We start from the raw sequence: 115,343 nt of genomic DNA, 5'->3' as shown, positions 1-115,343 counted from the left end.
TAAGAATAATTTTCTTTTCGACTTCTTCTAACTCAGAACTGCGTTCGCAAAGTTCCAATTGAGCGCGTCGTGCTTCTAAACGAAGAAGTTCTCCTTTAATTAATTCAATCTTTTTGTAGCGTAAGAAATTTTTCTTTTGCATACGTTCTGCAAAGTGTTGTCGTTTTTCTTCAGGGATTGCTTGATATTTCTTTTTCAAGTCAGCGACACACTTTTCAAATTCTTCACTCACCGAAACAACTTCCTTCCAAAATTTAATCTGACTAATTATAACAAATTTTACCAAAAGTACAAGCAAAATTGCTTTCTTTTTTTCAAAAGAAATTCAGACAAAACTTAACGCGGGAAAAGCTGATTTCTAGGAGCTGAACATGGTTAATCTTCATTAACAATAATATCAATTTCTGCCTCTTCATTCATCCGTGTTGAAAGAAAAAGAACCATTTCTTCTAGTGGCGCAGAAAAGCGTAAAACCACCCCTCTTCTGCCTTTTTTTAAATACCCTAAACGAATACCGTTCGACTTTTGAACAAGGACAATCTTTTCGATATCTTTAAAGGCCGTGCCCCGATTGTCAAAAGGATGCGTAATAATACAGTCCTCCGCAAAACCTCTTGCATCGTAAAGAAAACTGAAGATAATCAAAATATATAACACACTTCGAATCATTTCAATTTTATCTCCTGCCGAAAATGCATTGGCCAGAATCATTAAACTAAAAAAAGCAACTAGATATTTTGTTGTAGGATGTTTTGCAGCCGGAATTACAATACTTTTACGTACGAAGTAAAAGTAACCATACATAACGACGACAAATAAAAATAGCAATAACGTAAATCCATCGATAATCACAAACGACTCCTTTATTTCTTTTTCTTTTGAATATCTGTTAATATATCATTTATTTCTTTAATTTCTTTTTTTGATTCGTTAATCTTTTTGATAACCGCCTCACGGTTTTTTCCAGGCGGTAAGTCAATTGATTCTTGGTAGTAGTTTGCTAAAGCTTGAACTTTTTTCATTTTTTCGCTTTGCAACAAGGCTATATTTCTTTTCATTTAACCGCCTCCTCTTCCTTAGTATACATTACTTTGTAAGGAATTGCTTAATTTGCAAGATATTTTCTAATAAAAAGGAGTAATTTTACATTTTCTTATAAACAAAAAGTATTCGGCTGAGTAACAGCAGCAAACGACAAAATAATAGAATAAAAGATGAGACAGAAGTAGTTTACTTTTGTCTCATCTTTTATTATTGAGCTGAAATCGCTAAACCAATTGCTTTTTCCCCTAGGTGGGTCCCAATAACTGGACCAAAATGACCGATTTCAATTTCTGCATTTGGGTATAGCTTTTGTAATTTTGCTTGTTCTTTTTCAGCAACGATGCGGTTATTGGCATGAATCACGTACAGTTTAACTGGCGCTTCAATCCCTGCGTTTCGTTCACCAATAATCTTTTCTGCACGAGCAAAAGCTTTCTTTGTTGAACGGATTTTTTCAAATAATACAATCTTTCCATCTTCAAAAGTCAAGATAGGTTTAATCTTCAATAGTCCAGCAATCAACGCTGCGCCATTCGTTAAGCGACCGCCACGAACTAAGTTGTTCAGATCTTCTACAATTAGATATGCATACGTATTGTCACGAATTAAATCTAATTTGGCAAAAATTTCTTCTAAGCTGGCTTTTTCTTCTGTTAAATCTAAAGCAGCTTCTACCATGTGTCCCATTGGCATACTTGTAATTTTTGAGTCATATGGATACAAAGCAACGCCTGGGATTTCATCAGTAAGTCCGTGCAATGTATGAACAAAACCAGAGATTCCTGAAGAAAGATGAATGCTGATGATGGTGTCGTACCCTTGTTCAGCGATTGATTTGTAAAGCTCTAACACTTCTCCTAAAGCAGGTTGTGAAGTCGTCGGAAATTCTTTACTATTATTTAGCAATGCATAATATTCATCTGCTTCAATGTCAATGCCTTCGTTGTATATTTTTCCATCTAAAATGACTGGGATGGGAATTACAAAAAGATTCGGATGATCTTTAATGCGCTCGGGTAAATAAGCTGTACTATCTGTCACAATAGCAATTTTCATTTTGTAACCTCGTTTCACTAATTTTCCACGTTGTTTCTAATATAGCATAAAAAAGGATATTTTAAAATGCTTTCCTTATTCGTTCAGGAATTTTTCGATGGCGTCAGCATTTTTTTGTTCATCTACTTCTAAAATACTGCCTGCATAAGAGGATTCACCAAAATTCCAAGAATCTGGTACCGGAACCGATAATGACTCAACCCCTGCTTTTCCTTTAATCAACAATGATGGTCCATTCGTTAACATGAAACTAACAGGCACATCTGTCGACATATAGCCGACTAATTTCCCAAGTGATTCTGGGGTTCTTAATAAAGTCATTGGGTTTTTCATTTGGCTCATTACAGCTGACATAACTTGTTGTTGGCGACGAACCCGACCAAAGTCGCCTTCTTCATCCATCCTAAAGCGAGCGTATTGAAGTAAGACATGTCCATCCATGACCTGTTGCCCTTTTTCAATATCAACGCCATCTAAATTCAGTGATTTTTCTGCATCGATTTTGACACCTTTTGGAAACATAGAGTCAACAATTTTTTCAAATGATTGGAAATCTACCTTAGCATAATATTTCGTATCTAAATTAAAGTTTTGTTTTAACGTTTCACGAACCAATTCAGCACCGCCATAAGCGTATGCGGCATTAATTTTATTCGGCCCGACACCAGGAATGTCCACGAATGTATCACGCATAAATGAAATTAATTTCGGTTTTTTTGATGGTCCATTTAGTTGGAGAACCATTATTGTGTCGGCTCGTCCAGCATCTTCCCCACGTGTATCGCTGCCAAGAATTAAAATATTCTTAGCCCCGTTGCTACTTCTGACACCATTAAATGTTTCTACTTTTTCTTGAGGCAACGAGTCATCATGTTCTGCTGCAGATTTTCCTTTTAAAAACATGACTGTACTATAGGCAAATAACAGAATCAATAGGATCACTAGCCATTTGAAAAAGCGTTTTGTTTTTGATTTTTTACGTTTCTTTTTTGGTTTCTTGTCTTTTTTTCCGCGGGGTGGTTGGTCAGAACCGTTGCCACCACCTGAATCTGTTTGATGTCGCCTCTCACTTCTGCGACTGTCCTCAGTATAGCTGTCTTCGTAAACTGGCTCTTGAAGGCTTTCAGCTAGTTCTTCTGGTTCTTCTTCTCTATGTTCACCCATTGATTTTCGGGGATTAAAGGTCTTTTTATGCTCTGCTGGTCTCGATTTTTCATGAATATGTTTATAACGATCTACACGACTCATCGTGTCACTCCTTTACCTCTGTGTTTTATCACCTTTCTTAGGATACCTCATTTCGCAGGAAATTCCTATTACAAATATGTAATTTAATAAAAAATGAAACTCACTTTATCTAATAAGTAAGCTTCATTTTCATTTTTAACTCTTTAAAGTGTGGACAAAACATAGATCGGGTAATCCCCTAAAATTTTTATTTCTGCGCCAATGAGTTCCAGTTCTGTTAAGGCTGCTTCAATTAATTTTTCTGGTTGATCTTTCACTAAGTCCATTAAAAAGAAGTACTCTCCTAGCTTTGTTTTCAACGGCCGCGATTCTATTTTGCTAAGATTAATCCCTCGCCAACTGAACACGCTTAATGCTTTGTGTAAAGAGCCAGGAACATTACTTGGCATCGTAATCGCCAGCGTTATTTTTTTCTCAGATAGCGGGAAAGAAATCGCTAAATTTTCAGAACCAAGAACCCAAAATCGGGTTTGATTTACCGATAAATCTTGTATATTTTTTTCAACAATGGTCAAATCATACATTTCCGCAGAAAGTTTTGGTGCAATAGCTGCAAAAGGTAATTCTGGATGTTCTGCAATGTATTTGGCGGCGTAAGCTGTTGAAGGCGTTGCTTCTAAAATCGCTTCTGGAAAGTTTTTCGCTAGAAACATCTGCGATTGAGCTAATGCTTGCGGATGTGATAAAATTTTCTGACTTTGTTGCCAGATCGCTTGATTCTCTTTTGCCACCATTAATTGTTGTTGAATCGGTAAAACCAACTCTGCTTGGACAGGTAACTGCGCTTGATGATACAAATAATCTATCGATGCATTAACGGTTCCTTCAATCGTGTTTTCTATTGGGATAATGCTACATGCCACTTCTTGCTGTTCAATTGCTTTCAAGCAAGCTGGAATCGATGCGTACGGTATCAATGTAGCATCAGGAAAAGCAGCCAACGTTGCACTGTACGTAAAGGAACCAATCGGACCTAAATAACCAACTTTCATCGTTTCTCTACTCCTTTAATTGTTGCAGAATTTCATTGATAATTTCTTCTGGCGAGCGATTGGTCGTATCAATTGTCATCTTCGCACATTCTTCATAAAAATTTTTACGAGACTCAAATAAAGTAATGATTTCTTTTGAAGAACGTTCTATAGCTAAGGGTCGTTGGTTTTCAGTATCTTCTTTGATTCTTTTTAACAGCTCTTCTGGTGTTGCATGTAAATAAATCACTTGCTGAAAAGATTTCAATAAGCTACGATTTTCTGGTCCGATAACAATCCCGCCCCCAGTTGAAAGGACGGCTGTATTTTTTGACAGCTCCTTTAAAAGTTGGGTTTCCTGTTCTCGGAAAGCTGCTTCACCATATTTTTCGAAATAGTCAGGAATTGAGCGTCCTATTTTTTCAATTAACGCTGTATCTAAATCAAGATGAGGCATCTTTAGTTTATTGGCCAAACTTTGGCCGATAGTTGTTTTACCCGCACCCATGAAACCAATTAAAACAATGCTTTCCATGGTTCGTTATCCTCCTTCGTTAACAACTTAAACGTTCTAAGTCGTCAAAAAATGCTGGATAAGAAACTGAAACTGCTTCAGCCTTATCTAATTCAACAGTGCCTTCTTTTACAAGTAATGCAGCAATTTGTAACATCATCCCGATACGATGATCCCCATAACTGGTAACTCTTCCACCATGTAAAGAAGTTGGCCCATGTATAATTAAGCCATCATCAGTAGGCGTGATGTCGGCGCCTAAAATTGTTAATTCTTTCGCTACTGCATCAATCCGATTGGTTTCTTTGACTTTCAATTCTTCTGCATCTCGAATGATTGTCGTGCCAGTAGCCTGAGTAGCTAACAAAGCAATAATCGGTAACTCATCAATTAAACGTGGGATAATAGCGCCACCAATCTCTGTAGCTGTCAATTGACTCGTTTTTACAAGTAAATCGCCAGAGTGATTGGCCTCATCTTCATTTAAAATAGTGACGGAACCACCCATGTTTTTAATCACATCTAAAATACCTGTCCGCGTTTGATTTAAGCCAACATTTTTCAGAAGTATCTCGCTATCTGGGACTACTAAACCCGCAACTAAAAAGAAAGCTGCAGAAGAGATATCACCAGGAACTACCACATTTTGACCTGTTAATTGTTGCGGTCCAGTTAACATAATTTTTTTACCGTCTACTTCAAGTGTCCCACCAAATTGTCGAATCATCTCTTCTGTATGATCACGTGTCTTTTCTTTCTCAACCACTACAGAAGTGCCCTCGGCTTGCAAAGCGGCGAATAAAATAGCCGATTTCACTTGAGCACTCGCAACAGGCATTGTGTAGTCAATCGGTTGCAAATTTTGAGTCCCGCGAATAGAAATTGGCGGAAACTCCGTTTGCTGAACCCCTTGACATTCCGCTCCCATTTGGTTTAAAGGAAGCATCACACGATTCATCGGTCGTTTAGAAATAGACGCATCACCAGCTAGGCGCGTTTCAAAGGGACAGCCAGCTAAAATGCCCAGCATTAGGCGAATTGTTGTCCCTGAATTTCCAACATCAATTGTATTCTTCGCCTTTTTTAAACCTGCAAATCCTTGCCCCTCAACGGTGATTGTCGTCCCGTCATCTTCAATGTTCACACCCAAAGAACGAAACGCCGCTAAGGTACTTAAACAATCTTCGCCTCTTAGAAAATTTGTAATCGTCGTTTTTCCAGAAGAAATTGCTCCAAACATAATACTTCTATGGGAAATCGATTTGTCGCTAGGAACCATCAGAGTCCCTTGTAAATGTTTCACATTTGTACGTAGTTGCACCCTCATCACCTCTTATTTTTCATAACACGTATAGTTCGTTTCTTTAGATAAAATTTGTTTTGCAGCTTGGCAGTCTGGTTGATTTTTAAAAGACAATTGAAGAATCCCATAGATTTCTTCTCTCGTTTCTAAAATTTTAATATTTGTAAGAGAAAGGTCCGCTTCGCCTAAAATTTGCGTAATTTCAGCAATGATTCCTGGTTGATCTGGTACATCAACAAACAGATCATAGAAAGCTGGGATTACGCCTTCTTTATGAATGGGCAACTGAGCGCGTGTTTCTTTGGCCTTATCAAAAAAATTACGAATAGCTGGGGCATTTTTTTCTGTTAACCATTGGCAAACAGTAGTCATCTCTTTTTGCCAATTTTCTAGTAAGTCCAATAATACTAAGCGATTGCTTAATAAAATATCCGTCCACATCGTTACATCAGAGGAAGCAATTCGAGTAATATCTCTAAATCCTCCAGCCGCTAGCTGCTGTGCTCTAGGGTAAGTGGTATTCAGTTGCTGACTTTCGTTCACTAAAGCTGCGGCAACAATATGTGGCAAGTGACTTAGAGCACCAGTAATTTCATCATGTTCCTGTGCAGGCATCGTAATAAACTTCGCATGCGTTCCTTTTAGTAACGTTTGTAACTCCTGAATCTGTTTGTTTTTTTCGCCATGGTCATCGGTAAAAATATAGTAGGCATTTTCAAACAAACGTTCATCAGCGGCTGTTACGCCGGATTTATGTGAACCAGCCATTGGATGACCACCAATAAAATTTTTCATGTTAAGCTTTGTTGCTAACTGATTAATTTCCACCTTGGTACTACCCACATCTGTGATCAGAGCAGTTTCTAGTGATAATTGGTTTAATTCTTCTAGTTGTACTAAAGTTGCTTTAACTGGGGAACAAAGAAAAATAATCTCTGCTCGTCTTGCCCCACTTGTTAAAGATTCAGCTATCTCATCAATTAGACCCGTTTTCTTAGCAAATTCAGTTGACTCCGCTTGATTATCGAAACCGATAATCTCACTGTTTGGATGCCCTTTTTTGATACACAAAGCCAGTGAACTCCCGATTAGCCCTAATCCTACGATTAAAATACGTTTCTTCATTTTTCCCTCCATATACCTTGCGACTTTTTTCCATTAAAAGTTTTGAGTATATAGACGATAACGTTTCACTGCTTCTTTCATTTGTTCAAATGAGTCACTATCAAATTTTTCGAGCATAGCCTTCGCTACTTCCGTTGCAACAACGGCTTCACAAACAACGCTAGCGGCCGGTACCGCCGTGCTATCAGAGCGCTCAACGCTGGCCTTATAAGGCTCTTTTGTATCAATATTCACGCTTTGTAATGGTTTATAAAGGGTTGGAATAGGTTTCATGACACCACGAACGATGATTGGCATTCCGTTGGTCATTCCTCCTTCAAAACCGCCTAAATTGTTGGAAGTTCTGGTATAACCAGTACTTTCGTCCCAAACAATCTCGTCCATCACTTGACTACCAGGGCGTTGCGCCATTTCAAATCCAATGCCAAACTCAGCACCTTTAAAAGCATTGATGCTTACAACAGCTTGCGCAATTTTGGCATCTAGTTTACGATCCCATTGAACATAGCTACCTAAGCCAGCTGGAACGCCACCCACAAGTACTTCTACTACCCCACCAATTGTATCGCCATTTTTCTTGGTTTGGTCAATTAGTTCTTTCATTTTTTCTTCTACGGAAGGATCTAATACGCGAACGGCAGATTGTTCAGATCGTTCTTGAATTTCACGAATCGTTAAATTTTCAGGAATCGTAGCTTCAATCCCGCCTAACACCGCGACATGCCCAGCGACTTGGATATCCAGTTCAGCTAAGAGTTTTTTAGCAACCGCACCAATCGCCACACGCATCGTTGTTTCTCGTGCCGAAGACCGTTCTAAAACATTCCGTAAATCATCATGTTGATATTTCATGCCACCAACTAAATCAGCATGTCCTGGACGTGGTTTGCTGACGCGGCGGATTTTCTTTTGTTTTTCAGGAACTGGCTCTACTGACATCACGGAGGTCCAATTTTTCCAGTCTTTGTTTTCGACAATCAACGTTACTGGTGAGCCAAGTGTTTTACCATGCCGAATGCCCGAAGTAATACGTACTTGGTCTTTTTCAATTTTCATCCGTCCCCCACGACCGTAACCGCCTTGACGTCTTGCTAATTCTCGGTTAATCTCTTCGCTACTTAAAGGCAAGCCGGCTGGTAAGCCTTCAATAATAGCAGTTAATTCAGGTCCATGTGATTCGCCTGCTGTAATAAAGCGCATCTTAAATTCCTCCTTCTCTGTTTAAAAATGCTCGAATTTCTTCCGTTGGTAAAGAGACAATTTTCGCTTGACCAATTTTTTCTAAGACAATGATTTTAATCTGTCCCCCACGTGTTTTTTTATCATGTGTAATTGCTTGATAGAGACGTTCTTCTGGCCAACGATCTGTCGTTACTGGTAAATCGAACTTTTCTAGCATGGTGACCAACTCTTGGGTAGTCCCAAGTGGGGAAAGCCCTCGTTGTTCTGCGACTTGAGTTATTTGAATCATTCCTAAAGAAACGCCTTCACCGTGAGCAATCACCCCGTAACCAGCTGTATTTTCTAATGCGTGGCCAATCGTATGCCCAAAATTCAGAATCAAACGTAAGCCCAAATCTAATTCATCTTCTTCGACGACATCACGTTTAATCTTGCAACAGGCCGTGATAATTTCTTCTGCATGTGCCACTAAATCTTGTTCATTTTCCAAAGAGGATAAACGGTGCCACAATTCAACATCAGCGATAGCTGCTGATTTTACAATTTCTGCAATTCCTTCACGCACACGTCTAGGTTCTAATGTTTTAAGTGTATTAGGATCAATTAAAACCCCATCTGGTTGGGCAAAAGTACCGACAAGATTTTTGGCTTTTTTAGTATTAACCGCTGTTTTACCTCCAATGCTACTATCTACTTGTGCCAGTAAGGTTGTTGGTACTTGCAAAAAGTGAATACCTCGCATATAGGTTGAAGCGACAAATCCAGCTAGATCTCCCACAACGCCTCCACCTAAAGCAATTAGACCATCACTTCGAGTCAATTGCTGTTCCGCTAAAAAATCATAAAGCAGTTGAGCTGTTTCGAGGCTCTTACTTTGTTCACCTGCCGCTACAGCAATCAATGATGTTTCAAAACCAGCAGCTTGCAATTCTTTCTCAACAGCTGCGCCATATAATTTATTCACCGTTTCATCGGTAATAATCGCTACCCGTTGTGGCTGCCACAGGCTACGTACCCAGGTGCCAATTTTATCTAAGGCACCTGTTTCGATGGTTAAATCATATGAATGTGTAGGTAACGTTACGGTTAATTTCATGTCCTCTACTCCTCTGTCTTTACTAATCTTCTAAAGCATTAATTTCTTTCATTGCTTTTTCGATGATATGAACTTCTTTCATCATACGTAGGTAAGTTTTTTCATTCAAGGATTGTGGCCCATCTGACCACGCATTCGCTGGATCTGGGTGAATTTCTACAATCAAGCCGTCCGCACCTGAAGCAACACCTGCTCGGGCCATTGGCGGTACTAAATCCCAGATACCAACACCATGACTCGGATCAACAATAATTGGAAAATGACTTAATTTTTTAATTAAAGGCACCGCACTTAAATCAAGTGTATTGCGCGTAGCAGTTTCGTACGTACGAATCCCACGTTCAATGAAGATCACATTGAAATTCCCTTGCGCAGCAATGTATTCAGCTGCGTTTAGCCATTCATCAATCGTACCAGCAATCCCGCGTTTTAAGCCGATAGGTTTTCCAGTTTTACCAACCGCTTGTAATAACTTGAAATTTTGCATGTTGCGCGCACCGATTTGTAAAATGTCACTGTATTTTGCGACAAGTTCTAAATTCGCTTCATCCATCACTTCTGTAATGACTTGCATATCTAATTCATCAGCCGCTTGGCGAATGTATTTCAGTCCTTCTTCTTCTAGTCCTTGGAAAGCGTATGGCGACGTTCTAGGTTTGAATGCACCACCTCGTAAAATTGTTGCACCGCCAGCTTTAGCAATTCGCGCACATTCACGAATCTGATCTAAGCTTTCGATTGAACAAGGGCCCGCCATCATGGTCATACTGCCGTCACCGATTTTAACACCGTTCACATCAACCACTGTATTCTCTGGATGAAATAAACGACTCGTTAGTTTGTAAGACAACGAAATGCGAACACTTTTTTCCACGCCTTCTAATGCTGTTAACTCTGCTTCAACTAATTTTTCTGTATCACCAATCAAGCCTATCACTGTTTTTCCATTATCTTGACTTGTTTGAGTAGTTAAGCCTGCACCTGTTACTAAATCAATGACTTGTTTCATTTGCTTTTCGGTTGCATTTTCTTTCATAATTACGATCATTATATTCTCTCCTCATGCCTTTAAACGGCGCTCTTTTTATCTATTTTCAATTTTACGTTTTACGACTGATACAGGCATTTTTTGTCCTGTCCATTGTTCAAAAGCAGCAGCGCCTTGATAAAGTAGCATGTCCAAGCCGTTGCTTGTTTCTGCGCCACGTAAACGGGCTTCTTTTAATAACTGTGTTTCTCTGGGATTATAAATAGCATCATACACAAATAACTTCGGTTGAATCATTGCATAATTTTCTATAGGACTACTATGTGCATGTGGATGCATACCCACACTCGTTGCATTAACTAACAAGACGCTTTCAGCAACATCTTTTGCTAGTTTTTCAGTATCCGCTAAATCGTTTAAATGAATTACACAGTTGGTTCGTTCAGTGAAATTTGCCAGTTTTTTTTGACTGTCGTTAAACCCCGCGCTTTTCCTGTTGTAAACGGCGATTTCTTTCACGCCATCTAAAGCAGCTTGGGCAATGATTGATAAGGCTGCACCACCTGTTCCTAAGATGGTCATTTTATTCTGAAAAACGTCAACCTTTTTCTCTTTCAAACTCCACATAAAACCAGTACCATCCGTGCTGTCTCCGTAAAGTTTTCCATCTTTGTTGACAATCGTATTAATCGCGCCAACCAGTTGGGCGGTAGGACTTAGTTCATCCATATAACTTACAGCCGCCACTTTATTGGGCATTGATAAGTTGGCCCCTAACATGTGAAACGTTCGAATCGCTTCAATTGCTTGTGGCAATGTCTCTTGTCCAACGTCAAACGCCAGATACCGAGCATCAACTCCTAAATTTTGAAATGCTGTATTATGAATCAACGGTGAAATACTGTGTCGGCTGGGTTTCGCGAATAACCCAGCTAAACGAGTAGCTCCAGTTATTTCTTTCATCCTGTGTGCTCCTTTACGAAATTTTTTTAGTAAGTTTCTGAAATCCTAATTTTTGGCCAAACAAAAAGGATATTCACAGTAAATTTTAAGAAAAATCTACAGTGAATACCCTACAAAAAAGCAATATAAAAGCCACTATAGATTTTCTTAAATCTACATGGCTGAAAGTCATCTTAAATTTCCCTAGCCATTATAGATACAAACGTTTGTTGTCTGTACCCATAATGTTATGAATACAAACCTATCTAAAATAGCTAAAGTAAAAGTTATTCAGTTGTGTATGGTTTTTCTTCGTTGTTGTCATAAGAATCACTCCAAAACTGATTTAATTAAGAATTGTTAACAGTATACCGCTAGAAAAAACATGTGTCAACACTTATTCGCTTATTTTTTCGACTATTCCATTAAAACCAATGTTATTTTATTCGTCAAAAGACTGAAAAAAGCCACAGGAACCAGTCATTTCACTGATTCCTGTGGAGCAAAAATTATTTTAATTCTTCAGCGTATACATCATCAACTGTTTGTGTTGGGTCGATAACAATGTATAAGTTTTTAGTTTTTTCGCTGACTTTTGTAGATTGATAGATGTTATCCAAGCCCTCATCTGTTTTATCTTTGTAAGGGAAATAAACTAAATCTGGTGTGCCATTTTTGTAAAGAATTTCCATACGTTCGATATCTTCATATTTTAAAGCACGAGAGAACATCCCTAATTCTAAGCCACCTAAGTTAATATCGTGGGTTTGAACATGATCTCCTTCTTGGAAAATTTCAATTTTGAACCCTTCACATGGATGAATTTCAACAAATTCACTACCATGGATACGGCCAAAACTTGTTGTAATATGTTTGATCCATAAATCACCAATAAAACGACGATCAATCGTCCAAGTTTCACCATTTCTGAAATAAAATTTAAGTCCTGTCATTTCTCTAGCCATAGCACAAATCTCCTTACTTAAAAATAATTTCTTACATTATTAGTTTACCATACTTTTGATAAACGGTCACAAACTTTCGCTGTAGATTCTTAATCTTTTGTTATTCTTTTTAAAAAAGAATCAATCTCAACTACTGCACGTTGGTGAGAACCTTTGGCAATTTGTCGTTCTCCTTCATAAGCAACAAATTCATAGCGTATTTTGTGTGCAGTCTGTTCAATGCCGGTCATCGTAACAACGATTGTCGCCCCTACCGCGGATGGAAATAAGTGGCGCAATTCTAACACCGTTCCGACAGTTGTTTCCCCAACTGATAATTGGTCCTTCACAGCTTCTTTGGCTGTTTGTTCAATCATGGCAGCTAAAGCAGGGGTTCCTAAAACTTCTAAGTCACCAGAACCGAGCATTTTAGCCGTTTGTGATTCTTTCACCAAGAATTCTTTTGTAAACATTTCTGTTGGCATTATGCTTTCTCTCCTTTTGAACGTTGTTTTTTGGCAAACGAAAGCAGAACTTCTTGTTTATTCTCTAAGCTACCTTCAACAACGTGTTGCTCGATTTCAGCAATCAGTTCCCCTAACCATTTGCCTGGTGTTTCTTCTAAGACGGCTAAAAGGTCTTTTCCTGTGATGGCCAATTCATGTCTTTGATGGATGGGTAATGCCTTAACTAACTCTTTTGTTACTTGTACTTGACTCTCTTGTTGGTAATAATATAAAAGCCTTTCAACAAGTACTGCTGATTCTTCGCCTAATTCATAAAGCATCATTGGCTGCCAGTCGTTACTCAAGCGAAAACGCAAACCGCGTACTAATTGTGAAACGTTTTGAATTAATTGATTTGAAAGTTTCCAAGCCTTTAAGAAGGAGCGAATTTCTGCTTCTGGTAAATTCAACGATTGGATAAGTAACGTCCACGCTTCTGCTTCTGTTTCAATTTGACGAGCAGGCAAGTCCATTAAACGAAAAAGTCCAGCCCCTTGTTCTCGTAATTTTGGACAGTATTGATAGCATTCTGTTTCAATAAACGGAGCTAAGCCACCTTGTCGATTAACCCCTAAAAGCATTTTTACAAATTCAATTGTAATGCGTTCTACTGAAATTTTTTCTAATAAAGGATGAAATTCAGCGATAGCGGCTAAGGTTTTTTCTTCAATTTTAAAATCTAATTGGCTAGCAAAGCGTAAGCCCCGCATCATCCGCAGAGCATCTTCATGAAACCGCTCATGGGGATTACCGACTGCACGAATGGTTTGATTAGTTAAATCTTCGATACCATCAAATAAATCAATGATTTCGCCTGTGCTGTCAAGCGCCAAGGCATTAATCGTAAAATCTCGCCGTTTTAAGTCTTCTTTCAAGGAGCGAACAAAAGTGACTTCATCTGGTCGACGAAAGTCTTGATAAGTTGACTCGGTACGAAAGGTTGTTACTTCATACTGTTGGTCTTCCATCAATACAAGGACTGTACCATGTTCGATACCCACATCAACGGTTCGTTTAAAAATTTGCTTAATTTCTTCTGGATAGGCACTTGTCGCAATATCGACATCATGGATTGGTTTATTTAATAAAGCATCACGGACGCTGCCCCCGACAAAATACGCTTCAAAGCCCTGTGCATTGATTTCACGAATAACGGGAGCAGCTTCTTTAAATTCGTTTGGAATAGTTGTCAATTTCATAGCATCTGTTCCAATCCGTAAAGTAGTTCTGTTCTCTGTACCACTTGCCGACAAGCTAACGCTACTCCTGTCATGAATGAACGCCGATCATAAGAATCATGCCGAATAGTGAGCCCTTCACCTACACTGCCAAATTGGACTTGTTGGTGTGCCACTAAACCAGGTAAGCGGACACTATGGATTCGCAGACCCTCGAAATCAGCCCCGCGTGCCCCTGGTATTGATTCTACCTCTTGCGGATTCCCTTGTTTTTTTGCTGGCCGAACTTCTTGAATCATTTCTGCAGTTTTTATAGCCGTTCCACTCGGTGCATCCAATTTGTTATCATGATGTAATTCAATGATTTCCACATCTGGAAAATACTGCGCCGCTTTTTGGGCAAATTGCATCATTAAAACTGCCCCAATTGCAAAGTTTGGCGCAATTAAGCCGCCGATGGCTTTTTCTCGAGATAGGTTTGTCAATTCGTTGATTTGTTCTTCCGTAAAGCCTGTAGTCCCAACAACAGGCGCCATACCGTGTTCCAACGCAAAATGCGTATTTGGATAGGCGGCTTCGGGAACCGTAAAATCAATCCAAACATCTGGTTTGACAGCTAGGACTTCTTCTAAGCGCTGAAAAACGGGAATTGCTGTTTCATCATTGAAAGAAACAGTTTCTTGTGCTTCATGAGGATCATACACACCTACTAATTCAAAGTCTGCGGTTTCTAAGACCATTTGTGTAGCAGTACTGCCCATCCGTCCTTTAAACCCAGCGACAATTATTTTAATCATGTGTTTTCCCATCCTTTCTTTCAAAGCGATAGCGATCCCGCTTGTTAAATTTGGCCATATTTTCTTCAAAAACTTCGGTTAAATCAATCTCTAAAGAATTTGCCATGCTAATCAATACAAAAAAGACATCTCCAAGTTCCTCTGATACTGTCTTTGGTTTTTCGTCTGCTTTTTTCTGTTTTTCACCATAATAATGATTGACTTCACGGGCTAATTCTCCGACCTCTTCCGTCAAACGAGCCATTTGTCCTAATGGTGAAAAATAGCCTGTTTTAAACTGTTGAATATAATCATCAACTTCTGTTTGCATCGATTGCAAACTACGTTGTTCTGATTCTGACATTTTACCCCAACCTTTCTTACTCTACCTCCTACATCTTATCAAAAACTTGGCTATCTGGAAAGGTTCTACTTGTTGTTTTATATAGAGAATGATACAGTTTATACTGTAAAAGGACGTGATTAAATGGAAGAACAAAGATTTTATTTTAAAGATGTGTTATTTATTGTATTAGGAAGCTGTATCTATGCCTTTGGTTTGGTTACTTTCAATATTGCCAATGACCTGGCCGAAGGTGGTGTCACGGGGATTACTTTGATTTTAAGAGCCTTATTTCATTTTAACCCAGCATATACGACATTATTAATCAATATTCCGCTCTTATTAATTGGTGGGAAAATTTTAGGCAAACGTTCCCTCTATTATACGCTAATTGGTACCGTGTCGTTATCGGTATTTTTGTGGTTTTGGCAAAAATTTCCTGTTGAAATTAATTTAGATCATGATTTATTGATTGCTGCTCTCCTAGCTGGTTTGGCCGCAGGATTCGGGAGTGGCCTTGTTTACCGCGTAGGCGGAACCACTGGTGGGACCGACGTCATTGCCCGCATTTTCGAAAAATACTTTGGGATTAGCATGGGCCGTTCGTTGTTACTTTTTGATGTTGCAGTCTTACTCCTCTCGTTGACCTATATTGATGTCAAACGAATGATGTATACTTTAATTGTGTCCTTTGTTTTCAGTCGTGTTGTTGATTCTGTACTCGATGGAGCCTATGCTGCGAAAGGAATTTTAATTGTTTCCAATCATTCCGAAGAAATCGGTCAAAGTTTAATGGCTTCTTTAGAACGTGGGGTAACATATTTAAATGGTGAAGGTGCTTATTCACAAGTGGAAAAACGGGTTCTCTACACGGTAGTCAGTCCTCGAGAAATAATGGAAGTCAAACGGATTGCTAATGAAATAGATGAAAAAGCCTTTGTGTCCATCATTAACGTACATGAAGCAATTGGCGAAGGCTTTACTTATGCAAAACCCAGCAAACAACGGCGCTTTAAATTAAAACAATAAATAAAACCCAGCATTTATTAAAAATGCTGGGTTTTATTTATTGTTGTTTCAAACGATTTAATTCATCGGATAATTCTAAAAACGCTTCTTTGTTGCCTGTTTCTAAAGCATCATCAATTTGAGCTTTAAGTAATGCCATTCGTTGCGTTTGTTCTTCTTGCTTAAAGTATTGATCAATCGCTCTGGCAACTTCCTGATCCACTTGTTCATTCCATGGCGCAAACGGATTGTCTTCTAAAACAGATAAATACTGGCTCGTTTGCCAAGCCTCTGGAAATACACATTCTAAATAAAGAGCTTTCCGCCAATTCATCCGAATCTCGTGAAAAATTTGTTCCGGATCTGTAAATTCTTGTGCTTGGATAAAAAGCAATAACGGCTCCTTACCTAAACCATCCGCTACCACACGAATCCCCCGATCGGTTTTTTCTACGTTCTCAACAAAATGAACATTATTTAAAATCGCATCGTGCGTTAATAAGTAATTTAAAATCCACAGTACTTCTCTTCTTCCAAAAGGCACGGTATTCACTAACCAAGTTAAAAATTTTTTCTTTTCTGATAAACTAACAAACATCGTCGTTTCCTATCTTTCTTCCATATCTGCTAGCACAGATTGCATGTCGACATCACCAGGTTCATGTTCCAAATAGTGGTATAACAAGTGTTTTGCTTTTTCAAGTTCGCCTTCTTCTCGTAAGAACAATGCGTATTCTTTTAGAAATTCTGGTTCGTGAGACAATTCTTGCGCTGCTTGTTCATAATGAACTTTAGCGACGGCAAAGTCTTCTAATTCGTTGTACGCTTTTGCTAAGTTCCATTCAGCATAAGGATGATCCGTTTCCTCTAAATCATTTAAGATAGTAATTACTTCCTCAAAACGCTCTTCCGTAATGTAGAGATTACTTAAGGTCAAACGACTTTCATCTGTTTTCTCACCTAATTCCAAAGCTTTTAACAACCAATTTTCAGCACCAGCAATATCGTGTAAGCGATAGGCATTTTCAGAGGCAAATTGGTATAACTCTACTTGGAAGGGGTTTTCCGCAATTCCTTCTTCAATCACCGCTTTTGCTTCCTCTAATTGCTCTTCTTCTTGGAGCGCTTCCGCTAAATATAGATAAAGTGATTGATAATGTGGGTTTAGTGTTTTTAATTGCTGGAACAACGCAATGGCTTTTTGATTCTCATGTAACTGTAAATAAGTGAAAGCTAACTGGAATAAACGATCGTCTGTTTGTTCTTCTTTGACCGCGGCTTCCAAATAAGGAACTGCTTCTTCAAAATCACCTAACATGCTGTAACTACTTCCTAAGCGTTCATTCAAGGAAATAGCAGAGATTTGTGCTGTCCCACTTTCTACAATGCTTTGATAACGAGTAATAGCCTCGACAAATTGACCATTTGTAAAATATAGTTCTCCCAAAGCAAATTGAATTAACGGCTCTTCTGGCATAAGATTGGCTGCTTCTTTTAATTTCGCTTCACTGACTTCTGGAATCCCTAAAACTTGGTACAAATCCGCAGTAACTAAGAGACTTTGGACATAACTGTCACTAGTTTCTGGAATTTTTTCTAAATAGATGAATGCGTCATCTATTTCATTATTTTCAATGGCGATTTCTGCTAATGGAATGTTTAAGCCATCTGCATCGGGAAATTGTTCCAACAACTGTTGGAAAATTTGTTTGGCTTCTTCTAGAAAACCTAAAGATAATAACGTTTCCCCTAAATCAGCTAAGGTATTTTCATCATCTTTCTTTAATGCTTCTTCAAACATTAACTGTGCTTCTGCTAAATTTTCAGCTTGTAATGCTTGAACCATTTTTTCACTATATGACATAATTTCCCCTCAAATCTCTTTTAAAATTTCTTGGTATCTTTCAATCGTTGTTAACAGTTGATCGGGCGTTGGCTTTAAAGCTGCTCCTAGTTGACCGATTTTTTCCAACACCATAGGAGGACCTTGTGTTTCTGTGTGAGCCAAGACTTGTTCTGCGTAATCAGCACTTAAAATTTCTTTTGGAAACGCCACCGGAAAACCTAAGCGAATAAACCAAACGATAAAATTTTTAAATTGAAAGTCAAAGTGATTGACTTGCTGGCTCCATAAAACTTGTAACAATAATCCCAATAATCGTCTCATGGGACCTGATAACAAATGGCCATTTTCGGTTGTAGCAAAGGCCGCTTCAAAAACTCGGCCAAATTGATCCACTTTTTCCCCTGCTTGTTCATAAAAAGATAACAACTCGTCTAAAATACCATTAAATGACGTTTGATTCAACCGTTTTTTATCTGGATACGTTTGGTATAGCATTTGTAAATAAGCATAATCACAGACAAGACCCGCTCGAATAAAAACGAGCAAATCAATTAAAGGAGCGGCACCTTTTTTATTGGTCAAGGTACTATCAAACAAAATTTCTTCTGAATGATTTTCTATATGCATGGTTGCATGCTGTGCTTGCTGAATTGTGACACTTGGTAAAAGTCCTTGCCGTAACGCTTGAACAGACACAGGCATCAGCCAACATTTGGAGGAACACTTACTTACTTGGTGCAAAAATGCGGTTAATTGTAGTACCCCTTCATTACCCAAACCAATCAATAAAACATCCTGATTTTCTGGCCAATCAGCTAAGAAACGTAACACACTTTCTAATTCTGATAAGTCATTGCAATGAACATCATTGCGACAAATATACCAGTTTAATCCCAACTGTTCCCCAAAGGCATAATTAATCTTCTCCGAAAAAAGATCATAGTAACGCTGATTCGCCAAAACAACGATTGACTCCGTCGTTACTGGTCGTTTTTTTAGGACGGAAGCAAATGTTTCTCCATAAATAATAGCGACCTTGTTTTCCCCTCTAGAATAGTTGTATTTCATTGATTCACCACCTTAAGACTGTTTCCTCTTCCTTCAACCCAAGTCTAGCATAACCACTAAAAAACAGCTACTGGCAACAACTTATTTTTGTCCTTCATTCATAAATCTTTCTCTTTTTATCAAAAAAGCAAGGAGCGAGTGTCGAACCGTTCCCGCTTGATTCTCGGAGCGAAGCACGTTTTTCTCACCCAAGGCTCGTTACAATTTAGCCTTTTAGCGTACTGTTTCGACCACCTCTTAAAATAACATTTTTTATGTATGATTCAAAAAAGAACCCTTGGAAACCAAGGGTTCTAATTGTCTGTCTTATTTCACTGCATCTTTCAATGCTTTACCTGGTTTGAATGCAGGTACTTTGCTTGCAGCGATTTGAATTTCTTGTCCAGTTTGTGGGTTACGTCCTTTACGAGCTGCGCGTTCGCGAACTTCAAAGTTACCAAAACCGATTAATTGAACTTTTTCACCTTTAGCAAGAGTTTCTTGAATTGTTGAAAAGACAGCGTCTACTGCTGCAGTAGCATCTTTTTTAGTTAAACCAGTTGAAGATGCAACGTTTTCGATTAATTCTGCTTTATTTGCCATGGATCATTTCACCTCCTCTATAAGAGATACGATGTTTTTACACACCTAAAGTTCCGTCTATTTTTGAGTGGTCCAAAAACAGACAGCAAATATTGATCTGGTTCAATATTCTGTTAACAAGATAGCATAAGAAAGTTGTAATAGCAAGGTTTTTAGTGTATTTTAACCAGTTTTTTCAAAAAATAATCATTTTTTCTCAAAGTTGATAAATTTATTTGAATATCTAAAAAAAGTATGGTAGAATGCACTATTTTCGGCGTCGCGGAATGATTTTAATCGGCGTGCCCTCAAACGTAAATGCTTTTCTGATTTGATTTTCTAAAAACCGGGCATAAGAAAAGTGCATTAGTTCTTCTTCGTTGACAAAAATAACAAATGTAGGTGGTTTGACTGCCACTTGTGTTGCATAAAAAATCTTCAAACGTTTTCCTTTATCGGTTGGTGTTGGATTAATTGCTACAGCATCCATTACAACGTCATTTAACAACGCTGAAGGAATCCGTAAGTTTTGATTCATACTTACTGTTTCAATTAGTTCAGGCAGTTTGTTTAAACGTTGTTTGGTTAATGCAGACACAAAAATAATGGGTGCATAATCTAAATATTGGAATTCATCACGAATTTCCGCTTCAAAATCACGCATTGTATTTGTATCTTTTTTGACTGTATCCCATTTGTTGACCACGATAATAATACCGCGACCTGCTTCATGGGCATAGCCCGCCACACGCTTGTCTTGCTCACGAATACCTTCTTCTGCATTCAAGACCATTAAAACAATGTCTGAGCGTTCAATCGCCCGCATTGCGCGCATGACGCTATATTTTTCAGTTGATTCGTATACTTTCCCACGTTTACGCATACCAGCCGTATCAATCATTAAGAACTTTTGACCTTCTTCAGATTCAAAATACGTATCGATTGCATCTCGCGTTGTTCCTTCAATATCTGAAACAATCACGCGATCCTCACCAAGAATAGCATTAATCAATGATGATTTACCGACATTTGGACGCCCGATTAAACTGAATTTAATTGTATCTTCGTCCTCTTCTTCTGAAGTGTTAGGAAAATGTTTAACTGCTTCGTCTAACACATCGCCAATGCCTAAACCATGACTACCAGAAACTGGGAAAGGATCCCCTAGTCCTAAAGCATAAAATTCATAAATATCATTACGCATTTCAGGATTGTCAACTTTATTAACAGCTAAGATCACTGGTTTATTACTACGATATAAAATTTTTGCTACTAACTCATCTGCATCAGTAATTCCTTCACGACCACTAGCAACAAAGATAATCACATCTGCTTCATCAATCGCAATTTCTGCTTGGTGTTTGATTTGATCCATAAATGGTTCGTCACCTAAATCAATCCCACCTGTATCAATAATACTAAATTCACGCCCTAACCATTCTCCAGTTGTATAAATACGGTCGCGTGTTACGCCAGGAGTATCTTCTACAATCGAGATACGCTCACCGGCAATGCGGTTAAAAATAGTCGATTTACCGACATTCGGTCTACCGACAATCGCAATAGTTGGATTTGCCATTTGATTCCCTCCTTGAGAATTTCAATCCTTACTAGTTTACCTAATCAAACCTTAAAGTGCAAGAAAAGTTTTAGTTTCTGCTGATTTTCTAACCAATTCAAGAAAAAATGAGTTTGACATAGCCGATCTGTTTACGGCTATGTCAAACTCATAAATTTCAAGAAAGTAACGTGTTATTCCTCTTCTTTCGCATCAGATAAAGCGTCACCTAAAATATCGCCCATGGTAAAGCCAGTATTTTCTTCAGGCAATTCATATTCCTGTTCTTCTTTTGGTTCTTCTTGAGACTCAGGTTTTGGTTCTAACGCTTTGATACTTAAAGCAATACGATGTTCCTCTGGATTAACTTCTAAAACTTTCACTTGTACTTGATCCCCTTCATGAAGAACTTCATGAGGCGTTGCAATATGCTTGTGAGAAATTTGAGAAATATGCACTAATCCTTCCACACCAGGGAAAACTTCCACAAAGGCACCGAAGCTTGTTAGGCGTTTCACTGTTCCATCTAAAACAGTCCCAGCGGCTGCTTTTGTTTCGATATCTGTCCATGGTCCAGGCAATGTTTCTTTAATAGATAAAGAAATACGTCCTTCTTCTGGATTAATTGAAAGAATTTTTACTTGAACGTCTTCGCCAACAGTTAACGCATCACTTGGTTTGCCCACATGCTGATGAGCAATTTCAGAAACATGAACTAAACCATCCACGCCACCTAAATCAATGAATGCGCCGAAATCTGTTAAACGAGCTACTTTCCCTTCAACAACGTCTCCGTCATGTAAAGAAGAAAGTAATTCTTCTTTTTTCGATTCTTTTTCAGCTTCAACAACTGCTTTATGTGAAAGAATTAAGCGGTTTTCTGAAGGTTCGATTTCAATAATTTTAAATGCTAGTGTTTGACCTTTATATTCAGAAAAATCTGCAACAAAATGATCTTCAACCATTGAGGCAGGAACAAATCCGCGAACACCGACATCAACAACCAAACCACCTTTAACAACATTTGTAACAGGTGCTTCGATTACTTTGCCCGCTTGGAAATCTTGTTCAATTTCTTCCCAAACTTTTTTAGCATCTAAACGGCGTTTTGACAGTAAATAACTGCCGTTTTCTTTATCTTTGCCAATTGATGTGATAACAACTAAATCTAACACATCACCGACTTTCACAAGTTCGTGTACATCTTCAACTGGTAAAGTCGATAATTCCTTTGCAGGAACAACGCCTTCAACGCCCGCTCCTTCAATGCCGACAACAACTTGTTTGTCTTCAATGGCTAAAACTTCGCCTTTAACAATATCGCCAACACTGACTTCTTGAACGCTGTTCATTGCATCTTCCATTGTTTCGTTGTTTGCTACTTGTTTGTCTTCAAAATCTGTCATGCCTCTTATCCTCCTATGCCAACAAAAATTCCAAAACTTAGCTATATATACTTACATAGTACGAGATTTTTGTAAAAAAATAAAGCGATTTCTTCTATTTTTCTTAAAATTCTTTAAAAAAGTTCAAAACCTTTTTGTTTAATCACATTTTGTATGGCGGCGACGACTTCTTCAATCGTCAACCCTGTTGTATCGATTTTCACAGCATCACTTGCTTGGACAAGGGGTGATACTTCTCTGGTTGAATCTAAATAATCCCGACGTTCAATCTCCGCCTTCAAGGTTTCAAAATCCGTCTCAATCCCTTTTTCTTGATTTTCTTTAAAACGACGTTCTGCACGTTCTTCAACGCTAGCCACCAAGAATATCTTTACTTCGGCCTTTGGTAAAACTGCAGTACCAATATCTCGACCATCCATGACAACTCCGCCGGCTTGACCAATTTTCTGTTGTAACGCCACCATTTCTTCTCTAACTTTTGCATGTTTTGAAACAGCTGAAACAGCATTCGTTACATCTGGCTGGCGAATCGCTTCGGTCACTTCATGACCGTCGATAAAAACACGTTGGCCATTCTCTGCTTGCTGAAAAGAAATAGTGTGGTTGACACAAAGCGCTACTAATGGCTCTTCCGCTTGAATGTCGATTTGATTTTGCAAGGCCAGATACGTAATCGCTCGGTACATGGCACCCGTGTCACAATACACATAATTCAATTGTTTTGCTAAAATTTTTGCAACTGTACTTTTGCCTGACGAAGCTGGTCCGTCAATAGCAATACTGATTTTCCCCATGAAAAAACTCCTTAACTGATATGCATCCTTTAAAATGCGCTTCTTCTTTTATATTAAAATCAGAAGAAAAGAACTTGGATTTAAACTGATGACGAGTTTCTAACGAAAAAGCAATAAGCCGAAATCCCTCGAAAGACGCAAACCATCTTTCGGAAATTTCTGCTTATTGGCATTCTCATGTAATCATCCGTCGCGGTTTAGCCTTGAAAGTGCTGTCCAAACCTCTTTTTCTGGATTATTTAATACGTAATGGTTGTCCTGGATAAAACACAGATGTATCAATCCCAGGATTTAACGCTAAAATTTGTTCTAATGTCATTCCGTTACGTTCGGCAACTTGACGTGCCCCTTCGCCACTTTGAACGGTATCATAAACAGGTTGTTGGTTCTGCGCTTGTTGCTGTTGTTGATTTTGAGCTTCTTGTTGTTGCTGCTCTTGTTGTTGCTGTTGTTGTGCTTGTTGGTCCTGTTGTTGCTGTGCAGCAGCATCAGAACTTGAAGGTGTTGTATTTTCAGCTGGTTGGCTGCTTGCTGGTTCTGAGCTTTCCACTGATTTTGACGTACTTTCTTTTTTCTTCTCTTTTGATGATGATTGGACTAATGAAGAAGATGGCTGGCTATTTTTGCTAGCACTTTCGTTCGGTTTCTTGTCTTGCATCATCCATAAGAAAGTCCCAATTGGAATGGCAATAATTAATAATAGCAAAATAACTAAAACAGTTAGAAATAATGAATTTCCTCGTTGCTGTTGGCGTTTTGCTAAACGAGAACCACCACCATTTTGATCAGGTTCATAAATTGATTGTTCCCATGGCTCACGAGCTTGGTTTTTCTTTTTGTCCTTTTTACTCACTGCTAATTTCCTCCTAAACTTCTCTCGCTTGTTATTATATCATAGCTTTTGCCAACTGCCGACTAAAAAAATGAATTAATCACGTTCTTTAAATAATTTTAGAAATTTAGAACGCCAACCTCCTTCATTTTGATTGCTGGTCTTGTTCGATTTTACTATTGAATCTTGGTAAATGTCAAAGAATAACGCACAATTATCACAACAAGTTTCCGGTGATTGTTTGACAATCGGTTCTTGAAAATAAGTTTGAATCAACGTTCTTCGACAGGTTGTGGTTTCAATATACGTCAGCATCCCTCTTAATTGCGCTTGACGATCTTTTTCTTTCTCCTCTAAACGATGCTCTAGCTCTTCAAAAGAATAATCCTTGGCTAAATAGCCTTGAACCCATTTTTGTTGTAACTCGGTGGCATTTTCTAACAAACCTGCTTGTTCTTCTCCTTCAATCAGCGATTTTAATGTCGCTCGATTCGCTCTTGTCTCTTCTAAGAAAAACCGATGAATAAATTCATCCCCTTTTTTATACAATAATAGCGCCCAACTTTTTTGACCATCACGTCCAGCTCGCCCGATTTCTTGCAGGTAATTTTCTAAGCTATCAGGCAAATCAAAATGAATCACTCCACGAACATCAGGTTTGTCGATTCCCATCCCAAAAGCATTCGTTGCACAAAGAATATCGATTTGATTATCAATAAATTGTTCTTGCAAGCGACTACGTTCACTAGCCTCCAAGCCCCCATGATAATAGGCTACTTTAAAACTGGTTTTCGCCTGAATAAGTTGACTGATTTGTTCTGTTTTGTTGCGCGTGGCGCAATAGATAATGATTTTACCAGCCGTTTTAGATAAGTAATCTAGTAATACTTCTTCTTTTTCTGACGTTTCCTTCACGAACAAGCCAATATTTTTTCGATTCACTGAAGAAAGAACTTCTTGATAGCTACCATGAGAAAATAATTGTTTTATAATTGCGTGCTGTACAACGGGTGTCGCTGTGGCAGTTAACGCCAAGGTCAAAGGAAAGTCTAGCTGTTTTTGGACCAGATCTAATTTACTATATTCAGGGCGAAAATCGACGCCCCACTGATAAACACAATGGGCTTCATCCACCACAAATAATGCAATTTTTTGGCGTTGTAACACACTAAGTACTTCTTGCTGCAAAAGCATTTCTGGGCTTAAAAACAGATAATCGTATTGGAACATTTTCGCTAAAATATAACGCTTTTCTGAATACTGTAACGTACTGTTTAAGGCAACCGCACCTTTAATTCCTTGTCTTTGTAATTGACGCACCTGATCTTCCATTAACGAAAGTAAGGGAGAAACAATTACCGTTAGTCCCTCTAACTTTTGGCCCACAAATTGATAACACAATGATTTGCCAGTGCCTGTTGGCAAAACAGCCAATGTATTCATACCGTCAAGTAAGTTTGTAATCACTTCTTTTTGACCAGGCTTAAATGCTGCATAACCAAATTGAGTGAATAATTCTTGTTCTAATGTCAACAACACTCACTCCTTTTCTTGCCAAATTTGTTGGATTTGATATAAGCGGAAATCTAAATAAGAAAGCGTCGCTTCTTGCGCTCGCCAATCCCGATACACCCACAACCGCGGATTTTGTTCTGTTTGAGCCAAGTTTTGGAGTATTGCCTCCTTTTCAAGATAAACAGACGCCTGCAGCTGCCCTTGAATAGCCAACTCTAATAGATGATCATGAATGGTACTCAGTTTTATTTTTCGCTGCTCAGCAATTTCTTGAAGCGTCTTGCCTTCCGTTAACAATCGTTGGGTTTCTTGCATACTTTGGTTTAGATTTTTTTCTAGATACGGCCATACAAGCGTTTGTAAAGCAGGATAGTTTCCTCCGTACATTATCAACTGCAGTAAATGATGAACCGCTTGCGTATGCCATAAACGCTGTTCAAGAGCTGTCTTATGGCTTGTTAATTGCTGAGGAACTTTGCCAGTTTGCTGATAACCAGAAAGTTGCGCAACCAAATAGTCGCTTTCTGCTTCAGGTAGTAACTCAAACCCTCGCAACAGTTCTTCTTTGATTGATTGAATGCGCTGCTCTTTCTTGTCTTGTTGTAACCATCGTTTCAAATATAGTTGCGGAATCGGTGTTGATAAAAGTGGAATATACTGTTTTTCCTCAAATGATAAATACGAAGTCACTTGCACGGCAAATTGAATGAGTTGCCAACTTTCTCGATCACTTCTGCCAAAACGATAAAGATCAATTGCAGGATAATCCAGCAACGAAAAATGGTGCTCCTTTAAAAATAGTTGCCCTTCTTTTGTTAGTTGAATCTCATTTGTCTCTTTGTGATACTGAATTTGTTTCGCCTTCGAAAGTTTTTCAAGAAATTGAAAAAAGGCTTGTTCGGAAATCGTTGGCCACCAGCCAATGAACCGTAAACAATCATATAAAAAACCATAAATCAAAACAGAGCTAGTCCGTTTGCCTTTTAAAAGATGATACAAAGTTGATGCACGTACCTTGTATCCATGAGATAATAACGCTAAAATAAAAGTTGCTTCCATAGTAAACCTCTTTTAGATAGGATGTGTCACTGTTTATGCAATCACGTTTAGTTCCTGAAAAATGTATTGCTTGTGGACTTTGTCAAGTTTATGCGCCCAATATATTTGATTATGATGATCATGGAATTGTCCTTTTTAAAGACGAGCCGCATGCTCGACAACAATTTATTCCAGAAAACGAACGCGAGAATGTGTTAAAAGCGTACCGCAAATGTCCCACGCGTGCAATAGAAATAAGCAAAATGAGTGCTAAATAATTTAGCACTCATTTTTGCTTAGAGTATTTTTTCGAGCCAAGCAAGTGTTTGCTCATCTATCGAAACAAACTGTAATTGTCCTTCTTTTAGCGGTTCTTTGACTAGATGAATTTGATCATTTAGGCCATTGATCCATTCATAACGAAGACCATTTTCTTTTGCTTTAGAATTTTTAGCTTCTAAATAATAATTGACATGGTAATTTTCTTTACCATCCAATTGTAGCGTATTAATGGTCACTTCAAAATCTGGTGAAACATCGGTCGATTTCTTTTCACGTAATCGTTCAAGTGATTCTATAAAAGAAGGAAATTGAGGATTATTTTCCCCACCAACGAGATATTTTTTAGCAAATTCTGTACTATCCGTATGACTTTTCACTTGTTTGGCAAATGCTTGATAAAAGGTTTCTAGCGCTTTGCGGGCATCATAGTCGCTAGCTAACGGAAAATTCAATTGTAGCGTTGGATTATCGGAGAGCGCTTCGACAAAATCATTTTCACCAATCGTTTCTTTTGATGTTTGAATTTCTTCTCCATTAATCGTCTTTTTAAGTTGAATCGTCATCCCTTTGGACCAGAACAAAGGGCCAATCGTTTTGCTTCCATTCGTTAGCGTACCAACTTTCCGATCATTAATATAAATATCTGCGTCTGGCAGATTGCTTTCCACAACAAAATTCATTCGTTTAAAATCTAAAGGAATACTAGAAATATAATTTTCCTCTTCTAATAAACGATACTCTTCTGTGATAACAGGTTCGCCGGTGCTATCTTTTACTGTGGCTGTAAAAGTATATTGTCCTGGCGCTAAGGGTCCCAATTCCTTTTGATAAGTGGTTGAGTCGGAAGTGCCCACTTCCCGCCCGTTCATTGCCAGCGTCACACCGCGCTGATTCGTCGTTAACTGAACAGAAACAGGCGTTAAAATGAATTGATAACGGTGAAAGAAAAATGCTGTTTGACTTGTTTCACGAATAGTTAAACCATGTAGCTTTTTATCCTTTAATAGCGCTTTTTCTAATTTTTTTAGCTCAGTTGGATTTTTTTGATAATAAGTGATTAAAGGCTTAATGCTTTGCGGATTCACTTGAAATTCAGACTCGTTCGTCCTCATTTTTTTACTTAATTCTTGGGCATCACCATTCTCAATCGCTTCAATAAAATGAGAAATTTGTTGTTCCTTAGAAAAATAATGCGTCCCGAGAAAATAGCTACCCGCTCCAAGAACGATGAACACAAAAAGAAACACCCAGATCCAGCTTCTTTTTGATCTGAGAGGAGTAGATTCGTTCCCTTTATTCATTGATGGTTGTGCTTGGTTTTCCTCTTGATGCATTAATTCATTCATTAGCGGAGCGCCACATTCTTCACAAAAGGACTCCGTATCACGATTCACGTGACGACAATTTTTACACTTTTTCACTCAGGAAAACTCCTCTTTCTTTGATGATTTCTATCATACCAAGGGAAAGTTAAAATTACAATGCAGATGGTTTAGTATTTTTTAACAGAATGATGACAGATTATGACAACCTCTTTTCTTTTAGGCGTAAATTTTAAAAACCCACTGTCAAACATTGTTCAACAGCAGGTTTTTTATCATTTATTTTGTTAACGGTGTTTTTTTCTGAATAGTATGTTGTTTTTTTGATAGCCATGGCAATAACTTCGCATGTAGTACTAGAAAAACACCACTGACTAAGAGGCCTTTAATAAGGTTGAATGGCACAATACCAATCGCCACATAGCTTGCTAAAGATGTTCCTAAAAATTGTTGTGTGGTCACACCATATAATTGTAAGTAAATGGGCGTAATGACAAAATAATTCGCAATACTCATGAAAATTGTCAAGGCTAAGATCCCACTTACTAAGCCCACTATCCGATTTGTACGGATATTTTTCTTTTTACCAAAGAAATAAAAAATTGGCAAGGTGAAGATACTACTTGCTAAAAAGCTAGCGAAATCTCCCACCATATTTTGCGGTGCTAGTCCGGTTAAGAACAGGTGTAGCAACGAACGAACAAAAGCAGTAATTACTCCTGCTAACGGTCCGTACAAGAACATTCCGAGTAGAATCGGAATATCACTAAAATCGATTTTCAAAAAACTAAACGCCGGCATAATCGGAAATGCCACAAATTGTAATACTGTACCGATTGCGGCCAACATTGCAATGCTGACCATTTTTTGTACCTTGTTGTTCATCTGAAATCCTCCAATTAAGGACCCATCTTCAACGAACTTTTTGATTCGCTTCTTTGTCATACAAAAAAACCCTATTTTTCTGCAGGGAAAAATAGAGTAGGATTATCTGATGAAAAAGCGTCTCAAATAAGCCCTATCTTCTTTATCCAGACTATACTGTCGGTATTGGAATTACACCAATTCAATCGTTAAAAACGAGTCGTGGACTATAACCACCGGTCGGGAATTACACCCTGCCCCTGAAGACGAACCTTGTATTATATTTTTTTACTTACTTAGTGTAACCGATTTGAACAATGAATGCAACTAACTAAGCTTTTTTATTAAATTTCATTGATTGTTTCATTTCTCAAAAAAAAACAATCCCTTCGCCATAAGCGCGAAGAGATCGAGTCATTTTATCTTATTTAGCTTGATTTAATAATTGACTGATTTCTTTTTTAGTTAAATCACGATATTGCCCTGGTCGCAAACCTTGTAAGGTCAACTCACCGTAACGTTCACGTTTTAATTTTTGAACAGGGAAACCAACAGCTTGAAACATTTTCTTCACTTGATGATTACGTCCTTCATGAATCGTTAATTCCACGACACTGCTACCTGTTTTAATATCCGCTGAAAGAATTTGAAAATTGGCTGGTGCTGTGCGTTTGCCATCAATGCGAATGCCTTTGGCTAATGGCAATAGATCCCGTTTAGTAGGTACACCTTTAATTTTTGCTACGTAGACTTTATCTACTTCATGTTTAGGATGGGTTAATTTTTGTGAAAAACTTCCATCATTCGTTAAAAGTAACAACCCAGAAGTATCATAATCCAGACGACCGACTGGATAAATTCGCTCAGTAACATCTGTAAAATAATCCGTTACTACTTTACGGCCTTTATCGTCAGACACCGCAGAAATAACCCCTCTTGGTTTATAGAATAAATAATAACCATATTCTTCTTGATAAATTGGTACACCATCAACTTCAACGGTATCTTGTTTACTTACTTGTGTTCCTAATTCTTTGACCACTTGGCCGTTGACTTTTACGCGACCTTTGACAATTAATTCCTCTGCTTTGCGACGCGAAGTCACCCCAGCATGAGCAATTGCTTTTTGTAATCTTTCCATTGTTTAAGCTTCCTCGCCTTCTGTTGTTTCAGACATTGGGTTCGTTTCTTGATAACGATCAAAAAATAGATCCATTGGTAGTTCTTCTTCTAATTCATCTTCCATTTGTTGGATATCTGGTAATTCATCTAAACTTTTCAACCCAAAGTAATCCATAAAATACTTCGTTGTGCCATACAAAATCGCTCTACCAGGACCATCGACGCGGCCTTTTTCTTCTATCAACTGACGGGCAACTAACTTTTGGATAGAGCCAGAAGTCTGTACGCCACGAATTTCATCAATTTCAATACGCGAAATTGGTTGCTTATAAGCAATAATGGATAATGTTTCTAGCGCCGCTTGTGATAAGGCGTTCGACATAGGCGATTGCGCATATTTTTTTAGTAATGAGGCATATTTTTTCTTCGTTGTTAAGACAAAATGATTGCCGACTTCTAAAATATTTAACGCCGATTTATTGTCAGAAGCATAATGTTCTTTCAATTTCGTTAATTCTTCATAGGTTTTTGCTGTTGACTTCTCTAATAAGTACGCCAGCTCTTCCAAGCCAATTCCTTCTTCGCCAACCACAAATAAAATTGCTTCAATTTGACTAACTAATGTCACTGTGTTTCCTCCACCTCTGTTGTATCTTCCTGCTGGGTTTCTGTATTAAATAACAAAATTTCACTATAATTATTTTCTTGTTCAGCATAAATCACGCCTGTTTTCATTAATTCTAAAAGAGCCATGAACGTTGTCACAATTTCTTGTTTGGAATAAGAATCGAAGAAAGAATCAAACGACACTGCCTTCCCTTTCTGTACTTGACGCATACGCTCTGAAATAGCGGTGATTTTTTCTTCGATGGAAACATCGTCACTAGCAACAGTTGTTTCAACAGGCTGGCGATTTTTTTTCTTTTCTAACATGGCGTGAAAGGCTAGAAATAAATCAATTGTATTGATTTGATTAGGCGGTAGTGTTGTATCTTCCTCTTTATAATCATCCATATCCATTGGTTCTTTTGTATAATAGAGTTTACGTTCTTCTTCTTTTTCATGTAAAACAGTCGCTGCATATTTAAATTTCCGATACTCCAATAACTGAGCTACTAAAGCTTCCCGTGGGTCTTCCTCTTCAAAAAAATTTTCATCATCAATGATTTCAAGCTCTTGTTTTGGAAGCAACATCTGACTTTTAATAGCCATTAAGGTGGCAGCCATGACTAGATATTCTCCAGCGACTTCTAACTCTAAGGTTTGCATCGCATGAATATAAGACATGTATTGTTCAGTTACTGCTGTAATGGGAATGTCATAGATATCGATTTCTAATTTTTGAATTAAATGTAGTAGAAGATCCAGTGGTCCTTCAAAGACATCTAGTTTTAAATTAATTTCTTGCAAAAACGACACCTACTTTCTTTTCTCGACTTCCTAGTTTACCATAAATTTATTCGTTTGTGGGCATTCTCGCAAATTAAGCCCGAGGAAAATGTTCCTTATAAACATCTGCCATTCGTTGTTTGGTAATATGTGTATAAATTTGTGTCGTGGAGATATCTGCATGTCCTAATAATTCTTGCACGATTCTAAGGTCTGCGCCATTTTCCAACAAATGTGTCGCAAAGCTATGCCGTAATGTATGCGGCGTAATATTTTTCTCTATCCGGGCTTCTCGGACAATCTGTTTTAAATTTTTCCAAATGCCCTGTCTAGATAACGGTTCGCCATGATGATTAACGAACAGGTGTGTTTCATTCGGATGGTTTTTAATCAATTGAGGTCTGGCTTCGTTCATATAGCGCTCAATCCATTGAATCGCATAATCGCCTAAAGGAATAATTCGTTCTTTGTCCCCTTTTCCGATTGTTTGCAATAAACCAATGGATAAATGCAGATCCCCTAATTTTATTTCAATTAGTTCACTAACTCGCAGGCCCGTTGCATACATCACTTCTAAAATAGCACGATTCCGCATACCTAGTGGTTTACTTGTATCAGGCGTTTCAATTAATCGAGTCACTTCGTCAACAGATAATGTACTTGGCAATTTTTGAACTTTCTTGGGGGAGTCAATATGTTGCATCGGATTATGTTCGCTTAAGCGTTCTTGACGTAAAAATTGATGAAATCCTCTCAAACTAGAAATCATCCGAATCACACTTGCTGAAGCTTGCTGTTCTTCGTGAAGGGATTGCAAAAATTCTGTAATCATGTAACGGTCAACTTCGTCCCAAGAATGCAGGCCTTGTTCTTGTAAAAAGGCTACGTATTTTTTTAAATCTCGTTCGTAACTCCGTCGTGTGTTATTTGATAAGCCCCGCTCTATTTGTAAATAGTGTAAATAATCGACTAATTGTTCTTCCATTATCCTTCCCTCATTTCTAGTACTATCCTATCAGATTATGCCCTAGATTGCATGGGTAAATTCCAACTTATTAAAAAAAATCAACTGACAACAAAAGACTTGTTCACTAAGTCGTTAACTTAAGAACAAGTCTTTTGTTGTTGCTACTATTAGTAAAGAATAAATTTGTTATTTTATATATTTATCTAGAAAAGCAGCTACTGTTTCCTTATATTTTTCTGGGTTTTTATTATAAGCTTTCGCATGCTCTGCTCCAGGCACGACATATTTCTCTTTAGGTCCTTGGGTTGCATTATAAACTTCGTCTAACATACTAAACGGCACAAACGTATCATTTTCACCATGAATAAAGAGCATTGGTAAATGATTCTTTTGCAATTGCTTAACAGCACTTGCTTCCCCAAAGAAATAGCCAGCTCTAAGTTTCGTAATCCCGCTAGTAACATTAACTAATGGGAAACTTGGTAAATTGAAAAGCTCTTTCAATTGATATTGCAACTCCTGATTGACTGTAGAATAGCCACAATCTTCCACAATGGCTTTCACGTTATCTGGTAATTTTTCCCCGCTCGTCATCATGACTGTAGCAGCACCCATACTGACACCGTATAAAGTGATTTGTTCTTGCTGACCATTTTCGGTTAAAACTTTCTCAATCCATTGGACATAATCTTTACGATCGGGCCAGCCGAACCCAATATAATCTCCTTGACTTTTCCCGTGACCACGCGCATCTGGCGCTAACACATTGTAGCCCCAATCATGATACATTTTCGCAAAGACAGACATCGTTTCTGCCGAACCCATATAACCATGCGCCATAATAACGGTACGATTACTTTTTTTGTCGGCTGGTAAATAAATGGCCTTTAGACGTAGCCCATCTTCCGAAGTAATTGACCATTCTTGTCGATTTTTGTCATCTTTAAACCACGCGCCTTCAGGTGTCTGGACCACTTTTGACCCTGGGGTATTCTCATTTATAAAGTCTTTCTTTCCTGGAACTACTGCATAATTATAAAAATATAAGCCTGCCGCAATTAAACCAATTGCAATTACTACAATAAGCGCAATCAAAATTTTTAACCATCGATTCATCTACGTACTCCTTTTATTTAAACTGTATGATTCATTATAAGTTGTCGCCCTTTTTTTGACAACCACCATTCAAAGATTCAACCATCTTTCTTTACCACTACAATGAGACAATTTTGTTGCGACAAAAAAAGCATAGCACAAAAATATTACCTTTTACGCTATGCTCCACTTATCTATTTATAGGAAACTAAAAATTATTTATTTTCAATAAGTTTAAAACTTGACCATGGTTTCAAAAATTCTAATAAGAAACGTTCGTCATCAGAAATACGACCAACCACATTTACACGGCCATCATTTTTCATTTCTTTTAAAGCAATTTGTGTTTCCCCTTTGTATTGTCCATAGCCAACGTTGTCAATCAAGACATCGCCTCGAACAATATCTCTCGTTGTATGAGCTGGGAAAGGACGATCTTTATAGTAAACACGTGTCATTGTTGAACGCAAAACGTAATCAGAACGATCTCCACGATAACTGTGTAAGTTATCGAACAATGCAATTCTTTCATCTTCTGTGATTTCTGGTTCTGTATCCACTTTGATCGAAGGATACGGTGCATGAAAGGCTTCTGCCATTGCTGCTAATTCTGCTTCTGAGGCATAAGCATTTCCGACAGAAATATCATCGATTAATCCTGTTAAAACTAAATGCTTAACTTGCGTTGCAATTTCTAAATCGCGGTGGTCTTCCAAAGAACATAACCCATCTTGTGTCGGCCATGGCCCAAATGTAGCATCGTGTGAGTTCACAAACGCCATCGTATTTAAATTATATTTTCTAAATTTTTCTGAACAATAAACAAAATGCTCATAGCCTAAGCCTGTATAACGATGTGGATAGAAATTATGTGAGCCTAGTAAATTTTCTGTGTTTGGTGAGTAGGCCATAATATTATCTACATAACTTGTCCCTGAACTCATATTAATTTCAATTTTAATGCCATAAGGGTTTCTTGTCATATTCGCCTCTTCTTGCCCAGTAAAACCAAGATCTAAACGAATACCGTAAGCGCCCATATCATGGAAAAATGATAAATCATCATAAGAGATGCCTAATTGTTCGAACAATGCAGGATTAATATCGACCATCACTTCCATACCTAATTGGTTGGCGTAATCTACGACTTTTTTAAACTCTGCTAATACCTTTTCCCGATCATCATTGATTTGCAATAAACTAGTAAAGACACGCTTAAAGCCGTATTTATGAGCCAAATCCAAATATGCTTTGTCCTTTTCAAATGTTGAACGTTCTGGATAAATTGAAATACCTAATTTTCCCATGTGATTGCCTCCTAAATTGTAAAACATAATAATGTATCTGCTTACATTGTAACAAAAAAAACAAAAGTGGTCTACACCTTTCCTATAGGAAATCTTATAAAAATTCCACTGGTTTGTTATCTTCTCTTTTGTTATGATAAAAAAGAACCTAATTGTCAGTGTGAAAGGAAGAGGAAAACAGATGAAACATAAGAAAATGCTTGCTGTTGCTTCAGTTGCAGCATTCACCTTGCTTTTAGCAGGCTGTAACACAACCAATAATAAAGGCACGACCGCAACGAGTGATTCTGTCGCTAAATCCAGTGAAAGCAAAACAAAGGATTCGGTCGACTTAAATTCACTAGATTTACCACAACTAGATGACAAAGTTGCCGAAGATCAAGACTTAGTCCAAATGGTTACTTCAATGGGAAATATTGAAATCAAACTATTTCCTAAACAGGCTCCAAAAACTGTCGAGAACTTTATGAAACATGCCAAAGATGGCTATTATGATGGCTTGACTTTCCACCGCGTCATCAATAACTTTATGATCCAAGGTGGCGATCCTAGCGGTGATGGAACTGGCGGAAACAGCATCTGGAATAAACCATTTGAAGATGAATTTTCAAACCAGTTATATAACATTCGTGGCGCATTATCAATGGCGAATGCAGGACCTAACACTAACGGCAGTCAGTTCTTTATTGTCCAAAATACAGATGATCAATCTGATGGTCTTTTATATGATGATTATCCAAAAGCAATCATTGATGCTTACAAAAAAGGCGGCTATCCTTCTCTTGATAAAAAACATACTGTTTTCGGTCAAGTTACCAAAGGAATGGATATTGTCGATAAAATTGCCAAAGTCGAAGTTGGTGCCAACGATAAACCAAAAACTGATGTTAAAATTGAAAAAATCAATATTCTTCAAGAAGCAAAAAAATAACAAAAAGTCAGAACGTATCTTCAGCGTACGTTCTGACTTTTTGTTATTTTTGAATCGCTTGTAATGCCTTTTCTGGTACTTGGTCTTGATTGACCTCTTCATACGTATTGATGTGGGCCCCTTTATTTGAGACTTTTAGATAATGATCTGTTTTTAATTCATGGTCCGCTGTGAAAGTTATTTCTCGCGTTTTGCCTTCCTCATCTGCGGCTACTTGCGTATAACTAGCAATTCCATAGCCATTAACGCTATCGGCTTTCTTTGTTTTAACATACACATTTCCTTCTTTAACCAATGGATTTAATTGATCTAACACACCAGCTAATTCGCCAGAGTTCTTCTCTGCGTAAAACTTGGCCCCAAATAAACCACCACCAATAACAATTGCTGTCACCACTAAAAATTTAATAAATTTCATCACATAAATCCTCCCGAGTAATTATTCTCTGTTACTTCTTCCAAAGTATAGCAAGTTTTAAACAATCCTTCCTCGGGCGCAACGACCAGTTTTTTCTCAGACTTATGTCGTATTTTTGTTATTTTGAATAAATAACAAAACACTACTCTTCTATCAATAATTGACTTAATAATTGAATTTCTTGATTCTTAGTTAAGTCAATTGTTTTCATTGTAACCGCTGTGGCTAAACCTAAATAGATTACCACCATTTTAGGAAATAATTCGACAAATTTTCCTTTGTCCATTTGTACATATTTTTTATCCAATAATAAACGCTCTTCAAAAAAAGTTTGAAGCATTTGCTGCAATTCTTCTTCATAACCATGTGCTTTCATAAATAACGCCGTATAGATTTTTTGATGTTTTTGGGCAAATAATATAAAGTTCAGACCCAATGCAATCACTGGGTCTGAGGCACCGACATCTGCTTTATAAAATAATTGCATACGATGAAATAACGATTTAATTAAGGTTCGTTTTAAATCGTCCATGTTGACAAATTCTAAATAAATTGGCTGCGTAGAAATCCCCATAGTATCTGCAATATTTCTAGCAGTTAAATTAGAAAAACCTTTATCTACTAAAATTTTTTCAGCTACGTTTAAGATTTTTTCCTTTGTATATACCTTCGTTCTAACCATTTTCATACCCCTTTTCTCTTTTAGTTAACAATAACTTTATTATGTTCACACAAAAGAAAACCATTTTCATTATATATATAATATTTTACACTTTTTTATGCGTTTCTTTTCTCAAAATTTTCTATACATTTCAAAAAAATTGAGAATTTTCATCGCCTATAAACAAATAGGTCCAGAACAAAAGGTCATCACCTTTTGTTCTGGACACTAAACGGCTGCACTCTTTATTCTTCTATTTGTTTGCCTTGTTCTTTGGCAAGCTCATTTTTATCATAAGCTACAAAGAACGGATAGTAAATCAAGATGGCCACTAGAATTAAAACAATATTCAAAACAGCAGCACGCCAATCGCCGCCTGTCGCCATAAAGGCGCCAATTGGTCCTGGTAAGGTCCAAGGAGCGGTAAAGACAACTTCACTTACTAAACCTAATTTTGTGGCAAACCAAGCAATCGTTGCTAAAACCATTGGTGCAAAGATAAAAGGAATCATTAAAATCGGATTTAAGACAATCGGTACACCGAAAATAACTGGCTCATTAATATTAAAAATAGACGGTGCTAAAATAGCTTTTCCTAGTTTTGAACCATATTCTGATTTTGCCCGGAAGGCTAATAATATAGCTAAACCAATTGTGGCTCCAGCACCACCAATCCAAATAAACCATTGGTAAAAAGGTTCTGCCGCAATCCGAGGTAATGCTTCGCCAGCTGCTTTAGCAGTCGTGTTTTCCTCTAATAGTTGTAGCCATAGAGGACGCGCCAACGATCCTACGATTGAAGCGCCGTGAATCCCAAAGAACCAGAAAAATGTGGTTAAAAAGACTAACAGCAAGACACTCAATAAAGAGTCCGCTGCTTGAACTAGTGGTCCCACTAAGTTCCCTACAAATGTGTGCCAATCAAAGCCTAAATAATAAGTGATTGAACCAATCAATAACATGACAATTAACGTCGGAGTCAATGATTCAAATGAACGAGCAACAGCAGGTGGAACGTTATCAGGCATTGTAATTTTGAACTTAGACTTATCTGTCACTCGATAGATTTCGACAGCAATAATTGACGTCACAATCCCGACAAACATCCCTGCACCACCCAAATTAGCCATTGGTAAAACAAACCCAGAAACGCCAGCTGCTTTACTGGCTTCTTCAGGAATCGCTACAGGTACTAATGTTAATAAAAAAGCAATCGTAGCCAAAATCCCTCCAGAGACTTGATCAAGATTATATGATTTCGCTAAACTAGCGCCAATGCCAAAAGTCGCATATAACGCCATAATGTACATTGTCATTCGGTAAGGCAATAAGATTGTAGCAGCATTACTTGTTAAAAATTGAGTAATGCCCCAAGATTCTGGTAACGGCGGAAACGCAATAATTAGAAAAAAAGAACCGACAATAATTAAAGGTAATGTCGCAATAATCCCATCCCGCACCGCACGTAAATGGCGCTGATTGGCAATTTTAGCCATTGGTCCAGCTAGATGATTTTCAATCCAAACAGTCAGTTTATCTAACATAAATAACACTCTCCTCTGTTTTTCTCTTAAAAAATAACTCCTTTAATCAGCCATAAATAAGAGATAAGCTCTAATAAAATAAGAGAAATTAAAAACAACCAAATAAAACGCTTACAAAAACCTGTTTTCGTTTCAATAAAATAATGACTATACGCTAACGCAAAAGCAATCCCAACAGGCAAAAAAATCATGGCACCAATATTAAACGGCAGATTGAAAGTCCATAATAAAACACTCGGCAACAGGACACCACATAAGAGCCCCATACTAAAAAGAAAACCGGCACTTTTAACTGAAAACTTAGGAACCATTGCTTGATTGTTTTCCATTTCAATTTCGCTCCTTTCGTTTGTTATTTTGTTACATTTAAAATTATAAGCTATTAAAAATATTATTTCAATCTATTCGCTAATTTAATACTAATTTTAAAATAAAAAACCAGTTCACTGAGTGAACTGGTTTTATGCTTATTCGACAAATTCAAATTCAAAATTACCAATCCGAACAATGTCGCCGTCTTTCGCGCCACGTGCTCGTAATGCCTCATCGACACCCATACCACGTAATTGACGTGCAAAACGCATTACTGTTTCATCATGATCGAAATTCGTCATTTCAAATAATTTTTCTAATTTTTCACCAGATAAAACCCATGAAGCATCTGGTTCACGATCAATCGTAAATTCTGGACCTTCTGGTTGGAAGCCATAACGAACGGTTTCTTCCTCTACCACTTCATCTTCATATAATGGGAATTCAGGCGTTACTTCCAACAAGTCAGCTGTTGCATTTAATAAAGGTTCAATACCTTTACGAGTAACCCCAGAAATTGGGAAAATAGGTAGCTCATCGGCATACTCATCGGTGCGTTCCTTCGCAAGTTGCTCTTTAAATTTCGCTAAATTCTCTTCTGCTTCAGGCATGTCCATTTTATTGGCAACAATAATTTGAGGTCGCTCCATCAAACGTAAATTGTGTGAAGCCAATTCTTTATTGATTGCCAAATAATCTTCGTAGGGATCGCGTCCTTCCATGCCACTCATATCAATGACATGTAAAATAACACGCGTCCGTTCAATGTGGCGTAAGAATTGTGTTCCTAAGCCGACACCTTGAGAAGCTCCTTCAATTAAGCCTGGCAAATCTGCTGCAGCAAAGCTTCGACCATCACTAGTAGTCACCATCCCTAAGTTTGGAACTAACGTCGTAAAATGATAGGCACCAATTTTCGGACGAGCGGACGAGATAACAGAGAGTAATGTTGATTTTCCTACAGAAGGAAACCCAACTAAGCCAACATCTGCTAAAACTTTTAATTCTAATTCGATTTTACGTTCTTGACCCGGTTCGCCGTTTTCGGCAATTTCTGGTGCAGGGTTTCTTGGGGAAGCAAAGCGAATATTCCCGCGACCACCGCGTCCGCCTTTTGCTACTACTAAGGTCTGACCATTCTCAATTAAATCCCCAATTAAAGCTCCAGTTTCTGCATCACGAACTGTTGTACCTGGTGGAACTTTGACAAGTAAATCTTCTGAACCACGACCGTGCATTCCTTTACTCATACCATTTTCTCCAGGTGTCGCTTTAAAATGACGATTAAACCGGAAATCCATTAATGTGCGTAATCCTTCTTCAACAACTAAAACAACGTCGCCACCGCGACCGCCATCACCACCAGCGGGACCCCCGTCTGGTACATATTTTTCTCTACGGAAAGCAACCATTCCGTCGCCGCCTTTACCAGCTTTGACATCAATCGTCACTTGATCTAAAAACATGGACATATAATTTGTCCTCCTATTCTACTTCTACTATCTTTAATCACCTCAAAAAGCGTGATTCGAAAGTCTTTATTATTGTATCGGGAAAACAACCGTTTGTCTAGCAATTCTAGTTAGTTATCGTTGGAAAAAGCAAAATTTCTCATGAATCTTTCGCTTTCTTTTTGTCGCTTCGCTATCAGTCTTTTGACAAAAAAATTTTAGAGGTTCATACTATAGATAGTTGAAGAAAATCACTTTTTCAGCAAGGGTCCAAAGAAACACAAACATCTAAAGGAGGAATTTTTGTTATGACAGTCAAAGTAGGAATTAACGGTTTTGGAAGAATTGGTCGTTTAGCCTTTCGCCGAATAAAAGAAGTTTCTGATGATATTGAAGTTGTGGCTATCAATGATTTGACTAGCCCAACAATGTTGGCTCACTTATTACAATTTGACTCTACGCATGGCACCTATCCTGGCACCGTGACAGCCACTGAAAATGGCATTGTGGTTGACGGCGAAGAAACCCGTGTCTACGCAGAACCAGATGCAAGTAAAATCCCTTGGGTTAAAGAAAACGGAGTAGACATTGTCCTTGAATGTACAGGTTTTTATACCTCTGAAGAAAAAGCACAAGCTCATTTAGATGCAGGTGTGAAACGTGTGGTTATCTCTGCTCCTGCAGGCGCAATGAAAACAATCGTTTACAACGTCAATGATGATACACTTGATGCCAACGATAAAATCATTTCTGCTGGTTCATGTACGACAAACTGTCTAGCACCGATGGCTTACTTCTTAAATAATGAATTCGGTATTGAAGTTGGTACCATGACAACTGTCCATGCCTACACATCAACACAAATGCTATTAGATGGCCCTGTTCGTGGCGGAAATCTTCGTGCGGCACGCTCTGCTGCAGACAATACTATTCCCCATTCAACTGGTGCTGCTAAAGCAATTGGCTTAGTTATTCCAGAACTTAATGGAAAATTACAAGGCCATGCCCAACGTGTTCCCGTTGTGGATGGATCCTTAACAGAATTAGTTAGCATTTTAAAAACAAAAGTAACAGCTGATCAAGTAAATGAAGCAATGAAAAAACACACCATTGATAACCCTTCTTTCGGTTATGATGATCGTGAAATTGTTTCTGGGGACATAATCGGCACGACAGAAGGTTCGATTTTTGACCCAACGCAAACAGAAGTAACGACAGCTGGCGATTTCCAATTAGTGAAAACTGTGGCTTGGTATGACAATGAATATGGTTTTACTTGCCAAATGATTCGCTTATTGGAAAAATTCGCTAATTTATAATGCCAATAAATAAAAAACTGCCTTGCATAAATTAATGCAAGGCAGTTTTTTTAATGTTTACTTTGACAACTTTGACAAATACCATGAAAAGTTAAGCGATGATCTTTGACTAAAAAATGATACCGACTTTCAACAATTTGCTCTACTTCACCAAGCAAGTCTTCTTCCACTTCCTCAATTGTGCCACATTCTAAACATAACAAATGGTGGTGAAAGTGTTTGGCGCCTTCTTTTCTTAAATCATAGCGAGCTAAACCATCGTTAAAGCTCACTTTATCAACGACTTTTAAGTCTGTTAAAATTTCTAGCGTTCGATAGACTGTTGCTAGACCAATTTCCGGACTTTTTTGTTTTACCAAGAAGTAAATTTCTTCTGCTGATAAATGATCTTTTTCATTTTCCAATAATACAAGTACGGTTGCTTCCCGTTGTGGTGTTAATTTAAAGCCTGATTCATGTAATTGTTTTTTTGTCTTTTTTAAAGCAGCAGTCGAATCCATTATTACAGCTCCTTGTTTAGAATGATTATAAATTAAGAAACTTAATTTATCAATCAAATTAAAATAATTATAAAAGAAATAACTGTAATTTGCAAGATATTCTCAATTAGCTACCTTAATTTTTTTCTTTTGATTGTTCCAACGAGCCAATTAGAATTGTTTTACCATCTTCTTGTTTAATTAATTTTTGTTTCATTAAATGGCCTAAGGCGCGTTTAAATTGAGCTTTACTAATGCCAAAGGTTTGTTTAATTTCATCAGGGCTTGATTTATCGGTGAAAGGAATTTGGTGATCGTTTGCTCTTTCTAAGAAAGTTAGAATCATTAACGCATCATCGCTGATTACTTCATGACTTCTTGGTTTTAATGAAAGATTCAATACGCCGTCCGGCCGCACGCCAATCACACGCCCCACTACTTTTTCACCTAAACGTGGTTCCTGGAATCGTTCAGAAGGATGGATAAATCCAATGTATAAATCATCAGTTAAAATATACGTTCCTGCAAGTTTCAGACGATATACATGCCCGGTTAAGTTTTGGTTTTGCATTTCAGCATTCCCACGTTTTGCCATTGCTTTAAAGACTTTTTCATCTGCTAATTCGCCCCAAATGCGGTCTTTACTGTCCACTTTTAAAGTAACCATTACTCGGTCTTCTTTTTTAGGCCAAAGTTCCCGCATAGTTGGTAATTCATCCAACGAAATAACGACATCTTTATCTGGTAAGCCAACGTCTACAAAGACACCTAAATCACGTCTCGTTCCTGTGACAGTACCAAAGCCATAGCTACCAATGCGCACAGTAGGAATTGTAGTTGTCAGTGCTGGCTCTTGTTTTTGATTTAAATAACCAAACCCTTCTACAGCCTCCCCTATAGCATGCGTACCTTCTTTTTTTAAACGGAATGTGATGCCATTTTTTTGAACAAAATAAAATTGTTCATTTTCATCGACCACAATGCCGGTAAATGTTGTTGCTAGTAATTCTCTCATTTATCATTAACTCCTCAAGGAAAATCAATCGAACAAAAGATTTCCGCTTTTGTTCGATTGTTTCTATTTTCTTTTATTGCCCTGCATTACGAGAAGCGTTCCCTTTGAACCAACCTGTTTTAGCATTGATTGTAACTAAATACATGTGAACATTTTTCTCTGTAGTACCTTCTAATAATTTTGATTGATTGTTTGTTGCATAAAGATTGTAGTAACCTTCGCCATTCACAATTTTGGCAGGTTCTAAAGAATATCCGCCAGGAACCACATAGCCACGAGCAATCACTGTGTCTAAGACTTTTTCTTTCACACCTGGTGCCCATGTCCACGCTGGATTGCTACTATCAGCGATATCGGCAGCATCTGGCGCATAAAGCGGACTAGTGTAAACCCCGTCACTATTCGGCGCCGTGTAGCCATTCGCTTCTGTTTTTGCTGTTTCTTCCTTCTTAGCGTTCTCTTTTTTCGCGGCAGCAGCTTGTTTCGCTTGTTCTTCTGCTTGTTTTGCTTGCTCTGCGGCAGCTTGTTCTTCTGCAATTCTTTTCTGTTCTTCTTCAACCTTGGTTAACGCTTGGTCAGCTGTCGTGACTTGTTTGACCAGTTCTTTTTTCAGCTTATCACTTGTTACTTTATCTACTTCTGACTTAGCAGCTTGATACGTGTCTCGATTCAGCTGATTGGTAGTTTTTCCATCTTTATAAATGACCTCAACCGCTTTTTTAGCTTTTTGTAATTGGTTGTATTGTTGGTTCGCTTGATCGATTGCTTGGTTCATCAATTGGTCAAATGGATCATTTCCTGTTAATTTCTTTACGGAAATTGGTTGATCAGCAGCTAAAATCGCCGGTTTCAACTCATTGCCATTGACAATCGGCGCCTCAAATAATTGGTTGATTTGTTGAATGGTTAGTTGCTTCTCTTTCAATGTTTGAATTTGTTTATTTAATTGAGAATACTCTTCTGAATCTTTAATTTCCGCGACTTGTTTTGAGAGTTTTTCTGGACTAACAGTCACCATATCTGGTTTAATAAAAACTTGCTCCTTCGTGGTATAAAAGGCTGCTAGTTCATCTTTCAGCGTATCTGTTTTCTTGGTTAGTGCCGCCGCCTCTTGTGCGGCAGCTTTTTGCGTTTGATCATGATACGCCCAAGCACTACCTCCAGCTAATAAAACAACCGCAAGCGCAACGAAAGCCACTTTTTTTGATGGTTTCTTCGGAGCAGGCGCTGGTTGAGCATTCCCAGTTTCATTCATCGGTGGTATCACACCTGAATTTGAAACTTTTTCCTCGGTTACGTCAGCTTCGCTCGGTTCCTCTAGCGACGCTGCACTTGTTAACCCTTCTTCAGAATCTGAAATGGATTCAGTTGGTGTTTCGGCTTGGGTTAATACTGCCTCACCGCTGTTTTCTAACTCTTGGGTCTCTGCTGTTTCTTCTAATGGATTTTCAGACATTTCTGTATCTGCTCGATGCGCTTGAATATAAGCTTGCAAAGTTTCGTTTGGTGTTACATCTTGATCTTCTATCGGTGGTTGTGAAAAAATTTCTTCTTCAGAAGTAGTAGAGATAACTTCAGTTCCTGAAATCTCTGTTAAAGCTTCCTCTTCTGACTTCACTGTCTCAGATACCTCAGCTGTTTCTGCTTCAACAGTAGTTGTTTCTTCCGTTGTTTCTTCTGTTGTTTCCTCTAAATTAACTGCTTCGTCCGTTGCTAGTTCTTCTTCTGTTGAATGAGTAGGCGTCTCTTCTATCGCTGGTATCGACTCCTCCACCGAATCATGAGTCTCCTCACTAGCCCCTTCTTGAAGCGATGTTTCTAGACCAGAAACATGCTCTGAATCAGAGACTATTAAGTTATCATCTGTTGACTCCTCTTTTTTGTCATCATTACTTTCTTCTTCTGGTGATTCGCCAAACAGTTCCATCACATGGCCTAAGCTCATATCTTTTAACTCAGACCATTCAATATTCTCATTTAATTGATCTTCATGTTGTTCATTTTCCTGTGTTTCAAAATCTATATTTGTTGAAGTCGTTTCCGCTTCTTCTTTATCAACTGTTGTGTCAGTTAGTGAATAGCCACATGTTGGGCAGGTCGTTAATTCTGCATCGAATTCGTTCCCGCACTTCGGACATTTTTTTGTCATTCTTCCGCCTCACATTCTGCTAATATTCCATTACTTCTAATTTACCACAACTTGCGCCTTCTTCCAATAACTAGCAATGACATTTAGAGACTTTTTAAAAATCAAAAGCGGCTCTTCTCGCATGCACGAAAAGAGCCGCTAAACGGTATGTTTATTCTAAAAAGTCTTTTAATTGTTTTGAACGAGAAGGATGTCTTAGTTTTCTTAACGCTTTTGCTTCAATTTGACGAATACGTTCGCGAGTGACACCGAAAACTTTTCCGACTTCTTCTAGAGTACGTGTCCGACCATCATCTAAACCAAAACGTAAACGTAAAACATTTTCTTCACGGTCTGTTAAAGTATCCAGAACATCTTCTAGTTGTTCTTTTAACAATTCGTAAGCTGCATGTTCAGCAGGACTGGTAGCATCTTGGTCTTCAATGAAATCACCTAAATGTGAATCATCTTCTTCACCAATTGGTGTTTCTAAAGAGACTGGCTCTTGTGCGATTTTTAGGATTTCACGAACTTTTTCTGTTGGTAAATCCATTTCCGCACCAATTTCTTCTGGCGTTGGTTCTCTACCTAAATCTTGCAATAGTTGGCGTTGAATCCGAATCAATTTATTGATTGTCTCAACCATGTGAACAGGAATTCGAATCGTTCTAGCTTGGTCCGCAATTGCCCGCGTAATCGCTTGACGAATCCACCACGTAGCATACGTAGAGAATTTGAACCCTTTACGGTAGTCAAATTTTTCAACAGCTTTCATTAAGCCCATATTACCTTCTTGAATTAAATCCAAGAATTGCATACCACGACCTACATATCGTTTGGCAATTGAAACAACCAAACGTAAGTTGGCTTCTGCTAAACGTTGTTTTGCTTCTTGATCGCCTTCTTCAATTTTAAGTGCCAATTCAACTTCTTCTGCGGCAGTTAACAATTGAACGCGCCCAATTTCTTTTAGGTACATACGCACGGGATCATTAATTTTAACACCTGTTGGCGCAGATAAGTCTTCTGCTTGGGCCTTTTCCGCTTCTTTTTCATCTTTTTTCAAGCTATGTTCACTTGGGTCTCCATTTTCATCGACCACGCTGATACCAGCATCTTCAACTTTTTGGATCAATTTTTCCATAGCTTCTGCATCCAAAGTATACGGTGTGGCTAATTGATTCGCTAAATCATCATAAACCACTGTTCCTTTAGGCTTGTTTTCTTTGATAAATGCTGCCACTGCAGCTTCATATTTTTTACTTGTTTCTTTTTCCATGAAAGAAGGCCCCCTTCATTTTTCGGTTCACGCTTGAAATAACTGATAAATCACTGGGACTTATCAAAATAAAATGAACAAAACGCTTAGTTCTATTCATTTATTGCTTAAGTAAATGTTCGTTGAGCTTTAAGCTGTCGAGCCAATTGGATAATCTCCATTGTTAATTCGGCTTCAAGCTGTTGGTTGCCCACTCGTTTTGCTTCTTGCTGTTGAATCTTTTTCTGCTCAATTGCCTCTGCAATACTTGATAAGGCAATTACATGTAATAAATCGGCAACTTCTCGCTCAGAGCTTTCTTCCGATAAATTCTGATACGCAATTTCAATTGCTAATTGTTTGGTTTGATTATCTTGCAAGAAATTAATAAAATCGGCAATGTCGAAACTTTGATGCAGTGTCGCATAACTTTCTAGCAAGAAATATAATTCTTGGTATTCATCATGAGCGAACGAAAAATCTGGCAATTGTTGAACGGTTTGCCGTACTCCTTGTTCATTCATTAAACGAAATAATAAAGAACGTTCTGCTTTTTGAACTTGTGTTAACGGTAACTTGTTTTGGACGTGATTCTCTTCAAAAACAGGTTCTTCCATTGGTGGTGGCATCATTTCATCTTGATAAAATTGTTGCCTTTCTTGCCGTTGGACTGAACGTTGCTCTTGCTTCAATTGATTGAATTGTTCTTCTAAACTATGAACAGAAAGTTGAAATTCCTGAGCAATTTGGTTTAAATAACGATCACGTTCCAAGGGAGATTGAACATTGGTTAACTCCCGTAACAATTCGTTCACATAATCCAATTGTTCTTTTTCGTTATTCATGTTTCTAGTTAACCGATGATAATTCATTTTAAAACTAAAAACTGTTTCTCGGCCATGATTGGCTAAATTTTGAAAAGCTTCTGCGCCATATTTCCGCACATATTCATCAGGATCCAGCTTTTCAGGGATGCTGACAATACTCAAGTCAAAATGACTGTTTTCTTGCAATAATTGAATCGCACGGTTTGTGGCTTGAACACCGGCATTATCGCCATCGTAACAAATAACTACTTCCTTAGCGACCCGTTCCAAACGCCGAATTTGTTCATTGGTCAAACTAGTCCCCATTGAAGCCACCCCGCTTTTTACGCCTGATTGCCAAGCAGCGATAACATCCATGAATCCTTCAAAAAGCAAGACTGTATTTTCTTTACGAATTTCTTTTCTGGCTTTATCAAAGTTAAACAGCGTTTCTCGCTTATTAAAAAGTGTTGTTTCAGGACTATTCAAGTATTTAGGCATCTCATCCCCTGGAAAATCAGCTGTTTTTAACAAGCGACCAGAAAAGGCGATGATATTGCCTTGGGGATCATTAATTGGAAACATGATTCGTTGATAGAAACGATCCAAAAACGTACCGTTATCTCTTTGGACAAACAGCCCAGAAGGCTCAAAAAGCGTTTCATCCAGTTGTTCATTTTTAAAAACTTGACTTAAGAAATCACGTTTTTGCGGCGCAAATCCAATTTGAAAGGTCTCAATTAGTTCTTGTGTTAACCCCCGCTCTAATAAATAGTTTAATGCGGGTTCGCCAATTTTAGTATTCACTAAAATATGATGGTAAAGTTCTGCGGCTTTACTATGCAGTTGTAACAAACTCCGTCTTTGTTGGTTTTCTGGGGTATCCGCTACTTCACGCGGCTCTGACCAATCAAAGTCCACAGATAAATGTTCCAAATCTGCAACACGTTTCACGGATTCTGGAAAACTAATGCCTTCAATTTCTTGCAAGAAATTAAAAACAGTTCCACCTTTCCCGCAGCCAAAACAGTGAAAAATTTGTTTGTCTTCTGCTACTGAAAATGAAGGGGAACGTTCTTCGTGAAACGGACATAAACCCATATAATTTTTACCGGATTTTTTTAACTGGACATACTGCCCAATAATATCTACTATATTCGTTCGGTGACGAACTTCCTCAATGACTTCCTGAGGAATGCGTTGTGCCATTGTCCTCACCTCCTAAGAATAGCATTGTGCTAACTCATGTGATTGACCGTTTAAAAAACGCACTGTCATTTCAGTGCGAATTCCAATGGACACATTTACACATGATTTATTGTATCACATAATCGCTGTTTTTCAAGTATCTTGTTTCAACTCAACAAAAAAAGAAAGTATCTAGGACAAAAGTCATCCTGACTCCTGCCCCAGACACTAACTCTTAAAATAATCAGTTAAACATCAAGCTTGCTCCGACTTCCTTCAAGATTTAAAGAAGAACTGCATTTCTGGAGACGAATGCTTTTAGATCAACCTCTGCTTTTTATAAATCTTTAATTGTTTTTCCAGCACGTTTCATTTGTACGAAACCAATTGTTACACGCACCACAATATTAATGGCCATCATAATAAAGAAGAGACCCATTGTTTGCGAAGTTAAGAAACCAATTTCTAAAATGTTGTGGAATAACATAGCTGCTACATAAATACCAATAATGGTACTGAAAACCAAGAAAATGCGTAATGGATTTAAAGGCAGACATGCTCGAACAACAGCCATACAGCTAATTCCAACTAATAAATAATACATTAACGTCGTGGTGTCTAAAGAAGAAAATCCTTGATTTTGTCCAATCAGATAAACAGCAATGATATTCACTACAACTAAAAGCGCATTAACAGACGCATTTTTCAAAGCCGTTGGTAAAAACTTCCCGACAACTTTTCGTTTGTCCCCTTCGAAAGATAAGAAGAAAGCAGGATACCCTTCAATTGCTAAATCAATCAAGGTCACTTGAATCGGAATGAACGGGAACGCAATGGCCGTTAAGGCACAAATGATTGAGAGAATAAACGAATAAATCGTTTTAATGAAGAAAACGCTGGAAACTCGGGTTACATTATTTACCACACGTCGTCCTTCAAACAAGACATCTGGTAACGTTGTAAAATCAGAATCTAGCAAAACTAGATTAGAAATTTGCCGAGTAGCGCCATCTCCCTCTGCCATGGCGATACTACAATCCGCTTCTCGTAACGCTAAAACATCGTTGACGCCATCGCCGGTCATCGCCACCACATGCTCTGTGTCTTTCAACTCACGTACAATGGTCCGTTTTTGCTGAGGCGATACACGTCCGAACACTGTGTATTGCTGAACTGCTTCACGCACTTCTGCTTCTGTCGTTTTGGTCGACAAATCAATATAAGACTCATAACCGGGTAGCCCAGCACGACGAGCAATATTTGAAACAGTCACCGGATTATCACCAGAAATTACTTTTAAGTCGATTCCTTCTTCTTTTAGATAAGCCAGTGTTTCTTTGGCATTTTGGCGAATTGGATCATCAATTTCTAGAATTGCTAATGGCTCTAAGTAAGGCATTTTGGTTTCGTTTAACGGTTGTTGTTCCGCAATGGCTAACATCAAGACGCGATACCCATTCTCTTGTGCTGTAAAAACAGCTTCTGGCAACCGACTATCGTCTACCAAACGCTCAGGAGCCCCTAAATAAACTGTCCCAATTTCTGGAAATTCAATAGCCCCCCATTTTCGTTCAGAAGAAAAAGCCAAGACTTCTTTTGCGCCAAATCGATTGGATACTTCATAATGATCACGAATTGCTTGCATTGTAATATTATTATCCGTACTTTCAGATAGGTAGCTTCCGATAATCTGTGGGAAGAGTTCTTCATATTTGTCATGCAAGATAATCGCCTTTTGCACTTTCATTTTACCTTCTGTAATCGTTCCAGTTTTATCTAAACACAAAGTATCCACATGGGCCAATGTTTCAATTGAGTACATATCTTGTACTAGAATACGTTTTTTGGCTAACTTAATGACACCTGTTGTCAGCGCAATACTAATTAATAGTACTAATCCTTTTGGTAACATCCCTAACAAAGCAGCTGCAGAAGCAACAACAGATGTTTTAATGCCAGCATCTCTTAGCCAAAAAGCTTCAACAAATAAAATAATCCCTAGAGGAATAATCACCCAACTTGTAAATTTAGAGACTTTACGAATCGAATTGACTAACTCTGATTGAATTGGTTTATGCACTTTAGCTTCTTGGGTGATTTTCACAGCATAGTTTTCGGCACCAACGTGGATAACACGGGCATAGGCTTGTCCGCTAACAATGAAACTTCCAGAAAGCAAGGTATCGCCGATTTCCTTTTCAATTAAATCTGATTCGCCTGTTAACAACGCTTCATTCGCTTCGACTTTACCGTCGATAACTTCCATATCAGAAGGAACTTGTTCCCCTGCAGAGATAATAACAATATCTTCCATAACTAGTTCTTTTGTATCAATTTCTTGTTGTACGCCATTTCGAACAACATGAACATTTTCTTTTGCCACAATAGATAATTTTTGAACTAAATTACGGGCATGAATTTCTTGGAAAATCCCGATTGACATGTTCACAATAATAATCGCTAAGAAAGCCAGATTGGAATACGCTCCGACAAATAGTAAACAAACAGCGATTGCAAAGTTTAAAAAGTTGAATAACGTCATGACGTTATCAAAAATAATATCTTTTGTAGATTTTGCTACATTTTCCTCATAATTATTTTGAAGGCCTAACTCTTTCTGCTTGGCAACTTCTTCTGTACTTAACCCTTTTTTCAGGTCGACTTTATTCAACATCCAGCTCTTTCCCTACCTTTTCAATTAATCAGTTACATCCCTTCTAGTTTACTTGCATTTTCATGAAACTGCAAGAAAAGCCTAAAAAATTCCTGTAAGTTGAAAGAATTCTTTAGACTTTTCTCGTTTTAATTTAACTTTTCAATAAACCAACGATTCATTTTGACAATTTCCGCATAGAACATATTGCCACCATTTTGATAAAGGTAACCACCATTGTAAACTAACGCTTGCCAACGATAATAACGATATTTCGTATTTTGGTCATTCCCTAGCAACGGTGAAAGGACTTCTCTTGAATATTCTTCTGCTAACTCTGTCGTGTGTTTCCCGCCGCGTTCTTTAACAAACTGAATATAATCCAGTCCATAATTATATGCTTGTACGCCTGTCCACTCATCACAGCCAGCTTCTTTTGCTTTCGCTAACGCTTCCGCGAGAAATTTTACGCCATGCGCGATACTTTCTTCTGGTGTTTCAATCACTTCTTGTTGTCCATAAACACTTTCACTGCTCTGCATAATATCGCCAGATTTCCCTTTAGATTCTGTATAGATAATCGCTAAAGCTAATGTTTTGTATTCAGGTATTTTATTTTTTTTGACTTCTGCTTCTACTTGTTTTTCAAAGGTCATTACCGTTTCAACATTTTGATGTATTTTATAGCCAAGATAGCCAAGACCAGCAACTAAACCAACAAACAAAAGTAGCATGATTTTATAAATTATTTTTCTTACTCTACGCATCGAATCATCCAAACTTTTTCTTTTAAGATACGTTCTATGTTACTTGAAATAACTGAAAAAAGCGAAGTTTTTGTTACTTCTTTAGTTTTATTTAATAAAAGTAACTTTTTTGTGAACAAACCGTAACTTCGCAAGATTGAACGTTTTCACCTAGAATAGAATAACAAGTAATTTTGTTCTATTGGCGCTTATTTATTGCATCAAAAAAGCCCAGATAAGAATGAACAAAATTCTTTTCTAGGCTTGACTTTATACAACTTATCTATTCTTTTAACAAACAGTCAATTGTTTTATGGAATTTTTTTCCCAGTCATTTCTTCATAGTCTCTACTCATCATTCTCCAAGCTTTTTCAATATCTTCATTCAATCCAAACAATCCGCTTCTACCAACAATATAAATATCAGGTCCTGCAGCATCAATTCGCTTAAATGAATTTCTATTCGATGAGCCGTCCATTTCAATTACATAACGATACCCTTTTTCTTTACGTAAATTACGAAGAGCAACAATTTTATCAAGTGTTCCTTCAATAAATCGCTGGCCAGCAAAGCCTGGATCAACGGTCATGATTGTGATTTTATCCAACAATTCAATATATGGAAAGATTGATTCAATAGGCGTTTCGGGATTAAGGACGATCCCTGCTTTAAGATTAGCATTGTGAATTTGGTCAATTAGGCGAAATGCTAGACCATCTAAAACCTCTGCATGCATACAAATCCATTCACATTTGATATCTACTAGTTGTTGTACCCAAAAGCTTGGATTCGTAACCATTAGATGGGCAGATACTGGGAGCTTCGAAATTTTTCTTAACTCCTCAATAAACCACGGAGATAATGTAATGTTTGGCACATAGTGACCATCCATAATGTCTATATGATACGAAGCAACATGATCATTCAAAAAGGTGATTTGTTGTTTAAACTTGTCCAAATCCATCGTCATTAATGACGGAGAAAATTCAACTTTGTTCATTCTAATTTTCAACTCTTTCTATCTGATTATTTGTTTGATGTTTTTGAAAATTTTTCTAACTCGTTATATTCAGACGTTGATTCATCTCTGATAGGCAATATAAATTGCATTAATTTTGTTACGCTTTTTCATTTTGTTTAGAAAATCTGAATATCTTCCAAGTTTATCTCCTCTTCTTCTTTTTCTACTAAAGCTTCCATATCTTTCTCAGTTATATCTTTCTTAATAATAGCTAAAACTAAACCGGTAACCACAGCGTTTACAACAATTGCAATAATGCCAGCCAGCGGTTTACTCATTGTTGGAATCATTAAAACACCGCCAAATGGAACTGTCGCATCTGCCCCTAAGATCATTGTTGTTGCGCCACCCACGAAGCCTCCAATCGCTGTAGCAATGACTCCTCGGACAATATCATTCATAACTAAAGGAATAACACCTTCAACAATGTTAATCACGCCCATTGGTACGGCAGACTTTAACGTTTCAACTTCTAATTTTGTATAAATATTTTTTCTAAATAATTTAGCAAAGAAGAAAGCTAATCCAAAGCCTATTGGCGTTGCTGTATTTACTAATTGCAATGCTGTAATTGGTCCATTAAGTCCTTCCGCTTGCATTGTCAAAACAAAGGCAAAAACAGTTTTGTTAATGGGTCCGCCATAGTCTATACCACTTAATAAACCAATTACACCACCAAAAATTAATAATGACGAGTTACCTAAGCTATCTAAAAAGTTCGTTAATAATGAAGTAAATGCCGTTATTGGGGTCCCGATAATATATATCATGATTAATCCACCAGTAATTGAGGTTAAAAATGGAATAATTAATGTTGGCATTAACCCTTTCGCCCAATTGGGTAATTTCACATATTTCAAAATAGCTAATACAAGATATCCTGCCAAGTAACCACCTAAGATACCACCAATAAAGCCGGCACCAACTGCATTCGCAGTTAAACCAATAATAAAGCCTGGAGCAATTCCAGGTTTACCGGCGATTGAAAAAGAAATGCCAGTAGATATAACAACCGGCAGTAAGCCTAAGCCAGCGCCACCCATAGTAGCTAAAGCATCCCAAAGCGAAAATTCACCTGGTACCAAGGTTCCTTGACTTGAGCCACCAAACCCCATACCAATTGCAATTAAAAAGCCAGCACCACAGACAATTGGAATTAAATATGAGATTGCTGTTAATAAATGACCTTTAAGATTTAACTCTTTTAGTTTTTTCATTTTTATCCTCCTAAACATTGTTCTTTTCATTTTATTTTCTATTTAAAAAAATTACTGTTGTGGATTCTTCTGTAGAAAATATCCACAATATGCTGTCTCAGTAATTTCATTAAGAGAATGCCTTCACTACATCCTCTGGCGATTTTGATTGAAGGAATTCTCTCACTACTTCATCATTTCCGAGTTTTCTGGCAAACAATGATAATAGTTTAAGATGGCTAGTTGTTTCTTTATGATCATTACCCACAGCAAAAAGAATGATTCCTTTTACGCCATTATCATCTAAAGATTCCCAAGGAATTTCTGTACTGTTAATACCAATGGCCACGCCTATTTTTTTTACATACGCACTTTTGCCATGTGGAATGGCTAGATAGTTTCCGATGCCTGTTTGGCCTTCCGCCTCTCTAACATAGATATCTTTTATAAAGCCTTTTTCCTCTGAAATATTGCCATTTTCAAGCAAAAGATTGGCTAATTCTTTTAACGCTTCCTCTTTTGTATTTACATTCATATTCGTTTTAACGGTTTTTAAGTCAATGATATCCTTTACTTCCATTACAATTCCTCCTAGAAGGTTACTTTTCTTGTGTCATAACTTCTTCTGCTTTTTCAATTAGTTTAGTGGGTGATTTTACAGCAACTTCTGTAGGTACTTGAATGATTCGTTTCCCATCAAAACGCTCTCTTCCAGAAATTTTTACATCAATGGCTAATATAACAATGTCCGCTTCCTTAATTTGTTCATCCGTTAGTTTGTTTTCAATCCCAATGGTCCCTTGTGTTTCTATATGGATCTCAACTCCTGCTTTTTTTGCAGCGTTCTCCAATTTTTCTTGTGCGATATATGTGTGAGCAATTCCTACTGTGCAGGCTGCTACGCCGACTATCTTCATTATTTTTCCTCCTCAAATTTTTCTATATTTTTATAAAAATCTGTTTCTGTTTTTAAACGCAACAACTTTTCTAAGAAGTCTTCATTTGCTAATTTTCTAGTAAATCGACTGATTTCTTTTTTTACTTTTAACTGTTCATTTTCTTTTAGTAATATGACAATAATTAATTTCACTTGCTTAATGTCTGCCGTCCATTCTTGGATTTCTGTTTTTAAGCCAATCAGATATATTTCACTTTTTTTCAAGAGTGCATTCTCTAAATGTGGCAAGACAACTTGCTCTGCAATCTGATTACTTCCCATCTTCTCACGATTTACCAAAGATTCCTCAATCTGCTTTTTTTCTTCGGGCGTTAACCAAGGTGCTGCTGTTTCTGCAATGAATTGATATACTTGCTGTTTTGAAAGAAGTTCTTGGTTTAGGAAAACTTGGTATAAAGGATTAACGTTCATGATAGATTTCCTCAACTTTTCTTTGTAATCGATACTGATCATCCATTGTAAACATGGCACTTACCAACAATGATTTAATGGGGACCTTTTCCTGTAAATGAATCGTTGTAAGAATCAATTCAATATCAGAATAATCTTTTAATGATTTCTTTATATTTCGTGTGGCAATAATTTCAACAATTTGTAATTCAGGGAATTTCTTTTCAACTTTTACTCTCAATAGTTCTGAAGTTCCAATTCCAGTGGTACACATAATCAAAGTACGAATAGGTAACTGATTGGTTTCAATCATTCGCGCAAAATACAATGTAATAAACCCATTCTCGTCTTCGTTTATAGCCGGTAGTTGATAGTTTTTACTTACTTGCTTAGAAACTTGCACAATTTTTCTGAAAATTGTTTCATACGTCATTTTTATTTGATCCAATAAACTATTCTTAACATGTATGCCGTTTTCAAGACGATTTATCATTGGTTTTATATGACTAGCCAATTCAAGAAGTAGCTGATCATTATCAGTTAAAATTTTTAGTTGTGCACTCATTTCCTCTAAATAAAATTGAGTAATTTGCATTACTTTGAAAGAAAAATTAGTTACTTTACTAAATGAACCTTGCATCCTAGAAGAAACCAAATATTGATATAAGTAATAAATTTCAACGTTAGGCAGTCTCTTATTTAAATAAGTTTCAATCTGTTGAATCGTTGTTTGCGCGACCTTTTTGAGTACTAAGTCCTTTGTTAATTCTTGTTCATCTTCGTTAGATAATTGGTATTTTTCAGAAATAGCTACTTTTCGTGAACGACTAATTAAGATATAAAGATGCGAAAAGATGTTTACGTTATATGGATGTGGAATAGTAATATCCAGTTTTTTTTCAATGTTCCTGACTTGATCTAACGTAAAAAGGACATCATAATTATTAAAATTTAATGCTTTGTTGTTTCGAAGATCCTCAATATCGATAATGTTCAACAGTTGTATTCTATCGGAAATGGCTTTCCTGATAGCTCTTTCCTCACCGATAATTGCCAACGTTCGATTTTTCCGTTTGAGTGTTAAATCATATTTCTTTAAATCTTCGGATAATTGTTGTTCATCGCTAAATATCACAGAATCGCCAACATAATATCTTGCAAATAATTCATAAACATTTTTAGCTTGTGGAGAAGCTAACAACAATTCCTCCAGAATTCGATTGCGTCTTTCCCTTGGCGAAAAATCACTTTCTTTTTCGACTAAATGTCGATTCTGTTCCATAAATCGTTCATAGTCTAGCTTGTATCCTCGTCCTTTCTCAGATAATATGAGTGAACCTTCTGAAAATTCATCGTTAATTTTTTTTATCAAACGATAAACTGTCTTAGGAGAAGTACTTAGGCAGTTTGCCAATTCTTCTGCAGTCATATAATCTTGTTTTTTTGAGAGAAGTAACAACAATTTTTGTCCACGTTCTTTTTTCGAACTCATAGCAACCCCTCCTTGATATATTTATTATAATCCATATAAAAGAAAACGCTTCCTTGTTTTCTGTCCGTTACATTGGCCATTTTTGTGAGTGGTTAAAGTGTTCAATTATGCGAAACTTTCTAAGGCTATTTATAAATAAAAATCTGTAGAGCAAGCGATTTTGAATTACTGGCTCTACAGACACTAATACTTTCAAAGAATACAAAAAAGGGCTGCCTTACGGCTAGCCCTTTTTTACTTTTATTTTACGGTAACATTTCCGATTACATCATTCATTGAAGTCGTTTGACCTGCTTTTTGTAAATCGTATTGAGCAACGATATCTTGATTTGTGAAAACAACAATTAAATCTGATTTTTTGCCAGCTTGTTCTAATGCCGCTAAATCAATGGTTGCAATTTTATCGCCTTGTTTTACAACTTGGCCTTCTTCAACATGTAATGTAAATGGTCCACCTTGTAACTCAACAGTATCTAGACCCATGTGTAATAATACTTCAATGCCTGAATCTGTTTGGATACCTAACGCATGTTTTGTTGGGAAAATGCTAGTAATTTTACCAGCAACGGGTGTTGAAACTTCGCCGTCTGTTGGTACGACAGCAAAACCGTCACCCATCATTTTTGCTGAGAAAACATCATCTGGTACTTCAGAAATAGGAATAACTTTCCCATTCGCTACAGAATATAATTCAGTTTCTTTTGTTGAAACTGGTGCTTTTTCTTCAACAACTGGTTTAGAAACAGGTGTTTCTTTGGCTGGTGTTGCTGGCGCTTGGTGGTTATATAATCGTTGCATTTCGTCAGCAACAAATTGTACTTCCGTACCAACGATCACTTGGATATTGGTGTCATCAATGACTTTCACACCTGGAACCCCAGTTGCTTTAATTTTTGCTTGATCCACTTTGCCTGTATCTTTCACTGTTAAGCGTAAACGAGTTGTACAGTTATCAATAGAAGTTACATTAGCATCAGCGCCTAAACCATCATAAATACGACGAGCTAGAGAAGCAAATTTGTTGTCACCTTCTGCAACATCTGGCGTTTCTTCGCCATCGCCTTCTTCACGTCCTGGTGTCATTAAGTTAAACTTAGTGATTGCAAAACGGAAACCGAAGTAGTAAATTGCCGCAAAGACAAGTCCTTGAACCACCAACATCATTGGGTGATTTGCGACTGGGTTTTTCAAACTTAAGAAGAAGTCTACAAAACCTGCACTAAAGGCAAAGCCAGCTGTCCAATGCATAAACGCAGCGAATGCTAAAGAAATACCTGTAAAGACCGCATGTAAAACATATAAAGGCCAAGCAACGAACATAAATGAGAACTCTAAAGGTTCAGTTACGCCTGTAAAGAAAGCCGCAAAACCAGCAGCTAACATTAATGAAGCTGTAACTTTTTTCTTCTCAGGACGTGCACATTGATAAATTGCAAACGCACCTGCTGGTAAACCAAACATCATTACTGGGAAGAAACCAGCTTGATACATCCCTGTTTGTCCTACAATTGCTTTACCAGTATCTAACGCTTGTTGACCAGCTAAAAAGTTCCCAATATCATTGATACCAGCAACATCAAACCAGAAAACAGAATTCAAAGCATGGTGTAAGCCTGTTGGAATTAATAGTCGGTTAAAGAAACCATACAAGCCAGCTCCTACGAAACCTAAGCTAGAGATTCCTTTACCAAAAGCAACTAATCCGTTATAAACAACTGGCCAGAAGAAGAATAAGACAGCTGAGATTGCTAACATCGAAATAGCTGACATAATAGGAACTAAACGTTTTCCACTAAAGAATGATAAAGCCATTGGCAATTTCACACCAGAGAAACGATTATACATTGCCGCGGCAACTAAACCAGCGACAATCCCGACAAAGACATTGTTGTCCATGCTGTTGAAGGCTGGGTTTACTTCAGCAATATCCTTGAAGCCTTTAATGGCTTGGATAGAAGCAGGCGCTAAAACAGTTTTTGGCACTAAATAAGCGACTAAACCAGCTAATGCTGCCGATCCATCTTTATCTTTTGACATTCCTAACGCTAAACCAACCGCAAATAATAATGCTAAGTTGTTTAAGATAGCCAAACCACCATTCATTAGAAAAGTTGTGGCTGGACTAGCGCCGATTGTTCCCACGATCCAGTTGGCAATACCGACTAATAAAGAAGCCGCCGGTAATACAGCAACTGGTAACATTAACGAACGTCCCATTCTTTGCATATACGCTTTCATTATACGTAACTCCTCACATAAACTATTTAATTTTTATTATTTGGTCATTCTTAATCGTTCAATGTGAATCGATAAATAACCAAGTTCTTCATTTGGTACTTGATAATGAAAATTTCTCATTAATAAGACTTGTACTTTTTTTGAGATTTCATAGCTTTCAGCATACTTTTTCTTTACGACTTCCAAAATTTCTTCATCTAAAACAGCATATTGATTTTGTTGGAAGCGATGAATAAACAAACGTAAATGATTCACCAAACGTGAATAACTGAGACTATTTTTATCATCATGAATATCAATAGCCAATTCCTGCTCGATTAAATGAATAATTTCAGAAACGATTGTAACTTCACGGATACTTTTACTATTATCAGTACGCCCGCTGCGAGCACTATGGATATGAATTGCAATATACCCCGCTTCATCATAACTAAATGGAATCTCTAAGGTTTGTGTTAAATATTCTACAGCCCATTGAGCAATAGCAAATTCTTCACTATATAAAATCTCAATTTCACTTAAAAGCTTGTTCCGAACAATAATATTATTTTGAATATTTTCAGCTGCAAAAGCAATGTGATCACTCAACCCAATATTAATATGTTCATTCAACTTTTCACCCAATACCGTTTCAGCATGTTGGATAATTTCTTCACTCGCTAAAAAGTATTTGTCTTCAATTTGTGATAGCAGTACTTGAAGTTTTTTCAGTCCTTCTGGCTCCATCACAAACATCCGCTCCACCAATTGTCGAGATAAGACATCATTTTTAGTCTTATTAAACCCGACGCCTTTACCGACAGCTACTTTCTCCTGTCCTTCGTCAAGAACAAGTACAGCATTTTGATTTAGCACCTTTTTAATTTTCATAAATGACCCTCTTCTGCAGAAGTAATTCTAACATTTTCAGTGAAAACAACAAAAAAAGCATAGAACAATCCCGTTAAACATGTTGCGTAACCATTGTACACCACATTGTATTACGAAATTCTTCCATGCCTAGTATTATCTAGTCACATGAAAACGCTATTCATTTGTTAACAGTGCTTATTCTAACGAGTATCATTATTTTTGTCAACCTTTTTCAATTATTTTTTTATTAATTGTTGACTATTAACAAAAAAGAAGCTCTTATCGGAAAAAAAGTACCTTCAGCTAAAGGTACTTTTGTTCACTAATTTATTCTTTATAGGCATACTTATATGTGCTCGTTGCACCGAAGTTATGATACTGAATACCTTTGACACCTGGTCGTATAAGCTGACTACGAGCCTCTTGGTATAAAGGAATTAAAGCGGCATCTTCTTCCACCAATACTTTTTCAGCTTTAATTAATGTTTGCCAACGAGTTTCAGGCTCATTTGCGTATTTAGTTGTTGCTTCTTCAATTAGTTGATCAAACGTTGGGCTAGAATAGTTCATACGGTTACCACTAACTGAGCTTTCTAAGAAAGTCATTGGATCCTGATAATCGGGTCCCCACATGCCAACAGACAATTCATAATCCCCTTTTCTCATTAATTCAATCGCATTATTTAAAGGAACTGTTTTGACATTAATAGTGAGACCTGGCAACGTTTCTTGTAACTGGCCTTGGATAAATTCAGCAACTTTTCGGTCACTATCACCATCTCTTGAAAGAAGTTCAATGGCTACATCTCCGTTTAGCTCTGCTTTTGCTTTATCTAAATACTCTTTGGCTTTTTTGGCGTCTGTTTTGACAAGAGCGCCTGCTTCTTGACGAAAATCTTCATTCGTTTCTGGGTTATATACAAATTTTTCTGGAATGTACCCATAAATTTCTTTTGAGCCATCTGCTAAAATATTATCGACTAAACTTTTTTTATCCAAAGCATAAGCTAAAGCTTTGCGGACATTCTCATTTGCAAAAATGGATGGTTTTTCGTTTCTTTTTTGGTTTAAACGTAAGGAATAGACTTTTGACCGTTCGATTGCTTCATAGTCTGGGTTGTCTCGATTTTGTTTAGCAAAATCTCCTGTTAAGACAGCCACATCTAATTCACCTGATTCGTACAAATTATAAACGGTATTGGTTTCTTTAAGAACTTCAAAATGAATCGTTTCTGATTTTACTTTTTCTTTATCGTAATAGTCGGGATTACGCACAAAGTCCCATGACATCGCTGACTGATCCCAATTTTTCATTAAAAATGGACCATTAGATACAATCATTTCACTAGAAGTGCCATAGGCTTGTCCTTTTTCTTTCGCGAATGCTTCGTTTTGTGGGAAAAATGGAGAAAATGCCAATAACGACGTAAAATACGGTACAGGCTTTTCCAAAGTAACCTCCAAAGTATAATCATCAAGCGCTTTGACACCCAATTCCTCTGGTGCTTTTTCCTCTTTTGTAATAGCTGTTCCGTTCAGAATCGTTCCTTCTAACAAGAAAAAGTAATTGGCTTGGTTTTTGGGATTCGCTAATTTACGCCAAGCAAAAACGAAATCATTGGCTGTTACAGCATCACCATTGGACCACTTGCCATCTTCTCTTAGTTTAATGGTATATCGTTTGCCATCTTCAGAAATTTCAGGCATCTCTTTAGCGGCAGCAGGTATCAGTTGATCCTTCTCATCTAATTGATATAGCCCTTCAAAGACATTGGACTGTGCGTTAATACTGGCTTCATCTTGTGTAAAAATAGAATCCATTGAACCGATTTCCGAGTTCTCCATTAAATTTAAAACTTTTTTCGAGACACTGGTTTTCTCAGTTGCTTTCTCGTCTATTTTTGTTTCTGCTGTTGTGCCACAACCTACCAAGACCGTACTAACAAATAACATAATCCCCATCATTTTTAACTTTTTCATACTATTCCCCCTATGTGTCAATCAAACGGCAATTCTTCCATGGAAAGCCGTTCTTGCGAAACTATCAAGCATGCGTAGGGCAAGCCCTCATTTTCGTACTCAAATTCTCCCCGCTGGTTGTCAATTGGGTCTGCACGCAATTGCATTTTTGCCGGCTGAAAGTCTGCCTGGATCTCACTATTTGCGACCATTCTAAAAACATCTAAATTGCCGAAATAATGATTCCACCGCTGTCTATCCCCGTCTCGGTAAGCACCTCCTCCAAAAGATAAATCCGCAAAGAGCCAGCCGTACGGTTCTATATAAAATTGTGCCCAATCATGACAGCCTGTATAATGTGTAGAAACATATAATCCCGATTGCCATTTGGCTGGTATCCCTGCAATCCGACAAAGCGTGATAAACAAAATCGCTTGCACGCCGCAGTCACCTTTTAAATTAGTTGCGGCATACTCTGAAATATTGGAAATTGTAAAATATTCACGCATGAAAGAATAATGAATCTTTGTCGTCACAAAGTCATAAATCAAGCGTGCCTTTTTTAAGGGATTACTTTCATCGCCCACAATCTCATCTGCTAAATTTCTTAAATAAGGCGTGAATCGAATATGCGGTAACTGTTCCTCTAAATCAAAGCTTGGTTGCATTTTGTCTACGTTATTTTCTTCTAACTGTTGGTAAACCATCCGATTAACATAACAATATTCAACTGTAAACGTTTGATTTTCTTTTAAGATTGTTTCAAAACACAGTGTTCGTTGAGGCGCATCTTCTGCCGCAATATAGGTTGCTTCAGGTGACGTAGCTAGGATTTCAATTTCTGATTGTTGTTGACACGCTTTGGGCAGTGGCAAATGGACACGAACACGCTCACCTGGACGCTCAAATTCTTTTTTCACCTGAATGGTGGCTTTAATTGTTGTTCTCACTTTTCTACCACCGTTTTTTTGCATTTGTTCGATGTTCTCTTTTAGTTCTTTTTTGCGGAGAATTTCTAATTGATTGCTTTCTGCTTCCCGCAAACGTGCAACATATGCCGCATTTGTTTTAATTAAATTGGCCAAAAATCGAAGTTGGAAATACGGTTCACCGTCAATATAAACCCAGTCCACTAATCCCGTTTCTTTTAAACGAATTAATTCCTCTGTTTGATAATCCTGAAAAGTGTCTCTCATCATTTGATCAGCTTTTGCAAAGCTATGAGGATACTCATTCATACGCATCATTTTAATGACATCTTTTTCAATTATCAAACGTTCTTTTAATGCCTGCGGAAGTTCTTTTGTCAACCAAAAATCAATGGCAATATCCGCACTTGCAAAATCGCCAAATTCTTTCACCCTTTGAATTTCCTCAGGCAAAGGGACACTAAGATACTTTAAATCATACTTCATTTGCTTTACTCCTTTTTTAATGAGAAATGCCTAATCCAGCTGCTTCTCCTAATTCCAATAATGGTTTTGCTTCTAAGGATACGCCCCCAGTTACGGGCGCAGTTTCTAAACCGAATGTCGCATCTAAATCTGCTCGTGTGATATTCTTTTGAGCAGCAGCTAAATGGGCAGCAGCCGTGATGCCAATGGTTGTTTCTTCCGCCATGCAACCAATCATGCATTCGATGCCTGCTGTTTCACAAATCTGATTAATTTTCAGCGCTTCATGAATGCCGCCACACTTCATTAATTTTATATTGATAACATCGACTGTACCTTTTTTAACTAATTCCAACGCATCTTGAGCATCAAAACAGCTTTCATCAGCCATAATTGTCGTATTAACTTGTGAAGTAACGTATTTTAGACCTTCTAAATCGCGTCTTTTAACTGGCTGTTCCACTAATTCAATTTGATAATCTGCTAATTCTTGAATCGCTTTAACTGCATCTTTGGGCGTCCAAGCCTGATTCGCATCTAAGCGGAGCTTGATATCAAAGCCAACTGCTTCACGAATCGCTTTTACTCTTGCGATATCAGCTTCAATTCCTGTTCCGACTTTAATTTTTAATGTATCAAAACCTAGTTTGACTTTTTCGACGGCTTTTTGTGCCATCACATTTGGTTCATCAATACCTAGTGTAATATCCGTTATTACTTGGTTATCATAGCCGCCTAACAATTGATAAAGAGGCAGTTGAGCTTTCTGACCCATCAAATCATAACAAGCAATATCGATTGCTGCTTTTGCCGCTGGAGCGAAAGCAGATATTTTATCCATCACTTCATGAATTTTCTCAATATTAAAGGGGTTTAAGCCAATGATTGCTTGGCCAAATAATTCGATCGTTTCAATCGTGCCAGCCAACGTTTCACCGGTAATAAAAATGCCTGGCCCTCCTTCTCCATATCCAACTAATCCCTCTTCTGTTTCAATTTCCACAATTGCACTATCCGCTGATTCTATCGTCCCCAAAGCGATCGTAAATGTTTCTTTCAGTTTAATTTTCGATGCCCTAACATGTACCTGCTTAATTTTCATAAAATCCTCCCTTTGATATTTCCAATTGACTGAAAATTCAGTTTTTTAAAAATACCCAAAAATTAAATTTAGATTGTTATCGATCATTCTAAACTCATTGTTTTCTAATGTCAACAAAATAATGAGATTTCAATTAAAACAAAATGAATTTCTAATTTTATGAGCTTTTTTAATAAATCAGTAAATTCCATGACATGTGAGATACTTCTCATTTACAAACATTCTTAAAAAAGGTATGATAGTAAAGAGGCAACTTGCAAAGGAGTAGAAGACGAATGAGTGAACAACCTCAACAACGTTCAACCGAAGAAGTTGAAGCAATTAAAGAAGATATTTTAACTGCATTAGAAACAGTGATTGACCCTGAATTAGGCATCGATATTGTTAATTTAGGACTAATTTATGAAGTTGAATTTGCAGAAGAAACTGGTGATACTGTCATCAAAATGACCTTAACCACAATGGGTTGTCCGTTAGCAGATGTTTTAACAGAACAAATCCATGGTGTTTTAAAAGATATTCCTGAAGTGAATAATATCGAAGTAAAATTAGTCTGGTACCCTGCTTGGACAACGGATAAAATGAGCCGTTACGCACGAATTGCTTTGGGTATTCGCTAGTTATTTCGAGACTAATGATAAAAAACATATGAAAGAACCGATTGGTCCGTTCTTTCATATGTTTTTTTGTTTGTTTAATTTACTTATTTGAAAAAAACTACCTGATGCTATCAATACTTGGCTTTTTCCAAATTTTTGCTACTGGATGGAAGTCTAATAAAAACTGTAGCTGCGTTCCACCGAAGCCTGACGCTCCAGCAAACATGATATGAAAAGTGAGCCCTCTATCCATAATCAGATACCCTGTATCCAGCACGCCATTTCTTTCATAAAACTGATAACGTTTTTCTCTTTGGGCTTCATTCGCTGCATTTTTGCCAATTTCTTCACTCTCCAAAAGAACCCCCTTAGGATAACGTGTCTTCAATAACGCTAACACGGTTGAACCTAATCGTTTGTTTCGGTGGTGCTGATCAATTGCAAAGAAAAAGACATAGGTTGCTTCAGGTGCAATTTGACTATTTAACAAAATCCCCACGTTCTCATCCGCCTCTTGAATAACAAACAAATGAAATTTTCCTGCTTGAGAAGACGTCAATAATTGACCAAACGGCAGTCTCTCTTCTTCTGGAAAAGCTTCTATGTAGGTTGCTTCCCAATAGGCTTGATTTTCTTGATTTAATAATGTGAATTGCATAAAAGCTCCTTTCTAAAATGATTGCTTCGTACTAATAACTTTTGTTACTTACATAAGACCTAAAAGTTATTTAAACATGCGACTGGTTAGCCCTATACGCAATTATTTTTTGATACTAATCTAGTAGTTTAATCGTTCTCTGTTCCTGAGTCAATAAAAGAGCACACGATTCGAGACTTTCAACGTTTAGTGAAAAGTCGATTCTTATTTCATTACAACCGATTCACTATTCGCTGCCCTCTTTTTTCTATTCGTTGATTTACTTGAACTAAATATTCATTTATCTCCTCTATATTCTGAGGTAAGATAAACGAGTCTTTTTTCAAATGATTTTTCCATAGCGCTACTGGTTGATACTGTTCATTTAAAAATGGTTGCATCTCATACGTATGAACGTAGCTTTCCCATGAATGAAATGAAGCTAAAAATATCGAAAGTTGTTCTAAAGAATAATCCCAATAATCTTTAAACGATAAACTTCTTCCACTGTTAAATCCTAGTGGAACTACTGTAATGTTTCCAATTGAATGGGTAAGTTCGGCAAAACGCTTTAATTGTGGGTCCTGATGGACTCGATCAAATTTAGTAAAATTGTCGAGAAGAAATTCATTCCATGTATATTTTTTTGGTACAGGATTTGGTAAATAGTCAGGAAAAACTTGGTCAAAATAAGTTAAATATCGGTCCGAAATCACAGCCGATGTCCCGGAATCATGAGGCGGATACTTGCTATTTACTGCAAGCAAATTCTGTTCAGAAGATTTTTCTAAATAGCTTTCTTGATTTTCCCCAATTACTTCCGCTGGTCTAAAGAAATCGGGATAAACAAGTTGTAACATAATTTTATACGTTGTCCAAAATGAGTTCATAATATCTTTGTGCGCGGTCGCCTTCCCAGTTAACTTTAAAAAAACATCCTCCACAACCTCGTACTTTTCAATATGGACATTCGATGTTCTAGCTTTTAAAATATTTTTAACCGGCTGCTGGTGGTCATACTCTTGACCCAAAAGTAACTTCTTTAAATCATCTTTCGCTGAAATTGTCTTAACTGTAATCTCCGCCACTTTGAATAACTCCCATCCTACGATTTTCTCTATATTCTTTTATATTATTATACTAGAAAAACGCTCCCTCCTGCCCTTTTTTAATCAACAAATCAGCAATTAGAAAACACCAGCGAAACAGAAGTGCAACACTAACATGCGAAAAAATGCGATCGCAACTTATTTTTTAGACACTCTGTGTGTTTCGTATAGTCGAGGCTAGTTGCGTGTATTTTTTTCAAGAAAATTGAGAACAGCTATGGTATAGTCAAAACTACGATTATTTCAAACACGGAGCGACAGTTTATGGAAATGTACCAAGTAATTAGATATTTTTTAAATGAAATGGAGAAAAAGATTTGGCATGCCTTGTTAACATTAGTACTTTTTTGTCTTTATATTTCCATTTTTGATGTTCCTTTTACAATTAAAAATACATTCATCGGCAGACTACTTTTCCCGAAAGCTTTTATGAATGCAGGAAGTGCGAATCTGATTTTTTATTTGATTAGTTTTTTTGGTTTTTTATGGTCAATTTTCATTTTTGCTTATCTATTGAATAAGACACGCCTCAAATTATTAAATAAAACCTTTCCTTATCTTTTGGAAATATTAGAAGTCTGTATTTTGCCTTTAGTGATTCTTTTTGCTTACATTTATATTTATTTGCGGGTCCATGGCGAAGGTTTCAGCTATATACGAGAATCTCTTTTACAGCAAGAGTTAACTTATTCAATGAAATGGTTCCTTTGCCTTGGTAGTTTGGCGCCGTTATTTTTCTTTTTAAGCACTTTAAATTTAGCTAAACGAGTCAGACAAAAAAAAGACATGGAATCATGAAAATCCATGTCTTTTTTAGTCGGATATTGTTTTTACCGCAGGACAGTTTTCTTCCAAAAACTCAAAAATACTACTGTAATAATTTTCAGGTTCGTAGACACTTGAAGATAAATGTGGTGCTTTAGCAACAATGAGGCCTTTTTTTATCCCCTGAGTTGCCGCTAAATTTTCTTCAAACATTGTCATTGGAACAAAGCGATCACCTGTACCGTGAATAAAAAATGTCGGCAACGTATTTTTGTGTAATTGTCTCACGGAAGAAGCGGTTTTCAATTGAAAGCCATAGTTATTTAATGCTAATTGATTAGCAATTGTTAAAATAGGAAAAGCGGGTAAATGAAAAGATTCATGTAGGACATATTTAAATTCATCATAAACAGAAGTGTAGCCACAATCCACTATTAATCCGCGGACATTCGTTGGTAACTTTTCACCACTTGCCATCATGACAGTAGCCGCTCCCATGGAACCGCCCACTAAAATAATTTCTGCTTCCATATCAATGGCAAGAACTTCACTAAGCCAACTTAATAAATCTAACCGATCCAGCCATCCCATCCCAATTTTATCCCCTGAACTTTTCCCGTGCGCACGCAAATCGGGAACTAAAACATTGTAGCCTTCTTCTGCAAAACGTAATGCAGTATATGCCATATCGCGTTTTCCGTTTGAACGATAACCATGCACACAAATCGCCCAACGATGGTTATCTGGATAAGGAATAAAGCACCGTGCATACAATGTTTCATCTTTAATTTTCAACCAACGATCTTCAGCAAAAGACTCTGTCCAAAAAGCTTCGCCTTCTTGTTTTTGTTGTTCTTCTATTTTTGTATATCTTGTTTCTCGTTCTTGAAAATTATCAGGATTTAATAACCGATGCCCTTTTTTATGATACCAAGGGTTGTCTTTAAGCAACGCGATTTTCAAAAAATAATTGGCAATGTAAACAGAAAAAACAACGCCAATCATTGCAAAAATGATCAGTAACCCGAGGAGCCATTTCATCTGCAAATCACACCCTCTTCTAAAGTATTTCCTTCTTCATTTAATATACTATGGATTTTTCATTTCTGAAAGAAATCACCCTTACATTTTGTTATTTTTTGAAAAAAAAATAGCCGTCTCAAAAAGAGGCGGCTACTTTTAATCTATCAACAATCCAACGTTGTCATATCTTCATATGTCTCACGGCGAGCAACTAATTTTGCTTGTCCATCTTCGACAAAAACCACCGCTGGTCGAGGATTTCGGTTGTAATTACTTGCCATTGAATAACCGTAAGCCCCCGTACTACTGATGGCCAATAAATCCCCTGCTTTAACTTCTGGCAATAAAATATCTCGAAGTAAGACATCGCCTGATTCGCAATATTTACCAACTACTGTGACTTTCTTGACTGAATCATGCCCCTCACGATTCGCTAGAAATCCATCATAAACCGCTTGATACAAAGCAGGCCGTATATTATCACCCATGCCACCATCTACGGAAACAAAATGACGAACACCAGGAACCTCTTTTTGCGCGCCAACTGTATAAATCGTTGTGCCCGCTTCGGCAATTAAACTGCGGCCTGGTTCAATCCAAAGCTCAGGCAGTGGATACCCTAATTGTTCACAATGACCTTTCAAGGAATAAACAATTTTTTCAACAAATGTTGCTGGTGCTAATGGCTCATCTTGCTGCGTGTACTGCACACCAAAACCACCACCCATATTTAAAACACGTGCTGTAAATTGATGGACTTGCCGCCAGTCTTCTAAAATAGTGAACATTTTTTCAACAGCAGCTAAAAAGCCTTCCACAGCAAAAATTTGCGAGCCAATATGGCAATGGACCCCTTGCACATCAAAAGAGGGATTTGATAAAAGGCGAACGAGCGCTTCTGTTGCCTGGCCACTTGCAACATCAAAACCAAATTTTGAATCTTCTTGGCCTGTCAAAATGTAATCATGTGTTTCTGCATCCACGCCAGGACTCACCCGAAAAAGAACTTTTTGTGTTTGGTTTCGTGTAGCTAATAATTCTTCCAACAAGTCAATTTCGTAAAAATTATCAATGACAATTGTACCTATTTTGTTATCCAAAGCATAACGTAATTCTTCAGGGGTTTTATTATTTCCATGGAACTCAATTTCCGCTGGCTCCATGCCCCCTTTTAAAGCTGTGAATAGTTCTCCACCAGAGACAACATCACAAGCAATATCTTCTTCCTTTAACACTTGATAAATAGCTAAACAACTAAATGCTTTACTTGCATAAACCACTTTATTTTTGATACCTAATTGATTTAACGTTTGTTTAAAACCACGTGCTTGCGCGCGAATATGAGCGACATCATAGACAAATAACGGCGTCCCGAATTTTTGCGCCAACTTTACGGTGTCATAACCACCGATTTCTAAATGATTTTCCCGATTCATTTTTGCTGTACCAAATAACATGTTTTCCCGCCCCTTCATTTCGTTTTATTAAAAATCATAGCATAAAACCCAGTAGCTTCCTATAATTTTCCACATTTTTCTCTGACTTTCTCCTGTTGCTTTTTTTCGCCAAATAGCCTACAATAATTGGCATACGAATAAAAAACCTTTATTATCAAGACTTTAATCTTTTAAATAAAAATTGGTATATACGAAAAAGAAAGAAGGCAGATGACTTGGCTACACTGAACCGCGATCAACAAATTGAAGAAATTATTAATTTGGAAGCAATTTTGAATTTACCGAAAGGAACAGAACATTTTGTCAGTGATTTACATGGTGAATTTGAAGCTTTTGACCATATTTTAAGAAATGGTTCTGGGCGAATCCGAGAAAAAGTTCAATTTTTATTTAAACAAGAATTAAATGCCCATCAGATGGACGAGCTTTGTTTTATTATCTACTATCCAGAAGAAAAATTAACACTTTTAGAAAATGAAAGCGCCCTCTCTTATGAATGGTGGCTATTAACGATTCGCCGTCTGGTTGAAATCGTCCGTTCTTCTTCGATGAAGTACACACGTTCTAAAGTTCGCAAAGCCCTTCCTGAAACCTATGGGTATATTCTCGAAGAATTGATTTATCAATATGATGAGACAACAACCAAAAACGGTTACTATCAACAAATTATTGAAAAAATTATTTTACTAGGTGAAGCCAAACGTTTCGTGACAGAATTAGCTTATCTAATCCAACGTCTGATTATCGATCACCTACATGTTATTGGGGATATCTATGACCGGGGGCCAGCACCAGATAAAATTATGGACCGATTAATGTCCTATCACTCCTTGGATATTCAACTAGGCAATCATGATATGATTTGGCTGGCTGCTTATAGTGGTTCACTGGCTTGTTTAGCCAATGTAGTACGTATTTGTGCTCGCTATGGAAATTTAGATTTGTTAGAAGAACGTTATGCTATCGATTTAACCGCCTTAAAAAAATTTAGTTTAGAAACGTATAAAGAAAATCCTGCTTTTGCACCCAAGAAAAATCCCTATCGTGCGTTAACTGAAGCTGAAAAACAAGTAGCGATGCGTGTGCAACAAGCCATTGCCATTATTCAAGAAAAACTAGAAGGCCAAATTATTGGTCGACGCCCTGATTTTAACTTGGCACATCGGCTACGCTTAGATAAGATTCAAGGGGAAACTATTACTTTTGACGAATGTCGTTATACATTAATTAACAGCTGTTTCCAAACCGTTTCTGAAGAGCAGCCTTACCAATTAACACGTGAGGAAAAACAGATAATTGATGATTTATTAACGCAATTTCAGTCTTCGCCGCGGTTAACAAAACACATGCGCTTTCTAATGGAAAAAGCTTCTCTTTACCTTGTGTATAATCAAAATTTATTGATTCATGGCTGTCTGCCTCTGAATGCGGACGGTACTTTTCAAGCTTATACATTTAAAGGCCACTCCTATTCAGGAAAAGCTTTAGTTGACTTCTTTCAGGAAATGTTAGAAGAAGCTTATGCTCAGCCTGCTAGTACAGATGACTATGCAACAGATTGTTTATGGTATCTTTGGTGTGGCGAAGGTTCCTCATTATTTGGCAAACGAGCTATGAAAACCTTCGAGCGTTATTTTCTCGCTGAAAAAGAAACACATCATGAAGAAAAGAATCCTTACTACTCTTTGCGTGATACGGTTGAAGTTTGTGAAAGAATCCTAGATGAATTTGAAGTGACTGGTGAAAATAGACATATCATTAATGGCCATACACCAGTTAAACGAACAAAAGGCGAATCGCCAATCAAAGCAAATGGCACGCTTCTCGTAATTGACGGCGGCTTTTCAAAATCTTATCAGACAATTACTGGAATTGCTGGTTATACATTGTTGTACAACTCGTTTGGTTTACAACTGACCGCGCATAAATCTTTTTCTAGTAAAGAAACAGCCATTTTAAATAATCAAGACATTCATTCCATCAAACAAGTCATCGATCGTCCCTTACAGCGGCTATTGGTGAAAGATACCACTATCGGCAAAGAGCTATTAAAGCAATCGCAAGCACTCCAAAAACAAATGAAACAAAACCAGTAGTGCCGTTAAAAAGACGCTTGCGCTCTTATCCGAAAAATGATTAAATGGAGGAGTTGAGAAAAATATCTATTAGAGAAACGGAAAGGGTTTTACATTGAAGAAACAGCAACTCTCACTTTACGGCACCATTTTCTTTCTTTGCTTTTTCCTAATTGTGGGCTTCTTCTTCTCAAGTCGTGGCGAAGATTATGCCAAAGAATCTGAACAAAAAGTTACAATTGATTCCGCCAAACATGAGAAGCATACGAAAGACAAGGAAGAAAATAATTCAGCAAATACAGTATTTTTTGATAAAATAAATGACCTGCTCGTCGCTTCTGTCAAAGAATTTGAAGGAACGGTCGGGATTAGTTATTTGGATTTAGAAACTGGCGAACAGCGTTCCGTGAATGGCCAACATGAATTTTATACAGCTAGTACTATTAAAGTGCCCCTGACGATGCTAGTCGCCGACACGGTTGCTTCTGGTCAAAAAAAATGGACAGACCTGATTCCCTATAACGCCGAAGAAGATTATGAAGAAGGAACTGGGATCATTGCCTATAATATCCAACCAGAATATCCATTAAAAACGTTACAAGAATATGCCATCACCTATTCTGATAATATCGCTAAAAATATGCTCTATGACACATTGGGTGGTGATGCAAAAGCAAAACGAGAAATGTATCAGCGTTATTTGCACAAGACACCTTCGATTGAAGAGCCACAATTTTCTTCTGAAGATGCGCTTGTTATTCTACAAAAATTATATACTGAAAAAGCAACAAAACCAGATTACCAAGCGATTTATGATTCTATGAAACAAAGTGTTTTCCATGAAAGAATGGAAACTCCCACAACTCAAGGAAAAGTTGCTCATAAAATTGGTTCCTATGATGAATTTATTCATGATATGGGGATTTTAGAAACACCTCACCCCTTTGCTTTAGCAATTTTTACTAAAGGACCTGATAATGCTAAGAGTGCTGCGTTTATTGCTTCAGTGACAGATAAGTTATGGCAATTACAGGTGTCTGAATATCCTAATCAATAACAGTTAAAAAATACCCTTGGTTTATTAAGACGACTTAATAAACCAAGGGTATTTTTTTATTGTTTGTTATCATTATCCATTTGTACAGACAACAACTTCGTAAAACGTTCTGCCAACATTTGGTGGGCATCAATTTTTTTGGTTCCTTGTGCTTTTGCTGCAAAACTAGCAAAGTTTAAGCCAGCCCCAAATAGTTGTAACGCACCGTTGCCTAAATCTCCCTTTTTAAGAGCTTCAAGCCCATCTTCGATAAACTGGTTACTTTCATCTAAATGACACTCAGGAAGATATTTCACGCCGTGATGATATCGTTTTACATTCAGAATGATTTGCTTCGCGGCTTCTTCTGAAATAGCCGCTCCCAAGTTTAACAGTAGCTCATTGATTGGTTCCACCAAGTGAGCATAGTCACTTTCGTACTTTTGACAATTCAGTGCAATCGCTTTGCGGCGTTCTTCATTTTTCATTTTTTCCACTCCCTTTTTTATTAAAAACGAGCACGAAAGCTACCAACTGGCTTCGCACTCGTTCTTTCTAACCATTAATTTTCTTTGTTCATGCTTTTAATTTTAATTAAACGTGTAATTTCGCCACGTTCATTTTCTTCTAATTTCATTTGAATGTAGTAAATTGTTTCTTCTAATTGTGGAATCGTCATATACTCTAAGGCGTTGACACGACGACGCGTTTTTTCAATTTCTTTTGATAATAATTGGCACGTCTTTTCAACATTTGCAAGTGCTAATAATTTCGGTAAAATGCTTGAAATTTTAGCAAAAGCTTGATCAAGCTCGCTGTTTGAATTCACGTAGCCATAATCTAAGGGTGCTTCTTGAACCGATTCATCGTAATCAAAAATCATTTTAGGAACTGGCACACTTAAGATGTTCTGTTCAATAATTTCTAATTCAACTTTTTCGGCTGGAATTGCCACTAACTCTTCAATAAAGGCTTCGTTCAACGTTGCGTTTGCCAATACAAAATTTGATAACGCATCCGTCACTTCTTGTTCAACCTGAATACGTAACTCATTGTTTTCTTTGACTAGCGCAATAAACCGTCGCATCAATTCATCTTGTTTGTCTTTCAGCAACTTATGACCTCTCGTGGCCGTAGTTAACTGTTTTTTCAATCGGGAAAGTTCCATACGGGTTGGATTAACATTTAATCGAGCCATTTTTCTACTTCCCTTCAGTTAAATATTGATCGAGCATATCCTCTTTAATTCGTTTTAGTTCTGTTCTCGGTAGCATACTTAATAGTTCCCACCCAAGATCTAACGTTTCTTCAATCGAACGGTTTGTATCGAATCCTTGATTGACATATTCTTCTTCAAAACGTTGGGCAAAAGCTGCGTAAATTTTATCGACATCGGAAAGAGCTGATTCTCCTAAAATGACAGCTAATTCTTTGGCTTGTTTCCCTTGTGCATAGGCTGAGAACAATTGATTCATCGTCGCTGCATGATCCCCGCGCGTTTTGCCTTCGCCAGTTCCTTTGTCTTTAAGACGGGAAAGTGATGGCAATACATCAATTGGTGGTTGGATACCGCTCTTATATAGTTCCCGGGACAAGATAATTTGCCCTTCTGTAATATAGCCAGTTAAATCGGGAATTGGATGTGTTTTATCCTCCTCTGGCATTGTTAAAATAGGAATCTGTGTTACGGAACCTTTTGAGCCACGAATTCGGCCTGCCCGTTCATACAACGTTGCTAAGTTCGTGTAAAGATAACCCGGGTAACCACGACGTCCTGGAACTTCACGGCGTGCTGCTGAAATTTCTCGCAACGCTTCGCAATAATTGGTCATATCCGTCATGATAACTAAGACATGCATGCCCTTTTCATAAGCTAAATATTCAGCGGCTGTCAAAGCCATTCTAGGTGTTGCAATCCGTTCAATGGCTGGATCATTCGCTAAGTTCATAAACAAGACTGAACGATCAATTGCGCCTGTTTGACGGAAATCTTCCATAAAATATTCCGCTTCTTCAAAGGTAATCCCAATGGCCGCAAAAACTACGGCAAATTCTTCTTCACTATTTAACACGTTGGCTTGTCTGGCAATTTGTGCCGCTAATTCTTTATGAGGTAAGCCAGATGCTGAAAAAACAGGTAATTTTTGACCACGAACTAAGGTATTTAAATGGTCAATCGCTGAAATCCCTGTTTGGATGAACTCATCGGGATAATCACGAGCGACTGGATTGATAACTTCGCCGTTAATATCTAATTTTTTCTCAGGTAATAATTCTGGTCCATTATCTTTTAAGCGACCTAAGCCGTCAAAAACGCGCCCCATCATATCTGGCGAAACCCCTAATTCTAAAGGATGTCCCAGAAAGCGAACTTTTGAATCACGAATATTGATGTTACTCGTTCCTTCAAAAATTTGGACCATCGCTTTATCTCCATTGATTTCTAAAACTTGCCCTTGGCGAATTTCGCCATTTTGCATGCGTACTTCAATTAATTCTTCGTACTTTACGCCTGCTACTTTTTCAACAATCATCAGAGGACCAACGACTTCATTGATTGTGCGATATTCTTTAATCATTCGTCATTCCTCCTTCAGCAATGATTTCTTTTATCGTTGTTTTAATTTCTGCTTGTAAACGATCCAATTTTTCTAATTCCTCTTCTGGTAAATACTTGCTACGAGCAATGCGATCGCGGATTTCAACTGTTCCCGCCATTAACTCAGAGAAATAAGTGCCTAAACTTAAGGCTTTTTGACCTTCTTCACCAAAAGTTAGAATCAATTGCAACATTTTCGCTTGTTTTGTTCGAGAAGTGAACGTATCCACGTCATCAAAAGCATTTTGTTGCAAATAGTCTTCCCGTAATGATTTGGCTGTTTCCAACGTTAAACGGTCTTTATCCGACAAGGAATCAATCCCAACCAAGCGAACAATTTCTTCCAATTGAGATTCCTCTTGTAAAATCCGCATCCCTTCAGCTACCATAGCGGCCCAGTTTCCTTGCAATTCCAAGTCTAAATATTGCCCTACTTCTGTGGAATAAAGAGAATAACTTTGCAACCAGTTAATAGAAGGAAAATGACGTTTTTGTGCTAATTGGGAATCTAAGCCCCAGAATACTTTAACAACGCGTAACGTATTTTGAGTGACAGGTTCTGATATGTCCCCACCAGATGGCGAAACCGCACTAATCGCTGTAATGCTTCCTTCACGATGATCTTTTCCTAACGCGATGACTTGTCCTGCTCGTTCATAATATTCAGCTAAGCGACTACCTAAATAGGCTGGATAGCCTTCATCACCAGGCATTTCTTCTAACCGACCACTCATTTCTCGTAACGCTTCTGCCCAACGAGAAGTAGAATCCGCCATAATTGCGACTGAGTAACCCATATCACGGAAATATTCTGCAATGGTAATCCCTGTATAAATCGAGGCTTCCCGTGCCGCTACCGGCATATTTGACGTATTCGCAATTAAAATCGTCCGATTCATCAAAGACTCACCAGTTGTTGGGTCAATTAATTCTGGAAATTCATTTAAAACATCTGTCATTTCATTCCCGCGTTCCCCACAACCAACGTAAACGACTAAGTCGACATCGGCCCACTTAGCAATTTGGTGCTGAACGACTGTTTTTCCAGCGCCAAATGGTCCTGGAACTGCTGCCGCTCCGCCTTTCGTAATTGGGAAAAAGGTATCAATTACGCGTTGTCCGGTCACCATCGGTACTTTGGGACTTAGTTTTTCTAAAATGGGACGTCCCCGCCGAACGGGCCATTTTTGCATCATGCTAAAACTTTCCGTTCCTTTAGCCGTTTTCACTGAGTAAACTGTTTCATCAATGGCAAAGTCACCTGCTTTAATTTCGGCAATCGTTCCTGAAACGCCGAAAGGCACCATAATTTTATGTTGAATAATCGGTGTTTCTTGAACCACACCGACGATGTCACCTGCCGACACTTCTTCACCAACTGCCACAGTTGGTTCAAACGTCCATTTTTTCTCACGATCTAACGCATCAATTTTAACGCCACGGCCTAAAAAGTTACTGTGGGTTACTTCTTGAAATGTATCCAATGGTCGTTGAATACCATCAAACATTTCGGCAATTAAACCTGGGGCTAATTCAACAGATAATGGTTCTCCTGTTGAAATAACTGGTTCTCCTGGTCCAATGCCTGTTGTTTCTTCATATACTTGAATCGAAGCGACGTCGCCTCGCATTTCAATAATCTCTCCGATAACGCCTAAATCTCCTACATGACAAATGTCTTGGATACTAGCATCTGACATGTTTTCAGCTAAAATCAAAGGACCTGAAACTTTGACAATTTTTCCAATTTGCACGCTCATTCTCCTTTGCATTATAAAATATTTTGTCCAATTGCTTTTTCAACATTTTTTTCAATCTCACTTAAACCGATTCCGATTGTACCATTATGACTTGGGATTAAAATAATCGCTGGTGTCACTTGTTCTTTGTATCGTTCAATCGTTTCTTCTGCTAAAGTAGAGGCTTCTTCCGTTATGAAAATGACCCCAAACTTATTTTTTGCCATAGTTTCAATGGCTTCTCTAACTTGCATTTCTGAAATGGCATGATGGACCTCAAAGCCAAACAGTTTAAATGGTAAGATTGAATTTTTGTCTCCAATGACACCAATTTTATACCCCATTGACTTTTCGCATCCTTTCTCGAATTTTTTCATTTGAAAACCCACTATGTTTTCCGACCAAAATTAAACGTAGATTTTTCCATTCAACCTCTTTCGCATTCAAAAAGGCTAGTAATGGGAGCGGCCCAAAAGCAACCGTTCGACCGTTTTCATACATTGAGGTCAGGTAATCATCTTTGAGTTTTTCAAAAGCCAATAAATTTAATTCATTGGTTTCTTTATTGATAATCTTTTCTAATAGTTGTCCGTAATTCGTTGTTCTGACAAATGCTGTAAATTCTACAAGTGACTTTTCCGCATAGGTCAACAGCTCTTTCTTTGAGAGACTGCCAGCGCTAGAAAGCACGGTTGATAAAAAGTTACTGTTTTGATGTTGAACAATCCCTCTAGCCATCGTTGATAGATTGGTTAAATCAATAAAAGCGATGACTTCCTTCGTTAACTCTTCATAGCCCAATTCATCCGCTAATTTTCGCTGTTGCTGTAAAAATGCTCGATCATAAAGGATATCAATTGCTTGCGGCAAACCGCCTTCTTCCAGATAGGCAAAAACATCACGGATCACTTCTAATAATGCTGGCTCAAGTTCGGAAGAGTTTTTTGTATGAATGGCACTTTTGACTGTGTTTAGAGAATAACGACCATCTTCTAAATAAAGATAATCAAAATCTTTACCTGTTCGCTCAGCTTTCGTCAAAATTTTCAAGTTATGGAAGGTAAAACGCATCGTATACAACGTTACTACAGCTGGTTCTGGAGCCATTTCATATAACCAGCGATAAAGACTTCCCAGCGCTTCAGAAGAATGGTAGTCAAATTTTTCTTCAAAAGTTTCGGTTAAATAAGGTTGATAAACCGTACTTTTTAACATATTTTTAACGTCTTCAACTGTTTCCGCTTCTAAAAGTTGTTGAAACTGTTGCTCAGAAAGCAGCTCCGTTTCTTTTAAACGAATCAGCGGATTAATTTGATGATACGTTGGTTTTCTCATTCTACGTCCTCCCTTCTTAACTGAAAAGTTTTTCTGCTACTTTAAAGCCTTCTGTTTTTTGAATCTCTTCAACTAATGCTGAAAAGAGAAAATTATAATCCAAACCGTCTTTTGCAACGATAAAGCCACTTTCTTTTGGAACAACTTCCTCTGAAAGCTCCCATTGAACAGTAGCATCAGAAAGAGCGGTCAGCCATTCTTGCGTCACTTTCGTTTGAGAATACTCGCCTAAAAGAATGGTCGCTTTTCCTGTTAATTCAAGTGAACCTAATTGTGCTTTCATAAATTGTTGAAATTCTTCCGCTGACCATTCACTCATCTTTAAGACCACTTCGTCAAATAATTGGTTAAGATATGCTTGTTTTTTATTTAATGCATCCTGACGAATTTCTAGTGTTTGCCGTTGTTGGCGTTGTTTAAATTCTTTTAATAATTGTTGTTGTCGTTTTTCTATTTCATGTTCTTGCTTCAGCAAAATTTCTTGTTGTGCTGCTTGGAATTCTTGATCGATGCGCGTTTGTTCACTGGTGACATAGGCTTCGACTTCTTGCTTTCCTTGTTGCTTAATTTCACTGATGATTTTTTCAATGGCATCCATCCATCTGCCTCCTCAATTATTTGACGTTCAATACAAGTAAGAAGGAAATTACGAACCCTAAGATGGCATAAGTTTCAACCATGGCAGCATAGATAATTCCTTTTGTTGCATGTTCTGGTTTCTTCGCTAAAATTTGGATCCCCGCAGCGGCTACACGACCTTGGGCAATCCCAGAGAACAATCCTGCAAAAGCAATTGGTAAAGCTGCTACAAAATAGTTCAATCCTTGAACCATACTCATATCGTTTCCTAAGTTAATATAAATTAAGAAAGCAATAACAAAACCATATAGTCCTTGTGTACCTGGTAATAACTGTAAAATTAACGCTTGACCAAATTTTTCTGGCTGCTCCGTCGTTAAAGCTGCTGCTGCTTCCCCAGTAAAGCCAACCCCTTTGGCTGATCCAATCCCAGCAAAAATTGTCGCCATCGCCATTCCTAATACTGCAAAAACAATTCCACCATTATTATTAATTAAGTAATCCATCATCTCTATTTTCCTCCAATAAATAATTTTCTATTTTTTCTCAACATTGACATACTTTTCTTTTGTTTTTAGCGGATTAAACGCCCGGCCACCGCCTGTGTAAAATTTTCCAAAGAACTCAACATATTGCAAACGTGCGCCATGAACATAAGCACCTAATAACGATAAGAATATGTTTAACGCATGTAAAACAATTAACAGCAAGATCCCCACGCTAAAACGGGCAACTGGCGGCATAAACTCAACGAGCATATTAAACGCTGAAGCAATACTTCCCCCAGCAATTCCTAACGCCATCAAACGTGTATAACTAACTAAATCACCGACATAACCTGTCACACCGTATAGTCCATACAGTCCTTTGGCTAAACCTTTTAATTTGGCCTTCGATTGAATCATTGGAATCACAATAATTGCAATGGCAGAAAGGCTAGCTAAAATTGCACCTGCTGTAAATAAGCCTTCATTTTTAACCACTAATTTACCAACGACTAACAATGCTAAACCAAACAAAATCCCTAACCAAGCGTAACTTTCGTTAATACTATCTAAATAGCGCTTTTGTTTTGATAACTGAATCCCATTAATCATTAAACCGACAACCAATTGGATAAACCCAAAAATAACCGATAAAATAAGAATCGTATTTACATCTTCGGTCGTTGATAAAATCGGAAATGGTGATTTGATTCCAAACATTGTTGGCGGTAATGCTGCACCGAAAAACGAACCGTAAATGAAGCCCCAAATAATTGTTGGAAATGATAAAATCAAGAAAAAGTCGGCAAAACGTTTCATGCCTCTCGGTAAAACAAATGCTGTCAAAGCAATAATAGACAAGAGTAGCATCAGTAAGCCATAGCCAATATCCGCTACCATCATGCCAAAAAAGACTAGATAAAACGGCATCATCGCAGGTGTCGGATCAACTTCTTCATATTTTGGTAAGCTATACATCTCTGTTAACATTTCAAACGGCTGCACCAATTTATTATTCGCTAGTTTAACTGGTATATCCGTCTCAATTTCCGCCTTCGTAGGATTTTCAAAAGTAAGAGCTATTTCGTCCTTAGGAACTTTTTCTTCAATCGCTGTCAAAATATCGGCTTTTTCTTCGACTGGAATCCACGTTTGCAAGATGAAAAATGATGAAGCCTTTAACAAATGTTGACGTGCTTGTTCTCTTTGGATAACCGCCAATAAGACTTCTTCAGCCAAGCAAAACGTTTCATAAAAATCATGATAAGAAGCCAGTTGTTGCTTTAAGGCTTTTTCTTCTTTTTGTAAAATTTCATATCGTTCTTTGACTTGTTGATATGCCTCTTTAGGTGGAACATCATAACGGTATTGGAGTGGTTCAAAGCTATATTGGTTTAATAACTCGGTTACACTCTGCTGATGTTCCTTCAGGTAAACGAGTGTAAAGTAACTATGATGCATACTTTGATAAATTTCTTCAAAATAAACCGTTGGCCATTGAGACAAAGCGCTCAAGAAACTGGCTTTATTGGCTAGATTTATCGAACCATGAACGACATAACTACTTTTTAACTGTTGTTTATGCGGTAAAATATCCAGATATTGCCAGCGGCCTAATAATTCTTCTTCAGCTTCTAATCCTTGACGATCCGTTTGAATTTGTTTCAAAGATTCTTGAATATTCTTTAATTCCGTCAAATAGCTTTGTAATGTTTCTTCATCAAAGGTTTGTTCCAACTCTTCCAAAGTATAGACTTTTCTTTTTATCTTTAACCCTTTTCCTGAAGAGCGTGTCAAAAATAAAAGAAGCTCTTGCAATTGTTGTAGCATCGTTTCATATTTACGTAGCTGTTCAGTTGACTGTTCTGCTTGTAAAAAAGAATATTGACTCTTTAAGGCTTGTTCTTCTTCAGGCGAATGAAAAATCCGTTTTACTTCGACAATTTGCAAGCCTTGAATGGCTTGTAGAATTGCTGCTTCTTTTTCGGCAGCGGCAATTATTGTCATTTTTTCCATTTTACTAACTGCCATAAACGTCTTTCACCCTCTCAATAATTGAATCAATGACTTGTTCTTTGTTCGTTTCGTAACGTTCGTGAAGCGCTTGTTCAGTGCGCTTTGTTTCATCTAAAAGTTGTTCTTTTTCAAGTTGTAACATCTTTTCTTGCGTTGCTAGTGAATCCGTCAGCACTTTTTCAACAGCTTCTTCACTCTCTTGACGTAGTTCAGCTAAACGTTCTTGCTTCTGTTCTTCATATAAACGACAATTCATCTTAGCTTGTTGCCGATGCTCTTCCACCGCATCTTCCGCTGCCTTGATTTGCTCTAGTACTTCTTGTACCATTGTCTCCACCTCCTTAGTTTTTACACCTTTAGCATATAAGAAAAAGGACTAGCGAAATAGAGATACGCTCAGCCCTTTTGTTTTAGGTATGCAAAAAGGCGCAAACTCAAAAATTGTTCTTCTCACCCCTTGAAGAACTGAATCCTTGAAGCTTTCGCCCAACCATTCTTTATTCAATACTCTACCATCTTAGCAAAGTTTTTCGCAAAATTCAATACTTACCCAAATGAATTAAAATAACAAATTTTCACTTTTATAATAGGTAATAAAAAGGCATTATTTTTTTCGCTTTATAATTATTGATCTTGAATTTTTTTCACATAGATGTGCTATACTTACGTAAACAATTAAATTTATTTGGAGGGATCTCTGATGAATATACGATATATTTCAATCTCTGGTAATACACGCTCATTTGTTCAACATTTAACAACTTATGCTGAAGAGCAACATCAGCAAAACGAAAAAAATCCTACGATTACTTTCAAAGAAATTTCGGAAAATTCTCCGTTAGAAGTAGAAACAGAACCATTTTTTACCTTTGTGCCTACCTATTTAGATGGTGGCGATGGCATCAACAACGGCAATACCGAAATTTTAACAGAAGTCATGCGAGAATATCTTGCTTTTGAAAATAATTATCGTTATTGCTCTGGCGTGGTGGGCAGCGGCAATAAAAACTTTAACCACCAATACTGCCTGACAGCTAAACAGTATGCGGAACAATTTAACTTCCCCTTCTTAGCTGACTATGAATTAAGAGGTACCCAAGCGGATATTGAACGAATTTATGCTATTTTAAAGGAAAACCAATAAGCAAGTTTCATTACTAAAAAGCTCACCTATGATAGACTACATTTTGAGGTGAAGAAAAATGAGAAATACATGGTTAGCAGAACAACTTCAGTCAATCAGCGAAGAACCCAATTCTTTTATTATCGAGGAAACCATCAAATATATTGAACAATTAGAAGATGATAATGAAAGTCTTCAAGTTGCATTGGAAGGAACTATTTGGAGTCCTAAAAAATGGAACGAACCATTGGAAAAATAATTTAAACAAAAGAAAAGAGCCAGAAACGTAAGTGTTTCTGGCTCTTTTCTTCTGTTATTTACAAATTATAGACGTGCATTTAAATCTTTTGCTAATTCTTCAAAACCTGGTTTACCTAATAAAGCGAACATGTTGCGTTTGTAAGCTTCAACACCTGGTTGGTCAAATGGATTAACCCCATTTAAGTAACCTGAGATGCCCACCGCAATTTCGAAGAAGTACATAACATAACCTAATGAATAAGCATCCATTGTTGGCACTTTAACGATCATGTTTGGCACACCACCATCTGTGTGAGCAAGCAACGTACCTTCGAACGCTTTTGTATTGACGAAGTCAATTTCTTTTCCTTGTAAATAGCCTAGGCCATCTAGATCTTCATTTTGTTCCGGAATTGAAATGCTATGGCGTGGATTTTCAATTTTAACCACTGTTTCAAATAAGTTACGCATACCTTCTTGAACATATTGACCCATGGAATGTAAGTCAGTTGAAAAGTCTGCGGCTGCTGGGAAAATACCTTTGCCATCTTTTCCTTCTGATTCACCGTATAATTGTTTCCACCATTCAGAGAAATAGTGCATGCCAGGCTCATAGTTAATTAACATTTCAGTTGTTTTACCTTTACGATATAAAATGTTACGTAACGCAGCATATTGATAGGCTTGGTTTTCTTTTAAGTCGCTCGTTGCGCCGTATTCTTTACGTGCATCATTTGCACCTTCCATTAAACGATCAATATCCGCACCGCTAACAGCGATTGGTAAAAGACCTACTGGCGTTAAAACAGTGAAACGACCGCCCACATCATCAGGAATCACAAATGTTTCCCAACCTTCCGCATCAGCTTCAACTTTTACTGCTCCTTTAGCACGGTCAGTTGTCGCATAAATACGTTTATTGGCTTCTTCTTTGCCATATTTATTAATTAATAACTCTTTAAAGACGCGGAAAGCAATCGCTGGTTCTGTCGTCGTTCCAGATTTTGAAATAACGTTCACAGAAAAATCACGATCACCAATCACATTGATTAAATCAGCTAAATAAGTTGAGCTGATGCTATTTCCAGCAAAGAAGATTTGTGGCGCTTTCCGTTCTTCTTTGGATAATAGATTATTAAATGAATGTGTCAAAAATTCAATTGCTGCACGGGCACCTAAATATGAACCACCGATACCAATGACTACTAATACCTCAGAGTCAGATTGAATTTTTGCTGCTGCTTTTTTAATGCGCGCGAATTCTTCTTTGTCATAGTTTTCTGGTAAATCAATCCAGCCAGTAAAATCATTACCAGCTCCTGTACCTTCACGTAATGCTTTGTCCACTGCAGTGACTTGTGTTTGCATGTATTCCAATTCATGGTCAGCAACAAATGGTGCTAATTTGGAATAATCTAATTGAATGTGTGACATTCCTTTTCCTCCTCGAAAGTAAACTTACTACATGTATACTTTACGTGTTTTTAGACATTTTTTCAAGCAAATTCTTTTGGATAGACCAATTGTTTAATTTTAACTATTTAATTAGAGATATTTATTCTCTTAATCAAACAAACCAAGAAAAAATGCTAGGAAATCCTAGCATTTTTTGTTATTAAACGAGTCCTTGACTTAGCATCGCTGCCGCTACTTTTTCGAAGCCAGCAATATTCGCACCTAAAACAAAGTTATCTCGTGCCTGATATTCGTTAGCTGTATCACGACAAGTCTCATAAATGTTTTGCATAATTTGATCTAGCATACCGTCAACTTTTTCAAAGGACCAAGCTAAACGTTCAGCATTTTGGCTCATCTCTAATGCAGAAACCGCAACACCACCTGCATTAGCGGCTTTGCCTGGACAATAAATTACAGCTGATTTAGCAAAAACGGCGACTGCTTCTAGTGTACAAGGCATATTTGCACCTTCTGCCACGACTTTCACTCCGTTTTTCACTAAAATAGCAGCTTGCTTTTCGTTGATTTCATTTTGTGTTGCACATGGTAACGCAATGTCATACGCTGTTTCGAAATCCCAAACAGATTCTTTGTCATAATAAGTTGCGCCTTTACGTGTTTCAACATATTTTGAAATGCGTTCACGATTTTTTTCTTTTAGTTCTTTTACTAACGCCACATCAATTCCTTCTGGATCATAGACAAAACCAGACGAATCGGAACATGTGATTACTGTGGCGCCTAGCTCAGTTGCTTTTTCCATGGCATAAATTGCGACATTCCCGCTACCAGAAACAGCGACTTTTTTGCCTTCAAACGTATCGTTTTTATCTGCTAATAAATGTTTAACAAAATAAACCGTTCCATAACCCGTCGCTTCTGTTCTTGCTTGGCTTCCCCAGTATCCTAAAGGTTTTCCAGTCAACACTCCTGCATCATAGTTGCGCAAGCGTTTATACATGCCAAACAAATAACCAATTTCACGAGCGCCTACGCCAATATCGCCTGCTGGAACATCTGTACTTGGACCAATATGTTTTTGAAGTTCGGTCATGAAACTTTGACAAAAGCGCATCACTTCAGCATCTGACTTACCTTTTGGATCAAAATCACTACCGCCTTTGCCGCCACCGATTGGCAAACCAGTTAAACTATTTTTAAAAATTTGTTCAAAGGCCAAAAACTTCATCACACTTAAATTCACACTTGGATGAAACCGCAAACCACCTTTGTATGGTCCAATCGCTGAATTATATTGGACACGATAGCCTCTGTTCACATGCCAATTGCCCTGGTCATCTTGCCACGGCACACGAAATTGAAAAATACGTTCAGGTTCAATCAAGACACCTAAAACATTTGCTTCAATGTATTGAGGATTTTTTTCTAAAAAACCTTCTACGGTTGGTAAAAACTCATCGACTGCTTGTAAATATTCTGTTTGACCTTGGTCTAATTGGTGAATTTTTTCTTGAATATTTTTAACATATTGTTTTGCGTCCATTTAATCATCCTCTCATTGTTATAGGTTTATTTTAACTGAAAATTCAAAAATTACCATAGTCAAACGTTTATTTTTTCCTTAAATCCAGAAAAAATCCTGTAATTATGGTACACTACCTATTGAATTGGAGGAGAACTATGAAGAAATTTGATGTAATTATTGTCGGTGCTGGGACGAGTGGTATGATGGCCACGATTGCGGCCGCAGAAGCTGGTGCTCAAGTATTATTGATTGAAAAAAATCGCCGTGTTGGGAAAAAATTATTAATGACTGGTGGCGGCCGCTGTAATGTAACTAATAATCGGCCCGCAGAAGAAATCATTTCATTTATTCCTGGGAATGGAAAATTTTTATACAGCGCATTTTCACAATTTGATAACTATGATATCATGAACTTTTTTGAATCCAATGGTATTCACTTAAAAGAAGAAGATCACGGACGCATGTTCCCTGTTACAGATAAATCGAAGTCAATTGTTGATGCGCTATTTAACCGCATTAACGAATTAGGAGTCACTGTTTTTACAAAAACACAGGTCACAAAATTACTACGAAAAGACGATCAAATAATTGGCGTTGAAACCGAACTGGAAAAAATTTATGCGCCGTGTGTTGTATTAACAACTGGCGGCCGCACTTATCCTTCCACAGGAGCAACTGGTGATGGCTATAAACTAGCCAAAAAAATGGGGCATACCATCAGCCCACTCTACCCTACCGAATCACCTATTATTTCTGAAGAACCTTTTATCCTTGATAAAACGTTGCAAGGTCTCTCTTTACAAGATGTTAATTTAACTGTTTTGAACCAAAAAGGAAAACCTTTAGTTAATCATCAAATGGATATGCTGTTTACACATTTTGGCATTTCAGGACCTGCCGCGCTCCGCTGTTCTAGTTTTATTAACCAAGAATTAACTCGCAACGGTAATCAACCTGTCACGGTAGCCTTGGATGTGTTTCCGACAAAATCTTTTGAAGAAGTGCTGAAAAACGTTGATTACATGATTGAGGAACAGCCAAATAAAGTGGCAAAAAATGCCTTTCATTCTTTAATACCAGAACGTCTGCTTACTTTTTATCTAGAGAAACTAGCAATTGAAGAAGTGCCTGCCAAACAACTGACAGAAAAGCAACGTCTTTCCTTTGTGGAACTACTGAAAGACTTTCAGTTCACTGTTACGAAAACATTGCCTTTGGAAAAATCTTTTGTCACAGGCGGTGGGATTTCCCTCAAAGAAGTGACCCCTAAAACAATGGAGAGCAAATTAGTCAATGGTTTATTTTTTGCTGGTGAACTTTTAGATATTAATGGCTATACTGGAGGCTACAATGTTACAGCTGCATTTGTCACTGGACATGTTGCTGGCTCCCATGCCGCAGAAATTGCAGAATACACCTATTTACCAATTGAAGAAGTCTAAACAAAAAGTCGCTAAAATAGCGACTTTTTGTTTACTTTTTTTATTTATCAATAATTTTCCCGTTTTCTAAATAAATAGTGCGGGTGGCTACTTTTTCCACAAACGTTTCATCATGCGAAGTGAAAATTACTGTTCCTTGATAGGCACTTATAAATTCTTCAAGTGCTTGGATTGTGTCTAAATCAAGAAAATTGGTGGGTTCATCCAATAAGATGATATTATTTGGTTCTATAAATAATTGCGCCAAAGTAATTTTTATGGCTTCGCCACCACTTAGAGAAGATATCTTTGTCTGTAAATTTTCTTGTTGAAAACCTAGTCGATATAAAAGTGAACGCACAATCTTTTCAGAATAATTTGTCCGCTTCAATAAATAAGTCAACAGTGGTTCATCATTTTTTAATCGATAATCTAATTGATGATACGTTCCTAACCGGACTTTGGGAGAAAAGTAAATGGCCGGGTGACGGGCTTCAATTTGTTGAAGGAAGGTACTCTTCCCAGCACCATTTTTTCCACAAAGTGCTATTTTTTCGTTTAAAGGAATTTGAACGTTCACTTGGTTAAGAATTGTTCGATTCTCATAAGCGAAAGTTAAATTTTCAATTCTAATTGGATATGGATTGTATAAAGAGAACTGATTATTAGTAGGAAAAATAATTTTTCGCTCTTGTTTTGCTTGCGCAACATCGGGTAATCTGTCAATTCTGGCATTAATCGCTTTCGCTTGTTTTTGGAGTGCTTTTTGTACGGTATCTTTTTGTTTAGAACCAGCTAAACGACTAGGTTTAATTTGCTTTTGTTTTTGTTTTTTTGAAACATGACTAGATTTTTGCGCTTGTGCTTGTTTCTTTGCGTAAGATTCCTGTAATTTTTTCTTTTCCTTTTGATATTGATGATAGACATTATATTGTGTTTGCTGTTCCAATTCTTTTTGACGACAATACGCATCGTAGTTCCCTAAATATTCTTTGACATGTCCATCCGAAACTTCCCAAATTTTCTCTGCTAATTGATTCAAGAAAAAGCGATCATGACTAACAAACAAAACGGTCCCATAATAATACGTTAAATCTGCCACTAACAACTGACGATGTTCTTTATCTAAATGTGTGGTTGGTTCATCTAAAATAACCCCGGTTGGATACTCTGAAAATAATGTTGCTAAGCGTTTTTGGACTTTTTCGCCACCACTTAGTTTTTGATTTTTCTGATTTAACAAACAGTTTTTGTCAGTTTTCTCTGGTTCATTCGTTATTTCTTCAGCTACTTGTGCCAAGTAATGAAAGTCGTTCAATCTTTGAACTTTTCCTTTGTCTGATTGAATCTTACCCATAATTAAATTGAGCAGTGTTGATTTTCCTGCGCCGTTTTTACCAATAATCCCAATTTTTTCATTTTCATATACAAATAATTCATCAATTTCTAGAATTGGTTTTCCCGAAAAGTGAATACTTACTTCTTTCAGATGAATACTTAATTTTTTCATTTTGCCCTCTTCTTTCATTTCTGAAACGAAAGAATCTTGGGTACGCAAAAAAGGACAGCCTAATCGCTATCCTTGTAGTTTCGTATAAAAGTACACACGTCACCCATGAATTTTAATTTCAGACTTTTTGATAAGATTTATTCAATTTATTTTGTCAAAAAGTCAATCCAAATTCTGATAGATGCCAACATACAATTATACCTCCTCGTTTAATTACTCCCACACTAACACCTCTGCTTTCTTTTGTCAATTCTGACCCTAAAATGAGAGAATCGGACTTTAGTAGGATACAATTTTACCGAAACTATGGCAAAATAAAGACGGAGGTGAAAACCATGAAGATTACATTGACACGAAAAACATCAGCTTGGGGCGCGTTACGCTATTTTACATTTTATAAAAATGGTGTGCATCAAGGGAAACTTTTTACTAATGTACCTATTGAAATTGAGGCTGATCCTGGAGATGTTTTAACGTTCTATGAAGGCTGGTTCCAATTTTATCGGCGCATTGAAGTTACTGAAGATACCAAAGAAATCACGATTATCAATTCTAAAAAATTGCAACACGTTTTTTATACCTGTGTCGTCTTATTTTTAATTTTAACGCTATTATTCCTTTCCGCACAGAAACTTTCGACGTTTATTATTGCTGAAATTTTAATTTACTCTGGTATTCAGTGGCTGTTCCGGCAACAAACCTATCATTTTACTGTCAAGAAAAAAACGGAATCCTTTGCTTCCTATTCTAAAAAAAGTATCGCACACTAAACGAATCTTTAGCGTGCGATATTTTTTAATTACTTTTCATTAATTCGGCCACATATGTGACTGTTTCTGGTTGTGTTTCTTCAATTTTATTAATCGCATCTGCAAAATTCGGTAAATGCGCTTTGTGGGCAATTAATAATTCGTCCAACAAGGTCTTCGCCATGACGCCGCCAGGAACTAATGGATTAATAGTGAAAGCATGCAATGCTGCGCCGTAATCACCATTGATGGCTGCTCGAATAACCGTTTCTTCCATAGCTTTCATATTTTGAATAATTCCTCGTGCTGCTGGCGGAAAGGCCCCCCAGTTGTAAGGTTCATGGCCATGAGCTGTCACAGGTCCAGATACTTCTACAACACAATCATACGGTAAATCAGTAATTGTCCCATTATTTTCAGTAGAAACAACCATATCCGTTCGTTTATCATTATAAATTGATGCAATCATTTCACAAGCTGCATCGCTATAGTGTGTGCCGCCCCGTTCTTCTAATTCTTTTGGTTTGTAATCTAGTTTGGGATCTTTATACAATTCAAACAGACGACCTTCCGTTTCTTTAACCACTTGTGCTCTTGTTTCGCCCCGTTCATACTCTTCGATGGAATGCTTCAACATCTCATCTTCAATATAATAATAGCGATGATAACCACATGGTAACATTCCTAAATCTTTTAACTGTTCATAATGGAACGGCGCATCAAAAATATTTTTCAAATGACTTTCTTGCTCTTGCTTAGGTCCGTAAATTAAATCAATGAGTTCTTGTGTTCGCTCTTGTCCTTCTTTGTCCCAAACGCGGTGCCAATGGAAATGATTAATTCCAGCAAATTTAAAGAATAAGTCTTCTTCTGGAATTCCCAGCATTTCGGCCGCTTGTTTTCTATGACCAATCGGCACATTACATAAGCCAACTGTTTTTTTCCAACCGCCATGTTTAATTGCAGCTTCCGTAACCATTCCAGCTGGATTAGTAAAATTCACTAACCAAGCATCTGGGCAAAGGCGTTTCATATCGTCAATAATAGCTAAAATGACAGGAATTGTTCGAAATGCTTTAAACATTCCTCCCGCGCCATTTGTTTCTTGGCCTAATACCCCATGGGACAAAGGAATCCGTTCATCTTTAATGCGGGCATCTAATAATCCTACACGAAACTGTGTTGAAACAAAATCCGCCCCTTTTAAGGCTGCTTCACGGTCCAATGTTAAATGAACTTCCCAATCTAAACCAGCAGCTTTAATCATGCGCTTCGCCATTGCCCCAACGATTTCCAATTTTTCTTTACCAGCTTCAATATCGACTAACCAAATTTCCTTAATTGGCAGTTCATCTTTTCTTTTAATGTATCCTTCAATTAATTCAGGTGTATAACTAGAACCGCCACCAATTGTTGCAATTTTTAATGCTCCTCTTGTCATCCGTCTTCTTCCTCCTTGATTAAATTGTTATCGTTTACATCTTTAGGATAAATTATGGGAATGTTCCCATGTCAAGCACTATTTTCAAAAAAATGTATGCTATACTTCTTATAAGAATACATTCCACTTTGGAGGTAAAAAATGACGTCTATCATTGATGTAGCAAAAGTTGCCGGTGTCTCGAAATCGACTGTTTCTCGCTTAATTTCTGGAAAAGGATATGTAAGTGCCGATAGTCAAGAAAAAATTCTCAAAGCAATGAAAGAATTAAATTATACCCCGAATTATGTGGCGCGGAATTTACGAGCAGGTGCCACAAAAACCATTGGCTTTTTAGCCCCTAGCTATTTAGGTTCCTTAGGTATTTTCTTGAATCGCTTTATTTCAATTGCCAAAAAATACAATTATTCCGTAACCTTATTTTTTACAGATGGCGATCAGCAGAAAGAAATTGATGCCTTAAACCAATTAAAATACAAACAATTAGATGGCTTGTTTTTATTGACACGAACAAATGAATGGTCGGTGATTGAGCCATACAGCGCGTATGGTCCTTTAGCAACCTGGCATCGTATCGATTCACCTAATATATACTCTTCCTACATTGATCATTACTCTGGTTATTATCGTTCCTTAGAATATTTGCAACAACAAGGGTACCAAAAAATCGGTCATGTCCTCGGTAATCCCGAAAATTTAAACACGCACGCACGAAAACGTGCAATGAAAGATTTTTATGAAAACACTCAGGCACCTTGGCAAGCTGAGTGGCTGATTAATGATCAGTATACTAACCATTCTGGTCGCAAAATTGCCCATTACTGGCAACAATTAACCGACAAGCCAGAAGCTTTGGCCTTTTATAATGATCACGTAGCAGCTGAGTTTATTTCAGAACTTGAAAATCTAAATTATGCCGTTCCTCGCGATGTCGCTGTCATTGGCTTTGATAATAGTTATGTCAGTGAGTTGATGCATATTACGACTGTTGATTATGCCATTCAGTATCAAGCCGAAAACTCATTTATTTACCTATACAACCAATTAAATCAGACGAACATTCCTGAAAAAAAATTAACCGTTCGTCTAGTTGAACGACGAACAGTGCCTAAAAAAGACCCGGCAGATCAGTCACTTTGACTGATTTACCGGGTCCTTTTATAGTTAAACAAGGATTATTTATGCTTTTGTTCATTTTTTAAAATAGAAATTGACTGTTTTAAGGATTGAATCATGCCGCCTTCACTGTACACAAGAACGTTTGATTTATATAAACGAGCAGAGAAGATTGTTAAAATAATTCCAAAAACTGCCAAAATCACTAATGAGACAATTGCTTCCATTGTTGATGCCGTTTCGGTCGCCAAGCGTACTGGCATAATGTATGACGAAATCAGCGGAATAAAGGAAGTCACTTTCACCACGATATTTTGTGGATCATTCGTCCCAAACGTAATGCCAATCATATAACCGATTAAACCAATATACATGATGGGCTGAACTGCTTTTGCTGTATCCTCTGGTTTGGAAACAAGAGAACCACAAAGTGCTGCCAAAACAGCAAAAACGAGAATACCAATAATGAAAAAGCCTAATGTAAAAATAAAGGTTGATGAAAAAATACTTTGTGGTGAAATACCACTTAATAGACTTTTCATAAAATCAAGATTTTTCAATTGAGAATAGCCGAGAACAAACGCCACTCCGTAAATGAAAATTTGTGTTAAAGCTACTAGAATAACCCCAGTTAATTTGCCATAAAAATGGGTTTGCGCTTTTGTACTAGAGAGAATAACTTCCATGATTCTAGTGCCTTTTTCAGAAGCAATCTCTTGGGCAATAATTGAAGAATAACTGCTGATGAAGACAAATAACAAAATTGTTATCCCCATTGCTAACGCCATTTGAATCCCTGTGTTATCTTCTCCTGTTTTTATTTTGCCATTTTCATCAAAACTAATTTTGGCTTTTTTAAATGTTGCTTGTTGATTCAACATGGCAACTTGCTCAGCTGTTAGGTTTAAACGATTGGCATTCGCCATTGTTTGTAATTGGTTTAACATTTGAGGAATTAGCATCTCGGTTGCATTTCCTAAAGAGCGTTCAGAGTAAAGCTGACCAGAAATCTGATTATCTGTAGTGTCCAAAAGTAAATAGGCATCAATTTTCTCGTCTTTTAATTGTTCTTGGGCCTTTTTCTCAGAAGAAACAGCTTTGAAAGAAAAGTCCTCTGTTTTATTCTTTGTCAACTCTTTAACCAGCGCTTGGTTTTCCGAAACCAGACCAATGGTAGTATCTCCTGAAAAACCGCTAGCTAGAGAGCCCGCTAAGTAAACAATTCCTACAAGAAGAAATGGCGCTAAAATCATGATTAAGAAAGACAGCGACTTCACATTTTTCTTATAGACATCAGTCGCAATAATCCAAAATTTACTCATCTTGCCCACCTACTTTCATTTTGAAAATTTCTTCCAATGTTGGTGGTTGTTGATTAAACATTGGAATGTAGCCGTTGGCTGTCGCTTTATCAAACAACACTTTGCCCACTTCAGCGTTTTCTAATGTCGCTTCTAAGACGCCATCTTGTCGCAAGTGTGCTTCTTTCACACCTGCTGTAGCAGCAACTTCCTCAACAGATAACGCTGATTCTAAAAATAATTTTGTTCGACCAAATTGTTGTCGAATTTCATGAACCTGACCATCTAAAACCATGCGTCCATTTTTTAACATGACTAAATGGTCACAGATTTTTTCCACATTGTCCATATTATGACTGGAAAAAATGACACAAGAACCTTGATTTTTCAATTCAATAATGCCGTCTTTTAATAATTCTGCATTAACTGGATCCAAGCCACTGAATGGTTCGTCTAAAATAATTAACTTCGGTTCATGAATAAGTGTCGCAATCAATTGAACTTTTTGTTGATTTCCTTTTGATAAAGATTTAACTTTATCTGTTTTTTTGCCTTTAACTTGAAATTTTTCCATCCAAAAGTCAATTTTAGGTTCAATTTCTTTTTTAGTTTTCCCCCGCAATGAAGCGAAATAAATTAGTTGGTCTTCAATCGTAATTTTAGGATATAAACCCCGTTCTTCTGGTAAATAACCAATAATATTGTATTCTTTTTCGTTTAATGGTTGACCATTCCATAAAACTGACCCGCTATCTTGTGTTAAAAAATTTAAAATCAAGCGAAACGTAGTTGTTTTCCCGGCACCATTTTGGCCAATTAATCCTAAAATTTTCCCGTCCGGTATCGTAAAGGATACATGATCAACTGCTTTAAAATCCCCAAAGGTTTTGACTAACTCTTTTACCTCTAACACATAAACGCCCCCTTCACTTTTTCTAAACCGCTGTTTAGTTACTCATATCGTATCTTTCCTGTGTTGGCTTGTCAATGACAATTGTTATGGAAAGATGCTGCACTTTAATCAGACGCTTTATTTTCTGCTAAGCGAAAAAGGCCATCCGTCTCGGCAGAAATATGCACTTCATTTGCGGTCAAGCCTGTGCTTTCATAAAATTTATTTTTAAATTCCTTTGCCGATTTTGATGATTGGCAGGCCCAAATTCGACCTGTACGATTCAACCACGTACCCAATTCATTCATTAAACGCTCATCAATCAGTAATTGATTTGGTACTTTTTTAAATTTTATTTGATAAACGGGTGTTAGTATTTTCATGATCAGACGTCCTCTCTTTTAAGTTAGTATTAGTATATCACGAAAGAAATCGTTATCATATTTTCTTGAGAGTTCAACTTTTCATGAAAAAATTGAATAAAAAAACCAGACAAATTAGGAAAAGCACCTAATTGGTCTGGTTCATTTTCATTTATTTTTCTATCTCAGAGGTTGTTTCTTGGTGCAAATGACGATACACATTCTTCGCGACAGTTTCAGGTAACCCAGCTTTTCTTAATTCTTCAACACTGGCTGCCGTAATATTTTTAAGCGATTTAAATTCTTTTAAAAGATTTTTTTTGCGTTTCGGTCCCAAGCCTTCAATGTTATCTAATTTGGAAGCAAAACTATTTTTACTACGTAATTGACGATGGAATGTGATGGCGAAACGATGGACTTCATCTTGGATTCGTTGCAACAAGAAAAATTCTTGTGAGTTTCTTTCCAATGGTACAACTTCTAAGTTTGGACCAAATAAAAGTTCACTCGTTTTGTGCTTGTCGTTCTTGGCTAATCCAGCTACAGGAATATCGACTCCTAGTTGATTGGCTAACACATCTTTAGCAACATCGACTTGGCCTTTACCACCATCGATTAAAATTAAATCAGGAAAAGGCAAGACTTCTTTTAAAACTCGTGAATATCTGCGATAAATGACTTCTCTCATAGAAGCGTAATCATCAGGACCTTGCACAGTTTTTATTTTATATTTTCGATACTCATTTTTAGCTGGCCGTCCGTCAATAAACACAACCATCGCAGAAACAGGGTTTGTTCCCATAATATTTGAATTATCAAATGCTTCAATTCGAATGGGCGCAGGTATGTTCATCGCATTGCCTAATTTTTCAACTGCGCCAATTGTTCGTTCTTGTTTCCGTACAATCAAATCGAATTTTTCATTTAAAGCAACTGCAGCATTTTTACTGGCTAATTTAACCAGTTTTTTCTTTTCTCCCCGTTGCGGCTGCAAGACTTTCGTAGCTAATAAAGCTTCGACGCTTTCTTTATCAATGTCATCAGGAATCAAGACTTCTTTTGGCACAAAATGCTCATTCTCTTGATAAAATTGTCCAATAAAAGTTAAAAATGCTTCACTGGCATCATCATAAAATGGAAAAATCGATACATCACGTTCGATTAATTTTCCTTGTCTGACAAAGAATACTTGGACACACATCCAGCCTTTATCAACAGCATAACCAAACACATCACGATCAATTAAATCTACATTCGTCATTTTTTGGCGGGTCATAACTGTTTCAATCGCTTTAATTTGATCGCGAAATTCTGCAGCTTTTTCAAATTCCATATGTGCTGCTGCATAAGCCATTTTTTCTTGTAAGCGGTCCTGAATTTCTGTATGTCCACCAGAGAGAAACCCTTTAATCTCTTCCACCATATCTTTGTAGACTTGCGGATCCACATCAAAAGCATAGGGACACAGACATTGTCCTAAATGATAATACAAACAAGGTGTTTTTTGCGATGGATTACATTTTCGCAAAGGAAAAAGCCGATCTAACAGTTTCTTTGTTTCATTCGCTGCATTTACATCTGGATATGGGCCAAAATATAACGCTTTGTCTTTTAAAACCTTTCGAGTAATCATTAAACGAGGATATTTTTCGTTTGTGATTTTGATAAAAGGATAGGTTTTATCGTCTTTTAACATGATGTTATATTTGGGATTATTTTTATGGATTAAATTAATTTCTAATAAAAGTGCTTCAATATTCGATTCTGTCACAATATATTCAAAATCATCGATTTCACTGACTAATCGTTCTGTCTTAGTATCATGGCTACCACGAAAATAAGATCGGACACGGTTTTTCAAAATTTTGGCTTTCCCAACATAGATAATCGTGCCATTTTTATCTTTCATTAAATAACAACCAGGTTGATCAGGAAGCAGTGCTAATTTATTTTTTATTCGTTCGTTCATACGATACTTCCTTTCTAACAAAATGCTTCGTCTATTATACACCTCTTTTTGTAATTAAACAAAAAAAGCCGCTACTTTATGTACGAAAGAAACAGCCTGAAAAGACAATCGCTAATGATTTCTCTTCAGACTGAATCAGACTATTCGTAATGACTAATCAACGTTTATAAGTGTTTGGCAATCATTGCTTGCAATTGGTCTTTTGTATGAACACCGACTGCTTTTTCAACAACTTCGCCATCTTTTTTCAATAGCAATGTTGGGATGCTCATGATTCCAAAACTTGCTGGTGTTGCAGGATTTTCATCCACATCCATTTTGACGATTTTCACTTCGTCTTCATCATATTCTTCAGATAATTGTTCTAAGATGGGTGCTTGCATACGACAAGGGCCACACCAAGTTGCCCAAAAGTCGATTAAGACTAATCCTTCATCTGTTTCTGTTGCAAAATCTTTATCGGTAATTGCTTGTGTCATTTCACAAACCTCCTACTCTTTACTCTTATTACATGCTTAGTATAACACGTCATCTCTAAGATAGCGAGTGTTCTGCTTACTTATTGTAAGTCCTTGTTTATTGGAATTTTACGACAGTCGCACCATTACCACCTTGGTTTTGTGGCGCAAATTCATAGCTTTTCACACTGCGGTGATTTTTTAAAAATTCCGTTATTCCGGTTCTTAATGCACCTGTTCCTTTGCCGTGAACAATGGTTACTTGTGGATAGCCCGCTAGAATCGCAGCATCAATGTATTGGTCAACTTCTGCCAATGCTTCTTCGTAGCGTTTGCCACGTAAGTCTAGTTGTGTGCCAACATGACTGCTTTCTGCAGAACGAACTGTTGTAACTCTTGGTTTCGCTTCTTTTTGTGGAGCGACAGGCGTCATATCCTCTTCAGATACGTTCATTTTTAAAATGCCTAATTGGACTTGCCATTGTCCTTTGCCGTTGTCTTTTAATAAGGTCCCTCGTTGGCCGTAAGTATTGACAATTACTTCATCGCCAGCTTTTAATTTTTTCTGTTCTTTCGCCTTCTTCAGCACTTTGTTTTTAGCAAGCTTGGTTTCTTCATGGTGTAATCGAGAAAGTTGTGTTTTCGCATCAATTAACTGATGTTCTTTGACACCACCTTGTTGGCCACTTTCCAATTGCATTTTGCGAATATCAGAAATAATGGTTTCCGCATTTTCTTCCGCTTCTGCAATAATTTTATTCGCTTCTTTCCGCGCTTTTTGTAATTCTTTTTCTCGTTCTTCAAAAAACACTTGATAGGCTTCTTTCAGTTCTTTATGCAAAGCGGCCGATTCATCGACATAGTGGCGAGCTTCTAAATATTCAGTTTCGGCCATTTTGCGACGGTTTTCCAGGTCTTCAATCATTTCGTTTAAATCTTGACTTTCACCGTCCATTATTTGTTTTGCAGCTTCAATAATACTATTGTCTAATCCAAGACGTTTCGAAATTTCAAAAGCATTACTTCGGCCAGGCACGCCAATTAATAAACGATAGGTTGGACTCAAGGTATCTACATCAAATTCCATACTGGCATTGATTGTTCCAGCTCGATTATAGCCATACACTTTTAATTCAGGATAATGGGTTGTTGCCATCACATAGGCTCCTTTAGCACCCAATGAATCTAAAATGGCAATCGCTAAAGCGGCCCCTTCTTGCGGATCTGTCCCAGCACCTAATTCATCAAATAGTACTAAACTTTGATGATCGACTTTCTTTAAGACAGACACGATATTCGTCATATGTGAAGAGAAAGTACTTAAACTTTGTTCAATCGATTGTTCATCCCCGATATCCGCAAATACTTCTGTAAAAATACCCATTTTACTTTCTTCTTCAACTGGAATAGGTAATCCAGCTTGACCCATTAATTGTAAAAGACCTAACGTTTTCAGAGTAATGGTTTTCCCGCCGGTATTAGGCCCTGTAATCACAATTGCTTGATATTCTTCTCCAATCACAATGTCATTGGCTACAGCTTTTTCTGGATTTAATAGTGGGTGCCGGGCTTGTTTAAAAACTACATGATTTGCTTGACTAACTTCTGGAACAACTGCTTTTAGTTCTTTTCCTAGTCGCGCCTTAGCATTAATAAAATCAAGTTTACCGATGACATAAGCATTATGCGTAATTTCTCGGCGATAAGGAACCAACTCAGCCGACAGTTCTGCCAAGATGCGAGTAATCTCATTTCTTTCGGCAATTTGTTGTTGTCGCAAACGATTATTCATTTCTAAAATTTGTTTAGGTTCAATAAATAAGGTTTGTCCTGAAGCACTTTGGTCGTGAACCACGCCACCAAAAATATTTTTATATTCTTGTTTGACTGGAATTACGTAGCGTTCATTTCGCATAGTAACAAGGGCATCACTCAGATAACGTGCGTTTTTCCCACGAATAATACTATCTAGTTCTTCTCGAATGGTCTGCTCACTACGACGAATATTTTGCCGAATTGCCTTTAAAGCTGGCGAAGCTTCATCTGTGACGTAGCCATCATCATCAATGGCTTGTTTGAGTTGGCGATTTAATTCAGGCAAAACTTCTAGTTGCTCTCGCCACATATATAAACGTTCAAAATCCACTTCATTTTCACTTAACTCATCAAAAAAACGAGTCAGTTCTGAAGTAGTCGACAAGACACGGCCTACTTGTGCTAATTCTATGCCATTTAAATCCGCACCAATTTCAATCCGTTTCATGTGTGGTTGGATATTTTCTAATTTAGGAATGGGGATTCCACCACGTAATCGTTGAACTTTTAAACCATCCTGTGTTTCATTTAGCCATGCTTGAATTTTATTTTCATCAGCAATCGGTAATAATTCCGAAACTTCGTTTGTCCCCTGAGCTGTCACAATAAATTGCAACAACTGTTGTTTTACTTTATCAAACCCTAATGTTGATAGAATACGCTGATTCATTTTTCCACCTACTTTTCTAACTTTTTCATTTGTTGAAAAGACTGAGACATAACATAAGAAGTTTCGCTTTGCTCACTTACTTCTTATCTCTATCTCAGTCCCATTCAGCTTTATTTCGTAATTGGTTCAACCCATAATTCATATGCTTGTTTTGTTAGAATTGGGGTATTTTTTACAATGCCTCGTGCCAAGCCACTTGACCGAAACTGATTTTGGACAATATCTGACGGAATCATTGACGCCGTAGCTAACACTAGAAAAAGACCCACGTATAACACAAGAACACTTAATACGCCACCTAATAGTCCATTTACCTGTTTCAAAACTGGAATAAATGTTAATCCATGTAAAAAGATAGCTAAAAAACGAACGACCAACCAGCCTGCAAACAGCAATAATAGAAACGCAACCGCTGAATAAAAGGCTTTATCCAAGTCTAAAGAAATCTCTTGATTAAAAAAGACAAGCTTTGACGTTGGCGTAACCGATGGATATGGAATATACAATTCTAAATGAGAAGCGACCTCTTTGTAATAGGTACGAGCAACAAAATATGAAATTAAGTAACCTACCGAATAGAGCACTTGTAAAATCAAGCCTCTTTTAGCTCCTGTATAAAATCCAAAGGCTAAAAGTAATAAAATAAGTATTGTTAACATCTTGTCATCCTTTCAGGAACTACTCCGAAACACCTTTATTTTGAATCTGCTGTTTTCGATTTTCATTCAAAATTTGTTGGGCTTCCACATGATTATGAATTTCTACATCTTCTTGTCCATTCTTTTTCAAAACATCTCGTGCTTCTTCTTCGATAATTTCCATTCGGCGCACACGATTCTCTAATTCAGCCAAACGAATGGTTTTCTGTTTTAAATCTGCTACTTGTTTTTCCAATTTTAAAGCATATTCTTGTTTTTTTAGTTGATCTGAAATTGCATTAATTGCTAATAAAACAGAAGCTTGTTCCGTATCAGTTTGCGGAGAAAGATGTTTAATTTCCGCCAGTTGTTCGTTGACAATTTTTGTGACTAAATCCATATGTTGTTTTGACTCTTGGCCAATAATTGTATACGTATGGTCTGCAATGATTGCTTTATATCGTGTTTTTTCATTTGATGCCATGTTGAGGTTCCCTCCTGTAAATCAATCCATTCTTGCTTATTGTACCATGAAAAAAAAGCGAAGCGCAATTTTCGTACAAATTCTCTCTTATTATATGCCACAAAGCGAAAAATTTAAAGATTTCTTTACAAGAACTCTGGCAATTTAAGAACGAATAGAAATTGTGTAGGAGAAAAAGCGTGGAACAAAAAGTCAAAGTGATTTTTGTCCCACGCTCAAACTCTGATAATCAGCTAAAAATGTTTGTTTCAGCTGTACTTTTTAAGGCTTAGTTATTATCTTTCATCTTTTCTACACGTAAACAACGCATAGCATTTAATACAGCGATAATAGTTACACCAACATCAGCAAACACTGCTGCTTGCATTGAAGCCAAGCCTAATGCACCTAGTACCAAAACAATGATTTTAACAGCAATCGCAAAGATAATGTTTTGTTTAACAATTCTCAATGTTTTTCTTGATAATTTAATCGCAGAGGCGATACGACTTGGTTCATCATTCATAATCACCACATCAGCAGCTTCAATTGCCGCGTCACTTCCTAAACCACCCATGGCAATCCCAACATCAGCCCGGGCTAAAACAGGTGCATCATTCATGCCGTCACCAACAAAGGCAACTTTGTTTTTAGGTGAGGATGCTTTTAACAACTCTTCTAAACGATCCACTTTGCCATCTGGTAAAAGTTCTGCATAAACTTTGTCAACACCAACTTCTTTTGCAATAGCTTCTGCAACTTGTTGATTGTCTCCAGTCAGCATAACAGTTTGTTTGACCCCTTCAGCTTTTAATTCTTTTATTGCTGAAATAGCGTCTGGTTTCAATTGATCCGCAATCACTAAATAGCCTGCAAATTGATTATCAATAGCGACAAAAATTAAAGTTCCCGCTTCCTTCACTTCTGGTGCTTCGATACCAAATTGTTTCATTAACTTCGCATTACCGACTAAAACTGTTTTGCCTTCAATTGTGGCTTTGATACCGTGTCCGGCAACCTCTTCAATTGCTGTTGCTGGAACTGTTTCTTTGCCATAGCTTTCTTTAATAGAAATAGCAATTGGATGAGTGGATAATTGTTCTGCTGTTGCTGTTAAACGTAACAACTCTTCTTCAGGTAAAACAACACTAGTTATGTTTTGAACCACAAAATTTCCTTTTGTTAGCGTACCAGTTTTATCAAAAACAATCGTTTCCGTATTCGCTAAAATTTCTAAATAGTTACTTCCTTTAATTAAAACACCTAGTTTACTGGCTCCGCCAATTCCACCGAAGAAACTTAAAGGAACAGAAATGACTAAGGCACATGGACAAGAAATAACCAAGAACGTTAATGCCCGATAAACCCATTCATTAATAGAAGTATCAGGGAAAATAAATGGTGGAATCACTGCCAATAAGACAGCTAAAACAACGACAACTGGTGTATAGTAACGAGCAAATTTAGAAATAAAGTTTTCTGCAGGGGCTTTTTTACTGCTAGCATTTTCAACTAAATCTAAAATTTTGCTAACTGTTGAATCCCCAAATTTTTTCGTAACATTAATGGTCAAGGCCCCATTTTTATTGATAAAACCACCTAAGATTTCATCGCCGACTTTGACCGTTCTTGGAACGGATTCACCAGTCAACGCAGAGGTATCTACCATACTTGATCCATCAATAATTTGACCATCTAATGGAACTTTTTCACCTGGTTTCACTAATATTTGTTGCCCAATTTCAATTGTATCTGGAGCGACCGCTTTTATTTGTCCATTTACTAAAAGATTTGCTGAATCTGGACGAATATCCATTAATTTGGCAATTGATTTTCTGGATTGATCAACTGCAGCACTTTGGAACCATTCGCCGACTTGGTAGAATAACATTACTGCCACAGCTTCGGGATATTCCCCAATAAAGAATGCCCCAATCGTTGCCACAGACATTAAGAAATTTTCATCAAACACTTCCCCACGAAAAATATTCGTTACCGCTCGTTTGACAATGTCGCCACCAATTAAGACATAAACGACTAAATAAGACGCCAAAGCAACCCAATTATTACTTGGCTTAATGATAATAAGTGCTAAAAATAAAACAAATGCAATAATGATACGAATTAAGCGATTCTTATTTGGATTACGTCCCTCTTCTTCTTTGACATCTTTTAAAGAAATAACTTTGACATCTGGTTCTAACTTACCAATCACTGCACGCGCTTCATTTTCGACTTCTAAATCATGTCCTGATTCAACTTCCAGTGTCATCTTTTCAGCCATGAAGTCCACACGCGCTTTTTCTACTCCGTGAATTTTTTGGACAGATTTTTCAATTTTGTCTGCGCAACTTGCACAATCAAGTCCTTCTAGTTTATAACTCTTTTGCATTTAAACACCTTCACTCCCTATATAATAGCGATTATTCCGTTTACATGAATAACCTTTCATGAATCTATTATAAATGAAGATACAATCATATGTCAACCGCTTCACGTAATCTTTTTCTATTTTATAGACATAATGGCATAATTGCTGTAGGTGGAATGGATAACTGAGTAATAACTTTCGGATTGAGTCTATTGCTGCCTTTCCACCAAATTTTGGTTTGTTGGTGTTGAAACCAAGCACTTTGTTCAAAAGGTGCTGACAATGTTTGTAAGTGATGCACTTCGATTTGATTGGTTGCCTGCGGTTCTGTTGTGAAATCATGGGCCCGAATACCTATAGAATGACAAGAAATAGGAACTTCTTGTGTAACCATTAGTGTTTGTTGCCAGCCAATCACTTGGACTCTGTGCGCATCTATGCGTTTGACAGGCCAAATATTTTTACAACCAGTGAGTTTAGCTGCTTCAATCGTTTGAGGTTGGTTAAATAATTGATTTGTTGCACCAAAAAGTGTTTGGTTTTTTGTGATTATCACTAAACTCTGACATAACTTATACAGTTCATCTAAACTATGACTCACAATTAAGGCATGTTGATTTAAATTACTTAATCGCTGTTGAAGTTCAATTTGCAGCTCTTCCTTTAAGGGTGCATCTAATGCGGAAAATGGCTCATCCAATAACAGGTAAGCCGGCTGAGCCGCTAGCATTCGCGCAAAAGCCACTCGTTGTCTTTGTCCTCCAGAAAGTTGACTAGGATATTGTTGTTGGACTTTAGTTAAGTGAAAAGACGCAAGCAATTGAGTGACCAATTGTAAATCTTTTGTCACGCACGTCAGATTTTCTACTACCGATAAATGAGGAAATAACGCATACTGTTGAAACAAAAGACCAATTTTTCGTTGTTGCGGCGACAAATTGATCTTTTGTTCAGCATCGAATAAGACTTGATCATTTAAAACAATCTGACCTTTATCCGCAGTCTCAACACCCGCAATACATTTTAATAACATACTCTTGCCACAACCAGAAGCACCTAAAATTCCTGTTGTTTGCGTCTTTGTTTCAAACTGAATTTGCAAAGTATGACTTTTCAATTCTTTTTGAATATCAACAATTAATCTCATTCCGATCTTCTCCAAGCGCGCTGACTAAAAAATTCCGTAAAAAATAAAATAATCAGGCAAAGTAATAACATAATTACAACATATTGATTGGCTAAACGCCAATCCCCACTTGCTACAGCAGAGTAGATAGCTAAAGGAAGCGTTCTTGTTTTGCCAGCAATATTCCCTGCTAACATTGTCGTCGCTCCAAATTCGCCTAACCCACGGGCAAAGGCTAACACGCCACCGGCCAAGAGACCGTTCATCGACAAAGGTAACGCAATTTTTCTAAAATATCGACTTTCCGAAAATCCGAGTGTCTGGGCCACAGCCAACAATTCACTATCCATTTGTTCAAACGCCGTTAAGGCTGAACGATACATTAAAGGAAATGAAACAGCAACGGCAGCAATAACCGTAGCTGGCCACGAAAAAACAACTTGAATGGCAAAAAAATCAAGTAAAAACTGGCCCACTGGTTGCTGAACACCAAAAATAGTTAAGAGAAAAAAACCAAAAACAGTCGGCGGTAAAACTAATGGCAACGTAAATAAACTATTCAAAAGAATTTTTAATTTACGATTTTTCAAACGAAAAACAATATACGCAACGCCTGTTCCTAAAATAAAAGTAAATAAAATGGCGATTATTGCTGTCTGAAAAGATAAAAGAATTGGTCGAACATCCATTTTCCCACCTACTTTGTTAACTTAAAGCCAATATTTTCAAAATATTTTCTGCATTGTTGACTCTGTAAAAAATTTAAAAAAGCATCTGCTGATTTTTGTTTCTTAGAGGCGGCAACTTTACCAACTGGATAGATAATTGGCTTTTTCAAAGCAGCTTCAGGCATGGCCGCAACAATCGCTACTTTTGAATTGGTTGCTGCATCTGTCGTATAAACCAAGCCAGCTTCTGCACTTGCATTAGCCACCCATTCAAGGACTTCTGTTACATTTGTGCCAAAGCTTGCGTGTTTTTCTACATAAGACCAAGCGCCTAAAGCTTTTAAGCCTTCTTCGGCATATTGACCAGCTGGAACACTTGCAGGATCACCAATTGCTATCATTTGGGCTTTTTTTAAATCAGAAAAATCATGCCACTTTGCTTGATCTTGGTTAGGCACAATAAGAACGAGCTGGTTTTCCAATAAAGGAACGACACTTTTTTTATTAATTAGTTTTTCTGCAACCAATGCATTCATTTGTTTTGTCGAAGCTGAGAAAAATACATCGGCTTTTAGGCCTTTTTCAATTTGCATCTGTAATTTTCCAGAACTATCATAGGTTCCAGTTACCTGAATATCTGGATGCTCTTTTTCAAAGGCTGGAATAATTTTATTCTCCATAACTGACTCTAAGCTAGCGGCTGCCGCAAGGGTTATTTCTTCTTTTTTTGTTGAAACTGTTTCTTTTTGCGGCTGATTTGTACATGCAGCAATTAGGGCAACTAAACTGAATAAACTAAGCAGGAACACAGCCTTTTTTTGTTTAGACATTTGAACGCCTCTTTTCTTTTATAAATACCCGCCATAACTCAAGTCAATAATTTCAGATTTTTTTATCACTTCTTTGGCCATTAATCTTGGTAATAACAAATCAAAAACCGTTTTTTCTGAAAATAAAACACCACCTGGTAAGCCAATGATCGTTTGCTCTCCTTTATAAGCTAGCAAAAACATTGAGCCTGGTAAGACTGGTGTCCCATGGGTTACGATTTCAGCACCTGTCTGCTTAATTGCTAACGGTGTCAAATCATCAGGATCTACACTCATACCACCTGTACAAACAATCAGATCAAGCCCTTGTGCTAACATCTTTTTGATCGCAACAGTAATTTTTTGCGGCTGATCATCGACAATTTCTTGCTTGACAATCGTAACTAAAGGATACACGGAGAACTTGGCTTTTAACACAGGGTAAAAAGCATCCTCAACCAATCCTGTGTAAACTTCACTGCCAGTAGTTACAATCCCGACCCGTATTTTTTTGAAAGGTTTCACAGAGATTAGTGGCTCAGACGTGCTGAACTGACGTGCCTTTTCTAATTGGCTTTTAGAAATTGTTAGTGGAATCACTCGAAAGGCTGCAACTTTTTCATCTTTCTGAACTTCTATATTGGTAACTTTAGTTGACAAGGCGAGACCTTCAATTTCATTTAAAGCAATTAATTTTTCTCGATTGACTTTTAAAAGGCCTCTCGTGCTAGCTTTAGCAACAATTTTCCCTTCATGGACTTCACTCGGCTGACATGAGTCATCTGTTAACAGGTTATACAAAAATGTCGCTGCCTCTTCTTCATGTATTTCTGCTGGATCCAAGGAAACAAACAGATGTTTTTTCCCTAATGATAAAAGAATTGGAATATCTTCTTGAACAACTATATGTCCTTTTTTAAAACACACTTCCTTGGTCTTCCCATAGTCAATTCGCGTAATATCATGACTCAATGGAAGGCCAACTGCCTCTTCTGTTCGAATTGTTTTCATGGTTTATTCCTCATCATGTATGATTTTTTTATTTGTGATTAAATCCAAAGCGTGGGGCAAAACAGGCAACAAAAAATGCAAATGTTCTGTTACACTTTTCGGGCTACCAGGCAAATTAACAATGAGCGTGCGTCCTCTTTGAACAGAAACGCCTCGACTTAACATAGCAAATGGTGTTTTTTCCAAGCTAAGTTGACGCAAGCCCTCACTGATCCCAGGAATGATTCGCTCTGCTACACGTAAGGTAGCTTCTGGGGTCCGATCCCGTTCACTCAACCCTGTGCCGCCTGTCGTTAAAATCAAATCACAGGTCTTAGACCACTCTTGCAATAGCTCTACTAATTGATTTTCTTCATCTGGTAAAATGGTTTGTTTGGTTACCTGGTAGAGCGCAGGTAACTGTTCACGAATCAAGGGACCCGATTGGTCGACAGCAAGCCCTTGAAAGCTACGATCACTTAATGTTACAATGCCCACTTTAAACAACGTCTAACTGGTCTCCTTTTTTAATATGACCTTCTGTCACAACGACTGCAAAGATTCCTTCTCTAGGCATGATGCAATCGCCCACTCGCGCGTAAATCTGACAGTGTTTATGGCACTCTTTCCCAATTTGAGTAACCACCAATTCGGAATCGCCTATTTTCATTTTCGTTCCAACAGGTAATTGACGTAAATCAATCCCTGAGACGATTATGTTTTCCCCAAAAGCACCATTGCCAACCCGAGCTCCTTTTTCATTGAAAGCCGTTATTTCTTCAAAAGATAACAAACTGACTTGTCGATGCCAATTCCCGCCGTGCGCATCATTTTCTAATCCAAAGCCTTTAATTAAGTTGACTTCAGGAATTTCCTTTTTCTGTGTGCCTCTTCGCGGGCTAATATTTATTGCAATAATTTCTCCTGTTTTCATACTTACCCTCCTATTTGTGACATAAATCGTTGTTCTCCTTGTTGTTCCATGAAAAGATGTTTTTCAGGCTTGCAGGCAATGCCACTCTTGATAATCCCTAACAATTCTGCTGTTTGTTCCATAGCTAAAGCTTCCTTTAACGAGTAGCCGTCTGCAGAATGCAGGCACGTTTTTAAATGACCGTCTGCAGTAATTCGAATCCGATTGCACGTCTCGCAAAAACAATGCCCTAATGCACTAATAAAACCTATTTTTCCTTTAAAATCTTTTAAGGCGTAATAACTAGCAGGGCCATTGCCCAATGGTTTTTGGTATGGTTGTAACGTTCCATAATGTTTAGTTAAAATGTCTTCTACTTCTTCTTGTTGCTTACCTGGATGCTCCTTCCCTAATCCAATTGGCATCATTTCAATGAAACGAAGATGCACAGTCTCTTTCTTAGCGATTTCAGCCAGTTCTACAATTGTTGCTTCACTTAGCTCTTTCCTAGCTACAGTATTAATTTTGATATTAGGTAATCCCACATCAATCGCTTGTTCTAAGCCCGCCAGAACATTCCTTAACTGACCAACTCTTGTTATTTCTCGAAATTCTTCTGGATCCAAAGTGTCTAAGCTAATATTAATGCCGTCCAAGCCCGCCTCTTTTAACCCTTGAGCCTCACGAGCTAACTTCATGCCATTAGTCGTTAGGGTTACTTTTTCGATGCCTGAGATTTGCTTTATCCTTTTAATTAAAGAGAGTAAATTCGGTCTAACAAGCGGTTCACCACCTGTTAATTTAACTTTTTTGATGCCTTCTTTCGCTAGTATCCTCAATAAAAAAATAATCTCATCATCTGTTAGAAGCTGCTCTTTTTTTAAAAAGCAAAGACCTGTTGCTGGCATGCAATACGTGCAACGTAAGTCACAACGATCTGTTAAAGACAAACGAACATAATCAATTTCACGGTTAAATGCATCTTTCATGCTGTTCACTCATCACTTTCCTTTGATTTAATTGAAGAACGAATGAAATGACCACTGCGTCCACCATTTTTCTCTAATAAACCAATGTTTGTCATTGTCATTCCGCGATCAATTGCTTTACACATGTCATAAATTGTTAAGAGTGCTGCCTGCACACCTGTTAGCGCTTCCATTTCAACGCCAGTTGAACCCACTGTTTTTGTAAAGCAACGTACTTCTAAACAAGTTTGATTGCGCCAATTAAACTGAATTTCACACTTTGTCAAAGCAACCAAATGACACAAAGGAATCCATTCAAACGTTCGTTTTGCCGCGGTAATCCCAGCGACTCTTGCTACCTGTAATACTTCACCTTTTTTAATCATTTGGGTCTGGATCGCTTCTGCTGTCGCTTCCAACATGTGAATTTCTCCATAAGCGAGGGCTGTTCTTTGAGTGTCATTTTTTTCCGAAATATCAACCATATGCACTTCTCCTTGTGTATTCAAGTGCGTAAATTCCTTACTTTGAACCATTTCTCCACCTCACATTTGACATTTGTTAACGTTTACACAATACTTCTTTTTCAAGTGTATCACTCTTGCATCAAAAAAACAATCTGGCATCCATAATTTTTTTTAGCGAGAAATCGAAGTTAAAAATGTTAAGCGACAAAAATTACGTGATTCGCTTAGCCTGACCAGACTTTTGTCTAAGTCTTAAAACTTGATAAGCAATAAGAGGTCGGGACAGAAGTGCTTAACTCCGAGAACCAAGTAGGTACTGTTCAACATCTATTTGCTTTGCAAATAGTGTTTCTCAGCAATAAGAAGAAATTTCCGAAAATTGTCATAAAACACAACGAGGTACGAGTTGATGTTGCATGATACCTACCCGGTGTTCTTTAATTTTTGGAGACCAAGTAGGTATTGTTCATCATCGAATCACTACGTTCTTCGTGATTCTCAACAATTTCGGCTTATTTCCGAAGGACCTTCACCAAGTAGGTACGATGATTTCATCTGTTCATGCTTCACAGTGAAACATCGCAACTCTTAGAGCTGTAGCTCTTTTGAAGGCTGTACTGTGACGAGACGCATGTCGAGAAAACACCTTAGAAGTTGTTGAGATCGGAGCAACGCGTAGTGTTGCTTCTGTTCCCGCCGTTTATCAATTTTTAAGCCTGGAACAAAAATCCAAAGTGATTTTTGTTCCAGGCTTTTACTTTCATACTAATCTTAGGTCAGGTTGTCATCAAGTTTGCCAATAATAGACTTTTACAAGCGCGCCTTTTTTGAGTAGTACACCAGCTGGTTGTTCTAGTAGGCAATTTGTTTCTAAAGTATTTGATAAATTGGATGAAAGATGACTTTTTGTCACTAAATTTACTTTGCCATCTATTTCTTTCGCTCGGTAAAATCGACGTAGTCTACTGGGGGCTAATTCATGCGCTAAAATTACTGTTCGTTCCTTGAGATTTAACTCGACACAATTAAAAAAAGTAGCTAATAATGTCCAGTAAAAAAGATGTAAATTAACCATTGCCGCAAACGGATTGCCTGAAACGCTTAAAATGAGTGTTTCTTGAAATTTACTTCCCATAACTGGGGTTCCAGGTTTCATATTTACAAAATGAAACAACTCTGTTCCTCCGATACGTTTAATTGCTAAAGGTAAATTATCCTTTTCACCTACCGAAACACCACCACAAGTAATTAATACATCAAGTTTTGGTGAAATCTCAATCAGCCTATTCGCTAATTCTTCAGGATCATCTGAACAATGATCTAGGTGCATTACTTCATTGCCACTCGCTTTGACAAAAGCTGCTAACATGTAGAGATTACTATTATAAATTTTCCCAACTGACAGTGGTTCTTCCAAAGAAACTAACTCACTACCCGTCGCTAAAATCCCCACTTTCATGCGCTTCAAAACAACAACTTTATCAATCCCTTGCATTGCCAACAAACCAATCATGCGACTATTAATCTGTTGATGTTTTGCTAAAATTTTTTGCTGAAAAGCAATATCTTCTCCAATTTCCGCATAGTTTTGGCCCGCAGTGACAGAGCGAAAAATTTTAACATGGTCTTGCCCAAAATCCGTCCATTCTTGTGGCACTACAGCATCAAAATCGGTTGGAATAAAAGCACCTGTTGTTATTTTAATCGCACAGTTATTCGTCTGATTACAATAAAACATGGAATCCCCTGCCACTAAAGAACCGACGACTTTTAAACAACTTGGGCTTTCAGCAGTCGCACCTCGTGTTTCTACTGCCCGAACGGCATACCCATCCATCCCGGCACGAGGAAAATGAGGAATCGCTGTCTCTGCAAAAATGGTTTCTCCGCTAATCCGTCCCAAGGAATCAAGCAGCGCCACTTCTTCTGTTTCACATTGACTCTTCATATGTTGGGTCATTTTCTCTCGTGCTTCTTCCAACTCGATCATGCTTTAACCATCCTTTTTTATTTATTCACTGGTTTAATCGCAACGGCACAAACTTTATATTCAGGAATTGTGGCGATATCATCAAATACAGCATTGGTGATTTCGTTAACATTCCCATCTGGAAAATGGAATGTCATAAAGACTTCTTGCGGAAATACTCGATTTCCGACAGCCGCATAGGTTTCAATTTTGCCACGTCGAGAATGAACTTCAACTTTGTCACCTTCTTGGATTCCCAGAGCTTGTGCATCGACTGCATTTATCTCAATATAAGAGTGATTCGCTATTTGGTTAATCCCTTCCGTTCGTCCTGTCATTGCTCGGGTATTGTAATGGTAAAGCATTCGGCCTGTCGACATTAAATACGGGTACTCTTCATCTGGTAATTCTTGGGCTTGCTTATACGGAATTGCTTTAAATAAACCTTTCCCACGAGCAAAACTGCCCACATGCATAATCGGCGTACCTGGATCTGTCAAGCTACGACAAGGCCATTGTAAGCTCTCCTTCTCTAATCGTTCATAATTAATTCCACCAAACGAAGGCGTCACAGCTGAAATTTCTTTCATAATTTCTTTTGCAGATTCATACGCACAAGGATAGCCCATTCGTGTCATGACTTCACAAAAAATTTCATAGTCTTCTCGCGCTTGTCCTCTTGGTTCAACAGCTTTACGGACTCTTTGCACGCGCCGTTCTGTATTTGTAAATGTCCCGTCTTTTTCTGCATAACTGATGCCTGGTAAAACGACATCTGCATAAGCAGCCGTTTCTGTCATAAATAATTCTTGAACAACTAAAAAGTCTAAACTTTCTAAAGCTTGACGAACATGTCCTGTGTCTGGATCCGTAACAATTGGATCTTCTCCAAAAATATAAAGGCCTTTGACATTTCCTGCCGTTGCTGCTGGCAAGACTTTAGTAGAAGTTAAACCTGTGTTTCGATTTAACGGCACATGCCAAGCTTTTTCAAATTTGTCGATTACTTCTGGATTATTGACTTTTTGATAGCCTGGGAAATCATAAGGCATACAGCCCATATCGCAAGCACCTTGAACATTATTTTGACCTCGCAAAGGATTGACACCACAGCCAGGTTTTCCAACTTTACCAACCAACATTGCCAAATTAGACATACTCATAACACCCTCAGTTCCTGTCGAATGTTCCGTTACGCCTAAACAATAAATGATTGGTGCTTTCTCTGCTTTTGCATACATGCGTGCTGCTTGAATTAAATCTTCTGGATGAATATGACAAATTTCTGCGACTTTTTCCGGCGTATAATCAGCCACCATTTTTTCTAAATCTGAAAATCCTTCTGTCCGTTCTTCAATAAAATGGCGATCTGCTAAACCTTCTTTCAAAATCACATGCATCATGCCATTAGCAAATGCGACATTCGTTCCCGCCTGAACTTGTAAATGCAGCGCACTATCCTTCACTAAGTTAATTTTCCGCGGATCAACAACAACAACTTGTGTTCCTCTTTGGATGGCTTGGCGAATTTGCGCACCAATAACTGGATGAGCTTCTTCTGGATTGGAACCTACTAATAAAATCATGTCGACATCTTCAGTGATATCAGCAATAGGATTGGTCATCGCACCAGAGCCTAAGGTTTGGGCTAAACCATGGACCGAAGCCGAATGACAAACACGGGCACAGTTATCAACATTATTGGTACCAAAAGCAGCACGCACCATTTTTTGAAAGACATAATTATCTTCATTTGTCGCTCTAGAGCACGAAAAACCAGCAAGAGCATCCGGACCGTTTTCTGCTTTAATTTCGTTAAATTTTGACGAAACAAGCGTTAAGGCTTCTTCCCAAGAAGCAGGTTCAAAAATCCCATTCCGTTTAATTAATGGCTCCGTTAAGCGATCTCCTGACCCAACAAATTTATATGAAGCAAATTTTCCTTTCACACAAAGTAAATTTTTATTAGCTGGTCCATCTAGGGGTTCAACACCCACCAAACGATTGTTTTTAACGAGTAAATTCATCTGACAGCCTGTCCCACAATGTGGACAAGTTGTAGGAATTTTCTGGGTTTCCCATTTGCGGTACTCTTTTGTATCTTTTGCTGTTAACGCTCCTGTAGGACAGGAAGAGACACAATTGCCACATGATTCACAGATAGATTGATCAAACGCCTGCCCATAACTCGGCATCATTTTTGTTTCAAAGCCACGATTAGCAATACTAAGTACATCTCTTCCCTGCCGCAATTGACAGACACGAGCACAACGACGACACATGATACACTTTTCTGGATCATAAGAGAAAAATGGATTACTGGTATCTTCTTGATGGCAAGGCATTCTTTTTCCCTCGGTAAAGCTAGTGGCATCAATCCCATAATCTAGCGCATACTGTTGTAATTGACAATCCCCGTTTTTTCCACAAGAAAAACATTCTAATTTATGATTACTCAATAATAAATCAAGAATAAAACGTCTGGAATCAGCAACTTTTTCAGAATGTGTTGACACAACCATGTCCTCTTGACAATGTGCCGTACAAGCAGTTGTTAAGCCACCACGTCGGCCGCCTTCCACCTCAACCACGCACATCCGACAAGAACCATCAGGCGCTAATTCCTTTAAATGACAGAGCGTTGGGATTTCAACACCTAGCCCTTTCGCTGCTTCGAGAATGGTAGTCCCTTTAGACACAGTTACTTCTTGGTTATCAATAGACAATGTAACTGTTTGCGTATGCAACTTTGTTTTCATTTTTACCAACCTCCTTTGCTGGTGGCATAGATTTCTGTTTCAGCAGTCGTTTCAAATTCTTCTGGAAACAAAGCCAATGCACTCTTCATTGGATTTGCGACGGATTGGCCCAAACCACAAGCTGATAATCGCGTGACATGCGTGAGCATCTTTTCCAATCGTGGCAAATCACTAGCTGTTGCCTCGTTCCGATTGAATTTACTCAATAATTCCAAAATCCTAGTTGTTCCCAATCGGCAAGGGGTGCATTTACCACATGACTCATGAGCAAAAAAGGCCGCCACGTGTACTAAATAGTCCACAACATTGACTGAATCATCCATTACTACAATTGCACCAGAGCCGACAGATAAGTCATGGGCCCATAAATCTTCGTAGGAATACAAACAATCCCTTAACGTTGCGACAGCACCAATTGGACCGGATTGTCCACCGAAGTGAATAAATTTCAATGCTCGACCAGTTGCAGAGCCTCCGCCGTATTGCTCGCCATAAATTATTTCTTCTAATGGTGTTCCAAGGTTGACCTCGTATAAGCCCCGATTTTTAATATGTCCAGACAAACAAATTAGCTTTGTTCCGCCACCATCGGCAGTACCCATCTCTAAAAAGGCTTGTCCACCTTCTCTTAAAATTACAGGAACACTTGCAAATGATTCAACATTATTTACTAATGTTGGTTGCAAATATAAACCAACATCTGCTAAGTGTGGTGGTTTGACACGCGGCCGCCCCGTTTTTCCTTCAATTGAATTTAAAAGTGCTGAATTTTCCCCACAAATATAGGCGCCAGCACCAGAAATAATCGTAATATCATAATTGAATCCTTCAATTCCTAAAATGTTTTCCCCTAAAAAGCCAGCTTGTCGTGCATTATCGAGTGCTTCTTGAAATGTTTTTTGGATTCTGCGATATTCTCCTCGCATATAAATATAACCTGCTTTTGCTGAAAATAAATAACCAGCAATGATCATTCCTTCAATCACACTCAATGGATCTTCAGATAAAAGTACTTTATCCTTAAAGGTCCCTGGT

General features: G+C 37.6%; 110 protein-coding genes, 1 riboswitch and 1 other annotated feature (2 of these 112 running past the window's edge). Of the genes, 13 read left to right on the top strand and 97 right to left on the bottom strand.

Annotation, left to right across the window (positions count from 1 at the left end; genetic code table 11):
- From IGL37_RS06170 to IGL37_RS06085, 18 genes are all read right to left on the bottom strand, one after another.
- A protein-coding gene (locus IGL37_RS06170) for an ACP phosphodiesterase (RefSeq protein WP_002357572.1) crosses the window boundary here: on the bottom strand, positions 1-298 show its 5' portion. The gene continues 35 nt to the left of window position 1, outside the view; the window shows 298 of its 333 coding nt (coding positions 1-298); it begins with the start codon at positions 296-298; the stop codon falls past the left edge of the window.
- A gap of 77 nt (positions 299-375) precedes the next feature.
- A complete protein-coding gene (locus tag IGL37_RS06165) occupies positions 376-852 on the bottom strand; it encodes a hypothetical protein (protein WP_002357573.1) in 477 nt (158 codons plus the stop codon).
- A gap of 11 nt (positions 853-863) precedes the next feature.
- Complete coding sequence (locus IGL37_RS06160) at positions 864-1,058, bottom strand: hypothetical protein (protein WP_002357574.1); 195 nt, start codon at positions 1,056-1,058, stop codon at positions 864-866.
- A 193-nt stretch (positions 1,059-1,251) separates the two neighbouring features.
- Entirely contained in the window at positions 1,252-2,100 is an 849-nt protein-coding gene (locus IGL37_RS06155; protein ID WP_002382324.1) for a DegV family protein, read from the bottom strand.
- A 75-nt stretch (positions 2,101-2,175) separates the two neighbouring features.
- A complete protein-coding gene (locus IGL37_RS06150; protein WP_016634339.1) occupies positions 2,176-3,348 on the bottom strand; it encodes an LCP family protein in 1,173 nt (390 codons plus the stop codon).
- Between the two features lie 143 nt (positions 3,349-3,491).
- Positions 3,492-4,340: a prephenate dehydratase gene (gene pheA, locus IGL37_RS06145; RefSeq protein WP_002397303.1), complete on the bottom strand. Its 849-nt coding sequence runs from the start codon at positions 4,338-4,340 to the stop codon at positions 3,492-3,494.
- Between the two features lie 7 nt (positions 4,341-4,347).
- Positions 4,348-4,854, bottom strand: coding sequence for a shikimate kinase (locus tag IGL37_RS06140; RefSeq protein ID WP_033917958.1), 507 nt, complete (start codon positions 4,852-4,854; stop codon positions 4,348-4,350).
- Positions 4,855-4,873: 19 nt separating this feature from the next.
- Positions 4,874-6,160: a 3-phosphoshikimate 1-carboxyvinyltransferase gene (aroA, locus tag IGL37_RS06135; protein ID WP_002357580.1), complete on the bottom strand. Its 1,287-nt coding sequence runs from the start codon at positions 6,158-6,160 to the stop codon at positions 4,874-4,876.
- A gap of 6 nt (positions 6,161-6,166) precedes the next feature.
- Positions 6,167-7,261, bottom strand: coding sequence for a prephenate dehydrogenase (locus IGL37_RS06130; protein ID WP_002357581.1), 1,095 nt, complete (start codon positions 7,259-7,261; stop codon positions 6,167-6,169).
- A 33-nt stretch (positions 7,262-7,294) separates the two neighbouring features.
- Positions 7,295-8,461 (bottom strand): chorismate synthase, encoded by a 1,167-nt coding sequence (gene aroC, locus IGL37_RS06125; protein WP_002357582.1) that lies wholly within the window; start codon positions 8,459-8,461, stop codon positions 7,295-7,297.
- A 1-nt stretch (position 8,462) separates the two neighbouring features.
- Entirely contained in the window at positions 8,463-9,539 is a 1,077-nt protein-coding gene (aroB, locus tag IGL37_RS06120) for a 3-dehydroquinate synthase (RefSeq protein ID WP_002369401.1), read from the bottom strand.
- A gap of 22 nt (positions 9,540-9,561) precedes the next feature.
- The gene (aroF, locus tag IGL37_RS06115; protein ID WP_002363948.1) at positions 9,562-10,587 is read right to left on the bottom strand and encodes a 3-deoxy-7-phosphoheptulonate synthase; all 1,026 of its coding nucleotides are present in this window, start codon (positions 10,585-10,587) and stop codon (positions 9,562-9,564) included.
- Positions 10,588-10,623: 36 nt separating this feature from the next.
- On the bottom strand, positions 10,624-11,490 hold the full coding sequence (gene aroE / locus IGL37_RS06110) for a shikimate dehydrogenase (RefSeq protein ID WP_002363947.1): 867 nt from the start codon (positions 11,488-11,490) through the stop codon (positions 10,624-10,626).
- A 488-nt stretch (positions 11,491-11,978) separates the two neighbouring features.
- Positions 11,979-12,434 carry a hypothetical protein gene (locus IGL37_RS06105; protein WP_002357586.1) on the bottom strand — a complete coding sequence of 152 codons (456 nt, stop codon included), beginning with the start codon at positions 12,432-12,434 and terminating at the stop codon, positions 11,979-11,981.
- Positions 12,435-12,523: 89 nt separating this feature from the next.
- Complete coding sequence (locus tag IGL37_RS06100) at positions 12,524-12,898, bottom strand: thioesterase family protein (protein WP_002371156.1); 375 nt, start codon at positions 12,896-12,898, stop codon at positions 12,524-12,526.
- On the bottom strand, positions 12,898-14,118 hold the full coding sequence (locus IGL37_RS06095; RefSeq protein WP_002365655.1) for a CCA tRNA nucleotidyltransferase: 1,221 nt from the start codon (positions 14,116-14,118) through the stop codon (positions 12,898-12,900). Before IGL37_RS06095 ends, IGL37_RS06100 begins: the two co-directional genes overlap by 1 nt.
- Positions 14,115-14,894 carry a 4-hydroxy-tetrahydrodipicolinate reductase gene (gene dapB / locus IGL37_RS06090; RefSeq protein WP_033917959.1) on the bottom strand — a complete coding sequence of 260 codons (780 nt, stop codon included), beginning with the start codon at positions 14,892-14,894 and terminating at the stop codon, positions 14,115-14,117. Before dapB ends, IGL37_RS06095 begins: the two co-directional genes overlap by 4 nt.
- On the bottom strand, positions 14,887-15,237 hold the full coding sequence (locus IGL37_RS06085; RefSeq protein ID WP_002363944.1) for a nucleotide pyrophosphohydrolase: 351 nt from the start codon (positions 15,235-15,237) through the stop codon (positions 14,887-14,889). Before IGL37_RS06085 ends, dapB begins: the two co-directional genes overlap by 8 nt.
- A gap of 123 nt (positions 15,238-15,360) precedes the next feature.
- Between IGL37_RS06085 and IGL37_RS06080 the strand changes: the two genes are divergently transcribed.
- Complete coding sequence (locus tag IGL37_RS06080) at positions 15,361-16,245, top strand: YitT family protein (protein ID WP_002357595.1); 885 nt, start codon at positions 15,361-15,363, stop codon at positions 16,243-16,245.
- A 37-nt stretch (positions 16,246-16,282) separates the two neighbouring features.
- Here the strand turns inward: IGL37_RS06080 and IGL37_RS06075 are convergent, their stop codons facing one another.
- The 10 genes from IGL37_RS06075 to IGL37_RS06030 form a co-directional block, all read right to left on the bottom strand.
- On the bottom strand, positions 16,283-16,822 hold the full coding sequence (locus tag IGL37_RS06075) for a ReoY family proteolytic degradation factor (protein ID WP_002360333.1): 540 nt from the start codon (positions 16,820-16,822) through the stop codon (positions 16,283-16,285).
- A gap of 9 nt (positions 16,823-16,831) precedes the next feature.
- Positions 16,832-18,088: a tetratricopeptide repeat protein gene (locus tag IGL37_RS06070; RefSeq protein ID WP_002360336.1), complete on the bottom strand. Its 1,257-nt coding sequence runs from the start codon at positions 18,086-18,088 to the stop codon at positions 16,832-16,834.
- Positions 18,089-18,097: 9 nt separating this feature from the next.
- Positions 18,098-19,138 carry a hypothetical protein gene (locus IGL37_RS06065; RefSeq protein WP_033917960.1) on the bottom strand — a complete coding sequence of 347 codons (1,041 nt, stop codon included), beginning with the start codon at positions 19,136-19,138 and terminating at the stop codon, positions 18,098-18,100.
- Positions 19,139-19,444: 306 nt separating this feature from the next.
- Complete coding sequence (locus tag IGL37_RS06060) at positions 19,445-19,720, bottom strand: HU family DNA-binding protein (protein ID WP_002357604.1); 276 nt, start codon at positions 19,718-19,720, stop codon at positions 19,445-19,447.
- A 247-nt stretch (positions 19,721-19,967) separates the two neighbouring features.
- Positions 19,968-21,278: a ribosome biogenesis GTPase Der gene (gene der / locus IGL37_RS06055; RefSeq protein ID WP_002357608.1), complete on the bottom strand. Its 1,311-nt coding sequence runs from the start codon at positions 21,276-21,278 to the stop codon at positions 19,968-19,970.
- Between the two features lie 173 nt (positions 21,279-21,451).
- A complete protein-coding gene (rpsA, locus tag IGL37_RS06050; RefSeq protein ID WP_002360341.1) occupies positions 21,452-22,663 on the bottom strand; it encodes a 30S ribosomal protein S1 in 1,212 nt (403 codons plus the stop codon).
- 113 nt (positions 22,664-22,776) lie between these two features.
- Complete coding sequence (gene cmk, locus IGL37_RS06045) at positions 22,777-23,457, bottom strand: (d)CMP kinase (protein ID WP_002357612.1); 681 nt, start codon at positions 23,455-23,457, stop codon at positions 22,777-22,779.
- A gap of 235 nt (positions 23,458-23,692) precedes the next feature.
- On the bottom strand, positions 23,693-24,310 hold the full coding sequence (locus IGL37_RS06040) for a LysM peptidoglycan-binding domain-containing protein (protein ID WP_010819989.1): 618 nt from the start codon (positions 24,308-24,310) through the stop codon (positions 23,693-23,695).
- 75 nt (positions 24,311-24,385) lie between these two features.
- Positions 24,386-25,828: a RecQ family ATP-dependent DNA helicase gene (locus tag IGL37_RS06035; RefSeq protein WP_052133304.1), complete on the bottom strand. Its 1,443-nt coding sequence runs from the start codon at positions 25,826-25,828 to the stop codon at positions 24,386-24,388.
- Positions 25,829-26,863, bottom strand: a complete 1,035-nt coding sequence (locus IGL37_RS06030) for a helix-turn-helix domain-containing protein (protein ID WP_281517354.1) — start codon at positions 26,861-26,863, stop codon at positions 25,829-25,831.
- 35 nt (positions 26,864-26,898) lie between these two features.
- Here IGL37_RS06030 and IGL37_RS06025 point away from each other — a divergent pair, with 35 nt between their 5' ends.
- The gene (locus tag IGL37_RS06025) at positions 26,899-27,120 is read left to right on the top strand and encodes a ferredoxin (protein WP_002413914.1); all 222 of its coding nucleotides are present in this window, start codon (positions 26,899-26,901) and stop codon (positions 27,118-27,120) included.
- A gap of 18 nt (positions 27,121-27,138) precedes the next feature.
- Here the strand turns inward: IGL37_RS06025 and IGL37_RS06020 are convergent, their stop codons facing one another.
- From IGL37_RS06020 to IGL37_RS05985, 8 genes are all read right to left on the bottom strand, one after another.
- Positions 27,139-28,470, bottom strand: a complete 1,332-nt coding sequence (locus tag IGL37_RS06020) for a zinc ribbon domain-containing protein (protein WP_033918017.1) — start codon at positions 28,468-28,470, stop codon at positions 27,139-27,141.
- A gap of 255 nt (positions 28,471-28,725) precedes the next feature.
- Positions 28,726-29,391 carry an ECF transporter S component gene (locus tag IGL37_RS06015; RefSeq protein ID WP_002382314.1) on the bottom strand — a complete coding sequence of 222 codons (666 nt, stop codon included), beginning with the start codon at positions 29,389-29,391 and terminating at the stop codon, positions 28,726-28,728.
- 71 nt (positions 29,392-29,462) lie between these two features.
- Positions 29,463-29,582: riboswitch (FMN riboswitch) on the bottom strand.
- Positions 29,583-29,734: 152 nt separating this feature from the next.
- The gene (locus tag IGL37_RS06010) at positions 29,735-30,451 is read right to left on the bottom strand and encodes a pseudouridine synthase (RefSeq protein WP_002357624.1); all 717 of its coding nucleotides are present in this window, start codon (positions 30,449-30,451) and stop codon (positions 29,735-29,737) included.
- 3 nt (positions 30,452-30,454) lie between these two features.
- Positions 30,455-31,060, bottom strand: coding sequence for an SMC-Scp complex subunit ScpB (gene scpB, locus IGL37_RS06005; RefSeq protein ID WP_002357625.1), 606 nt, complete (start codon positions 31,058-31,060; stop codon positions 30,455-30,457).
- Positions 31,057-31,851 carry a segregation/condensation protein A gene (locus IGL37_RS06000; RefSeq protein ID WP_002381915.1) on the bottom strand — a complete coding sequence of 265 codons (795 nt, stop codon included), beginning with the start codon at positions 31,849-31,851 and terminating at the stop codon, positions 31,057-31,059. Before IGL37_RS06000 ends, scpB begins: the two co-directional genes overlap by 4 nt.
- Before the next feature lie 64 nt (positions 31,852-31,915).
- Positions 31,916-32,806: a site-specific tyrosine recombinase XerD gene (xerD, locus tag IGL37_RS05995; protein WP_002357627.1), complete on the bottom strand. Its 891-nt coding sequence runs from the start codon at positions 32,804-32,806 to the stop codon at positions 31,916-31,918.
- A gap of 168 nt (positions 32,807-32,974) precedes the next feature.
- Positions 32,975-33,904 (bottom strand): alpha/beta hydrolase, encoded by a 930-nt coding sequence (locus tag IGL37_RS05990; RefSeq protein ID WP_002357629.1) that lies wholly within the window; start codon positions 33,902-33,904, stop codon positions 32,975-32,977.
- A gap of 194 nt (positions 33,905-34,098) precedes the next feature.
- A complete protein-coding gene (locus IGL37_RS05985; RefSeq protein ID WP_002360357.1) occupies positions 34,099-35,190 on the bottom strand; it encodes a DUF871 domain-containing protein in 1,092 nt (363 codons plus the stop codon).
- 181 nt (positions 35,191-35,371) lie between these two features.
- On the opposite strand from IGL37_RS05985, the gene IGL37_RS05980 reads away from it, so the two are divergent.
- Positions 35,372-36,121, top strand: coding sequence for a peptidylprolyl isomerase (locus tag IGL37_RS05980; RefSeq protein WP_002374887.1), 750 nt, complete (start codon positions 35,372-35,374; stop codon positions 36,119-36,121).
- Positions 36,122-36,164: 43 nt separating this feature from the next.
- On the opposite strand, the gene IGL37_RS05975 is transcribed toward IGL37_RS05980, so the two are convergent.
- The 5 genes from IGL37_RS05975 to obgE form a co-directional block, all read right to left on the bottom strand.
- On the bottom strand, positions 36,165-36,539 hold the full coding sequence (locus IGL37_RS05975; RefSeq protein ID WP_002357632.1) for a YxeA family protein: 375 nt from the start codon (positions 36,537-36,539) through the stop codon (positions 36,165-36,167).
- A gap of 142 nt (positions 36,540-36,681) precedes the next feature.
- Positions 36,682-37,227 (bottom strand): TetR/AcrR family transcriptional regulator, encoded by a 546-nt coding sequence (locus tag IGL37_RS05970; RefSeq protein WP_002360361.1) that lies wholly within the window; start codon positions 37,225-37,227, stop codon positions 36,682-36,684.
- 218 nt (positions 37,228-37,445) lie between these two features.
- The gene (locus IGL37_RS05965; RefSeq protein ID WP_002363934.1) at positions 37,446-38,744 is read right to left on the bottom strand and encodes a PTS sugar transporter subunit IIC; all 1,299 of its coding nucleotides are present in this window, start codon (positions 38,742-38,744) and stop codon (positions 37,446-37,448) included.
- A gap of 26 nt (positions 38,745-38,770) precedes the next feature.
- Positions 38,771-39,073, bottom strand: a complete 303-nt coding sequence (locus IGL37_RS05960) for a hypothetical protein (RefSeq protein ID WP_002357636.1) — start codon at positions 39,071-39,073, stop codon at positions 38,771-38,773.
- Positions 39,074-39,211: 138 nt separating this feature from the next.
- The gene (gene obgE / locus IGL37_RS05955; RefSeq protein ID WP_002384537.1) at positions 39,212-40,528 is read right to left on the bottom strand and encodes a GTPase ObgE; all 1,317 of its coding nucleotides are present in this window, start codon (positions 40,526-40,528) and stop codon (positions 39,212-39,214) included.
- Between the two features lie 287 nt (positions 40,529-40,815).
- On the opposite strand from obgE, the gene gap reads away from it, so the two are divergent.
- A complete protein-coding gene (gap, locus tag IGL37_RS05950; protein ID WP_002357638.1) occupies positions 40,816-41,826 on the top strand; it encodes a type I glyceraldehyde-3-phosphate dehydrogenase in 1,011 nt (336 codons plus the stop codon).
- A gap of 50 nt (positions 41,827-41,876) precedes the next feature.
- Here the strand turns inward: gap and IGL37_RS05945 are convergent, their stop codons facing one another.
- The 18 genes from IGL37_RS05945 to IGL37_RS05860 form a co-directional block, all read right to left on the bottom strand.
- Positions 41,877-42,326 (bottom strand): Fur family transcriptional regulator, encoded by a 450-nt coding sequence (locus tag IGL37_RS05945; RefSeq protein WP_002357640.1) that lies wholly within the window; start codon positions 42,324-42,326, stop codon positions 41,877-41,879.
- 115 nt (positions 42,327-42,441) lie between these two features.
- Entirely contained in the window at positions 42,442-43,320 is an 879-nt protein-coding gene (locus IGL37_RS05940; RefSeq protein WP_430598827.1) for a CvfB family protein, read from the bottom strand.
- 73 nt (positions 43,321-43,393) lie between these two features.
- Positions 43,394-45,469 (bottom strand): cell division site-positioning protein MapZ family protein, encoded by a 2,076-nt coding sequence (locus tag IGL37_RS05935; protein ID WP_033917963.1) that lies wholly within the window; start codon positions 45,467-45,469, stop codon positions 43,394-43,396.
- A 151-nt stretch (positions 45,470-45,620) separates the two neighbouring features.
- Entirely contained in the window at positions 45,621-46,727 is a 1,107-nt protein-coding gene (gene rpoD / locus IGL37_RS05930) for an RNA polymerase sigma factor RpoD (protein ID WP_002360364.1), read from the bottom strand.
- 107 nt (positions 46,728-46,834) lie between these two features.
- Complete coding sequence (gene dnaG, locus IGL37_RS05925; protein ID WP_002357644.1) at positions 46,835-48,721, bottom strand: DNA primase; 1,887 nt, start codon at positions 48,719-48,721, stop codon at positions 46,835-46,837.
- A 316-nt stretch (positions 48,722-49,037) separates the two neighbouring features.
- The gene (locus tag IGL37_RS05920) at positions 49,038-51,374 is read right to left on the bottom strand and encodes a cation-translocating P-type ATPase (RefSeq protein WP_002378298.1); all 2,337 of its coding nucleotides are present in this window, start codon (positions 51,372-51,374) and stop codon (positions 49,038-49,040) included.
- A gap of 128 nt (positions 51,375-51,502) precedes the next feature.
- Entirely contained in the window at positions 51,503-52,120 is a 618-nt protein-coding gene (locus IGL37_RS05915) for a lysozyme family protein (protein WP_002357646.1), read from the bottom strand.
- A gap of 290 nt (positions 52,121-52,410) precedes the next feature.
- On the bottom strand, positions 52,411-53,100 hold the full coding sequence (gene alsE, locus IGL37_RS05910; RefSeq protein WP_002389188.1) for a D-allulose 6-phosphate 3-epimerase: 690 nt from the start codon (positions 53,098-53,100) through the stop codon (positions 52,411-52,413).
- A 137-nt stretch (positions 53,101-53,237) separates the two neighbouring features.
- On the bottom strand, positions 53,238-54,338 hold the full coding sequence (locus tag IGL37_RS05905) for a PTS fructose transporter subunit IIC (RefSeq protein WP_010774609.1): 1,101 nt from the start codon (positions 54,336-54,338) through the stop codon (positions 53,238-53,240).
- A 109-nt stretch (positions 54,339-54,447) separates the two neighbouring features.
- On the bottom strand, positions 54,448-54,897 hold the full coding sequence (locus IGL37_RS05900) for a PTS sugar transporter subunit IIA (RefSeq protein ID WP_033917964.1): 450 nt from the start codon (positions 54,895-54,897) through the stop codon (positions 54,448-54,450).
- 19 nt (positions 54,898-54,916) lie between these two features.
- On the bottom strand, positions 54,917-55,234 hold the full coding sequence (locus IGL37_RS05895; protein ID WP_002408519.1) for a PTS fructose transporter subunit IIB: 318 nt from the start codon (positions 55,232-55,234) through the stop codon (positions 54,917-54,919).
- Positions 55,234-55,686, bottom strand: a complete 453-nt coding sequence (locus IGL37_RS05890) for a PTS sugar transporter subunit IIA (RefSeq protein WP_002389217.1) — start codon at positions 55,684-55,686, stop codon at positions 55,234-55,236. Before IGL37_RS05890 ends, IGL37_RS05895 begins: the two co-directional genes overlap by 1 nt.
- Entirely contained in the window at positions 55,676-57,157 is a 1,482-nt protein-coding gene (locus tag IGL37_RS05885; protein WP_033917965.1) for a BglG family transcription antiterminator, read from the bottom strand. Before IGL37_RS05885 ends, IGL37_RS05890 begins: the two co-directional genes overlap by 11 nt.
- Positions 57,158-57,397: 240 nt before the next feature.
- A complete protein-coding gene (gene nagE, locus IGL37_RS05880; RefSeq protein ID WP_002366661.1) occupies positions 57,398-59,395 on the bottom strand; it encodes an N-acetylglucosamine-specific PTS transporter subunit IIBC in 1,998 nt (665 codons plus the stop codon).
- Between the two features lie 36 nt (positions 59,396-59,431).
- A complete protein-coding gene (locus IGL37_RS05875; protein ID WP_002357655.1) occupies positions 59,432-60,265 on the bottom strand; it encodes a PRD domain-containing protein in 834 nt (277 codons plus the stop codon).
- Between the two features lie 309 nt (positions 60,266-60,574).
- The gene (locus IGL37_RS05870; RefSeq protein WP_033917966.1) at positions 60,575-62,227 is read right to left on the bottom strand and encodes a peptide ABC transporter substrate-binding protein; all 1,653 of its coding nucleotides are present in this window, start codon (positions 62,225-62,227) and stop codon (positions 60,575-60,577) included.
- Positions 62,228-62,244: 17 nt separating this feature from the next.
- Positions 62,245-63,621, bottom strand: a complete 1,377-nt coding sequence (locus tag IGL37_RS05865) for a transglutaminase-like domain-containing protein (RefSeq protein WP_002357657.1) — start codon at positions 63,619-63,621, stop codon at positions 62,245-62,247.
- Between the two features lie 16 nt (positions 63,622-63,637).
- Entirely contained in the window at positions 63,638-64,702 is a 1,065-nt protein-coding gene (locus IGL37_RS05860) for a dipeptide epimerase (RefSeq protein ID WP_002360381.1), read from the bottom strand.
- A gap of 275 nt (positions 64,703-64,977) precedes the next feature.
- Here IGL37_RS05860 and IGL37_RS05855 point away from each other — a divergent pair, with 275 nt between their 5' ends.
- Complete coding sequence (locus IGL37_RS05855) at positions 64,978-65,322, top strand: metal-sulfur cluster assembly factor (RefSeq protein WP_002357660.1); 345 nt, start codon at positions 64,978-64,980, stop codon at positions 65,320-65,322.
- Positions 65,323-65,419: 97 nt separating this feature from the next.
- Here the strand turns inward: IGL37_RS05855 and IGL37_RS05850 are convergent, their stop codons facing one another.
- Positions 65,420-65,959, bottom strand: a complete 540-nt coding sequence (locus tag IGL37_RS05850) for a GNAT family N-acetyltransferase (RefSeq protein ID WP_010820815.1) — start codon at positions 65,957-65,959, stop codon at positions 65,420-65,422.
- 212 nt (positions 65,960-66,171) lie between these two features.
- Positions 66,172-67,026 carry a hypothetical protein gene (locus tag IGL37_RS05845; protein ID WP_010820814.1) on the bottom strand — a complete coding sequence of 285 codons (855 nt, stop codon included), beginning with the start codon at positions 67,024-67,026 and terminating at the stop codon, positions 66,172-66,174.
- A 285-nt stretch (positions 67,027-67,311) separates the two neighbouring features.
- On the opposite strand from IGL37_RS05845, the gene IGL37_RS05840 reads away from it, so the two are divergent.
- The gene (locus IGL37_RS05840; protein ID WP_002365632.1) at positions 67,312-67,845 is read left to right on the top strand and encodes a hypothetical protein; all 534 of its coding nucleotides are present in this window, start codon (positions 67,312-67,314) and stop codon (positions 67,843-67,845) included.
- A gap of 15 nt (positions 67,846-67,860) precedes the next feature.
- On the opposite strand, the gene IGL37_RS05835 is transcribed toward IGL37_RS05840, so the two are convergent.
- Together IGL37_RS05835 and lysA are read right to left on the bottom strand one after the other, a co-directional pair.
- The gene (locus tag IGL37_RS05835) at positions 67,861-68,853 is read right to left on the bottom strand and encodes an alpha/beta hydrolase (protein WP_002413817.1); all 993 of its coding nucleotides are present in this window, start codon (positions 68,851-68,853) and stop codon (positions 67,861-67,863) included.
- Positions 68,854-68,999: 146 nt separating this feature from the next.
- On the bottom strand, positions 69,000-70,310 hold the full coding sequence (gene lysA / locus IGL37_RS05830; RefSeq protein ID WP_033917967.1) for a diaminopimelate decarboxylase: 1,311 nt from the start codon (positions 70,308-70,310) through the stop codon (positions 69,000-69,002).
- A gap of 197 nt (positions 70,311-70,507) precedes the next feature.
- Between lysA and IGL37_RS05825 the strand changes: the two genes are divergently transcribed.
- A complete protein-coding gene (locus tag IGL37_RS05825; RefSeq protein WP_002371183.1) occupies positions 70,508-72,388 on the top strand; it encodes a fructose-bisphosphatase class III in 1,881 nt (626 codons plus the stop codon).
- 154 nt (positions 72,389-72,542) lie between these two features.
- Complete coding sequence (locus IGL37_RS05820) at positions 72,543-73,424, top strand: serine hydrolase (RefSeq protein WP_002374908.1); 882 nt, start codon at positions 72,543-72,545, stop codon at positions 73,422-73,424.
- A gap of 56 nt (positions 73,425-73,480) precedes the next feature.
- On the opposite strand, the gene IGL37_RS05815 is transcribed toward IGL37_RS05820, so the two are convergent.
- The 10 genes from IGL37_RS05815 to IGL37_RS05770 all read right to left on the bottom strand — a co-directional run bounded on the left by IGL37_RS05815 (position 73,481) and on the right by IGL37_RS05770 (position 82,484).
- Positions 73,481-73,891 carry a hypothetical protein gene (locus tag IGL37_RS05815; protein WP_010825224.1) on the bottom strand — a complete coding sequence of 137 codons (411 nt, stop codon included), beginning with the start codon at positions 73,889-73,891 and terminating at the stop codon, positions 73,481-73,483.
- Between the two features lie 74 nt (positions 73,892-73,965).
- Entirely contained in the window at positions 73,966-74,601 is a 636-nt protein-coding gene (locus tag IGL37_RS05810) for a V-type ATP synthase subunit D (RefSeq protein WP_002357673.1), read from the bottom strand.
- 4 nt (positions 74,602-74,605) lie between these two features.
- On the bottom strand, positions 74,606-75,982 hold the full coding sequence (locus tag IGL37_RS05805; RefSeq protein WP_002357674.1) for a V-type ATP synthase subunit B: 1,377 nt from the start codon (positions 75,980-75,982) through the stop codon (positions 74,606-74,608).
- Positions 75,975-77,756, bottom strand: a complete 1,782-nt coding sequence (locus tag IGL37_RS05800) for a V-type ATP synthase subunit A (protein ID WP_002357675.1) — start codon at positions 77,754-77,756, stop codon at positions 75,975-75,977. The genes IGL37_RS05805 and IGL37_RS05800 overlap by 8 nt, the downstream gene beginning before the upstream one ends.
- A 17-nt stretch (positions 77,757-77,773) precedes the next feature.
- On the bottom strand, positions 77,774-78,085 hold the full coding sequence (locus IGL37_RS05795) for a V-type ATP synthase subunit F (RefSeq protein WP_002357676.1): 312 nt from the start codon (positions 78,083-78,085) through the stop codon (positions 77,774-77,776).
- A complete protein-coding gene (locus tag IGL37_RS05790) occupies positions 78,075-79,076 on the bottom strand; it encodes a V-type ATPase subunit (protein ID WP_002363908.1) in 1,002 nt (333 codons plus the stop codon). The genes IGL37_RS05795 and IGL37_RS05790 overlap by 11 nt, the downstream gene beginning before the upstream one ends.
- A 16-nt stretch (positions 79,077-79,092) precedes the next feature.
- Complete coding sequence (locus tag IGL37_RS05785; protein WP_002365627.1) at positions 79,093-79,674, bottom strand: V-type ATP synthase subunit E; 582 nt, start codon at positions 79,672-79,674, stop codon at positions 79,093-79,095.
- 16 nt (positions 79,675-79,690) lie between these two features.
- Positions 79,691-80,164 (bottom strand): V-type ATP synthase subunit K, encoded by a 474-nt coding sequence (locus IGL37_RS05780; RefSeq protein WP_002363905.1) that lies wholly within the window; start codon positions 80,162-80,164, stop codon positions 79,691-79,693.
- A gap of 27 nt (positions 80,165-80,191) precedes the next feature.
- Positions 80,192-82,171, bottom strand: coding sequence for a V-type ATP synthase subunit I (locus IGL37_RS05775; protein ID WP_002413820.1), 1,980 nt, complete (start codon positions 82,169-82,171; stop codon positions 80,192-80,194).
- The gene (locus IGL37_RS05770) at positions 82,161-82,484 is read right to left on the bottom strand and encodes a V-type ATPase subunit F (RefSeq protein ID WP_002404376.1); all 324 of its coding nucleotides are present in this window, start codon (positions 82,482-82,484) and stop codon (positions 82,161-82,163) included. Before IGL37_RS05770 ends, IGL37_RS05775 begins: the two co-directional genes overlap by 11 nt.
- A gap of 116 nt (positions 82,485-82,600) precedes the next feature.
- Positions 82,601-82,648 (bottom strand) — a sequence feature (sodium ion sensor (DUF1646 type); this cis-regulatory element may regulate processes involved in with the transportation of sodium ions).
- Between the two features lie 208 nt (positions 82,649-82,856).
- Here IGL37_RS05770 and nrdI point away from each other — a divergent pair.
- Positions 82,857-83,300, top strand: coding sequence for a class Ib ribonucleoside-diphosphate reductase assembly flavoprotein NrdI (nrdI, locus tag IGL37_RS05765; RefSeq protein ID WP_002413821.1), 444 nt, complete (start codon positions 82,857-82,859; stop codon positions 83,298-83,300).
- A gap of 58 nt (positions 83,301-83,358) precedes the next feature.
- Positions 83,359-83,538, top strand: a complete 180-nt coding sequence (locus IGL37_RS05760; RefSeq protein ID WP_002357684.1) for a hypothetical protein — start codon at positions 83,359-83,361, stop codon at positions 83,536-83,538.
- 65 nt (positions 83,539-83,603) lie between these two features.
- Here IGL37_RS05760 and IGL37_RS05755 read toward each other — a convergent pair whose 3' ends face one another.
- Together IGL37_RS05755 and gdhA are read right to left on the bottom strand one after the other, a co-directional pair.
- Entirely contained in the window at positions 83,604-84,953 is a 1,350-nt protein-coding gene (locus IGL37_RS05755; RefSeq protein ID WP_002357685.1) for a glucose-6-phosphate isomerase, read from the bottom strand.
- Positions 84,954-85,134: 181 nt separating this feature from the next.
- Positions 85,135-86,481: an NADP-specific glutamate dehydrogenase gene (gene gdhA / locus IGL37_RS05750; RefSeq protein ID WP_002360402.1), complete on the bottom strand. Its 1,347-nt coding sequence runs from the start codon at positions 86,479-86,481 to the stop codon at positions 85,135-85,137.
- 137 nt (positions 86,482-86,618) lie between these two features.
- Here gdhA and IGL37_RS05745 point away from each other — a divergent pair, with 137 nt between their 5' ends.
- Positions 86,619-87,905, top strand: coding sequence for an NAD(P)/FAD-dependent oxidoreductase (locus IGL37_RS05745; protein ID WP_002357691.1), 1,287 nt, complete (start codon positions 86,619-86,621; stop codon positions 87,903-87,905).
- 40 nt (positions 87,906-87,945) lie between these two features.
- Here IGL37_RS05745 and abc-f read toward each other — a convergent pair whose 3' ends face one another.
- Positions 87,946-89,412, bottom strand: a complete 1,467-nt coding sequence (abc-f, locus tag IGL37_RS05740; protein ID WP_033918018.1) for a ribosomal protection-like ABC-F family protein — start codon at positions 89,410-89,412, stop codon at positions 87,946-87,948.
- 245 nt (positions 89,413-89,657) lie between these two features.
- On the opposite strand from abc-f, the gene IGL37_RS05735 reads away from it, so the two are divergent.
- A complete protein-coding gene (locus IGL37_RS05735) occupies positions 89,658-90,164 on the top strand; it encodes a hypothetical protein (protein WP_002357693.1) in 507 nt (168 codons plus the stop codon).
- A gap of 25 nt (positions 90,165-90,189) precedes the next feature.
- Here the strand turns inward: IGL37_RS05735 and IGL37_RS05730 are convergent, their stop codons facing one another.
- On the bottom strand, positions 90,190-91,584 hold the full coding sequence (locus IGL37_RS05730; protein ID WP_002357694.1) for a 6-phospho-beta-glucosidase: 1,395 nt from the start codon (positions 91,582-91,584) through the stop codon (positions 90,190-90,192).
- A 141-nt stretch (positions 91,585-91,725) separates the two neighbouring features.
- Between IGL37_RS05730 and IGL37_RS05725 the strand changes: the two genes are divergently transcribed.
- On the top strand, positions 91,726-92,724 hold the full coding sequence (locus tag IGL37_RS05725; RefSeq protein ID WP_002363900.1) for a LacI family DNA-binding transcriptional regulator: 999 nt from the start codon (positions 91,726-91,728) through the stop codon (positions 92,722-92,724).
- Positions 92,725-92,759: 35 nt separating this feature from the next.
- Here IGL37_RS05725 and IGL37_RS05720 read toward each other — a convergent pair whose 3' ends face one another.
- The 20 genes from IGL37_RS05720 to IGL37_RS05625 all read right to left on the bottom strand — a co-directional run.
- On the bottom strand, positions 92,760-94,022 hold the full coding sequence (locus IGL37_RS05720) for an ABC transporter permease (protein ID WP_002357698.1): 1,263 nt from the start codon (positions 94,020-94,022) through the stop codon (positions 92,760-92,762).
- On the bottom strand, positions 94,015-94,914 hold the full coding sequence (locus IGL37_RS05715; protein WP_033917968.1) for an ABC transporter ATP-binding protein: 900 nt from the start codon (positions 94,912-94,914) through the stop codon (positions 94,015-94,017). The genes IGL37_RS05720 and IGL37_RS05715 overlap by 8 nt, the downstream gene beginning before the upstream one ends.
- Before the next feature lie 104 nt (positions 94,915-95,018).
- Positions 95,019-95,276: a DUF3884 family protein gene (locus IGL37_RS05710; RefSeq protein WP_002378312.1), complete on the bottom strand. Its 258-nt coding sequence runs from the start codon at positions 95,274-95,276 to the stop codon at positions 95,019-95,021.
- A gap of 151 nt (positions 95,277-95,427) precedes the next feature.
- Positions 95,428-97,224, bottom strand: coding sequence for an excinuclease ABC subunit UvrC (uvrC, locus tag IGL37_RS05705; protein WP_033917969.1), 1,797 nt, complete (start codon positions 97,222-97,224; stop codon positions 95,428-95,430).
- A gap of 164 nt (positions 97,225-97,388) precedes the next feature.
- Entirely contained in the window at positions 97,389-97,703 is a 315-nt protein-coding gene (gene trxA / locus IGL37_RS05700; RefSeq protein WP_002357703.1) for a thioredoxin, read from the bottom strand.
- A 97-nt stretch (positions 97,704-97,800) separates the two neighbouring features.
- On the bottom strand, positions 97,801-100,167 hold the full coding sequence (locus IGL37_RS05695) for an endonuclease MutS2 (RefSeq protein ID WP_033917970.1): 2,367 nt from the start codon (positions 100,165-100,167) through the stop codon (positions 97,801-97,803).
- A 110-nt stretch (positions 100,168-100,277) separates the two neighbouring features.
- Positions 100,278-100,826, bottom strand: coding sequence for a CvpA family protein (locus IGL37_RS05690; protein WP_002357705.1), 549 nt, complete (start codon positions 100,824-100,826; stop codon positions 100,278-100,280).
- Positions 100,827-100,845: 19 nt separating this feature from the next.
- Positions 100,846-101,289, bottom strand: coding sequence for a cell division protein ZapA (zapA, locus tag IGL37_RS05685; protein ID WP_002357706.1), 444 nt, complete (start codon positions 101,287-101,289; stop codon positions 100,846-100,848).
- Positions 101,290-101,557: 268 nt separating this feature from the next.
- On the bottom strand, positions 101,558-103,660 hold the full coding sequence (locus tag IGL37_RS05680; RefSeq protein ID WP_002357707.1) for a heavy metal translocating P-type ATPase: 2,103 nt from the start codon (positions 103,658-103,660) through the stop codon (positions 101,558-101,560).
- 121 nt (positions 103,661-103,781) lie between these two features.
- Entirely contained in the window at positions 103,782-104,786 is a 1,005-nt protein-coding gene (locus IGL37_RS05675; protein WP_002398259.1) for an ATP-binding cassette domain-containing protein, read from the bottom strand.
- Entirely contained in the window at positions 104,783-105,454 is a 672-nt protein-coding gene (gene modB / locus IGL37_RS05670) for a molybdate ABC transporter permease subunit (protein WP_002360415.1), read from the bottom strand. Before modB ends, IGL37_RS05675 begins: the two co-directional genes overlap by 4 nt.
- 8 nt (positions 105,455-105,462) lie before the next feature.
- Positions 105,463-106,263, bottom strand: coding sequence for a molybdate ABC transporter substrate-binding protein (modA, locus tag IGL37_RS05665; RefSeq protein WP_033917972.1), 801 nt, complete (start codon positions 106,261-106,263; stop codon positions 105,463-105,465).
- 18 nt (positions 106,264-106,281) lie between these two features.
- Positions 106,282-107,253: a molybdopterin-binding protein gene (locus IGL37_RS05660; RefSeq protein WP_033917973.1), complete on the bottom strand. Its 972-nt coding sequence runs from the start codon at positions 107,251-107,253 to the stop codon at positions 106,282-106,284.
- Between the two features lie 3 nt (positions 107,254-107,256).
- Positions 107,257-107,739: a MogA/MoaB family molybdenum cofactor biosynthesis protein gene (locus IGL37_RS05655; RefSeq protein ID WP_033917974.1), complete on the bottom strand. Its 483-nt coding sequence runs from the start codon at positions 107,737-107,739 to the stop codon at positions 107,257-107,259.
- Complete coding sequence (locus IGL37_RS05650; protein WP_002357714.1) at positions 107,732-108,166, bottom strand: MOSC domain-containing protein; 435 nt, start codon at positions 108,164-108,166, stop codon at positions 107,732-107,734. Before IGL37_RS05650 ends, IGL37_RS05655 begins: the two co-directional genes overlap by 8 nt.
- 2 nt (positions 108,167-108,168) lie before the next feature.
- Positions 108,169-109,143: a GTP 3',8-cyclase MoaA gene (gene moaA, locus IGL37_RS05645; RefSeq protein WP_080296903.1), complete on the bottom strand. Its 975-nt coding sequence runs from the start codon at positions 109,141-109,143 to the stop codon at positions 108,169-108,171.
- On the bottom strand, positions 109,140-109,649 hold the full coding sequence (moaC, locus tag IGL37_RS05640) for a cyclic pyranopterin monophosphate synthase MoaC (protein WP_002360420.1): 510 nt from the start codon (positions 109,647-109,649) through the stop codon (positions 109,140-109,142). The genes moaA and moaC overlap by 4 nt, the downstream gene beginning before the upstream one ends.
- A gap of 718 nt (positions 109,650-110,367) precedes the next feature.
- Entirely contained in the window at positions 110,368-111,570 is a 1,203-nt protein-coding gene (locus IGL37_RS05635; protein ID WP_202583860.1) for a molybdopterin molybdotransferase MoeA, read from the bottom strand.
- A gap of 17 nt (positions 111,571-111,587) precedes the next feature.
- Positions 111,588-114,308: a formate dehydrogenase subunit alpha gene (gene fdhF / locus IGL37_RS05630; RefSeq protein WP_002384573.1), complete on the bottom strand. Its 2,721-nt coding sequence runs from the start codon at positions 114,306-114,308 to the stop codon at positions 111,588-111,590.
- Positions 114,309-114,310: 2 nt separating this feature from the next.
- Positions 114,311-115,343: the 3' portion of a complex I 51 kDa subunit family protein gene (locus tag IGL37_RS05625; RefSeq protein WP_002371208.1), read on the bottom strand. The gene runs 266 nt beyond the window's last position; 1,033 of the gene's 1,299 nt are visible here — the last part of the coding sequence; its start codon lies beyond the right edge, outside the window; its stop codon occupies positions 114,311-114,313.

The organism is Enterococcus sp. AZ119 (assembly GCF_050546175.1).
GTDB classification, from domain to species: domain Bacteria; phylum Bacillota; class Bacilli; order Lactobacillales; family Enterococcaceae; genus Enterococcus; species Enterococcus faecalis.
The sequence above is the reverse complement of the archived record's forward strand: the minus strand, read 5'-3'. Positions and strand labels throughout refer to the sequence as shown.

Excerpts from the sequence above, each read along its gene's own strand:
- IGL37_RS06160 (WP_002357574.1), bottom strand. The coding sequence starts at position 1,058 with ATGAAAAGAAATATAGCCTTGTTGCAAAGCGAAAAAATGAAAAAAGTT.
- IGL37_RS06155 (WP_002382324.1), bottom strand. The coding sequence starts at position 2,100 with ATGAAAATTGCTATTGTGACAGATAGTACAGCTTATTTACCCGAGCGC.
- IGL37_RS06150 (WP_016634339.1), bottom strand. The coding sequence starts at position 3,348 with ATGAGTCGTGTAGATCGTTATAAACATATTCATGAAAAATCGAGACCA.
- pheA (WP_002397303.1), bottom strand. The coding sequence starts at position 4,340 with ATGAAAGTTGGTTATTTAGGTCCGATTGGTTCCTTTACGTACAGTGCA.
- IGL37_RS06140 (WP_033917958.1), bottom strand. The coding sequence starts at position 4,854 with ATGGAAAGCATTGTTTTAATTGGTTTCATGGGTGCGGGTAAAACAACT.
- aroA (WP_002357580.1), bottom strand. The coding sequence starts at position 6,160 with ATGAGGGTGCAACTACGTACAAATGTGAAACATTTACAAGGGACTCTG.
- IGL37_RS06130 (WP_002357581.1), bottom strand. The coding sequence starts at position 7,261 with ATGAAGAAACGTATTTTAATCGTAGGATTAGGGCTAATCGGGAGTTCA.
- aroC (WP_002357582.1), bottom strand. The coding sequence starts at position 8,461 with ATGCGCTTTATTACAGCAGGCGAATCACATGGACCTGAATTAACTGCT.
- aroB (WP_002369401.1), bottom strand. The coding sequence starts at position 9,539 with ATGAAATTAACCGTAACGTTACCTACACATTCATATGATTTAACCATC.
- aroF (WP_002363948.1), bottom strand. The coding sequence starts at position 10,587 with ATGATCGTAATTATGAAAGAAAATGCAACCGAAAAGCAAATGAAACAA.
- aroE (WP_002363947.1), bottom strand. The coding sequence starts at position 11,490 with ATGAAAGAAATAACTGGAGCTACTCGTTTAGCTGGGTTATTCGCGAAA.
- IGL37_RS06105 (WP_002357586.1), bottom strand. The coding sequence starts at position 12,434 with ATGGCTAGAGAAATGACAGGACTTAAATTTTATTTCAGAAATGGTGAA.
- IGL37_RS06100 (WP_002371156.1), bottom strand. The coding sequence starts at position 12,898 with ATGCCAACAGAAATGTTTACAAAAGAATTCTTGGTGAAAGAATCACAA.
- IGL37_RS06095 (WP_002365655.1), bottom strand. The coding sequence starts at position 14,118 with ATGAAATTGACAACTATTCCAAACGAATTTAAAGAAGCTGCTCCCGTT.
- dapB (WP_033917959.1), bottom strand. The coding sequence starts at position 14,894 with ATGATTAAAATAATTGTCGCTGGGTTTAAAGGACGGATGGGCAGTACT.
- IGL37_RS06085 (WP_002363944.1), bottom strand. The coding sequence starts at position 15,237 with ATGTCAGAATCAGAACAACGTAGTTTGCAATCGATGCAAACAGAAGTT.
- IGL37_RS06080 (WP_002357595.1), top strand. The coding sequence starts at position 15,361 with ATGGAAGAACAAAGATTTTATTTTAAAGATGTGTTATTTATTGTATTA.
- IGL37_RS06075 (WP_002360333.1), bottom strand. The coding sequence starts at position 16,822 with ATGTTTGTTAGTTTATCAGAAAAGAAAAAATTTTTAACTTGGTTAGTG.
- IGL37_RS06070 (WP_002360336.1), bottom strand. The coding sequence starts at position 18,088 with ATGTCATATAGTGAAAAAATGGTTCAAGCATTACAAGCTGAAAATTTA.
- IGL37_RS06065 (WP_033917960.1), bottom strand. The coding sequence starts at position 19,138 with ATGAAATACAACTATTCTAGAGGGGAAAACAAGGTCGCTATTATTTAT.
- IGL37_RS06060 (WP_002357604.1), bottom strand. The coding sequence starts at position 19,720 with ATGGCAAATAAAGCAGAATTAATCGAAAACGTTGCATCTTCAACTGGT.
- der (WP_002357608.1), bottom strand. The coding sequence starts at position 21,278 with ATGGCAAATCCAACTATTGCGATTGTCGGTAGACCGAATGTCGGTAAA.
- rpsA (WP_002360341.1), bottom strand. The coding sequence starts at position 22,663 with ATGACAGATTTTGAAGACAAACAAGTAGCAAACAACGAAACAATGGAA.
- cmk (WP_002357612.1), bottom strand. The coding sequence starts at position 23,457 with ATGGGGAAAATCAGTATTGCTATTGACGGACCAGCTTCGTCAGGCAAA.
- IGL37_RS06030 (WP_281517354.1), bottom strand. The coding sequence starts at position 26,863 with ATGGAAGCAACTTTTATTTTAGCGTTATTATCTCATGGATACAAGGTA.
- IGL37_RS06025 (WP_002413914.1), top strand. The coding sequence starts at position 26,899 with ATGCAATCACGTTTAGTTCCTGAAAAATGTATTGCTTGTGGACTTTGT.
- IGL37_RS06020 (WP_033918017.1), bottom strand. The coding sequence starts at position 28,470 with ATGAATGAATTAATGCATCAAGAGGAAAACCAAGCACAACCATCAATG.
- IGL37_RS06015 (WP_002382314.1), bottom strand. The coding sequence starts at position 29,391 with ATGACAAAGAAGCGAATCAAAAAGTTCGTTGAAGATGGGTCCTTAATT.
- IGL37_RS06010 (WP_002357624.1), bottom strand. The coding sequence starts at position 30,451 with ATGGAAAGATTACAAAAAGCAATTGCTCATGCTGGGGTGACTTCGCGT.
- xerD (WP_002357627.1), bottom strand. The coding sequence starts at position 32,806 with ATGGAAGAACAATTAGTCGATTATTTACACTATTTACAAATAGAGCGG.
- IGL37_RS05990 (WP_002357629.1), bottom strand. The coding sequence starts at position 33,904 with ATGAATCGATGGTTAAAAATTTTGATTGCGCTTATTGTAGTAATTGCA.
- IGL37_RS05985 (WP_002360357.1), bottom strand. The coding sequence starts at position 35,190 with ATGGGAAAATTAGGTATTTCAATTTATCCAGAACGTTCAACATTTGAA.
- IGL37_RS05980 (WP_002374887.1), top strand. The coding sequence starts at position 35,372 with ATGAAACATAAGAAAATGCTTGCTGTTGCTTCAGTTGCAGCATTCACC.
- IGL37_RS05975 (WP_002357632.1), bottom strand. The coding sequence starts at position 36,539 with ATGAAATTTATTAAATTTTTAGTGGTGACAGCAATTGTTATTGGTGGT.
- IGL37_RS05970 (WP_002360361.1), bottom strand. The coding sequence starts at position 37,227 with ATGAAAATGGTTAGAACGAAGGTATATACAAAGGAAAAAATCTTAAAC.
- IGL37_RS05965 (WP_002363934.1), bottom strand. The coding sequence starts at position 38,744 with ATGTTAGATAAACTGACTGTTTGGATTGAAAATCATCTAGCTGGACCA.
- IGL37_RS05960 (WP_002357636.1), bottom strand. The coding sequence starts at position 39,073 with ATGGAAAACAATCAAGCAATGGTTCCTAAGTTTTCAGTTAAAAGTGCC.
- obgE (WP_002384537.1), bottom strand. The coding sequence starts at position 40,528 with ATGTCCATGTTTTTAGATCAAGTGACGATTGATGTCAAAGCTGGTAAA.
- gap (WP_002357638.1), top strand. The coding sequence starts at position 40,816 with ATGACAGTCAAAGTAGGAATTAACGGTTTTGGAAGAATTGGTCGTTTA.
- IGL37_RS05945 (WP_002357640.1), bottom strand. The coding sequence starts at position 42,326 with ATGGATTCGACTGCTGCTTTAAAAAAGACAAAAAAACAATTACATGAA.
- IGL37_RS05940 (WP_430598827.1), bottom strand. The coding sequence starts at position 43,320 with ATGAGAGAATTACTAGCAACAACATTTACCGGCATTGTGGTCGATGAA.
- IGL37_RS05935 (WP_033917963.1), bottom strand. The coding sequence starts at position 45,469 with ATGACAAAAAAATGTCCGAAGTGCGGGAACGAATTCGATGCAGAATTA.
- rpoD (WP_002360364.1), bottom strand. The coding sequence starts at position 46,727 with ATGGAAAAAGAAACAAGTAAAAAATATGAAGCTGCAGTGGCAGCATTT.
- dnaG (WP_002357644.1), bottom strand. The coding sequence starts at position 48,721 with ATGGCACAACGCATTCCTCAGGAAGTCATTGAGGAAGTTCGTCACCGA.
- IGL37_RS05920 (WP_002378298.1), bottom strand. The coding sequence starts at position 51,374 with ATGTTGAATAAAGTCGACCTGAAAAAAGGGTTAAGTACAGAAGAAGTT.
- IGL37_RS05915 (WP_002357646.1), bottom strand. The coding sequence starts at position 52,120 with ATGCGTAGAGTAAGAAAAATAATTTATAAAATCATGCTACTTTTGTTT.
- alsE (WP_002389188.1), bottom strand. The coding sequence starts at position 53,100 with ATGAACAAAGTTGAATTTTCTCCGTCATTAATGACGATGGATTTGGAC.
- IGL37_RS05905 (WP_010774609.1), bottom strand. The coding sequence starts at position 54,338 with ATGAAAAAACTAAAAGAGTTAAATCTTAAAGGTCATTTATTAACAGCA.
- IGL37_RS05900 (WP_033917964.1), bottom strand. The coding sequence starts at position 54,897 with ATGGAAGTAAAGGATATCATTGACTTAAAAACCGTTAAAACGAATATG.
- IGL37_RS05895 (WP_002408519.1), bottom strand. The coding sequence starts at position 55,234 with ATGAAGATAGTCGGCGTAGCAGCCTGCACAGTAGGAATTGCTCACACA.
- IGL37_RS05890 (WP_002389217.1), bottom strand. The coding sequence starts at position 55,686 with ATGAACGTTAATCCTTTATACCAAGTTTTCCTAAACCAAGAACTTCTT.
- IGL37_RS05885 (WP_033917965.1), bottom strand. The coding sequence starts at position 57,157 with ATGAGTTCGAAAAAAGAACGTGGACAAAAATTGTTGTTACTTCTCTCA.
- nagE (WP_002366661.1), bottom strand. The coding sequence starts at position 59,395 with ATGAAAGCGTATATGCAAAGAATGGGACGTTCGTTAATGTTACCAGTT.
- IGL37_RS05875 (WP_002357655.1), bottom strand. The coding sequence starts at position 60,265 with ATGAAAATTAAAAAGGTGCTAAATCAAAATGCTGTACTTGTTCTTGAC.
- IGL37_RS05870 (WP_033917966.1), bottom strand. The coding sequence starts at position 62,227 with ATGAAAAAGTTAAAAATGATGGGGATTATGTTATTTGTTAGTACGGTC.
- IGL37_RS05865 (WP_002357657.1), bottom strand. The coding sequence starts at position 63,621 with ATGAAGTATGATTTAAAGTATCTTAGTGTCCCTTTGCCTGAGGAAATT.
- IGL37_RS05860 (WP_002360381.1), bottom strand. The coding sequence starts at position 64,702 with ATGAAAATTAAGCAGGTACATGTTAGGGCATCGAAAATTAAACTGAAA.
- IGL37_RS05855 (WP_002357660.1), top strand. The coding sequence starts at position 64,978 with ATGAGTGAACAACCTCAACAACGTTCAACCGAAGAAGTTGAAGCAATT.
- IGL37_RS05850 (WP_010820815.1), bottom strand. The coding sequence starts at position 65,959 with ATGCAATTCACATTATTAAATCAAGAAAATCAAGCCTATTGGGAAGCA.
- IGL37_RS05840 (WP_002365632.1), top strand. The coding sequence starts at position 67,312 with ATGGAAATGTACCAAGTAATTAGATATTTTTTAAATGAAATGGAGAAA.
- IGL37_RS05835 (WP_002413817.1), bottom strand. The coding sequence starts at position 68,853 with ATGAAATGGCTCCTCGGGTTACTGATCATTTTTGCAATGATTGGCGTT.
- lysA (WP_033917967.1), bottom strand. The coding sequence starts at position 70,310 with ATGAAGGGGCGGGAAAACATGTTATTTGGTACAGCAAAAATGAATCGG.
- IGL37_RS05815 (WP_010825224.1), bottom strand. The coding sequence starts at position 73,891 with ATGAAAAATGAAGAACGCCGCAAAGCGATTGCACTGAATTGTCAAAAG.
- IGL37_RS05810 (WP_002357673.1), bottom strand. The coding sequence starts at position 74,601 with ATGGCTCGATTAAATGTTAATCCAACCCGTATGGAACTTTCCCGATTG.
- IGL37_RS05805 (WP_002357674.1), bottom strand. The coding sequence starts at position 75,982 with ATGATTAAAGAATATCGCACAATCAATGAAGTCGTTGGTCCTCTGATG.
- IGL37_RS05795 (WP_002357676.1), bottom strand. The coding sequence starts at position 78,085 with ATGGGGTATAAAATTGGTGTCATTGGAGACAAAAATTCAATCTTACCA.
- IGL37_RS05790 (WP_002363908.1), bottom strand. The coding sequence starts at position 79,076 with ATGAGAAAACCAACGTATCATCAAATTAATCCGCTGATTCGTTTAAAA.
- IGL37_RS05785 (WP_002365627.1), bottom strand. The coding sequence starts at position 79,674 with ATGGATGCCATTGAAAAAATCATCAGTGAAATTAAGCAACAAGGAAAG.
- IGL37_RS05780 (WP_002363905.1), bottom strand. The coding sequence starts at position 80,164 with ATGATGGATTACTTAATTAATAATAATGGTGGAATTGTTTTTGCAGTA.
- IGL37_RS05775 (WP_002413820.1), bottom strand. The coding sequence starts at position 82,171 with ATGGCAGTTAGTAAAATGGAAAAAATGACAATAATTGCCGCTGCCGAA.
- IGL37_RS05770 (WP_002404376.1), bottom strand. The coding sequence starts at position 82,484 with ATGGTACAAGAAGTACTAGAGCAAATCAAGGCAGCGGAAGATGCGGTG.
- nrdI (WP_002413821.1), top strand. The coding sequence starts at position 82,857 with ATGAATATACGATATATTTCAATCTCTGGTAATACACGCTCATTTGTT.
- IGL37_RS05760 (WP_002357684.1), top strand. The coding sequence starts at position 83,359 with ATGAGAAATACATGGTTAGCAGAACAACTTCAGTCAATCAGCGAAGAA.
- IGL37_RS05755 (WP_002357685.1), bottom strand. The coding sequence starts at position 84,953 with ATGTCACACATTCAATTAGATTATTCCAAATTAGCACCATTTGTTGCT.
- gdhA (WP_002360402.1), bottom strand. The coding sequence starts at position 86,481 with ATGGACGCAAAACAATATGTTAAAAATATTCAAGAAAAAATTCACCAA.
- IGL37_RS05745 (WP_002357691.1), top strand. The coding sequence starts at position 86,619 with ATGAAGAAATTTGATGTAATTATTGTCGGTGCTGGGACGAGTGGTATG.
- abc-f (WP_033918018.1), bottom strand. The coding sequence starts at position 89,412 with ATGAAAGAAGAGGGCAAAATGAAAAAATTAAGTATTCATCTGAAAGAA.
- IGL37_RS05735 (WP_002357693.1), top strand. The coding sequence starts at position 89,658 with ATGAGAGAATCGGACTTTAGTAGGATACAATTTTACCGAAACTATGGC.
- IGL37_RS05730 (WP_002357694.1), bottom strand. The coding sequence starts at position 91,584 with ATGACAAGAGGAGCATTAAAAATTGCAACAATTGGTGGCGGTTCTAGT.
- IGL37_RS05725 (WP_002363900.1), top strand. The coding sequence starts at position 91,726 with ATGACGTCTATCATTGATGTAGCAAAAGTTGCCGGTGTCTCGAAATCG.
- IGL37_RS05720 (WP_002357698.1), bottom strand. The coding sequence starts at position 94,022 with ATGAGTAAATTTTGGATTATTGCGACTGATGTCTATAAGAAAAATGTG.
- IGL37_RS05710 (WP_002378312.1), bottom strand. The coding sequence starts at position 95,276 with ATGAAAATACTAACACCCGTTTATCAAATAAAATTTAAAAAAGTACCA.
- uvrC (WP_033917969.1), bottom strand. The coding sequence starts at position 97,224 with ATGAACGAACGAATAAAAAATAAATTAGCACTGCTTCCTGATCAACCT.
- trxA (WP_002357703.1), bottom strand. The coding sequence starts at position 97,703 with ATGACACAAGCAATTACCGATAAAGATTTTGCAACAGAAACAGATGAA.
- IGL37_RS05695 (WP_033917970.1), bottom strand. The coding sequence starts at position 100,167 with ATGAATCAGCGTATTCTATCAACATTAGGGTTTGATAAAGTAAAACAA.
- IGL37_RS05690 (WP_002357705.1), bottom strand. The coding sequence starts at position 100,826 with ATGTTAACAATACTTATTTTATTACTTTTAGCCTTTGGATTTTATACA.
- zapA (WP_002357706.1), bottom strand. The coding sequence starts at position 101,289 with ATGGCATCAAATGAAAAAACACGATATAAAGCAATCATTGCAGACCAT.
- IGL37_RS05680 (WP_002357707.1), bottom strand. The coding sequence starts at position 103,660 with ATGCAAAAGAGTTATAAACTAGAAGGACTTGATTGTGCAAGTTGCGCA.
- IGL37_RS05675 (WP_002398259.1), bottom strand. The coding sequence starts at position 104,786 with ATGAGATTAATTGTTGATATTCAAAAAGAATTGAAAAGTCATACTTTG.
- modB (WP_002360415.1), bottom strand. The coding sequence starts at position 105,454 with ATGGATGTTCGACCAATTCTTTTATCTTTTCAGACAGCAATAATCGCC.
- modA (WP_033917972.1), bottom strand. The coding sequence starts at position 106,263 with ATGTCTAAACAAAAAAAGGCTGTGTTCCTGCTTAGTTTATTCAGTTTA.
- IGL37_RS05660 (WP_033917973.1), bottom strand. The coding sequence starts at position 107,253 with ATGAAAACAATTCGAACAGAAGAGGCAGTTGGCCTTCCATTGAGTCAT.
- IGL37_RS05650 (WP_002357714.1), bottom strand. The coding sequence starts at position 108,166 with ATGAAAACAGGAGAAATTATTGCAATAAATATTAGCCCGCGAAGAGGC.
- moaC (WP_002360420.1), bottom strand. The coding sequence starts at position 109,649 with ATGGTTCAAAGTAAGGAATTTACGCACTTGAATACACAAGGAGAAGTG.
- IGL37_RS05635 (WP_202583860.1), bottom strand. The coding sequence starts at position 111,570 with ATGATCGAGTTGGAAGAAGCACGAGAGAAAATGACCCAACATATGAAG.
- fdhF (WP_002384573.1), bottom strand. The coding sequence starts at position 114,308 with ATGAAAACAAAGTTGCATACGCAAACAGTTACATTGTCTATTGATAAC.